A 110,727-nucleotide genomic window follows, 5' to 3' on the forward strand; every position below is an offset into this window, starting at 1 on the left:
ATCTGCCGCGACACTTCAGGATCGAACTGCAAACCGTTCACGCCGGTCTCTCCGCCCATACCTTCATCATCAACCGCGACCTGCCATCGCGGGGAGACTCCACGCGGTACGTAATTCGGACGCGCTCCAGTTGAGATCGCACTACCTTGTCCGGGTGATCGATGTACCCGAGGGATTCCGGCGGATGCCGCGGTGGTGGAGCGACGGTTCGGCGTGGCTGGACGGTCTGGCTCAGGCAGTCGAGCGACAGACCGCGCGGTGGGGCTTGGAGGTCGACGGAGACGTCGCGTACGGGTCGAACGCGTTGGTCGTGCCGGTGACGCGACGCGGCGAGGAGTTCGTCCTGCGGATGAACCCGCCCGGACCCGAGGTCGAGGAGCAGGCGCGGGCGCTGCGCTGGTGGGACGGGCGCGGGATGGTCATGCTGTACGACGCCGACCTCGAGGCCGGTGCGATGCTGCTGGAGCGGTTGTCGACGCCATTGACGACCCGGCCGGTGGCGGAAGCGGTCGCCGTACTGGGAGGGCTGATGCGACGGCTGGCGGTGCCGGCGCCCGACGATGCGCCGTCCACCGGGGAGATCGTGGCTCGGCGGTCGAGTCAGCTCGAGCCGGAGTGGGAGCGGCTCGGGCAGCCGTTCGACGTTGGCATCCTGCGGCAGGCGCTGGACGTCGCACCGAAGCTGACCGAGACGACGTCAGAGCTCGCAGTGAACGGGGATCTTCATTCGGACCAGGTGCTCGCCGGCAAGCGCGAGCCGTGGCTGACGGTCGACCCGGTGTTGCTGCGCGGCGACATCGAGTACGACCTCGCGCGAGTGCTGTGGACGCGGCTCGACGAGATGACCGAGATCGTTCCGCACTTCGACACGGCGGTCGGCGAGGCCGGCCTGGACCGCGACCGGGCTCGTGACTGGGTCGTCTTCCGCACGGTCGACTACTGGCTCTGGGGGCTGTCAGTCGGTCTGACCGAGGACCCCGTCCGCTGCGCTCGGCTGGTCGCCGCGTTCTGACCGCCAGATGAACCGGCTGCGCATCATCCGTGGGGTGTCGTTCGCGTTGGTGGCGATCGAGTGCAGGATCCACGGGTGGGTGATGTAGACGTCGCCCGCGCGGCCGGTGAGCTCGACGACGCGCACCGGCAGACCGTCCAGCTCGGCCTCGACCATCGGATCGGTCGAGCGGTCGGCGTTGGTGAGGTCGCGGAACCACGGATCGGAGCGCAGGACCTGATCGCGGATCGTGGTGAAGTCCCGCTCCGGCGTCGTGGTCAGGTGCCGCGCGATCACCCGGTGGGAGCCGGCCACCTGCGGTGTGCCGCCACCACCGGGCTCGAGATCGGTTAGCAGGGCCCAGATCTTCACTGCGACCAGGTCGTCCGGCGGCAACTCGAACCCGAGGTCGGTGTGCCACTGACGATGCGGGACCGACCAGGTTTCGCCGGTCGGCATGGTGACCAGGACCTGGCCCTGATGCGGCGGCACCTTCCACTCCCCGAGCAGGGTGCCGAGCGCCGACCGCAGCGGCGGACCGAGGATCGCGTTCGCCACCGGGTTGGTCTTGGTGTTCTTCAGTTTGGTCGGCCGCAGGTTCGTCCACGTGGAACGGTCATCGCGCTCCATTCCGTGCCGGGTTTGCAGTTCGCTCCACAGTGCGTTGCGCATCCGGGCGGCATCATCGGCCGAGAACGCGGACGGGACCTTCACGATCCCGTCCCGTTCGAAGACTTCCAGCTCCAGGGCGTCGAGCATCTCCCCATGCTCAGCCCGCCCACCCCACCCTCGCCACCGATTTACGCCGGCCATTGCCAACAGCAACAATCTGGCCGACGACCTACGGCAAGGTGGTGAGCGCGGACGGAACCACACAGTCCGACGTACGGTTCATCCGCTCGACGATCGGATGCCTTCCACGGAAAGCATCGTGAAGGACGGCGCTGAGCCGACCGAGAGTGCCACCGCGGCCCGCTCCCGCAGGCTCATGATCGTCTCCCAGTCCTGCAACCAGCGCCTGAACGGCAGATCCCCGTCCAAGCGCTCGTTGCCGACTTTCAGCACCTCTTCGACGAAGTCCCACACCGCCTGGTTCTGTCGCCTGATCGCGGCAACCCGCACCGCAGGCGAGCTGCCCGGCGGTACGACGACCGCGCGGACCTCGTCCGTCATCGTGACGCACGCGTTGCTGACCGCTTCCACCACGACCGGATCGTCGATCTGGTCGATGACATCGTGATTCATGTACATCCACAGGCCGGTCCCGAACACCGCCAGGACCCCGAGACCGGCCACTGTCGCCCCCGACCAGATCAGGATCTTCGTTCCCCTTCGCACACGGTGAGGTTAGTGGGCGGGGGCGAAATCGTGGAATCCGATCAGGCGCTGGATTCTGCCGTCGTCGGTGAGCAGGACGATGTCGGTGCCGCCGGCGACCGGGTCCTGGCCTTCGGCCTTGAGGTGCCAGGTCCAGCGCAGGTAGGTGTGATGCTCGTCGATGTCGCCGATGCGGACGAAGGACAGGCCGGGGAACATCTGCTGGGCGGCGCCGACCAGCTTGTTCAGCTCGTCGTGGCCGTTCGTCTCGAAGCTCGGGTCGACGAACGTCGCGTCCTCGGTCCAGCTCCCCGCGATCAGTTCGGCCCGGCGGTCCGCGTCGGCCTCGTTCCACATCGCGAAGTACTGCTCGGCAAGAGTCGTGCTGGTCATCGTGTTCTCCTCGGTTTCGTTCGGATGACCAGAACCTTGCCGCCGGCCCGGGCTCCGGTCGATGACGTCGGAGGTAATGGCGCTGTCTCTGCCACCGGTTACGGTCGAACCATGGCAGCGACGATCGAGGAGACCTTCCAGCGCCCGGTGGGCGAGCTTCTGCGCGGCTGGCGGGAGCGCCGCCGGCTCAGTCAGCTGGAGCTGGCGAACCGCGTGGAGGTGTCCACCAGGCATGTGAGTTTCGTGGAGACCGGCCGATCCAAACCGAGCCGCGAGATGGTGCTGCGGCTGGCCGAGCATCTCGACGTACCACTGCGCGACCGCAACCAACTCCTGCTGGCCGGCGGCTATGCGCCGATCTACACCGAGTCGTCCCTGCACTCGCCGGCGATGCTCGCTATCCGTACGACGCTCCGCCGCCTGCTCAAGGCGCACGAGCCGTACCCGGCGCTCGTGGTCGACCGCTGGTGGAACATCGTCGAGGCCAACGCCGGCATCCAGCTGTTCACCACGGACGTCGACGAGAAGTTGCTCCAGGCACCGGTCAACGCCCTGCGACTCACCCTGCACCCGGACGGCCTGGCTCGCCGGATCGGCAACATCGCCGAGGTCCGCGCCGCCGCCCTCGCGAGCCTGCAACGCCAAGTCGCCAGCACCGCCGACCCCGACCTGCAGGACCTGTACGACGAACTCCGCGAGTTCGCCGCGGACGACCGGCCGGTCAAGCCCGCGACGGCCGAGGTCGTCGTACCGTTCCGGCTCGTGCACAACGGGCACGAGCTCTCGCTGCTGACGATGATCGCGACGTTCGGGACACCGCTCGACGTCACGGTGTCGGAGCTGATGATCGAGTCGTTCTATCCGGCCGACGACCAGACCGCCGAGTACCTGCGGACGCTGGCATGAACGAACCGTCCATCACCGAGGGCGACACCATCGAGCTGCAGCTCGGCTGGCTGGACTACTACCGCGGCGTGATCGAGACCAAGCTGACCGGACTGAGCGACACCGACCTGAGGTCGAGCCGCTTGCCGTCCGGCTGGTCGCCGCTGGAACTGCTGCGTCATCTCGTGTACGTCGAGCGACGCTGGCTGCGCTGGGGATTCGCTGGTGAGCAGGTCGATGAACCGTGGGGCGACTCGGGCGGCGATCCCGAGGGGCGCTGGACGGTCGGCGCGGACGACACTCTCGGGGAGCTCCTCGGCAGACTGCACGAGGGTGGTGCGACTACGCGCCGACTGATGACCGGCGTCGATCTCTCGACCCTGGGTGCGGCCGGTGGGCGGTTCGGTGAGGCGGACCGCCCGACCGTGAACTGGATCCTCTTCCATGTCCTGCAGGAGTACGCCCGCCATGCCGGCCAGCTGGACGTCGTCCGCGAGCTGCTTGATGGGGTCACCGGCGAGTAGGTGATTCCGCCCGTCGCCTACTCGCCGGTGTCCCCGCGGGAGCCCTACCGGTCTGAGGAGGGGAGACCGGTGGGGAAGCTCGGCTTCGGCAGGCTCGGCTTCGTGGTCGGGAGCGTCGGCTTGGCGGGCAGCTGGATCTTCGGTTGCTGACCCGGATCGACGGCGACACCGCCGGACACCTTCACCGTCGGGACGGCCGGCTTCGGCAGGGACGGCTTGCTGGTCGGCAGGTTCGGCTGGCCCGGAACGTTCGGCTTCGGGACCGACGGCACCGACGGCTTGCCGTCCGGTACACCGTTCACACAGTCAGGCAGGGCCGGGACACCCTTGCCCGGCAGCGACGGCTTCACGCTCGGCAGCGTGGGCTTGGCAGGCAGCGTGGGCTTGGCAGGCAGCGTGGGCTTGGCAGGCAGCGTGGGCTTGGCAGGCAGCGTGGGCTTGGCAGGCAGCGTGGGCTTGGCGGGCAGGGTCGGCTTCGCCGGCAACGACGGGAGGCTCGGCTTGCCCGTCGGGAGCGACGGCTTCCCGGTCGGGAGCGACGGCTTCCCGGTCGGGAGCGACGGCTTCGTCGTCGGGAGGCCAGGCTTGGCCGGCAGCGACGGCTTGATGCTCGGCAGCGTGGGCTTCGCGGGCAGCGACGGCTTCACACTCGGCAGGGACGGCTTCGCGGGCAACGACGGCTTGCCGGTGGGCAGGTTGTTCGGGTCGATGGTCTTGTTCACCTCGACCTTCGGCAGCTGCGGCTTGGCCGGCAGGCAGGTCGGGTCGACCGACGGCACCTGCGGCTGCGCGGTCGGAACCACCACCGGCACCGGCGGCTTGCTCCCGCCGGCCAGCAGGTTCTTCACCGGCGCCGGTCCGCCGACCGCGGCGGACACCGTCGCTACGGTTCCGGCCAGGGCGGTGACGCCTGCCGCGGCCAGTCCGCGGCGGAGCCAGGCCAGCCGCTTGCCGCGCCGCATCAGGTCGGCGGTGTCGGGCTGCCAGGGCTCCAGCTCATAGTCGAGCGCGCTGCGAATCTGTTGCTCGTCACTCATCAGTTTCCTCCAACTCCGGTATCGATCAGGTCGGGTGCCAGACGCAGCTTGGCCAGCGCCCGGGAGGCCGTGCTCTTCACGGTCCCGGCCGCCATACCGAGCAGCTCGGCGGTCTCGGCCTCGGAGAGATCCTGCGAGTAGCGCAGCGCGACGACGGCTCTCTCCCGGACGGTCAGACCTCCGAGGGCCGAGAGCACGGCCTCCCTGGTCTGCACCTCCCCGGCGAAGTCCGCTACCGCTCGCTGGTCCCAATCGTTCTGCACCGGGTCACTGGGTACTTCGTTGTTCCAGCGCCGGCGGGCCTGGGAGAGGAACCGGTTGACCAGTACCCGGCGCACGTAGCGGAGCGGATCGCCGCTCAGCTTGTGCCATTTCGGGTACGACCGCATCAACGCCTGCTGCACCAGGTCCTCGGCAGTGTGCCGATCGCCGCACAGCATCTCCGCGAAGCGGAGCAAGGGTGTCGACTGCGCCAACACGAAGCGCTCGAAATCGGCGTCCGCGGTCCGGGTCATCGATTCTCCTCTGCCTCTGTCACACCGGTCCAAACCCCCTGGGTGATCGATCGGGTTCTGTTCTGTCACCAACTCCTTCGAAGAAATTTATTCACGCTCTATGCAACAGCGGTGTTTGTTTGTCACATTGGGTGCGCCGGCCCTCACGACCGGCACACACCTTCACCGCCCCGGAGGTAACCCGCCCATGCGTATCACCCGAACTGCCAAGCTCGCCGCCGGTCTGGCCGCGACGCTGGCGATCTTTACCGCCACCTTGCCCAGCACGGCCGCGTCGACCGATCCGGTCGCCGTCGCGGCCCAACCCGTCGCCGGATCCAGCAGCAACGTCCGGATCGAGGGCAGCCGGACCATCCTCGGCGACGCCCCGGCCACCATCGGCTCCACCGAACTCGAGCAGCGCTCGGGTCTCGCCGAGCTCACCCCGGTCCGCTTCCCGGAGGCCACCTCGGCTGTCGTCGTCGGCTACACCTCCGGTACGCCGGACGGTTCGTCGGCGGAGGTCGACGTACGCGCGTGGGTGAAGGACCGATGGTCGGAGTGGACCTCGGCCGGCGCCGGTACGCCGACCGCGTTGCCGGGTGCCAGCGACCAGGTTCAGTTGCGCATCATTTTGACCGCGCCGCCGACCGGCGCGAACCCGTGGGTCGGCGACGTGACCGTCCAGCCCACCGACAAGGCCGACCCGAGCCGGATGACGGTCCAGGCCGCACCACTGCAGTCCCGCGTCTTCGCCACCCGGGAGGGACTGGTCGGCGGTACGACGGCCAACGGCCACGTCATCATCAGCCGCGACCACTTCGTCGCCCTGCCCTCGCGGCGCGGACTGGCCGGCAACGGCTCCGGCACGTACTCGGTCAAGGTCTGTACGGCGTCGCGGTGCGCGTTCGAGCCGGTGTGGGACGTCGGTCCGTGGAACACCAAGGACGACTACTGGAACCCGAGCGCGACCCGCGAGATGTGGAAGGACCTGCCGCAGGGCCGTCCCGAGGCGCAGGCGGCGTACCAGAACGGCTACAACGGCGGGAAGGACCAGTTCGGCCGGACGGTCGCCAACCCGGCCGGGATCGACCTCGCCGACGGTGTGTTCTGGGACGCGCTCGCGATGCCGGACAACGGGTTCGTCGACGTGACGTACCTGTGGACAGGTGATGGCGGGCGCGGCACGGTCGCGATCACGTCCGGCTACCTGAACGTGCGCAACTCGCCGAACTCCAGCGGCGCGGTCGTCGGAATGGCGGGCAAGGCCGCGCAGGTGACGGTCGAATGCCAGACCACCGGTTCGAGCGTGACCGGGTCACAGGGCACGAGCAACGTCTGGCTCCGCGTCCACAGCGGGATGTACGTCGCCAAGGCGTACATCTCGGCCGGGACGTTCGGGGTCTGCTGAACCCCAGCCACTCACCAACGCCACTTCACGGCCAGTTCACGGTAGCGCCGCACGCTCGCTGATCTGCTCAGCGAGCGTGCGGCGCGTGCTTGGTGAGTGGCGGGAGTCCGGGTTCAGCAGCCGTGGCTGATCTGGGCGCAGGTCTGCTCGCCCCAGACGAGCTTGAAGGTCTTCCCGTTCTTGCCGGTCAGGGTCACCTTGATCTGCCGGCCGGGCGCCGTACCTTCCTTCCAGGGCGTCGCGGTCTGGTGCTGCATCACCCAGTAGCCGCCCGTGACCACGGCATTCGTGGTCTTGCCGTCGGGGAAGGTGTAGGCGATCCCCGTGACACCGGCGGGCAGCAGTCCGGCGGCCCAGTAGTACTCATACTCCTTGCCCTTGATCGGGATCAGGTTGTTCGCGACGGCGAACGCGTCCGCGTTGGTGGACGCCGTACCGACCTTCGCGGGCTGCCGGATCGAACCGTCACCGTCATGCCGTGCGTACGCCGTGTCGCAGCCGCCCCAGTACTTGCTGTCGGCAAGGATCAGCACACTTCCCGGAGCACCGTCCAGCCGCGCGACGACCTTCGCGGAACTCCCCGGCCCGTCGGCTTCCTTCAGCCAGCCCTTGCATGCCGCCACCGGGTCGGCCGGTGGCTCCTGGACCTTCGGAGTGGGCATGACCGGCTTGACGCCCGGAGTCTGCATGATCCGGCGCGAAGCACTCGGGACGACTGACGGTACGTCCTGCGGGGTGGCCGGCGGCTTGGCGCTCGGCACAGCGCTGGGCGAAGGAGCGCTCGGGGTAGCGGTCGGCTGGAGACTGGGAGACTGCGTGGGAGACGGTGTGGCCGGTCCGCCGCCGGCGACTGTCGCGTCGGTCGACGACTGCCCGTTCCGCGCCATCGCCGTCCCGGCGATCGCGACACCGGCCACCGCCGCGACGGCGAGTCCACTGATCAGGATCCTGGCCACCCGGCCGTTCCGGACCTGTTCCATCATCGTTGCCCTCCACACCACATCGGGGTTTGTCGGGCTGAAGGACGCGGCGTACGGTCCGAAAGGTTCTGCTCAGCAGCCGTGGCTGATCTGGGCGCAGGTCTGCGTGCCCCAGTTCAGCCGGACGTCGTTCAGTACGCCGCCTGTTGCCGAGAGCAACTGAACCCGGACCCGGTCGCCCAGGTCGTGGGCACCTGGCGGGATGCCGGCGACGTGCCGCATCAGCCAGAAGCCGTTGCTGATTTCGGCGTCCACGGTCTCGCCGTCGGCGAAGCTGTAGCGCACGGTCGCGACACCGTCCGGCACCAGGCCGGCGGCCCAGAAATAGTCGAGCTGGCCGTCCACGGTGTCGACGGTGTTGTTCGCGACCGCGAACGCGTTGTTGTCCTGGACTCCGGGCTTCTTCAGCGTCGCGGGCTTGCGGGCCGACACCTCCGCGCCGTACGTGCTGTCACACGCCATCCAGTAACGGCTGTCCGCGATCACGATCGTCTTGCCCGCTTCATCGCTCGCTGTTCCGCGGAGCTTCGCCGCCGCACCCGGTCCCGGCTCGCCGTCCGCGGCCGTTCGGCAGCTCGCGACGGTCAGCTGGGCCGATGTGCCTGGTGTCTCGGGCACATTCGGGTTGGCGCTCGGGACGGGTGCACTGGACTGCGCCGACGGAAGCGCTGCCGGCGGGCGAGGTGTCACACCCGCGAGCGACGGAGAGCGGGTGGGAGCCGGGTACGGGGGCGACACCAGTGCGGTCGGGCCGTGGTTCGCGGGCGCGGGCGCGTTGCCCAGGTTGTCACCCCGGACGAGGAATCCGCCCGTGGCAATCGCGATCACCGCGACCGAGGCCCCCGCCGCGGTCGCGAGGACGTGGGTCCTGCGGCGTCGGCGTGCTCCCGCAATCACCCCCGCCGGGTCCAGCGGCTCGATGGTGCCGTCGGGTGCGAGGGCGTCCCGGACCTCGTCCTCGGGCGACCTGCCCTTGTCGTTCATGCTCGTTCTCCTACATAGGTACCGCTCAGCTCGGGAGCCGCCCGGAGCTTGCCGAGCGCCCGCGCATTCGCGCTCTTGACCGTGCCGACCGCTACCCCCAGGACCGCCGCCGTCTGCCGCTCGGTCAGGTCCTCGACATACCGCAGTACGACGACCGCACGCTCGCGCCGGCTCAACGTCGACATCGCGGCGCCGATCGCAACCCGGCGGTCCACCGTGCCCGACTGGTCCGCGACGCTCAGGCCGAGGTGCGACTCCAGTTCGGCCGCGTCACCGCTCGGCCGCTCACGCCACGGGCGACGTCGTACCCACGACAGGTGCTGATTGACCACAGCCTGGCGGACGTAGCCGAACGGGTCGGCCATCTCGATCCGGTCCCAGCGCAGGTACGCCTTCTCCAGCGCGGTCTGCACCAGGTCCTCGGCCAGCCCGGCGTCGCCGCACAGCATCCGCGCGAAGTGGATCAGCCGCGCGGATCTGGCCAGCACGAATGCCGTGAAGTCGTCGTCCCGGTTCCCCGAACCCGGCATGCCCTCTCCGTCCTCCGTCCCTCACCCATCAGGACGCCGTACGCCGCCGAAAGGTTCTGGGAAACGTCCGGGACGTCAGCGGCGGTCGGCTGCGGAGGTGGAGCGATCCGGGCGCGCGCCGGAGAGCGTCGGCGAGGGGACCGGGGCCTCGGGCCGGGATGGGTGAGCCGTCGGCGCGTCCGCGGGCGGTGCGATGCGCACGGGCGGGAGGGTGTCCGCGGCCAAGCGGACCCGGTTGCGACCGGCGGCTTTGGCGGCGTACATCGCCCGGTCGGCGCGGAGCAGGAGGTCGTCGACGTCGGCGCCGTCGGCGGGGTACACGGCGACACCGATCGAGATGGTCAGCAGGAACGTGTCCGGATCGAGGTCGGGGTCGTCGAGGACCCCGGCGCACATCGCGGCCAGCGGGCTGGCGGCGACCGCGTTGCGGAGCCGGTCCGCGGTGACCGTCGCCTCGTCGATCCCGGTGTCCGGCAGCGCGATCACGAACTCCTCGCCACCGAACCGGCCGATCACGTCCTTCGCCCGGATCGCACTGCGCAGGATCGTCGCGACCGCGCGCAGAGCCTCGTCACCGACCAGGTGGCCGTGCCGGTCGTTGACGTGCTTGAAGTGGTCGATGTCGATCAGCAGCACCGCCATCGGCTCGCGCTGGGTCCGCGCGGTCCGCACCATCTCCTCGGTACGACGCCGCCACCAGTCGACGCGGGTCAGGTTCGTCTTCGGGTCCGTCTGAGCCTCGGACTCCAACTGGCCGAGCAGCAAGGCCCGCTGCGCGGTGAGCGTGATCGGGATGGCGACGAACGCGAACCACGGGCTGATCAGGCACGCGGCAGCCAGCAGGCAACCGAGCGTCGCGGCAGTGACGTCGGTGGACAGGTCGTCGATCCCGCCGACGGTCTCCCGCCACGTACTGCCCGGGATGATCAGCGAGATCGCGAGACCGCAGAGCACGGTGTCCGTCGCGACCAGCGCCAGCGCTCCGGCGACCATGGACACCACTAGTCCGAGCCCACCGTCTCCGGTCAGGTCGCGAGTAGCGGTGAAGGTGGCGTGAGCCGCGCCGACGCCGAGCACGTGCACCGCGGTCGAGAACGCCCAGCGGTACGGGATGCACTTGCCGGCCCGGATCCGCCACCAGATCCGGAGCAGGACGGCGACCAGGATCGCCAGCGCCGGATGCAGGATCAGCGCGGCCGCGATCATCCACGCCGGCGCCAGGTCCTTGTGCAACGCTCCACCCCGGCGGCGCCGGTTCTCCACCCGGCGCGCACCCTCGACCGAGATCAGCGCGGACACGGTCAGCGCGAACACCAGGTCCACACCGCGCCAACTCGGCAGATCGGTGAACGCCTGAACGGCGTACCCGATGGCGGCGAGGTCGACGAGCACCACAACGACGAACGCCGGGACCGTCAGCGTCCACAGCGCCCAATACCGAACCGCTCGCCTACTCTGCGCAACCATTACCTCACACGGTACGACGAGTAAGCGTCTCGTCCCAATCCGCGACGGCGCGGTGCCGATGACGAGTTGGAAACGATGGCTGCGTCACCGGCCTTTCAGTCGTTTGATCAAGGATCAAACCAGCAATCCCTTACAGAACAAGCAAAAGTTGGACCATCCGGGGTCGAAATGCCTTCCCGGACGGCTCGGCCCGGACGGTCCGGCTCGAACCGGAGGATCAGCGGCGGCGGCGAGCCGAGCCGAACAGGCCCCGGACGATCTCGCGACCGGCGGAGCGGGCGAACTGCTTGAACGCGGACGAGCCGATCACCTGCTCGACCATCGACTTGTCCTGCTTCTGCGCCCGTGGCTTCGGCTCCGGTGCGGGCTTGGCCTGCTCCTCCGCCTGCCGCTCGGCCTCGGCCTGCTCGGCGCCGGCCTGCACCTTCGCGGCGAGCAGCTCGTACGCCGACTCCCGGTCGATCACCTCGGTGTACTTCGCGTTGTTCGGCGACGCCTGCACCGACGCGGTCAGTTGCTCGGCCGTGGCCGGCGCCATCAGCGACAGCGGCGCCCGCAGCCGGGTCCACGCGACCGGCGTCGGCGCGCCCTTCTCGTTCATCACCGTCACGATCGCCTCGCCGATCCCCAGCTGGGTCAGCACCTCGGCCAGGTCGTACGACGAACTCGGGAACGTCGACACGGTCGCCTTCAGCGCCTTCGCGTCGTTCGGCGTGTGCGCTCGCAACTGGTGCTGCACCCGCGAACCGAGCTGGGCCAGTACGTCGTCCGGCACGTCCTTCGGCGTCTGGGTGACGAAGAAGACGCCGACCCCCTTCGACCGGATCAGCCGCACGGTCTGCGCGATCGAGTCCAGGAACGCCTTCGACGCGTCGTTGAACAGCAGGTGCGCCTCGTCGAAGAAGAACACCAGCTTCGGCTTGTCGACATCGCCGACCTCGGGCAGGTCGTGGAACAGGTCGGCCAGCAGCCACATCAGGAAGGTGGAGAACAGCGCCGGCCGGTCCTGCAGGTTCGGCAGCTCGAGCAGTGAGATCAGGCCCTTGCCGTCGCGCTGCTGCATCAGGTCCGCGGTGTCGAACTCGGTCTCACCGAAGAACGCCTCCGCGCCCTGGTCGGCGAACCCGATCAGCGACCGCAGGATCACCCCGGCGGTCGCAGCCGACAGCCCGCCGAGCTCCTTGAGGTCGGCCTTGCCCTCGTCGCTGGTCAGGTGGGTGATGACCGAGCGGAGGTCCTTGAGGTCCAGCAGCGTCAGGCCTTGCTTGTCGGCGTAGTGGAAGATCAGCCCGAGCGACGACTCCTGGACGTCGTTGAGCCCCAGCACCTTCGACAGCAGCACCGGCCCGAACGAGGTGATGGTCGCCCGGATCGGGATCCCGGTTCCCTGCCCGCCGAGCGCGTAGAACTCGGTCGGGAACCCGGTAGCGGTCCATTCCTGGCCGATCGTCTTGGTCCGCGCCAGGAGCTTCTCGCTCTCCTGCCCGGGCTGGGAGATGCCGGACAGGTCGCCCTTGATGTCAGCGGCGAACACCGCGACCCCAGCCGCGGACAGCTGCTCGGCCATCAACTGCAGGGTCTTCGTCTTCCCGGTACCGGTAGCGCCCGCGACCAGGCCGTGCCGGTTCACCATCGACAGCGGGATCCGGACCGCCGCCTCCGGTTTTGGCTCGTCGCCGACCAGCAGCGCGCCGAGCTCGATCGCCGCCCCGTCGAACGCGTACCCCTGCTTGACGGTCTCCACGACATCAGCTGTCTCGGCCATGTCAGCGTGCCTTTCCCCGGTTTGAAGGAACCACTCGCTGCGCATGCTAGTGCCCTCGGGTATCGATGGGAGAGTTATCCACACCTGAGGGCGGTCGCGAGGTCAGCGCATGACGACTACGTGGGTGGCTCCCGCGGCGAAGGTCCAGATGGCCGCGGACATCGAGGCCGAGACCCGGATGCAGCCGTGGGAGGCCTTGTAGTTGGTGCCGAGCAGGTAGTCGGCGTGGATCTGCTTCCCGTTCGACTTGTACGTCGGGATCTGGTGGAACCCGATCCCGCAGGGAGCGAACCGGACGAAGTTGTTCAGGTACAGGCTCGCGCCGTCGGTGTTCTTCCGGATCCGCGCCGCCCGCCCGCACTTCCCGCCACTCGTGTAGTTCCCGGCGCGCAGGTACGACGGGTTGTCGATGATCCCGCCCTGCCGGACGACCTTGCCGCGTGCATCGATCAGCCACACCCAGTTCTGCGTCTGGCTGAGGACGATCCGCCGCCCGCTCCCGGACCGCCGCGGCACCGACCGCACGTCACACCGCTTCGCCGTCGCCGCCATCAGCCGCGAGTACGTCGTACTGTTCAGGGCACCGGACTGGCTCAGGACGTTGGCGGACTGGAACCGGACCGTGGCCGCCTTGGTCATCGTGCCGATCTTGCCGTCCACCGGCCCGGCCGTGCAGCCGAGCTTGTTCAGCCGTGTCTGGGCCGCCTTCGCCTGTGTCACCGTGAGCGCGTCGGCCGGCAGCGCCGTACCTGCCGCGACCAGCGTCACGGCCGCTGCGGCGATCCCGAGTTTGGAAAGAATTCGCATGCGGTCACCCCCTTGGTCGTGGGCGAGGAACCCACGCCCACTACTACCTCTCCGGATAGGACGTCCACCGGCACCGAAAGGTTGAGTCCCCACCCCGGTCTGTTCCGGTGACGTTCATGACCTCTCACAAGACCTTTTACCCCGCTAGACTTGGAGGGGTGATCTTCAAGCGCGTCGGGGAGGAACGCCCGTACCCGGACCATGGCCTGCAGCCGAAGGACTGGTCTTCGCTGCCGCCGAGGCAGGTGCGGCTGGACGAGCTCGTCACCACCAAGGGCACCCTCGACCTGAACGCGCTGCTCGACGAGGACTCCACCTTCTACGGCGACCTGTTCGCGCATGTCGTGGAGTGGAAGGGTGAGATGTTCCTCGAGGACGGCCTGCACCGCGCCCTGCGTGCCGCGCTGCAGCAGCGTTTGGTCCTGCATGCCCGGGTACTGGTCGTGGACTGACCAGATGGCTGCTCACGGGGGGTTGAGCCGATGACCGCGATCCATCCGCAACCGAGGCCGCACTCGCGGATCCATTGGCGTACGCCGATCACGATGGTGGCACTGCTGGTGATCCTGGTCGGCGGAGCCTGGTGGGGCTGGAACTCCTTGATCAACAGCAGCGCCGAGCCGACCTGCGTCGACCAGAAGCTGCCGAACAACCGACTGCTGCCCAAGCAGGTGGTGGTGAACGTCTACAACGGTGGAGCCAAGGCAGGTACGGCGGCCGCCGTGGCCGACGTACTCAAGAAGCGCGGGTTCCACGTCGCGAAGATCGCGAACGAGCCGAAGGGCGACAAGATCGACGTCGTCGCGCTCCGCGGCGCGACCGACAAGGCGCCCGAACTCCTCCTGATCGCCGGCCAGCTCAACCAGAAGGCCCTGATCATCGGCGACGACCGCACCGACCACACCGTCGACCTGGTCGTCGGCCCCGGCTACACCAGCCTCAGGGCCAAAGGCCTCCCGTCAGTGGCCCTGGCCCCCGACACCACCCTCTGCCTCCCCATCATCCACACCCCCCAGCCCATCCCCTCAGGCCAGAACCCCAACTGATCATTTAGTGCTGTTCGCGGCCGCGTTCGCCGAACCAGCCGGCCAGGCGGCCGGCTCGGGAGACGGCTCGGAGGCGGCGGGCGGTCTGGTCGCGGAGGGGGCTGGGGGCGACGACGAGGAGGGAGTCGCCGGCTCGGAGGACGGTGCGGCGGTCAGGGACGAAGGCGCGGTCGCCGCGGATGATCAGCGAGACGGACACGCCGACAGGCAGGCGCAGCTCGCCGATCTCGACGCCGGCCAGGCGCGACTCGCTCGGCACGTGCACCTGCAGCATGTCGGCCCCGAGCGATTCCAACGGCGCGACGTCGATGTCCACCTCGTACGACGCGTTCTCGTCGAGCACCTTCAGGCGGCGAGCCAGCCACGGCAGGGACGGACCCTGCAGCAGCGTGAACAGCAGGACCAGCACGAAGACCACATCGAAGATCCGGTCTGCCTGGGGCACGCCCGCCGCCAGCGGGATGGTCGCCAGCACGATCGGCACCGCACCGCGCAGCCCGGCCCAAGCGACGAAGGTCTGCTCATTCCACGGCATCCGGAACGGCGTCGCCGACACAACGACCGACGCGAACCGCCCGACCACGGTCACCGCGACCCCGATCACCAGCGCGATCACGAGGTCGTCCCACCCGATCCGGCCCGGGGACGCGAGCAGCCCGAGCATGATGAACAGCCCGATCTGCGCCAGCCAGGCGATCCCGTCGACGAACGAGCGGGTCGCCATCCGGTGCGGCAACTCGGCCCGCCCGAGGATCAGCGAGGTAACGTACACCGCCGCGAACCCCGACACATGCAGCAGCACCGTGCCGCCGGCGTACGAGAGGATCGCGAGCGACAGCACCGCGACCGGATACAGACCGGCCGAGCCCAGCGCGACCCGGCGGAGCAAACCGACGCTGACCCAGCCGATCAGGAACCCGAACAACGCGCCGACGACCAACTCGTAGAGTGCCAGCCCGGCGAAGTACCAGATGCCCTTCTCGCCGACCTCGCCCGTGCTCACCAACGTCACCAGCAAGACCGTCGGCGCGTCGTTCAGACCGGACTCGGCCTCGAGCGCACCTCGCAACCTCGGTCTGATCGGGACGCGACGCAGTACGGAGAACACCGCGGCCGCGTCGGTCGGCGAGGTGACTGCGCCGAGCAGCACCGCGTACTGCCAATCCAGCCCCAGCACGAAGTGCGCGACACAGGCGACCACTCCGACGCTGATCGCGACTCCGACGGTCGCCAGTACGAGGCCCAGCGGCATCACGGGACGTACTTCGTTCCACCGGGTGGTCAGACCGCCCTCGGTCAGGATCACCACCAGCGCGGCGAACCCGAGGGCATGCGCCAGCTGCGCGTCCTCGAAGTTGATGTGTCCGGGGCCCGATTCACCCAGCAGCAGGCCCATCCCGAGGTAGATCAGCAGCGAGGGGAGCCCGAGCCGTCCGGACAACCGGACCGCGACGATCGCGACCAGCAGCACCGCCGCGCCGGCCAGGAGAATCCTGTCGAGCTCCGAGACGTCCATATGGGCCCCCCGCTGCGTCTGGTCCCGAGGTCAGGTCCAGAGAGACGAAAACCCTGACGCATCACACAGCATCAGGGTCTCCGGCCTTCTGCCACCCCGGAGGGCGGTTGGCGGTGGCGGAGGGAACCGTCGCAGGCTCCTCCCAAATCCCACAGCCGTTGATATGTGGTTGGTTGGTCCCACACTTCGTGCGGAACCAACCAACCACATGGCGGTGGCGGAGGGATTTGAACCCTCGGACGGGGGTTGCCCGTCACGCGCTTTCGAGGCGCGCTCCTTCGGCCGCTCGGACACGCCACCGCCGCAGAGGCTATCAAGGTCTGTGCCCGATGAAGAAATCGCGCAGCCGCGCGCCCGCCTCGTCGGCCATCACTCCACCGACCACTTCGGGCCGATGATTGAGCCTGCGGTCCCGGACGACGTCCCACAACGACCCCACCGCACCCGCCTTCTCGTCGTAGGCCGCGAAGATCAGCCGCTCCAGCCGGGACAGCACGATCGCGCCCGCGCACATCGTGCAGGGCTCCAGCGTGACCACGAGCGTGCAGCCGGTCAGCCGCCACTCGCCCACATGCCGGGCAGCCTCCCGGATCGCGAGTACTTCGGCATGCGCGGTCGGGTCCCCGGTCGCTTCCCGCTCGTTGTGACCACGTCCGATCACCTCGCCCGAAGCGTCCACCACGATCGCCCCGATCGGTACGTCGGGCAGCGCCTTCTCGCCTTCCGCCAGCGCCAGGGCCATCAGCCGGGCCCACTCCCGCTGGACCGCCGGGCTAACCAAGGGCTTCGATCGCCTCGTGGAACTGGTTGCCGAACCCAAGGGCCTCGGCGACCTCCTCGAGCATCTCCTCCGGGTAGAGGTCGACGTCGTCGCACAGCGCACCCAGGTCCATCGCGCTCATCCCGAGATCGGCGATGATCGCCAGGTCGCCGGCCGGAACCTGCTCGTCGTCGTCATCGGCCAGCGGGATGTCGAGCTCGTCCACGACCTGCCGGGCCAGCGGCCACTCGGTCGCGGCGGTGACGTCGGAGATCAGCAGCCGGGCCCGGCCGCCGATCACGCGCAACAGCAGGAAGAAGTCCTCGTCCACCGAGATCATCCCCAGCACCCCGGCCTCACCGGGGTAGCGGCGAAGAGCCGACACCAGGGTGGACAGCTCAGGCTCACCGCGCAGCACCAGCGGGGTGACGTTCCACACGCCGTCCTCGGTGTAAGCGGCGACCGCGAAGTCGAGGTCGGTGGTCATCGGCCCTGCCGTGGCATCAGACACCGGATCATCGTCGCAGACTCGCGCCGTCCAAGGGAGCTATTCACGATCTCGACGTGATATCGGTACCGCGAACACACGGAGTCACAACGCTTGCTCTCAGTGATGGTACGTCGCCCTGCGCATCGCTTCCCGAAGCTGCCGGACCCGGGCTCGCCGGGGTGCGATCCGGTCCCGGAGGGCGCGCGCTTCCTCGAGCTCCCGCAGGAACGCCGCACGGCGGCGGAGGCGGTCGACTTGTTCGGGCGTCTTGGCACCGCTGTCCGTCATCGGCGTACTCCCTGGTGGGCGAGGCAGGGCACAGTCCAATGCACTTTCGAGTTTGACAGCGAGCGAGCTTTCCCGCGCCGAATCGCCGACGGTACCGTTCCGGCTTATGCAGATCCTCGTTGTGGACCACCCGCTCGTCGCCCACAAGCTCACCGCGCTGCGGGACGAGCGCACGGACTCGCCCACGTTCCGGCGGCTGACCGAGGAGCTCGTCACGCTGCTCGCCTACGAGGCGACCCGCGACGTCCGTACCGGCCCGGTCACCGTGCAGACCCCGGTCGCCGAGGCGCAGGGCGTGAAGCTGTCCGCGCCGAAGCCGCTGGTCGTCCCGATCCTGCGCGCCGGCCTCGGCATGCTGGAGGGGATGTCGCGGCTGCTGCCGACCGCGGAGGTCGGCTTCCTCGGCATGATCCGCGACGAGGAGACCCTGCGGGCGTCGACGTACGCCGAACGCCTTCCGGAGGACCTGTCCGGTCGGCAGTGCTACGTCCTGGACCCGATGCTGGCGACCGGCGGAACGCTGTCCGCGGCGATCCAGTTCCTGGTCGACCGCGGTGCGGACCACATCACCGCGATCTGCCTGCTGGCCGCACCCGAGGGCGTCGAGCACGTGGAGCGCGAACTCACCCACCTCGACGTCCCCTGCAACCTCGTCATCGCCGGCATGGACTCGCACCTGAACGAGAAGGGCTACATCGTGCCCGGCCTCGGCGACGCCGGCGACCGCCTCTACGGCGTTGCCCAGTAAAGAAAAGCAGTTGTAGGGAGAGAGCCTCGGCGACGCCGGCGACCGCCTCTACGGCGTTGCCCAGTAAAAGAAAAGCAGTTGTAGGGAGAGAGCCTCGGCGACGCCGGCGACCGCTTGTACGGCGTCGCCAGCAATTAGGGAGAGGGCCTGGGCGACGCCGTAGACCGCCTCTACGGCGTCGCCCAGTGGAGGGTCAGACCAGGGTGTCGCGGTAGAAGAGGTTGGCGCGGCGGTCGCCGGTGACGCCGGACGCGAAGCCGAAGCAGAGCCGCGGGCGTCCGAGGCGGTCGACGTGCACGCCGACGCCTTCGGCCTCGCGGTACACGAGGTCTGCTCCGTCCAGGATCCGCGTGGACTCGACGACTTGACCGCTGTTGATGTCGAAGCACCAGAGCTTCGAGGTGAACAGAGCCGGATCGGGCGCGCCGGAGTACGCCTCACCCTCCCAGAGATAGACATACGAGCCGTACAGCGCCCAGCCCTGGAAGTCGATGCCCTCGGTCATCGCGGGCTGCTTGAACGACGCGATCGGGCGGGAGAAGTTGCCCGCCCGGGCGGCGAGCAGCGAGTACACGTTGATGTGGAAACCGTCGGACAGTGTGTGCCGGATCCCGATCTGCCCGTGCCGCTGGTCCACCGACGGGGTGAACACGGCCCCGTCCGCGACCGGTTTCCAGCTCCGCAGGCCCGGTGAGTCCTTGGTCAGCGTCGCGCCGTCCTGCCAGCGGAAGCGGGCGATCTGGCGGCCCCGGGCGTTCGCCGGGTCCACGTCGGTCTCGGTCCACAGGTACGTCGTACGCCCGACCGCCTCGGCCCCGATCGAGACGGCGTGACCGAACCCGCTCAGGTACATGTGACCGACGACGTCACCGCCGACGCTGAGCCGCGTCAGTGTCAGATCACCGCTGTTGGAGGCAGTCTTGGAGCGCAGTTGGCCGGCGAAGAGCCGCTGGTTCACGTTGTCGAAGGCGATCGACTGCATCACCGTCACATCGGCCAGCGGCTTGCTGCGGAACAGCTCGCCACCCGGCCCGTCCAGAGCGAAACGTCGGCTCCACGGGAGGCTGGGCGTGTGGGCGGCGGCGGGTGATCCGACGGCGCCGGCGACGAGCATCGCACCGGCACCGGCCAGCAACCCACGGCGGGAGAGGTTGTCCATAACGCCGACCGTAGGCGATTTACCGCGAACTGTCAGCAGTCCGCTCAGATTTTCCTGCTAACTAACCATCAAGGAGTGTTAGAACGCATACGGGTACGGCGACCAGTCGGCCGGGCGCTTCTCCAGGAACGCGTCGCGGCCCTCGGCGGCCTCGTCGGTGCCGTAGGCGAGCCGGGTCGCCTCACCAGCGAACAACTGCTGACCGACCAGCCCGTCGTCGATCAGGTTGAACGCGTACTTGAGCATCCGCTGCGCGGTCGGCGACTTCGCGCAGATCTTCCGGCCCCACTCCAGCGCGACCGCCTCGAGCTCGGCGTGCGGCACGACCTTGTTCACCATGCCCATCCGGTACGCGTCCTCGGCGGAGTACTCGTCACCCAGGAAGAAGATCTCCCGCGCGAACTTCTGCCCCACCTGCCGGGCCAGGTACGCCGACCCGAAACCACCGTCGAACGACGCCACATCCGAGTCGGTCTGCTTGAACCGCGCGTGTTCCGCGGACGCCAGGGTCAGGTCCGCGACCACGTGCAGGCTGTGCCCGCCGCCCGCGGCCCAGCCCGGTACGACGCAGATGACGACCTTCGACATGAACCGGATCAATCGCTGCACCTCGAGGATGTGCAGCCGGCCGGCCTTCGCCGGGTCGATGCTGTCCGCCGTGGTGCCCTCGGCGTACTTGTATCCGTCCTTGCCCCGGATCCGCTGATCGCCACCCGAACAGAACGCCCAGCCGCCGTCGCGCGGCGACGGTCCGTTGCCGGTGAGCAGCACGCAGCCGACGTCGGTCGACATCCGCGCGTGGTCCATCACCCGGTACAGCTCGTCCACCGTGTGCGGCCGGAACGCGTTGCGCACCTCGGGCCGGTTGAACGCGATCCGCACCACCCCGGCGTCGACCGCCCGGTGATAGGTGATGTCGGTCAGCTCGAACCCGTCCACCTGCTTCCAGGCCGACGGGTCGAAGATCTCGGAGACGAACGCGGACTCGGTCACGTCCGCGAGCATATTTCAGGCTCTGGCGGTACTTTCGCGCAGGACTACCTCGGCCTTGAACGTCTCGGTGGCCGGTTCGCCACCCGCGATCGCCAGCTCCAGTGCACGCCGGCCCATCTGCTCCAGCGGCAGCCGGACCGTGGTCAGCCCCGGCCACACGTCCCGCAGCGTCGCGATGTCGTCGAACCCGGCCACGCCGATCTCGTTCGGTACGTCGACCCCGCGCGCCCGCAACGCGGACATCGCGCCGACCGCCATCACGTCGTTCACCGCGAACAGACAATCCACGTCGGCCTTGCGATCCAGCAGTTCGCCGGCAGCGGCGTACCCGCCGTCGCGAGTGAACTCGCCGGCCTGCACCACCAGCGGTTGCAACCCGGCTTCGGCGAGTGCGGCAACGAATCCGTCGCGCCGGTCGCGGGCGGTCGCCAGGCTGTCCGGCCCACCGAGTACGGCGAACTTCCGCCACCCCAACCGCACCAGCGAACGAGCCATTTCGGCTGCACCGGCACGGTTGTCGGGCTCGATCGTGTGCGCAGGCATCCCAGATTGGCTGACCAGGGCGAGGCCGGCGCCGGAGTTGAGGAATGTCTCCACCTCGGTCGCGGTCCGCGCCAGGCTCTCCGCATCAGTACGCCGGCTGCCGATCATCACCGCGGCCCGCGCCCGCTGCGCCCGCAACGACGACAGGTAGGCGATCTCGCGGTCGGAGTCGCGGAACGTGCTGGCCATCATCACCAGCAGGTTGCGTTCGTCCGCGGCCCGCATCACGCCGTTCGCGATCGCCGCGAAGTACGGATCCTCGATGTCGTGCACGAGGATGCCGACCACGTTCGTCGACGACTTCGCCAGCGCCTGCGCCTGCGCGTTCGGCGTGTAGCCGAGTTCGTCGGCGGCGGCCTTGACCCGTTCCTGCAGCTCCGGACGGGGCACCCGGTCCCCGCCGTTGAGCACGCGAGAGGCGGTCGCGACCGACACACCCGCGCGCTGTGCCACGTCCAGCAATGTCACCGGTGCTCGAAGATTCACTGGCCTACCCTTCCGTACTCTCCCCCGGGGCGGTGGCGGTCACCTTATCGGAATTCGCGCTCCGTCACCGCTGCACAGCCGCGTCCGGTCACGCTGTGTGCTGTCAAGTCGCTGCCAATCCCGGCAGAGCCTGGCTTTGGGGCGCGCGAGTGACTAGCCTTCCCAGCCATGACGACCGTCCGCGCCAGGATGACGATCCTGGTCTCGTCCACCGTGCTCAGCCTTGCAACCGTCACCGGTACCGCCGCGGCTGCTCCGCTCCCGGACGACTCCGGTACGCCGGTCGCTCCCGCACCCGCTGCCACCGGCGTACCGCCGTACGTCGACCCGGCCACGCACAGCACCAAGCCTATCTACGACTACGCCTCCGCGGTCCGTGAGTCCGTGTACGTCGACACGACGATCGACACCGATTCCGACGGCAAGGACGACGTGATCGCGGTCGACATCGTGCGGCCGAGCGAGACCGAACTGACCGGCCTGCGCATCCCGGTGATCATGGACGCGTCGCCGTACTACTCCTGCTGCGGACGCGGCAACGAGAGCGAGAAGAAGACGTACGACGAGAACGGCGTCATCCAGAAGATGCCGTTGTACTACGACAACTACTTCGTCCCGCGCGGGTACGCGGTCGTCGGCGTCGACATCGTCGGCACCGGCCGGTCCAGTGGTTGCGGCGACGTCGGCGGCAAGGACGAGATCGACTCCGTAGTTGCGGTGATCAACTGGCTGAACGGCCGCAACAGCGCACATACCGCCGACGGGCAACCAGTGCGCGCGACCTGGACCAACGGCGCGGTCGGCATGATCGGCAAGTCGTACGACGGCACGCTGGCCAACGCTGTCGCGGCGACCGGCGTCCGCGGACTGAAGACGATCGTGCCGATCTCGGCGATCTCCTCGTGGTACGACTACACCCGCTCCGGCGGCGTACCGTACTCCGACGACTACATGCCCTGGCTGGGCGGGTACGTCGGGCACGACAGCCCTGCGTGTGAAGCGGTTCGCGGTGATCTCGGGGACAACGACGACGACGATACCGGCGACTACACGACGTTCTGGGCCGAGCGGGACTATCTGAAGGACGCCGGCAAGGTGAAGGCGTCGGTGTTCATGACGCACGGCCTGAGCGACTACAACGTGCAGACCAACCACTTCTCGCAGTGGTGGGCGGCGCTGGCGAAGAACAACGTGCCGCGCAAGCTGTGGCTGGGTCTCGAGGATCATGTTGACCCGTTCGAGTTCCGTCGCGACGAGTGGGTCGACGAACTACACAAGTGGTTCGACTACTGGCTGCAGGGCCTGCAGAACGGCGTGATGAAGGAGCCGATGGCATCGGTCGAAACCGCGCCGGACGTCTGGCGCGACTACAAGACCTGGCCCGCGGTGAATCACTCGATCCCGGTCCCGCTGTCCGACGGCAAACTAGGTGCCCTGGGCAAGGGATCTGTGACCGTCACCGACGATCCCGAACTGACCGAGGACGACATCGTCGCCGACCCGTCCGAGGTGATCGCCGGCCGGCAGATGTTCCTGTCCGCACCGCTGCCGCGGTCGATCCGGATCAGCGGCACGCCGACAGTGACGCTGAAGATCAAGTCCGACTCGATCACGACACCGGTCACCGCGCGGCTGATCGAGTACGGCGACGCGGAGCGGTACACCGGCGTACGTCGTACTGATGAAAGCACGTGTGAAGGGTCGAGCGTCGACTACGACGACAGCTGCTACTTCACCGTCGACAAGGTCACCGAACAGAGCGACCACGGCATCGTCAGCCGCGGCTGGATCGACGCCGCGCACAGCGCCTCCCTGAGCAAGCCGAAGCCGCTCACCCCCGGCAAGTGGACCACCGTCAGCGTCCCCCTCCGCGCCCAGGACGAGGTGATCCCGAAGGGCCGCATCCTCGGCCTCGCCGTCACCCTGTCCGACACCGAATGGACCACCCCCAACGACACCGGCGCCACCATCGACATCGACCTGGCCGGCAGCCAACTCAACCTCCCCCTCACCACAGGCAAGGTCCCCGCGCCCGCCAAGGTCCAAGCGATCGACGTAAACATCAAAACCCCGTCCCAACGCCCAGACCTCCACGACCCAACCAACTGAACCAGCCCACGCGATGCCTCAGGCAACCGCAGGCACGGGAGGTGTGAGGTGGACGCCACAGGTGGGGGTGCGGACGTGCCGCACTCACCAACCTGCCCGTCGGCCGATCTCCACACCCGAGGTGAGCGTGGCGACCTCAGCCTCTGGGTGGTTGGTGAGTGCTGCGGGTCCGCCCGCGACGCGACGATCCCGCCGGTCCGCGATGCACGCGAGGTGTGCTGGTGGTTCAACACCACCGTGTTCACGACACCGGCGGCTACATCGCCTGGTCCTACTCGAACGTGAAGCGATAGACCTGGGATTCGCGTTGTTGGAAGCCTAGGCGTTGGTACAGGCGGTTTGCTGCTGCGCGGGATGGGCGGGACGTCAGGTCGACCGTCTTGGCGCCGGCCAGCCGCGCGATGCGGAGGGCGTCCTCGGTCAACGCGGCGCCGACCCCTTGGCCGCGGGCTGCGTCATCGACCACGACGTCCTCGATCCGCGCCCGCAGGCCGGTGGGGATCGGGAACATCACCAACGTCAGCGTGCCCACGATCGTGTCGCCAGTGCGCGCGAGCAGAACCGTATTGGTCTCACAAGAAACCAACCGCTCCAACGCCTCTCGGTCGAGCGCCACCGCCGAAGCCGACAGTTGCGGCATCAGCCGGCCGAAGGCCTGTTCCACCTCGTCGGTGATCTCACCCAGCACCTCGATCGCAACGCTCACAACCCGCAGAATACTCAGCCCCAGCAGCACACTGAGGACCCGCCGGGATCCCGCCTGCGTGGTAGGGATGGTGATCATGAGAATCGTCGTGGTCGGGGCCGCGGGCACGTTGGGAAGCGCGCTTGCCGGCCTTCTGAAGACCGAGGGGCACGAGATCGCCGGGGTGTCCCGGTCGTCGGAGCCGCCAGTGGACCTCAGCCGGCCCGAGTCACTCGAGGATGCGCTGAGAGCCCTGGCGCCGTTCGACGGACTCGTATGCCTCGGCCCTGGTACGCCGCTGCGCCCGCTGGCCGAACTCACCCCGGCCCAACTCGAGACGGACTTCGCCGGCAAACTGTTCGGCCAGATCGAGGTACTGCGGGTCGCGGCCACCCTGATGACGAACGGCGTCGTCGTACTCACCGGTGGTGCGTCGCCGGAGTTGGAGGGCGGCTCGGGCGGCACGGCCGTCAACGCCGCCCTCGCGGCCTTCATCACCGCCGCCCGCCGGGAACTCCCCGAACACATCCGCGCCCACGTCGTGTCCCCAGGCTGGGTCACCGAGAGCATCCCACCCGACTGGGACATCCCAGACTCAACTCCCGCCGCCGTGGTGGCAGCCGCCTACCTCCACACCCTCACCGCCCCGGACACACCCGCGGTGATCACCGTCCCATAGCTCTGGATCCCCGCCCCCGCGCGGAGGAGGCTACGAGCAAATGCCTGAAACCGACCTCACCCTCCTGCCGGACATCCAGTACGCGAGCCCGGACGGCATCCCGCTCTGCCTCGATGTCCTCATGCCGAAGCGGCTGCCCAACCCGACCCCAGCCGTACTGCGGATTGATGGTTGTCCAGCCTGGGGACCCGGGGACCGCTCATCAGCCATGCTGCCGTTCGTGAACCCCGCACTCGCCCAGGCGGGTTTCCTGACCGTTGCCCTCTCTGTTCGGCACAGCGGCCAAGCCACCTTCCCCGCCCAACTCCATGACGTCCAAGCCGCTGTCAGCTGGCTGCGATCCAATCCCCTGGACCTCCCCGTCGACACCGACCACATCGGCATCTGGGGTCAGTCGGCCGGCGGCCATCTCGCTGCCCTGGCCGGCCTCGTCCCCGGCAGCGACGTACAAGCCGTCGTCACGATCAGCGGCCCGAGCGACCTTCTACAGCCAGGCGGCGCGATGCAGATCGACCGACCGTCCCCGGTCACGGCTCTCGTAGGCGGCGACGTGAGTACGCACGCCGAACAGCTACGCGCCGCCAGCCCAATCGCTCAGGTCACCGCCGACGCTCCGCCGTTCCTGATCATCCATGGCACTCGCGACGAAACCGTCCCCTACGAGCAGTCCGAACGCCTGCATCGCGCTCTGCTTGACGCTGGTGCGGCCGCGGACCTCATCGCCGTCGACGGCGGTCACCACAACCTCCGGCCCGATCCGAATGCCCGCTACGAGGGCCGGACTTGGTACGACGTCGCGGGCGAAGCCACCAGGTTCTTCCAGTATTACTTGGCCTCGGCAACGAAATGCATGGGGTCGCCGAAGCCGAGGTCGGTGATGCCGGCGGTGTAGAAGGCGCCGATCAGCAGGGACCGCCGGTGGGCGGCGAACGTGAGTACGTGCGCGACCATTCCGCCGTACGTGAAGACGCGCGGTGGTTCGCACGTGGTGTCGACGAAGCTCTCGTCGAAGCGGCCGTCCTCGTTCAACTGGTTGACCAAGGCAACGAATCGGGATCCCGCCTCCGCGTGCCGGACGCGCAGCTCGGAGATCGGTGTGACCACCTGCCGTCCGCACTCCGGCACCTGGAACGGCCGGTCCTCCACCGACGCCAGCCACATCTCCTCCTGCCAGACCAGCCGGTCCAGCAGATAGCGGATCGAGATGTCGTCGTCGATCCCTTCCACCGAGAGCTCGATCGGCCGGTCCAGAGTCGCCGCGTCGAGCCGCCCACCGCGCTCGATCATCTCTCCGGTCAACCACACGTGGTGCTCGACCATCCTGACCAGTACGTCCATGCCTCTCACCTCTTCCCTGGCCGGCAGGCGCAAGCCCGCCGGTGGCTGAAAATGAACCCCACTGGGCGCCGTCAGGAAGAACACCCGCGACGCCTCCCGTCGCCACTCCCGCGGCGACATCCCATAAGCCCTGGCGAACGCCCGCGTGAACGCCTCGTGCGACCCGTACCCGGCCTCGACCGCGACCTCCAGTACGGCGACCTGCTCGGCCAGCAACCGGTACGCCGCCCGCTCCAGCAACAACCGCCGCCGGAACGCGAACGGCGATTCGCCGGCCACCGCCCCGATCACCCGATCGAAATGGAACCGCGACAGATGCACCCGGCCCGCGAGATCGGTCCCGTTCACCACCTCACACGGCCCGGCCAGCCCCTCGGCCACCACCGCCACAAACTCCTCGAACACATCCGCCATACCCCCACTCTGCACTCCCCACCCCCCACCGCACTTGATCGAAATTGCGGAGCACCGGTTATCGCGGTGCGGAGTACTCCGCAGTGTGTAGTAGTGTGTGGGGCAGAGCACCGGGAGGGTGGTCTGAGGGGTCCTTCCTCCCGGTGCGCCGAGGGAGGGTCATGGACACGAGCCAGTTGCTCAAAGGCGTGCTGGATCTTGCGGTGCTCGCGGTGCTGCGGGATGCGGACGGCTACGGGTACGACGTACTGCGGCGGCTGCGGGCAGCCGGGCTGGAGGAGGTCGCGGACGCGTCGGTGTACGGGACGTTGCGGCGGTTGTTCGCGGCGGGTGCGCTGACGTCGTACGTGCAGCCGAGTGAGGAAGGGCCGCACCGCAAGTACTACGGGCTGAACAAGACCGGCCGGGAGCTGCTCGACCGGTCCACCAAGACCTGGAACCACTTCGCCGACACGATGTCGGTGCTGCTGCTGGAGAAGGAGGCGGCGTGAACAGCACTGTGACCGGAGCGGTCGCGACCTACCTGGCCCAGGTGCGGGCCGAGCTGAGCGACCTGCCGGCCGGCGAGCTGGAGGATGTGCTCGAGGAAGTCACCGGTCACCTCACCGAGGTGGCCGGCGAGTTCGACGAGGAGCCGGCCTCCGCCGCCTTGCAGGAGCGGTTGGGTACGCCGCGGCAGTACGCCGACGAACTGCGGACCGCGGCCGGTTATCCCGCACGGACGCAGCCGGTCGCCGATCGGGACGCCGGCCGGAAGGCACTGCGCTGGGGCCTGATCGCGGCCACCGTCGGCCCGTTCTTCGTTGCCATCGGCGTGTTCGCCTGGTCGCACGAGGAGAGCGCGTTCTTCGGGTTCGTCGGGTTCGCGGTGCTGTTCGGCGCGGCGTACCTCGGGGTCCGGGCGCTGCGCGGTCACGACCCCCGGATCGTGCTGGACACTCCCCGAGGCGAGCAGAGCGCGACCGCGATCCGCGGCATGATCGAGCAGGTCCCGCCGAACGTCCGGTACGAGCTCGTCTCGATCGGCCAGCCGGTCTGGTGGGTGGTCCGCGGTGTGCTCGGCGGCGGCGGGTTCTTCGCGCTGTGGGGCGCCGGTGCGGTCACCGTCGTCGGCGCGCTGGCCGGTGCCGCGATCTCGATCTGGATCGGCCGCCGGACCCAGCAGGACCGCCGCTGGCTGTGGTACGTCGTACCCCTCAACGTCGTCGCGACGATCGCCGTCCCGGCCTTCCTGGCCGCGGCGTACATGGGTGCGTCGTTCGGGTTCCTGAACAACTACGGCGACTACAGCGGCAGCTCGTCGTCGTACAACCCGCCGGACGGTCTCATGTACGGCGGGAGCAACGTCTCCAACCTCTACCCGTTCGATGCCCAGGGCAAGCAGGTCTCGGTCCGGCTCTACGACCAGGACGGCAACCCGATCAGCCTGGAACTGCAGGACTGCGCCGCGACCTTCGACGGGAACCAGCCGCAGCACAGCAATCTCTTCCCGCAGGCCGTGGTGAGCCCCGACGAGAACGGGAACGTCGACAGGGCGACCTGCAAGGACTCCACCAAGGCGCCGTTCGTGCCGCCGCCGGCCCCGGCCACGTCGCTCCCGCCCACCCCGACTCCGAACCCGACCCCAAATCCGACCCCAAATCCGAACCCGACGCCGACCAAGAGCACCCAGCCGACTGCCAAGGCTCCGACGCCTAAGCCAGGAGTCACGCTGACGGTCTCGCCGACGCGCTAGGCGGCCAGCGACTTGGTGAGACGGACAGCGCCCACCGGCGCCGGGTCGGTGGAGAGCGCGTAGCCGGCCTTCTGGTACAGCAAGATGTTGCGGTCGCTGTGCTCACCCGTGAAGAGCGCGGCGGCCGAGACATCGTCCGGCGCCTGCCCCTCGGCGAAGGCGAGCAGCCGACGCCCCAGGCCGGTGTGCCGCCGGTCCGGCGCCACCATCAGCCGGCCGATCTCCCACGCGTCTCCGTCGCGGCGCGCGCGCACCGAGCCAACAAGGCGCCCACCCGATCGCACGCACCAAGTCGACCAGGTCCGCAGACTCTCGGCGACTTCATCCTCCGACTCCAGCAGCGCCGGCAGATCGAGCCGCGCGTTGGCCAGGGCCTCGTCAACCCAGCAGCATCGCTGTAGAACCAGCAGCTCCGCCGCGTCGCTGACAGCGGCCGGGACGATCTCGTCGCCGTCGCGGTACAACGGCCTCAGTACGTCGGCCACCCGGCTCAGCTCGACGAGCGCATCGCGGGCGCGCAGGGCCAGCCGATCCGTCGCGATCACCCGTCCGTCCCGCAGATCGTCGGCAATCCGCAGGAAGATGTCTCCGCCGATCGACAGCATCCGCAGGGACGTGGCGACCCCACGAGCCATTTGTACGCCGCGCGTCCCGGCCGACGTGTTCCCGTACCCGATGAAGAGACACGGCTTCCAGGCCCACTCGGCCTGCAGATAGTCGAAGGCGTTCTTCAAAGTCGCCGGCATCGCGAAGTTGTACTCACTCGTCACGAAGACGAACGCGTCGGCCTCTGCAACTGTCCGGCTCCAGGCGCGCGTGTGCTCATGCACGTAGTTGCCGGTCGAGGGATGCTCGGGCTCGTCGAGGAACGGCAGTCCGATCTCGCCCAGGTCGGCCACGTCGAGCTCCACCCCGAGCTCGACCGCGGTAGCCGTCGTGGCGGCAGTGAACCAGTCACCCACCGCGGGCCCGAGCCGGCCGGGGCGAGTGCTGGCGATGACTACCAGGATTTTCTTTGACACGTCAAAGAGCGTAGCTGGCAATCTTTGACACGTCAAAGAGTAGGATCGGCCCGTGACCGGAACCCGATGGCTGAGCACCGACGAGGAGCGCGCGTGGCGGGCGGTCCGTCGGCTGCTGACCGTCGTACCGTCGCGGCTGGCCCGGGACCTGAACCAGCTCGGTCTCTCGACCGCCGACTACGAGGTGCTGAGCACGCTCTCGGAGAAGCCGGACCGGCGCTGGGGACTGAAGGACTTCGCGGAGAAGATGCAGTGGTCGCGGAGCCGGCTGTCACACCACGCGGCCAGGATGGAGGCGCGGGGGCTGATCGAGCGGGAGCCGGATCCGTCCGACGCCCGCGGCTCGATCTATCACCTGACCGACCAGGGATTCGAGATCCTCGCCGAGGCCGCGCCGGGTCACCTCGACTCGGTCCGCGGGCGGTTCATCGACCACCTCAGCGCTGACGAACTCGCAGTACTGGAGCGGATCTCGACCCGGATCGCCGACCTGCCCGACTGATCAGAAATGGGCCGCCGCGAGCCTGCGGTACGTGTAGCCGAGCCGCCGGTAGACCGCGATCGCGGCCGCGTTGTCGCCGTCCACCATCAGCGCCGCGCGCCCGTGCCGCTTGACCAGCTCAGCGGTCACGAACCCGCACACCTGCCGCGACAATCCCTTGCCCCGAGCAACGGATCGGGTCGCGACTCCAGCCAGGAATCCAACCTCCGGCGCACTCCACGCATCAGCCGCGATGCTCAGCAGCTCACCACCGTCACCGGTCACCGCCGCCCACCGTCGTACGCCGCCACGCCCGGGCCACGCGTACGACGACGGCGAGGCCTCCGTCAGCAACTCCTCCACGCCGTCGTCGCCATCGAGCCAGGCCGCCGTGGTCGTCACGACCGGCATCTCGGCCGTGTCCATCCAGCCGAACGACGCCGAGAACTCCATCCCCGGCACCCGATCCGCCAGCTCCCGCAGCAACTGCTCATCCCCAAAAGGGCGGTACGTCGGACCTACCTCGGCAACCACCTTCGACGTCAACCGAGCCACAGCATCCGCCGGGCCGGCGACAGCCAGCCGATCCCGCTTGGAGAGATCGGGCGCCGCCACGGCCACCGCGTCACCGTCGTACCAGGCCCGGACGCCTTCGCTGAAGCCTTGCCCCGCCCAGACGATCAACGGATCGCCGGCACTCGCCCGGATCAGGTCGGCCGACGTCGGAATATTGCGCACGCAGCTAAGTGTCCCGTATGCGATGTAGCTTGGCTCCATCGGCGCCCAGGCACGCACCTCGACACCGCTATCGCTCAAGCTACATCGCTTACGGGACACTTCGTGCGTCAGCGCGCTGGACGGCGTAGGGGACGAGGTGGTGGTAGCCACGGACCGAGACGCGGCGGAGGCGGCGCAGGCGGAAGGCGGGGTGGCCGTCCAGGGCGGCAGCCAGCTCACGGTCGGCCAGGACGCGGCCCGGCTTGCACTCCGCGGTCAGGCGGGCGGCCAGGTTGACGACCTCGCCGTACACGTCGCCGAGGCGGATCAGGATGCTGCCGTACGACAGACCGATCCGCAGCTCGGGCATGTCCTCGGCGGCAGTGACGGCTTCCTGCAGGGCGAGTGCGACCGTCGCGCCCTGGGCGGCCGTGTCGGTGACGAACAGGACCTCGTCGCCCATCGACTTGATCACCCGGCCGCCGTTCAGCGCGACCACGTCCGCGGCCATGCCCTCGAACCGCTCGATCAACTGGCCGAGCTCGGTCTCGGTCATCCGCCGGGCCAGCCGGGTGTAGCTGACGATGTCCGCGAAGCCGACCGCGCGGATGCCGCGGGCCAGCTCGTCGGAGCCGGCCACCGCGCGCCCGGCCGCGGCGGCCAGGTGCCGGCGCCATACGTACGTCTGCAGGCGCTCCATCGCGGGCAGCAGTTGGCCGGCCACCTCGATCGCCTCGTCCGCGGACAGCTTCGAGCCGGCCAGGAAGTCCAGGAACATCGCGGACTGCCAGGACGCCAGCCGCGACTGGGTCTGGCCGAGCTTGCGCGCCAGCGACGATTCCATCTCTTCGGCGACGAAGTTGTCGTCCTCCAGCGCGGCGACCAGCCTCAGCGCCTCGACGTCGTCGTCGGTGAAGGCGACCTCGTCGTCCGGCACGGTCGCGAACCCGAGCGCGTGCCACATCCGCTCGGCCCGTTCGCTCGAGATCCCGGCCCGCTGCGACACCTCGAGCCGGGTGAACTTCCGCTCCCCGCCCAGCAACGCCCGCTCGAACTCCCGCTGCATCCCAGCCAGATCCACCTGCCCACTCACAGCCGGATCTTCTTTGTCCACCGACTGCTGAGGAGCCACGACGCCGGGGTCTCCCACCTCTTCTTCTTTGTCCACCACTGCTCAGGAGCCACGGCGCTCGACGATGGTGGCGTCGATGGCATCGCGGAAGGCGGGTAGCTTGCGGGTCAGCTCGTCGAACTTCTCCCGGGTGAAGTGCAGCAACTGCAGCCGCGACTTCGCCGTCACCGTTGCCGTGCGCAACGTGTTCTTCCGGACCGCGACCTCACCGGCGATGTCACCGGGGCCGAGCTCGGCGATCTCCTCGCCCTTCACCCGGACCGCCGCCGTACCGCTCAGGATCAGGTACGCCGCGTCCGGTGGGGTCTGCTCCAGGATCAGCGACCAGCCGGCCGGCACGGAGACCTCCTCGCCGGCCCGGAAGATGTCCCTGATGTCACGTCCGGACAGATCCGCGAACAGCGGCAGGTCCCGCGGGGATGTCCTACCCAAAGCCACGTCGATCCTCCGAGCCCGCCGGGCCACCCCGGCGATCAGCCGATGTTTCCAGTCGGTAACTCTAACGGCTCTCCGCGGCGAAGGTCACCCCAGGCTGGACGCGACCAGGAGCACAGGCGGCCGGCGGCGGTGGATGGCGAGGTGCGGGTGGCGGGCGACCTGGTCGGGGGCCGGGATCGGCTCGTCGACCACGTCGAGGCTGAAGCCGTGCCGGCGGAGGGCGGCCAGGGTCGAGGCGATGGTGCGGTGATACTTGATCACACCGTCGACGAACCAGGAACGTTGCCGCAGGCCTTCGTCCGCGTAGTCGTCCAGCACGCAGTCGGCGGCAACCATCGGCGCCGTCATCACCGGATGCTCGACCGAGAACACGAACGAGCCACCAGGCGTCAGCCATCGCGCCACCCGTGCGACCAGGTCGGAGAAGTCCTCGACGTAGTGCAGCGCCATGCTGCTCACCACGAGATCCACACGCCCCGGCGCCAGGTCGAAAGCAGCCAGATCCGACCGCACGTAACGAACAGCAGGATGCTGAGCCGCGGCTGCGAGCATCTGTTCCGATGCGTCGACCGCAATCACCTCGTCCGCCCCCGCCTCGGCGAGCCGGACCGCCAGACCACCCTCACCACATCCGAGATCGACAACCCGCAGTTCCCCGACCGGTGGCAGGACGGCGTCCATCGCGGGGATCTCGAGTTCGTCGTTCAGCCCGAGCCCGGTCCGCCGCAGTTCGCGATAGCCGTGCAGGAACGCCGGATCGTCGTACACCTCGGAGCCCTTCACAGCCAGCGCTCCAGGTCATGGATGTCGATCATCGGCAGCTCCCACCGCAGCGCGAACTGCTCCAGGTCGGCCGGCCCCGCCATCACGCCGTCCGGTCGCATCACCTCGCAACAGACCCCGACCGGCGCCATCCCGGCCGCGACACACAGCGCGACCGTCGCCTCGGTGTGTCCTTGCCGTTCGGCCAGCAACCCGGGTCGCGCCGCCAGCGGGAACACGTGCCCGGGCCGCAGGAAGTCGGCCGGCAGAGCGTCCGCCGACGCCAGCCGGCGAATCGTCGCCGCCCGCTCTGCCGCGGCGACCCCGGTCCCGGACGAGGACGCCAGGTCCACCGACACATGCATCGCCGTCCCCTGCCGATCGCCCTCACCTGGCATCGGCGGGATCTCCAACCGCTCCAGTACGTCGGCCGCAGACGGAATCGTCGTGTGCCCACAGACCTGCGTGAGCAGGAATGTCATCGCCTCCGGCCGGAACCGTTCACCGGCGAACACGACGTCGCCCTCGCTCTCCGCCGTCGGATCCCAGACGACGACACCACCACCGGCGGCGACCTGCGCGACCACCTTCTCTACGCCGACCTCGCCGCTCAACTGTCCAGCCCACGGCAACTGCGAAACCGCCCGCAGCAACTCGGGGCCATGCCCCTCGCGCGCCATCCGGACAAGGAGGTCGCTCTCCAGGTTGACCCGATCGCCTTCGACCAGTGTCCCGAGCTTCGTCTTCTGCAGGGTGTTCGGCACCAGGACGACCGAGAACCGGTCCTTCAGTACCTCGGCGACGATGATGCTCACGCCGTCGATCCCGACCGACGACTTCGCCACCAGCCGGGCGAGCAACCGATCCGGCGGCCTGATCCAGAGTCGGCGGCCGGCCGGTTCGTCATCGACCCGGAGCACCTTGCCGACGCCCTCGACATGCCCCTGGATCAGGTGACCGTCGATCCGGTCGCCCACCGCGACGGGCAGTTCGACATGCACCGTCGTACCGGAGGTGATGCGATCCAGCGTCGTACGGCGCCGGGTCTCGGCGGTCACGGTCACCCGGAGTTCGCCGGGAGCGGCCGGCTCCGCGGTGAACCTGACCCCGTCGACACAGACCGCACCACCCGGCGCGACCGTGAGTCCGGACTTGATCCGCAGTACGTCGTCGGTGACCTCGGCGACCGTGGCGGTGTGCTCGATTCGTCCTGTGAACATGCTTCGCTCTCCGGCAGAAGGATCCGGCCAGGGACCCGAACGGGTCCGAGCTGAGGCGGGGTATCACCGCGTGGCCCCGGTCGTGGCCGGGTCACTCCGCCGTCCGGCGGAGCCGACGGGCCCGGGATCGCTCCCGACCGTCACACCTGGAATCGCACCAGTCGGCAGTAAACCACACGCCAGCCGTTGACCGTCGTGACAGCCGAGGCTACCGTGACCGGAAATCGATTTCTCAGCCAGAGCTCTGCCCTCCCGCCCTAGGAGACACGCATGCGGAAACGATGGTTGCTCCTCGTCCCTGCCCTGATCGGAGCGGCCCTGGTGCCCGCCGACCAGTCCCCATCGGCTCAGGCCGCACCCGTACCGTCGCCCGCCGAGCGGGTCGCGAAACTGACCGGGCCGGAGTCGATCAACGACACCGAGGCCCGGTTCGGGCTGAAGGCGACCGACCTCGGCATCCTGTGGGACAACGGATCCGGGGAGATCCTGACCGCGTTCGGTGACAGTTACGGCAGCGGCTGGACCGGGCCGGGCGGCGGGACCGGCGACCAGGCCACCATCGACTGGCGCTGCAACCTGCTGCTCCGCAGCAAGGACCGCAACCTGGCCGACGGGATGACGCTGGACTCTGCGGCCGAGGACCGGCCCGGTCACGCCAAGCAGTTCCTGGACTGCAAGAAGGTCGACCGCGACGAGCACACGGTCATCCCGACCGCGGGCATCTCGGTCGGCAAGCGCCAGTACGTGCAGTACATGTCGGTCAACTACTGGGGTCCGGCCGGCAGTTGGTTCACCAACTCCTCGGGTTTCGCCTACTCCGACGACAATGGCGAGACCTGGACCAAGGACCCGGACGCGCGCTGGCAGAACACCACGGCCTGGGACGACAACTTCCAGATGGTCGCGCTCACCCGCGACAACGGCTACGTCTACATGATCGGTACGCCGAACGGCCGCTTCGGCAACGCCCACGTCGCACGGGTCCCGGAGAAGCTGGTGCTGGAGAAGAAGGCCTGGCGCTACTGGGACGGCCGGACCTGGTCACCGCAGGAGTCGGCCGCGGCGCCGATAGCGGTCGGTCCGATCAGCGAGGTCTCGGTGCAGTACAACGCGTACCTGGGCAAGTGGCTGATGATGTACCTCGACGAGTCGCGGGCCTCCGTCGTACTGCGCTCGGCGAAGTCCTTGACCGGGCCGTGGAGCGGTGAGCAGGTCGTTGTCAAGGGCACCGACTACCCCGGCCTGTACGGAACCTTCATGCACCCGTGGTCGTCCGGCCCGGACCTCTACTTCACGATGTCGCAGTGGGACCCGTACAACGTGTTCCTGATGCACACCAAGCTGACTGACGACGGCCAGGTCACCAACCTGGTCACCGATCCCGGCTTCGAGGCCCAGACCGGCAGTACGCCGACCGCACCCTGGCAACTGAGTGGACGCGGCGGCATCGACCGCACCAACCTCGGCCACAGCGGCGCCAACAACGCCTACGTCCGCGACTCGATCGGCACGCACCAGCTCCAGCAGACCGTTGCCGTGCGCCCCAATCACAGGTACCGCCTGTCCGCGTGGATGCGGACCGCGGAGAACAACTCCGAGACAATGCTCGGCGTACGCACGCTCCGCGGCAAGACCATCGCGCAGGAGACCGGCGGCGCGCATCCCGCGTACACGAAGGTCAGTGTGGACTTCGACTCCGGGCGTGAGTCGCTCGTCCAGCTGTACGGCGGCTTCTTCGGCCACGGTCAGGACGTGTGGCTGCAACTGGATGACGTCGTGGTCGAGGAGATCCGGTGAGGCGGCTGGTCCTCGTCCTCGCGATCATCGCCGGCTGCCTGGTCTCGACGGGCACCGCGGAGGCTGCGACGGGGCAACTGCTGCGCGACGACACCGGGCTGTATCCGCGGGCGATCCGGCTCGAGCACAGCGGTGCGGCGAACGGCCGGATCATGGCCAGTGTCGTGACGTTCCAGGGCAACGCGGACGGTGTCGGCGCGATCTACGAGAGCACGAACAACGGCGCCAACTTCACCCAGGTCGGCACCGTCGAGGACTCGGGCGCCGCGGACGGCAAGGGCTTGTGCTGCGCCACCCTGTTCGAGCTGCCGACGGCGATCGGCGCGATGCCGGCCGGGACGTTGCTGTGGGCCGCTTCGATGGGCGCCGACGCGCGACCGATGTCGCTGCGGATCCTGAAGAGCACCGACGTCGGCCGCACCTGGTCGTATCTGTCCAGCTGCGCCACCGCACGCAATGACCGCGGACTGTGGGAGCCCGAGTTCTCCGTCGCGGCCGACGGACGGCTGGTCTGTCACTACTCGGACGAGACCGATCCCGCGCACAGCCAGAAGCTGATGGAGGTCCGCAGTACCGACGGCGTCACCTGGACCGACCCGAGGCCGACGGTGTCCAGCCCGACGTTCGGTCATCGTCCTGGCATGCCCGTCGTACGACGGTTGCCAAGCGGGACGTTCGTGATGTCGTACGAGATCTGCGGTCAGGGCGGGCAGTACGACTGTGCGGCCTACATCAGGCAGTCGCGCGACGGCTGGAACTGGGGTTCGCCGGCCAAGCTGGGGATCCGTGTCCAGACCGTGGACGGGAAGTACTTCACCCATGCACCGACGCTCGCGATGGCGCCGAACGGCAAGCTGCTGCTGATCGGCCAGATCCTGCAGAACCCCGACGGATCCGTTGCCGCCGACAACGGCCGGACCCTCTTCACCAACATCACCGGGACCTGGCACGCACAGCCCGCACCCGTTGCCGTCAACAACCCCTACAACAACTACTGCCCCAACTACAGCTCACCCTTGGTCCCCTCCGCCGACGGCAACACAGTCCTGGAGCTCGCCACCGACTACGACGGCACAGTCTGCAAGACGTACTACGCCACCGGCCCCGCCGTACCGGACGGCGCCCGTCTGGCGGGTTGACCCACCGGCCGGTGGGTTCACCCAACGGAGTCCGGCTGGCCAACCCACCATCTCATGGGCGGACCCATCAGCGGGGGGCGGCGGGTGGGCGGCCGGGTGCCTCTGCGGATCGGCGGCGGCCGGTACGGCGGGATCGGGTTCGGCGCGGGCCGGTGCGGCGGCCGATGGGACGGCGGGGTCCGACCAGGCGAGGTCCGGCGAGGCGATCCTCGAGTCGCCGGGCCTCGCGGCGGATCGGCTGGGCGACGTACTCGCCGAGGATGACGCCCGAGGCGATCGCGACGCCGATGGCGACTGCGGTGGCGAGGCTGACGATGCCCATCAGGTTGCCGACACTCATGAGCTCGTACAGGCCTTTGTAAATGGTCAGTCCGGGCAGCAACGGGATCGTCCCGGACACGACCACGACGAGTGGCGGTACGCCGAACCGACGCCCCAGCGAGTAGCTACCGATCCCGACCATGAACGCAGCCGCGGCGGTCGACCAGGCCGGCCCGAAGTCCGCGCGGGTCATCAACGTGAACACCAGCGACCCGGCAGCGCCGATCACCGCGACCGGCAGCAACGCCCGCAGCGGCGCGTACGACGCGTAGGCGAACGCGACCGCCATCAGCGCACCGGAGCCGACCATGATCGGCAGGTTCGCCAGCTGGATCGTCTGAGCCTCGAGGCCTACGTTCAGACCGAACCTGACACCCAGCGCCAGCCCCAGACTGACCCCAGCGATGATCCCGCCGGTCAGCAGCATCGCCTCCAGCAGCCGAGCCGCCGCGGTCACGTAGTACCCGGTGATCGCGTCCTGGACAGCACCGGTGAGCGCGATCCCGGCCAGCAGCATGATGATGCCTGCGGCAACGACCAGTGATGGTTTCACCGGCGAGTGGACGGCGTACAGGACCAGCGCGACCGCGCTCGCAACGAACGCGCCGGCGACCTGTTGGTAGAACGCGGGCAGCCGCTGCCGGCTGAACCACCGGTTGTTCAGGTCGATCACGACCGCGGTGACGACCGCCACCAGCGTGATCAGCCAGCCGCCGCCGAGCAGCAGCGTCGCGCCGCCGGCCATCACACCCCAGGCGAGTACGGCGGTCCAGCGCGGGTACGGCGGACCCGCCGACGTCAGCCGCGCCAGTTCGCGACTCGCCTCGTCCCGAGTGAGATCGCCGCCGGCGAACCGCCGTACCAGCCCATCGACCTCGGTCAGGCGGGAGAAGTCCTGCGAGCGGTAGCGGACCAGCCGGATGTGCGTCTCCGGCGCGACGTCCGGCGCCGCCTGGTACGAGATCGCCATCGAGGTGAACGTGATGTCGACCTCGCAGCCGCGCAGACCACCGGCTGCGGTCACCCCCAGGATCGTCGCGGTCGCGTCCGCCGTACCGGCGCCGCTGGACAGCAGCACCTCACCAACCCGCAACGCCAGGTCGAGGGTCCGGTAGACCTCCCGCTGCTCGTCCCGCTCCATCACTCGCCGAGAAGGCGGTGAGCCATCGCCAGGTCGGTGATCAGGATGTTGACCCAGCCGCCGAGGAGGGCGGCGCGGATCGCGGAGAACTTGCGGTCTCCGCCCGCGACGCCGATCCGGCGCGGTACCGCCAGCAACTCCTTGGCGGTCACCCCGATGACCCGCTGGTCGAACGTCGAGCGCACGTGCCTTCCCTCTTCGTCGAAGAACCGGAAACAGACGTCACCGACGGCACCGAGCCGGCGCAGCTCGTCCTGGTCGGCTTCGGCGACCGCGTTCCCACTGCGCTGCAGCAGCGGCGAGGGCTCGAGACTGCCGATCCCGACCAGTGCGTCGGTGAGCTGTCCCCAGGTGCCCAGAACGTCCCGAACGGACACGTCGTTCATCATCGCCCGCCGGACCGCGGGCGTCCCGACCAGTCCGGGCGCGGGCAGGTAGACCGGCATCCCACCGGTCAGCTCGGCGAACCGCGCGGTCAGCCGAGTCGCCTGCATCTGCACCGCCGCGTCACCCAGGCCGCCGACGATCTGGACCACCCGGTCGACCACCGGCACGCTCTTGCGCGGCATCCGGTCGACCGCGCTGATCAGCGTCTCGCTCCAGGACGAGATACCGATCACGTGCGCACCGGTCAGCGTCATGTCCAGGTACGCCGCCGCACCCGAACCCAGCGCCGGCAGTACATCGTCCCCGGCGCCGGCGGTATCGACGACCACCGCGTCCCGGAGCCCGTAGCGGCCCTGCAACTCGTCCTCGAGGTCGCTGTGCACCCCGCTCGGCATGGTCACCACGGTGTGCACGATGCCGACCTCGACGGCCTGCTTGAGCATCCGTGACACCCGCGCCTGGGAGAGATTCAGCTCGGCCGCGATCTTCGGCTGCCGGATGCCCTTCTCGTGGTACATCCGGGCCACCTTCGCCAGCAGCCGCAACTCGTCCAGCCCGGGCTGGCGCACCGCGCGGTTGCCGTTGGCCACGTCGACCCCCTTGAGACACGATCAGATTGGACTATAGGTCAGCCAGGCAGATGTACACGCGTGGTGCACCGCCCGGGTCGGGGATCGGATCGCGCGGTGTGTCCCGCTTCCCGGTCGCAACCACCGTGCCGTCACGCGGATCCACGATCCGGTACGGCAGCGGCACCGAGTCGTCGAACACCGGGACCGGCCCGCCGTTCTCCCGGTAGATCAGCAGCAGCCGGCCGGGGACCGCGAGTGCTCGACCGGAGATCGTCCGGGTCCAGTCCGGCGCCATGTCGGTGGTCGGGAGTCCGGCCAGGATCTTGGCGACCAGACCGACGTACCGGGAGCCCTCGAAGTCGACCGCTTCCCGCCAGCCCGCGCCCGGTGCGACGAAGTAGCTCGCGTGTCCGGGTTCGTCCGCGTGCAGCCGCCACTGCCACAGACTGCCGGCGCCGTAGACGACGCCCATCGTCCCGCCCGCGCAGAGGTTGCTCCACGCCTCGTGTCCCTGCCACCAACCGGTCGCCTTGCCGATCCACCCGGAGTTCTCGTACGTCGGTTCGCCGTTCGCCACCGCCTTGACCGGAAGATTCCGCCACATGTCCGCGACGCGCTCGGCGACATGTTCACCCTCGTGTCCGGTCTGGCACCACTGGAAGTCCAGCCAGTCCGCGTCCTGACAGGCCTCCGCGCGGATGTGCGGCCGGTAGTGGATGCCGGTCGGCTGGCCGTAGCAGTCCGAGGCGTGCACCTCGGCTCCACCGGCCGCGATCTGTGGCTCCGTGCCCGATCCGTCCGCGCCGACCAGGTAGATCGCCGGGCGAGCGCCGTACCGGGCGACGAGGTAGCGGCAGTAGCGCGCGTACTCCGCCGGTGGCACGACCGGACCAGCGACGTCCAGGCCCTTCCAGCCGAAGCCGTGGAAGACCGGCTGGAGGACCGGGACCAGGTGGTACTCGACCAGGATCCCGAGCAGTTCGTCGAGATACCGGAAGTAGTCGAGCTCGATCTCGTTCAGATGCCCGTCGCTCAGGTCGCGGAAGCCGACACCGAATCCTTCGTCCTGGGTGCGGTCGGCCGGACCGACGGCTCGCATGTCCGGTTGGACAGTCATCAGGAGGACCGCGTTGAAACCCTTGGCCTGGCGGTCGGCGGCGTAGTCCCGGACCTGCTCGGGCGTCGCTCGCCACGGCAGTGCCCACGCCGTGTCGGCGGCCAGGATGGCCGGCGTGCCGTCCGCGTGCACGAGGCTGCGGCCGCCGGGCGACATCCGCCAGAACCCGTGCTTGTAGAAGGCGTTGGCCTCGTCGACCTCACCGGCCGCGATCTCGAGCTCACCGGACTCCGAGTCGCAGGTCCAGCGCCACCTGCCGGGTTCGGGCGCGGCGAAGCGCACCCGCCAGGTGTCACCGCCGTCCCAGAACGCAGGCCGCCGGAGCCGGAGGCCGCTCTCGTGCTCGAAGTCGGCCCACACCTCCGCGGCGTACGGATCGGGGTGGCTCCCGGTCAGACGGAGTTCGGCTTCGCGCCAGACGACTGAGATGGACATGACACTCCCGGGAGTGGTTGGTACCGATAAGCTGACCGCAGTTTGCAAGACCACACGTGCTCTGGGGTCGGTGAAATTCCGAGCCGGCGGTGACAGTCCGCGACCCGTACACCCGCAAGGGTGTCCGGTTGACCTGGTGGAACTCCGGGACCGACGGTGAAAGTCCGGATGGGAAGACGCACGTGGCAGTCTTCGCGATGCCGTCCGGTGTGCGCTGTCTGCGCGATCGGACCCGTTGTGGAGCCTGTCGTTGCCCCCGGAGTGCCAGGCCGAGAGGACAACGACCGTGATCACAGGGACCACCGTGACAACCCGCCTGGACACCATCCAGCATGCCGTCGACCAGCTCGCGCTGGGGCGACCCGTGGTGGTCGTCGACGACGAGGACCGCGAGAACGAGGGCGACCTGACGTTCGCCGCGAGCCTCGCGACGCCCGAGCTGATGGCACTGCTGGTCCGGCACACCAGCGGCTACGTCTGCGCGCCGGCCGCGCCGGAGGTGCTCGACCGGCTCGAGCTGCCGCTGATGGTGCCGGACAACCAGGACAGCCTGCGTACGGCGTACACCGTCTCGGTCGATGCGAGCAGTGGCGTCGGCACCGGCATCTCGGCCGCCGACCGGGCCCGGACCGTCCGGGTGCTGGCCGACCCGGTGGCCCGGCCGACAGACCTGATCCGGCCGGGCCACATCCTGCCGCTGCGCGCGGTGGCCGGCGGCGTCCGCCAGCGTCCGGGTCATACCGAGGCCACGGTCGAGCTGGTCCGGCTGGCCGGGCTGCCACCGGTCGGCGTGATCGGCGAACTGATGAACGACGACGGCACGCTGATGACCGGAGCCGACCTGCGCGCCTTCGCCGACACCCACGACTTCGCGATGATCTCGATCGCCGATCTGGTCACGTTCCTCGGGTGACCAGCCGGCGGGCCGCCGCCGCGATGCCGTCGGGTGAGAGCCCGAAGTGGTCCAGCAGGTAACCGGCCGAGCCGGTGGGGGCGAACTCGGGGATCCCGAGGATCGTCACCCGGGCCGGATGCTGCTGGACGACGGTCTCCGCGACGGCACCACCGAGCCCGCCGCCGGACACTGCCTCCTCGGCGGTCACGATTCCGGCCGTCTCCCGCGCGGCCGCGACCACAGCGCTGGTGTCCAACGGCTTCACCGTCGGCATCGACAGCACCCGGGCCGAGATCCCTTCCGTGGCGAGCTGCTCGGCCGCGGCGATCGCCCGCCACAGCACGGTCCCGTTGCTGATCAGCGTCACGTCGTCGCCGGCCCGGACGGTGATCGCCCGGCCGAGCCGGAACGCGTAGTCCTCGTCGTACACCTTCGGCACGCTCATCCGGCTGACCCGGATGAACACCGGCCCGTCCGAGGCCGCCGCCCAGCGCAGCGCAGCCGCCGTCTCGATCGGGTCGGCCGGCACGATCACCGTCAGGTTGGAGATCGCCCGCAGCCAGGCGATGTCCTCGATGGAGTGGTGGGTCGGGCCGAGTTCGCCGTACGCCACCCCTGGGCTCATCCCGCACAGCTTCACGTTGGTGTTCGAGTAGGCGACGTCAGCCTTGATCTGCTCGAGCGCGCGACCGGTCAGAAAGCAGGACGCGGCCGACACGAACGGGATCCGGCCGCCGTTGGCCAGGCCGGAGGCGACGCCGACCATGTCCTGCTCGGCGATGCCGACGTTGATCAGCCGGTCCGGGAACGCCTTGCGGAAACTGTTCAGCTTGCTCGAGCCGACGGAGTCGTTGACTACGCCAACGATCCGGTGATCCGCCTCCGCGAGCTCGGCCAGGGTCTCGACGTACGCGTCCCGGCAGTCGTACCGCGGCCGGTCGGCGATCGAGGTCTCGACGATGCTCATCCACGTCCTCGCTTCGCTCCGGGCGCGGATGAGACACGAGGGAGGCTGTGCTTGATGATGCCCTCGCTTCGCTCGGTCATTCCAAGCTCCTTGGTGTAGCCGGGAGCAACAGCTTCCAGCTCGGTCAGCGCCTGCTGGAATTCCGCCACGTCCGGCACCCGGTGGTGCCACGCGACGTTGTTGCTCATGAACGAGATCGGGTGGCCCTTGTGGGTGTGCGCGATCACGAAGGTCGGTTTCCCGGGCCGGAACGGTACGGCGGACAGGACGTCGAGCAGCTCGCCGTGGTCGTGACCGTTCACCTCGACCACCGCGAACCCGAACGCCGCCGCCTTGTCCGGCAACGGATCCAGGTCGTTGGTCTCCTTCGTCGTGGCGCCCTGCTGCAGCCGGTTCCGGTCGACGATCACGGTCAGCCGGTCCAGCTGGTACTGGGACGCGGCCATCATCGCCTCCCAGTTGCTGCCCTCCTGCAACTCACCGTCGCCGACCAGCACATACGTACGGCGCAGCGACACGTCGAGCTTGGCCGACAACGCGTGCCCGACCGCGACCGGCAGGCCGTGACCGAGCGGACCGGTGTTCGCCTCGACGCCGGCCACCTTGCGCCGGTTCGGGTGACCGTTGAGCGCGGACAGCGGCTTCAGGAACGTGGCGAGGTCGTCGACCGGCAGGAACCCGAACGCGGCCAGCGTGGTGTAGAGCGCCCCGGCGACGTGGCCCTTGCTCAGGATGAACCGGTCGCGCTCCGGATCGGTGACCGAGTCCGGCGTGATGTCGAGGACCGCGCCGTACAAGGTCGCCAGGATGTCGATGGCGGAGAAGTCGCCGCCGATATGGCCGGCTCCGGCGTAGTGGACCAGCTTGAGGTCCTGGATCCGGATCTGCCGGGCCGCCTCGGCGATGTGCGCCACCTGCTCGGCGCGGCTGCTGTGGATCGGCAGCCGCCCGAGCACCGGCATCGTCGTGTGTTCGACGGTCAGAGTCATGCGATCTCCGTCATGGAACTCAGCAAGACCTTCTGCACCAGCTTCTGTGCCGCCAGCGCATCGTGCGACGCCTGTGCAGCGGCAAGTGCCTCGTCGTCCAGTACGTCGAGCGCGTGGTGGACCGCCTTCAGGAACCGGATCGCCTGCTTGGCGGCCTCGACGCTGTCCTCACGGAACGGGAACTGGTCCAGCTGCCAGACGCCCTCCCAGTTGTTCTTGCGTAGCGTGTGGAAGAACTCGAACGTCTCGACCAGGTGGACCGAACCGACCACCATGTCGTCGTCCCAGCCGCGCAGGTTGTCGTTCACGTCGATCGCGAACAGCCGGTTGTAGTCGATCGCCAGTTGGGCCGCGTCGGCCGGCGTCTCCTGGCCGTAGAGCGAGTGACCGAAGTCGAGCAGGATGCCCAGGTTCGGCAGGCCGATCTTCTCGATCCCGAGCAGGGTGCGGGCGACGTTCGGGAAGATGATCTTCACCCGCGGCTCGCGCGGCTTGTACTCGATCACGAAGTTGATGTCCGGGTGGGCCGAGACGAGCTCCTTCAGGCCGTCCAGCGCCAGGTTCCAGATGTCGTGGTAGTTCACCTGGAACGGGTAGTCCCAGCCGTCCTGGCCCGGCCACAGCTTCACGTACGAACAGCCCAGGTCCTTGGCCAGCTCGGTTGCCTGGTGCAACAACTCCATCGCCTGTTTGCGGACGCCCGGGTCCGGGTTGGTCAACGAGCCCTTGACGAAGTCGCGGGTGTAGATCTCCGGCGTGATCGCGATCGCCTTGAGGTTGTTGCGCTTCAGCGCGTCCTTCACCTCGTCCAGCGTCCCGTCGTACCCGGCGAACGGCCAGTTCAGGTCGACCACGGACAGGTCGCCGACGGCGCCGGCCCGGTCGATCTGCTCGAGCAGCCCGACCGGCGGCCCGTAGCCGTCGGTGGCGTAGCGGTCCTTGTACGTCGCGAAATGCCAGATCCCCGCACCGAACACCGGCAGGTCTGTCATGGTGTGTTCTCTCCTTGGTTGAGGCGGTCAGCCCTTGGTGGCGCCGGCGGTCAGCCCGCCGACGATCCAGCGCTGCAGCAGCGTGTACGCGATCAGGATCGGCACCACGGCGATCAGGATGCCCGCCGCGAGACCGGTGTTGTTGTTGGCGAACTGGCCCTGGAAGTTGAGCAGTCCGACCGGGATCGTCTTGTGCGCGTCGGAGTTCAGCAGGATCAGCGCGAACAGGAACTCGTTCCAGGTTGCCACCGCGTCCAGGATCGCGACCGTCACCAGCGCCGGGGTGGACAGCGGCAGCACGATGGTGAAGAAGATCCGCCAGTCCCCGGCGCCGTCCACCTTCGCGGCCTCGAAGATCTCGTCCGGGATCTGCCGGAAGAACGACTGCAGCACCAGCACCTCGAACGGGATGCCGAAGGCCAGGTACGGGCCGAGCAGCCCGAACAGGCTGTCGGTCGCACCCGCCTGCCGCATCATGATGAAGACCGGGACGATGGTGATGTAGATCGGGATGGTGAGCCCGAGGAACACGGTGAACATCACCGTCCGGCGGAACTTCATCCGCAGCTTGGCCAGCGCGAACCCGAGCATCGCCGAGATCAGTACGCCGAGCGGCACCTTCATCAGCGCCAGCAGCGCACTGTTGCGGTAGGTGGTGGCGAAGTTGCCGATCCCCCACGCGTCCTTGAAGTTCGTCCAGGTGAACTGGTCCGGCCAGGACAGCGGTCCGTTACCGATGAAGTCCGACAGTGGCCGGGCCGCGGTGATCACCAGCAACACCAGCGGCGAGATCCAGAACAACGCCGCCACCAGGAGCACCAGCGTGATGACGAGCCCCTTCCGCCCCTTCGGCGGTTGACTGACCGGCTCCGGCTCGGACGGTACGACGGGTGCGTCGACCCGAACAGGTGCGATCGAGGTCATGACGCCTCCCTGGTCTGGGATCGGACGTACGGGATGCCGACGGCAACCGCCACCACCGTGATCACCACGGCGATCGCGGTGCCGTAGCCGGCCTGGTAGTACTGGAAGACGTTCGCGTACATCCACGTCCCCATCACCTGTGTCGCCGTACCGGGACCGCCGTACGTCATCGCGTAGATCATGTCGAAGACCTTGAACGAGTCGATCAGCGACAACGCCAGCACGATGTAGTGGGCCGGCCGCAGGCTGGGCATCGTCACGTGCCAGAACTGTTGCCATCGGCTCGCACCGTCGACCGTCGCGGCCTCATACAGCTCGTTCGGAATCCCTTGCAGGGCGGCCAAGTAGAGCAGCATCGGGAAGCCGGTCCGCAACCAGATGGCCGGCACCATCACCGCCCACAACGCGGTCGAGTCCTGCCCGAGCCACGGCTGGGCCAGCCCGTCCAGTCCGATCAACCGCAGGAACGAGTTGATCGCGCCGTACTGCGGGTTGTAGAGCCAGCCCCAGATCGAGGCGATCGACACCAGCGGCAGCACCGCCGGCGTGTAGAAGATCAGTCGCAGGATCGGCTTGCCATGCACTTTGCCGTTCAGCGCGATCGCCAGCCCGAGCCCGATCACGGTCGGCACCGCGATCGTGACCACGGTCCAGATCACGTTGTTCCGGACCGCGGTCAGTACGACCGGATCAGTGGGCAGCTTGAAGTAGTTGTCCAGGCCAACGAAGTTGTACGTCGCACTCAGCCCGTCCCAGTCCGTCAGGCTGAACCAGAGCGAGGACACTGCCGGATACACCAGGAAGGCGACGTACACCACCAGTGCGGGCAGGGCGAACAGCCACGGCGACCACTTGCCGCTGCGTGTGGCCTTCGCCGTCGAGGGCTTCGAGAGTGCGACCGCCGCCATCCCGCGACTCAGCCCTTCGCCCAGGCGGAGACGATCTCCTGCATCTTCTTCGCGGCGGCTTCCGGGGTCATCGACCCCTGCAGGAGGTCACTCTGCACGCTGAAGTACTGGTCGGCCTGCTTCTTCGGGAACGCCTGGTCCTGGATCGTGTAGAACGGGTTGCCCGCGTACTTCTGCGACCACTCGGCCGCCAGCGGCAGCGACTTCGGGTCCGGCTCGGCGCCCTTGACGGTCGAGGCGGTGATCTGCAACGCCTTCTGCGTGGCCGGCTGGACGATGAAGTCGAGGAGCGCGGCGGCCTTGTCGGCGTTCCCGGTCTTGGCGTTGATCATGTAACCCTCGACGAAGCCCGAGTGCCGCGACGGGCTCTGGTCGGTCGGCAACTCGAAGGTGCCGAAGGCCGACGAGCTCTTCTTGGCCGACAGGATCGCCTGGGCCTCGGTCCACGGCCCGGTGATCGTGTACGCCACCTTGCCCTGGACGTAGCCGGGCTCGATGTCGGCCGGGTCGAGGCCGAGCGCACCCTGCGGCAGCCACTTCTTGTCCTGCCACTTCTTGAACAGCGTGAACGCCTCGACCACCTCGGGCCGGTCCCAGCTCTCATCGCCGGCCAGCAGCTTGTCGTGCAGGTCCGGCCCGGCGGTGTGCTCGAGCAGGTACTCGAACAGCCGCATGATGTCCCAGCCGTACTTGCCGCCGAGCCCACACGGGGTGACGCCGACCGCGACGAGCTTGTCGTTCATCGCCTCCAGCTCGGCGTACGACGTCGGTGGGGCACTCAGGCCGGCCTTGGCCAGCAACGACTTGTTGTACCAGGCCCCTATCCCGAGGGCGAGGTACGGTACGCCGCTCTTCACGCCGTCGAACGTCATCCCGCCGATGGCCGCGGTGTTGATCTTCGAGTCCCAGCCGTACTTGGAGTAGTACGGCGTCAGGTCCAGCGCCTGCTTCGCCTTCGCGAACGGACTGCCGATCTGGCCGCCCCAGATCCGCCAGACATCCGGGCCCTTGCCGCCGAGCAGTTCCGTGCGCAGCTTGTCCGGGTACACGGCCGCACCCGAGCCGGGCAGGCTGTCGACCGTGGTCGTCGTGCCGTTCTGTTCGTCGAACTTCTTGATCTGTGCCTTGAGCAGGCCGATCGTGGTGTCGTCCTCGTAGGTGAACACCCGCAGGTTGTTCGAGGCCGGGGCGGAATCTCCCCCGCTGGTCGACGTACCACCACCGGTGCAGGCGGACAGACCGGCGCCGAGGGCGGCGGCGGACGTGAGACCGAGGAAGCCTCTGCGGGTGTAGCTGTTCATGACGTGCTCCTTTGGCGGGCGAAGCGGCGGATCTTGGCGAACATGTCCTCGAGCAGGAAGCGGACGTCGACCTGTTCGCACACGTGGATGGGGTTGTCGGTGCCTCGCAGGTACCAGCCGTCGACACCGAAGCGCGGCGCCGGCCGGACCCGGAAGTTGCCGCTGTGCGGGTAGAGCATCAGCGAGATGGCCGGAGAGTCGCCGAGGGAGCGGGACTCGATCGGCTCGCCGTGCCAGGTGGCGTTCCACTCGACCAACTGGTCGATCAGGTACTTGCCGAGCGGACCGGCATCGCCGATCTTCTCCTCGAGCTCGGCGTAACTCACCGAGACCTTGGTGTAGACGTCGCTGGTGACCTGCCACACCGTCATGCCGGAGCCGAAGACCACGTTCGCGGCGTGGATGTCGTTCGACAGGTTGAACTCCATCCGCTGGTCCGCGCTGTACCCCTGGTAGCCGCGTCCGCCGATCCAGATCACGATGACGTCCCGGTCCACGATCGCCGGGTCGAGCAGGATCGCCGAGGCCATGTCGGTGATCGGGCCCAGGAACGAGACGAACAGCGGGTCGTCCTTCGAGGCCAGCTTGGACTCGTCGATGATCAGTTGCGCACCGGGCGAGTCCAGCGGGGTCTGCTCGTCCGCGATGCCGGTCGGGGCGCCGTTCGCGACGGGCACCTTGCCGGTCAGGTCCAGCAGGTCGAGCAGGAGGTCGATCTCCTCTCGAGACTCCTCCATGCTGCGGTCCGACCGGCGGGTGCCGAAGTGCGCGGGGATCAGCCCGCGGATGTCGAACGTGGGCGACAACAGCCCATGCACGATCGCGAACTGGTCGTCGGCCTCGTTCTTGGCGTCGGTGTTGATGATCACCCGGCGTCTGCTCGGCTTCACCTGTGTCGACCTCCGTCGGTGCTCGAATAGATATTCACTACTGCATAAGCTGTCGCCATGAGTGTCGCCACGACGCTAGAGTCCCGTCAAGGGCTCGGTTGAAAGTTGTCTGACTTGGAGGGCGATCGATGGCGCCAGCCGTACTCGCGGTGGACCAGGGCACCACGAACTCGAAGGCCGTCCTGGTGAGCGTCGACGGCACCGTGCTGGCCACCGGGTCCGCGCCGGTCGGGCTTTCGGCCCCACAGCCCGGCTGGGCCGACCAGGATGCCGACGACCTGTGGCGCAGCGTGCTCGCGGCGATCTCGTCGTGTCTCGCCGCCGCGGACCCCGTCGAGATCGCCGGGATCGGGTTGTCGACGCAGCGTGAATCGGTGGTCGGTTGGGACCGTCGTAGCGGCGATGCTGCTGGCCCGGTCATTGGTTGGCAGGACGTGCGTACGACGTCGTGGTGCGCCTCCCTCCCGGCAGACCTGGACACGCTCGTGCGCACGCGGACCGGGCTGCGGGTGGATGCGATGTTCTCGGCGCCGAAGCTCCGCTGGCTGCTCGACCACACGAACGCCGATCGGGTTGGCACCGTGGACTCGTGGCTGATCCATCGGCTGACTGGTTGCCGTGAGCACCTGACTGACGCTGGCAACGCCTCGCGGACCTTGCTGTACGACGTACTCGAGCTCGACTGGTCCCCGGCACTGCTCGAGGCCTTCGACGTACCCCGATCCGTACTGCCCGACGTACGAGCCTCGAACGCCGGATTCGGTGTCACCGCAGGTGTTCCAGGCCTTCCGGATGGGATCCCGATCGTTGCCGTGCTGGCGGATTCGCACGCTGCGATGTACGGGCAGGGCTGCACGCAGGCCGGGATGATCAAGGCGACGTACGGGACCGGGTCGTCGGTGATGACGCCGGTCGACGAGTTCGTGGCGGCCGGGTGCACGCTGGCGTGGCTGACGGACCGGCCGCTGTACGCGCTCGAGGGGAACATCGTCTCGTCCGGTGCCGCGCTCGCCTGGACCGCCACCATGCTCGGCTTGCCGGACGTCGGTGCGTTGATGGAACTGGCGGCGACTGTGTCCGACGCCGGCGGAGTCAGCCTCGTGCCTGCGTTCGCGGGCCTCGGGGCACCGCACTGGGACCGTGCTGCGCGGGCGGCGATCACGGGGATGAGCAGCTCCACGACCCGCGCGCACCTGGCCCGCGGCTGCGTCGACGCCGTCGCCCACCAGATCTGCGACGTCACCGACACCATCCCGGGTACGCCCGGACGTCTGCGCGCGGACGGGGGCGCGACCGTCTCGGATCTGCTCATGCAGACCCAGGCCGATGTCCTCGGCCACCCTGTCGAAGCCGCCGATGTCGCCGAGATCTCGGCCCTCGGCGCGGCCGAACTCGCCTGGACCACTCTCGGCGCCCGCACCGGCTGGGCCGCCCAGCGCGGCTACCGCAGCTTCGCGCCCGCCGTCGACGCCGCTGTGCGAGCGAGCCGCCGCGCCGAGTGGGCGGCCGCGGTCGCCTCGGTTCGCACCTCGAAGTGACGTCCATCTCGCTCTGAGTGTGCTGACCGGATGTGGTCGGACATCGCTTTCCGTGACGGGTTGACTCGTCGTGAAGGCCGACCTACAGTTGCGGCCACAGGCCTCGGAAAGCCCTTTCCCAGGCTCACGAGGGAGGCAGCGATGTGCGAGTTCGGACCGGGCCCGGCCGCGGCGCTGCCGGGCGGCATCGGCGTCTCGTTGCTGAAGGTGTACGACCTCCCGACTCCGGACGGTTCGGCCGGCGGCTCCCCGCACGTGCACCTGGCCTGCTCCGAGGGGTACTACGTGGTCGCCGGGTCCGGCTCGGTCCAGACGCTGAACCCGAAGGGCTTCGCCGAGACGCCGCTCCAGGCCGGCGCTGTGGTCTGGTTCGACCCCGGGACGATTCACCGGCTGGTCAACGGCGGCGGTCTCCAGATCCTGGCACTGATGTCGAACTCCGGGCTCCCTGAGGCCGGCGACGCTGTTCTGACGTTGCCGCCGGAGCACCTGACGGACCGCGAGACTTATCTGAAGGCGACCACTCTCACCGGCGAGGGTGACGCTCGGACCTCATCCGCGATGGCCCGGCGCAACCTCGCGCTCGACGGCTTCACCGTACTGCGGGAGTCCTACGAAACCAACGGGCCGTCCGCGCTCGACGACTTCTACGCGGCGGCGATCCGGATCGTCCAGCCGCAGCTACCGGACTGGCGCCGCCGCTGGGAACAGGGCGCTCGCCGCCTGGCCGAGCAGACCGGCGCCGCCCTCGATGCCCTCGAAGCCGGTACGGCGCCCCACCTACAGACAGCTGAACTCCACGAACTACCCGCCCCCACCGAGTTCGGCCTGCATGGCATGTGCGGTCGCCTCGACACCTACGACATTTCTTCGCGAGAGGCAGAACAGTGAACGAGCGACGCGTCGGCATCGTGATGAACGGCGTCACCGGCCGGATGGGCCTGCGCCAGCACCTCGAGCGTTCCATCGTGGCGATCCGTGCGCAGGGCGGCCTGCCCGCCGCGGACGGAACCATGATCATCCCCGAGCCGATCCTGGTCGGCCGCAACGAGCTGAAGCTGCGCCGGATCGCCAAGCAGCACGGCCTGACCCGGTGGACCACGGACCTGTCCGAGGCGCTCGCCGAGCCGGATGTGGAGATCTACTTCGACTCGTCGCTGACCCAGCTGCGGGAGAAGGGCGTCCGCGCCGCGGTCGAAGCGGGCAAGGCGATCTACTGCGAGAAGCCGATCGCGGAGAGCCTCGACGCGGCGATCGACCTGGCCCGGCTGGTCCGGGACGCCGGGCTGAAGAACGGCATCGTCCAGGACAAGCTGTCGCTGCCCGGCCTGCGGAAGCTGAAGCGACTCGTCGACGGCGGGTTCTTCGGCCGGATCCTCTCGGTTCGCGGTGACTTCGGCTACTGGGTCTTCGAGGGTGACTGGCAGGAAGCGCAGCGGCCGTCCTGGAACTACAAGCTCGAAGAGGGCGGCGGCATCATCCTCGACATGTTCTGCCACTGGCGGTACGTGCTCGACCAGACCTTCGGCCAGGTCAAGTCGGTGTACTGCCAGGGCGCGACCCACATCCCGACCCGGGTCGACGAGCAGGGCAACGAGTACGCCGCCACCGCGGACGACTCGGCGTACGGCGTGTTCGAGCTCGAGGGCGGGATCATCGCGCAGATGAACTCGTCGTGGGCGACGCGCGTGTTCCGCGACGAGCTCGTCGAGTTCCATGTCGACGGGACCGAGGGATCCGCGGTCGCGGGGCTGCGGAACTGCCGGGCGCAGCACCGGTCCGCGACGCCGAAGCCGGTGTGGAACCCGGACCTGCCGGCGACCGAGAAGTTCCGCGACCAGTGGGCGACGGTGCCGGACAACGAGGTGTTCGACAACGGGTTCAAGGTGCAGTGGGAGATGTTCCTGCGGCACGTCGTCGACGACGCCCCCTTCACCTGGGACTTCGTCGAGGCCGCCAAGGGAGTGCAGCTGGCCGAGCTGGGCCTGCAGTCCTGGCGCGAGGGCCGCAAACTCGAAGTCCCCGCCCTGGACCTCGGCGGTCAGCTGTGACACTCGAGATCCTCCTCCCAGCTGGTGGCGGGTTGGAGAGGTACCGGCTGGAGGCTGAGCCGGTTGCTCGGGGCACCTATTCGCCGGCACGGTCGCGGTTGGCGTTTGCGGCCGCGCATGTGGTGGCGGATCCGCTGGCGGACAACTCGCCGGGCGCTCCCGCGGTGATTGATTGGGAGCACACGCTGGAGTTCCGGCGGTATCTTTGGTCACTGGGGTTGTCGGTGGCTGAGGCGATGGATACCGCGCAGCGTGGGATGGGGTTGGACTGGGCGGCGACGCAGGAGCTGATTCGGCGGTCCGCGGCGGAGGCGCCGGACGGGCGGATTGCGGTTGGCGTCGGCACAGACCAACTGACCGCCGTCGGTTCCGACGATGCCTACCAGTTGGACGCGGTGATTGCTGCCTACGAAGAGCAACTCGGTCTGGCCGAGGAGGTCGGCGCACAGCCGATTCTGATGGCTAGTCGGGCGTTGTGCGCTGCGGCCGAGTCGCCTGACGACTACCGGAAGGTCTACGACCGGCTGCTCGGTCAATCGACCCGCCCGGTGATTCTGCACTGGCTGGGGTCGATGTTCGATCCGGCACTCGACGGCTACTGGGGCAGCGACTCCCTCGACACTGCCGCTGACGTCGTCGTCGATCTGATCGCCGACAATGCGGCAAAGGTGGACGGGATCAAGGTCTCGCTGCTGGACGCTTCCCGTGAAGTTGCCCTGCGCAACCGTTTGCCGGAGGGCGTGCGGCTCTACACCGGCGACGATTTCGACTACCCGGCCTTGATCAAGGGCGACGACGACCGCTACAGCGACGCGCTGCTCGGGATCTTCGCCGCGATCGCGCCCGCCGCCGCGGCCGCGCTGAAGGCACTGGACGACGGCGACCTGGACACCTACGACCGCGTCTTCGCGCCGACGGTCCCGCTCGCGCGGCAGATCTTCTCGGCCCCGACGTACTACTACAAGACCGGGATCGCCTTCCTGGCTTGGCTGAACGGGCACCAGCCCGGGTTCTCGATGGTGGGTGGTCTGCAGACCGGCCGGTCGCTCCCGCACCTGGCTGATACCTTCCGCCTCGCCGATCAGGCCGGCGTACTGACGAATCCGGAGCTTGCCGTCCAGCGGTTCGGGCAGTTGCTGCGGGTAGGTGGAGTCGACGCGTGAATCGCTACAGCCTCAACCAGGCGACGACGAAGTACTGGCCGCTCCAGGATGTCGTCGCGGCGAGTGCCAAGGCTGAGCTGTCGTGGATCGGGCTGTGGCGCGAACCGATCCAGGAGTACGGCGTCGACAAGGCCGCCCGGCTCGTCTCCGATGCGGGGCTGAAGGTGTCGTCGCTGTGCCGCGGCGGCTTCTTCACCAGCACGGATCCGGCGGAGCGCAAGGCGAAGATCGAGGACAACCGCCGCGCGATCGACGAGGCCGCCACCATCGGGACCTCAGTATTGGTGCTCGTCAGCGGCGGTCTGCCGCCGGGCTCGCGCGATCTCGACGGCGCGCGTTCGATGGTCCGGGACGGCCTGGCCGAGCTGGCGCCGTACGCGTCGGAACGCGGGGTGAAGCTCGCGGTCGAGCCGTTGCATCCGATGTTCTGCTCCGACCGGTGTGTGGTGTCGTCGTTGTCGGGTGCCCTGGATCTCGCCGAGCAGTTCCCGGCGTCGCAGGTCGGCGTGATCGTCGATGCCTACCACCTGTGGTGGGATTCCGCCGTCTACCGGCAGATCGAGCGCGCGGGTGAGCGGATCTTGTCCTACCAGGTCAGCGACTGGGTCGTCCCGCTGCCGGAGGACACACTGCTCGGCCGGGGCATGATGGGCGACGGCTCGATCGAACTGCGCCGCCTCCGCGAGGCCTGCGACGCGGCCGGGTACGACGGGCCGATCGAGGTAGAGATCTTCAACCAGAAGCTGTGGGACGCACCAGGGCAACAGGTCTTCGACCTGGCGCTCGCGCGGTATCGGGAACACGTCATCTGACCCTCGACATCAGGAGCTGACCGTATGAGTGACCGGACCATTCCCGCCGACGGCATCGGCATGCACCTCTACACGATGCGCGACGTGCTGGCCGAGGACTACCCGGGGACGCTGAAGCGCCTCGCCGGCATCGGATATCGCACGATCGGGGTGAGCGGGCGGTTCGACCACAGCGCCGAGGAGATCCGGTCGTTCGCGGACGACGCCGGGCTAGCGATCGTGCTGGAGCACGTCGGGTACACCCGGATGGCCGACGACTGGGACAGCGCGCTGGCCGGCGTGAAGACGCTGGGCGGCAAGTGGGTCGTCGTACCGTCGATTCCGTCCGAGCTGCATTCGGTCGAGGGTTTCCGTACGGCGGCTGCGGCGTTCACCGAGGCCGGCAAGGCTGCGCGCGACGCCGGGGTGAAGTTGCTGTTCCACAACCACGGGCGCGACTTCGACTCGGTCGACGGGCAGATCCTGTTCGACATCCTGCTGGAGGTCGATCCGGAACTGCTCGGGTTCGAGTTCGACCTGTACTGGGCGGTCGAGGGTGGCCAGGATCCGGCGAAGTACTTCCAGGAGCACCCGGGCCGGTTCCCGGCGCTGCACGTGAAGGACATGGCCGCGGACGGGTCGTGGGAGGACGTCGGTGCCGGCAAGCTCGACTTCGCCGCGATGTTCGCGCACGCCTCCGAGGGCGGCGTCGAGCAGTGGCTGGTCGAGCACGACAAGCCCACCGACGCCTGGCACTCGGCCGAACGCAGCTACCGCGGCCTGACCGAGCTCCGGTTCTGACGTTGGACACAAACGCTTAACCGGATCAGATCCGGTGACGACCGCTCACACCTGGTGAGATCGGTTTACGCTCGATCCGTGCAGAAGGAGCCTACGGTCCGGCTGACGGCCATCCGCCGCCTGTACGAGGTGAGCGCGCGGATGGGTGCGGGGCGGAGCCTGGCCGAGACGCTGCAGGCGGTCGTCGACGGCGTGGTGGACGGACTCGGCTTCGGCATCGCCGTACTGAACCTGCGCCACCCGGACGGCAAGTTCGAGGTGATCGCGGTGGCCGGCTCGCCGGAGGCGCGGGAGGCCTTGCTCGGCACGGTGAGCGCGGCGGACATCTTCGACGCCGAGTTCGCCATCGCGGACAAGTGGGGCGGCCTGCGCTTCGTGCCGCACGAGCGGCTGCCCGAGGGCGAGGTCGTCGGCTGGGTGCCCGACGTACCCGTGTCGGACGACCCGGCCGCCTGGCATCCGCTGGACGCCTTGTTCGCGCCGCTGCACTCGTCCGACGGCGAGTTGGTCGGGATGCTGGCGGTCGACCTGCCGGAGGACCAGCGGCGGCCGGGGCCGATCCACCGGGAGTTGCTGGAGATCTTCGCGACCCAGGCCGGGCTGGCGATCGACAAGGCTCGGCTGACCGATCAGTTGCTGGCCGAGAAGACCCGGCTCGAGGCGAGCGAGACGACGTTCCGGATGGTCTTCGAGGGCGCCGGGAACGGGATGGCGACGATCGCCTTCGACGGGTCCGAGGCGGGCCGGATCCTGCGCGTGAACGACGCCTTCTGCCGGATCACCGGGTACGCCGCCGCCCAGCTGATCGGCGTACCGATGGTGGATTTCCTCCGCGACGAGGAACCGGCTCAGTCCCGGCGAGAACTCGAAGAGCTTGCCCGAGGCAACAGAACGTACCGGTTCGAGCGGATCTTCACCCGGCCCGGCGGCAACGAGATCTGGCTCGGCGGTACGGCGACGATCGTCGACCAGGGCCCCGGGCTGCCGCGGATCCTGCTGATCCAGATCGACGACGTGACCGCCCGCAAGGACGCCGAGCGCGAGCTGCGCCACCACGCCGCGCACGACCCGCTGACCGGCCTGCCCAACCGCCGCCTGCTCCAGCACCGCTTCGCCGCAGTGCTGGAGCGGACCCGCGGGTCAGGCCGGCCCGGTGCCGTGCTGTTCTGCGATCTCAACCACTTCAAGCTGGTGAACGACGGCTACGGTCACGAGGCCGGCGACCGCGCGCTGCGCGAGATCGCCACCCGGCTGGCCGCCGAGGTTCGGCACGGCGACACCGTGGCCCGCCTCGGCGGCGACGAGTTCGCGGTCCTCGCCGAGGACATCGCCGACGAGGACCTCGCGACCCTCATCACCCGCCTCGAGACCGCCGTCAGCCGCCCGCTCCCCGGCATCACCATCGAGGTCAGCACCAGCATCGGCACCGCCCCGATCACGCCCGACTCAACCGACCTGGACGCCCTCCTCCACAGCGCCGACCAGGCCATGTACGACGCGAAGCACCGCCGCGACTGATTAGAGCAGCCGGTGCGACCCCGGCCGCTCCTGCCGAAGCATCCGGACGCCGTCCTCCAACCACCAGGCCAGCGGGCCGACGACGACGGCCGTCAGGCCTAGCAGTGCCACCGTCCGGGCGCCGAACGGTCAACGGGAACATCTGGTACCTGTAGACGTCGACGGGACCCCGAATGCGTCGCTCGTGCCGGGTGTCGGTCAAGTGCCCGAGTTGTTGGCGGTAGGCCGTTGCTGTCAGCGTTCGACTCATCTCGGACAGTTCAGAGCCCGGCGCAGGGCATCAGGCGGCGTCGAGCGCGGCCACCTGGTCGGCGGTGAGTTCGAGGTCCAGCGCGGCGTACGAGTCGCGGATCGTCTCCGGTCGGCTGGAGCCGGGGATGGGGACGACGCGCGGGGACTTGGCCAGCAGCCAGGCGAGGGTGACGCGCTGCGGGCTGACACCGAGCTCGGCGGCGAGCCGGTGGAATGCAGGGTGTTTGCTGCCGAGGGAGCCGGCGTTGGAGATGCCGCCGAGCGGTGCCCAGGGCAGGAACGCGATGCCGAGTTCGTCGCACAGCTCGAGCTCCGGCTCGCTGGACCGGAACGCGGGCGAGAACTGGTTCTGCACGGAGACGAGGCGACCGCCGAGGATCTCGTTGGCCTGCTTGATCTGGGCCGGGTTCGCGTTCGAGATGCCGGCCATCCGGATCTTGCCGGCGTCGAGCAGGTCGCGGATCGCGCCGATCGAGTCCGCGTACGGCGTCTTCGGGTCGGGCCGGTGGAACTGGTACAGCCCGATCGCCTCGGCCCCGAGCCGCTTGAGCGAGTCGTCCGCGGCCTGCATCAGGTGCGCCGGCGACCCGTCCACGATCCAGCTGCCGTCGCCGGGCCGCTGGTGACCGCCCTTCGTCGCGACCAGGACCTTCGAGGTGTCGCCGCCGTACGACGCCAGCGCCTTGGCGATCAGGGACTCGTTGTGGCCGATGTCGGTCGCGGTCAGGTGGTACGCGTCGGCGGTGTCGATCAGCGTGATGCCGAGGTCGAGCGCCGCGTGGATGGTCGCGATCGACCGGGCCTCGTCGGGCCGGCCCTCGATCGACATCGGCATACCGCCGAGCCCGATCGCGCTGACCTCGACGTCGCCGATCCGACGGGTGGGGTTCGTCTGAGCTGCCATGTCTCCAACGTCCCGCGTGCGGGGCGCCGATTCCAACAGGAATCTCCGCACAGACTCAGCACTCCTGGTGCTGAATCGATGTCAAGGGGTTACCTTTCGAATGGTAGTTACGTAAGAATGTGACGCAACTCGACCTCCCTGGATCGGAGCCCGCCCGTGCCTCCTCCTCCCACCCGTCGTACCTTCCTCCAACTGAGCGGCCTCAGCGCCGCCGCGGTCGCTATCGGCGTCGCCGCACCGGCCGGCGCCGACGCCGCCCCGGGACGCCCGGTCCCGTCCGGCGCCTTCGCGCTGGGTGTTGCGTCCGGTGATCCGCGCACCGACGGCTTCGTGCTTTGGACGCGACTCGCGCCGACACCGCTGGCGACCGACGGTCACGGCGGCATGCCCTCCGATCCCGTCCCCGTGCAGTACGAGGTCGCCGAGGACAGCCAGTTCAAGCGCGTCGTACGCCGTGGGCTCGCGATCGCGACGCCCGAGCTGGCGCACGCCGTACATCCCGAGGTGCGCGGGCTGCGGCCGGATCGCGAGTACTTCTACCGGTTCCGCGCCGGTAGCGAGCTCAGCCCGGTCGGCCGGACCAAGACGCTGCCGGTCCAGGGGTCGCAGTTCACCTTCGCGACCGCGTCGTGCCAGGCCTGGTACCACGGGTACTTCGCGGCCCATCGCGACATCGCCCGCCGTGCTCCGGACGCGGTGTTCTTCCTCGGCGACTACATCTACGAGTACGGGATCGTTGCCGGTGACAACCTCTGGCGCGAGGGTGTCTCGGTCGGACCCGAGCACGGTGTGGAGATCGAGACGCTGGAGCAGTACCGGTTGCGGTACAGCCTGTTCAAGACCGACCCGGATCTGCAGGCTGCGCATGCGGCCGCGCCGTGGTTCCTGGTCTGGGACGACCACGAGGTGCAGAACAACTACGGTGCCGACAACTCGCTGTACGGGATCCCGCCGGAGCTCTTTGTGCATCGCCGCGCCGTGGCGTACCGCGCGTTCTACGAGAACGTACCGGTCGCCTTGGACAGCCTGCCGCACGGGCCGGACGGGCAGCTCTACCGGCGGTACGACATCGGATCCCTTGCGCGGGTCCACCTGCTCGACACCCGGCAGTACCGCGACCCGCTGCCGGTAGACGAGGCCGATCGCGTATCCGAGCAGCGCACCATCATGGGCGCCAAGCAGGAGAAGTGGCTGTACGACGGACTCCGCCATTCACCCGCGACCTGGAACGTCGTCGCGGGCGGTGTCGTCCTCAGCGCGATCACCGACGACCGGACCGAGCAGTGGGACGGCTATCCGGCGAACCGGAGCCGGGTGCTCGAGGCGATGGGTCAGGCGGGTACCGCGGTGATGCTCACCGGCGACATCCACCGTCACGTGGCTTCCGAACTCAAGCTGGACTTCGCGAATCCGGACTCGCGGACGGTCGGCGTCGAACTGGTGTGCTCGTCGGTCGGCTCCAACGGGGACGGCACCGACACAGACCAGTACGCGCAGGACTGGCTTCAGCATCCGTACGTGAAGCTCTACAACGCGCGCCGTGGGTACGTGCACTCGACCTTGACTCGCACCGAAATGACCACCGAGTTCGTCAACTTCCCCTATATCCAGGCGGATGCGAACGCCGAACCGCGGGTGGTCGCGTCGTTCCGTACGCCCGCTGACGATCCCCGTCTGGAGGCATTGTGATGAATCGTCCTCCCGCCATCACCCAGCTCCGTGGCACCGGCGACATCGGCACGCTCACACTCGACTGGAAACCGGTGTCGTGGGCAACGGTCGTGGACCACTACGCCGTGTACGTCGCCGAGCCCGGCGCCACGACGTACACCCTGCTGGGCAAGACCGTCTATCCGCATTTCGTTCATCGCGGGCTCGGGTTCACCGGCGTCACCAGGTCCTATCGGGTGGTGACAGTGGATGCTGCGGGCAACAGATCACAGGTGTCGCGTTCCGTTGCCGCTGCCAACAAGACGTCCGTGACGATCTCCGGTCAACCAATCGCGCGCGTCGGCTTCTACGACGGTAAGGGCTCGGAGCTGGCGTTGTCTCCCAAGGGGTACGCCGAGTATCCGACGCGATTCCCGTCGGACGTCGACTACACCTACGGTACGTCGGTGCCCTCGGTCGACTGGTCGTACCTGTTCCCCGGGCCGGCGGACAAGTGGGCCGGAACGAAGAACCACACGGTGACGTTCCGGTTCGACCTGACCGCCGTGCCTGAGCAGGATCTCGACCTGGCGCTGTGGCTGATCGACAGCCACGCCAGCATCCCGGGCTCCGCCGTACTGTCCGTCAACGGCGCCGAGGTCGGCCGGCTGGCGTTCGCGAACGGAGCCACCAAGGGCTCGACGATTGCCGACACCACCTACCCCGGTTCACCACTCAAGCCGTCGTACCTCGAGACACCGTTGTCCAAGGCACTCTTCCGCACCGGCCAGAACGTGATCGAACTGGTGAAGGACGAAGGCTCCTGGATCGCCTACGACGCCTTCGGAGTCTATGCCCGGAAGTGACCTCAGCCGGGCACGTCGAGTCGCTGCGTCCCGACCACCGACAGCAGCCGCAGCGCTTCCTCCGACGGTGAGCCGGGGGTCGCGGTGTAGATGATCACCTGCTGGTCGCGGTCCGGGATCGAGAGAGCGTCGCAGTTCACGGTCACGGTGCCGACCACGGGATGCTCGAAGGTCTTGCAGAGCGTCGGCTCCGCGAGCACGTCGTGGGCCTTCCACAGCTCGGCGAACTCGTCGCTGCCCGCGAGCAGTTCGGCGATCAGTTCCTGGGTCTCCGGATCGTCCGGGTACCGCGCCGTCGTCGCCCGCAGGTGGTTCGCCGAGCTCCGGGCGAACCGTCCGGCGTCGGAGACCGAATACAGCCGGCCGGAGCTCGGTGGTGGGCCGAGGAACGCCCGCCGGATCAGGTTCCGATCTCGCCGGGAGAGGACGGAGAAGTCCTCCATCAGCGCCGTCGCCAGGTGGTTCCAGGCGATCACCTCGTACGACGCCGACAAGACGATGGCGGCAGCGTTCGGCAGCCGTTCCAGCAGGTCGAGGATGCTCTGCCGGACCTGGTGCGGCGGGCCGGGCGGCGGCGCGACCGGCACACCTGCCAAGTCGTGGAGGTAGTTGCGTTCGGCATCGCCGAGGCGGAGTGCGCGGGCCAGCCCGGCGAGCACCTCACCCGACGGATGTGGTGCCCGGGCCTGTTCCAGCCGGGTGTAGTACTCGGTCGAGATGTACGCCAACTGGGCCACCTCCTCTCGGCGCAGTCCCGGCGTACGGCGGCGGCGGCCGGCGGGCAGCCCGACGTCGGACGGCTTGATCCGTTCACGTCGGTTGCGCAGAAACGCTGCCAGCTCGGGCTTGTCCACGCTTCCAGTCTGCCGCGTCGCGCGAGATTAGCCAGGTACTACCGGTGTCTGGTTACGGCTCTCGCCAGGGCACAGGCTCGAAGGCATGGACAAACTGCTGGAAGGAAAGGTTGTTTTCATCACCGGTGCGGGGCGCGGGATCGGTGCCGCGGCCGCCCGACTGTTCGCCGCCGAAGGGGCGCAGGTGATGCTCGCGGCTCGCACCGAATCGGAGCTGGCGGCAGTCACTCGCGAGATCGGTACGAGTGCGGCGTACACAGTCGCTGACCTCGCCGATCCCGACGCGGTGCACGCCGCGGTCGATCGAGCGGTCTCGGAGTACGGGCGCCTGGACGGGGCCTTCAACAACGGCGCGATCGGCATCCCGCCCGGACCGATGGACACGATGAGCGTGGATCAGTTCGACCAGGGGTACGCCGTCAACCTCAGAGGGCTGTGGACCGCGATGGTCGCCGAAGTCACTGCGATCCGGGCGACGGCCGGACACGGGAGCATCGTCAACACCTCGAGCGTCGGCAGTCTCGCCGGGAACCCCGCGCTGCCGGCGTACGGCGCGCTGAAGCGGGCCGGCAACAGCCTGACCGAGTCGGCCGCGATCACCTACGGTCCGGAGAACATCCGGGTCAACGCGATCGCTCCGGGAACGACCCTGACAGAGATGCTGCACGACTGGGACCGCGCCACGCCCGGCATCATCGACAGCCTGAACGCCCGGACCCCGCTGGGTCGCGCCGCCCAGCCGGACGAGATCGCCCAGGCCGCCGCCTGGCTGCTCAGCGACCGGTCGTCATACGTGACCGGAACTGTGCTACGCGTCGACGGCGGCCTGGCCGCCTGACCTCAGCTCTCACCCGTGTCAGCTCGCGTCGGCAAGTTGACGCCGGTGCCCCGGTGGGTGGATCAACCGGCACGATAGGTCCATGCAGATCGACGAACGAGTACGACGAGCCCGCCCCGACGACGTCCCCCCGCTCGTGGAACTGGTCTACGGCCTGGCCGAGTACGAGCGCGCCCCCGACGAGTGCCACCTGACCGCGGACCAGCTCCACACCGCACTCTTCGGCGAGAACCCCGCCGTCTTCTGCCACGTCGCCGAACACGAGGGCGCGGTGGCCGGCTGCGCCCTGTGGTTCCTCAGCTTCTCCACCTGGCGCGGCGTCCACGGCATCTACCTCGAAGACCTCTTCGTCCGCCCCGAAACCCGCGGCACCGGCCTCGGCAAAGCCCTTCTCACCGCCCTGGCCCAAGAATGCGTCACCCAAGGCTACGAACGCCTCGAATGGTCCGTCCTCAACTGGAACACCCCCGCCATCGACTTCTACAACTCCCTGGGCGCCAATCCCCAAGAAGAATGGACCACCTACCGCCTAACAGACGAAGCTCTCACCCGCCTCGGCTCATGAACGCGTTGGCGGAGCACCTCACCGGCGTCAGGTTGACGCACGAACTGCTCGATGCGGAGGACTACCTCTGCGGACTCGCTGTACTCAAACGCTGAGCCCAGCGCTCAAGGCATCCGCGTTGTCGTGGATCCAGTGGCGGTGGGTGCGGATGGTTGCTGGTACGCCGAGCGACTGGAGGTGTTGCATGGCGCGGTTGCCGGCTTTGGCTGCTCGGTCTATGCCGTCGGCCGCTTGGGTTTGCCAGTTGAGGATGGATGGGATGAGGGATCTGGTGTTGGCGGGGCCGTAGCCGGCGAGGAGGGACTGCCATTGGGGGATGACGCGGTCGAGGTTGCCGAGGTCGGCGTACTGCCAGCAGATGAAGGCGATGTCGTTGATGCGGGGGCCGGGGGCGGCCAAGTCCCAGTCGATGAAGGCGATCGCGCGGGTGGCGTCGTTGGTGTAGACGGTGTTCTTCGGCGAGAGGTCGTTGTGACAGACAACCTCCTGGTCGCCTGCGAGCGCCGTACCCGCCGTCAAGTCGTGGAACTCCCGCACCAGCCGGCCCACCGACCGGAGCGTCTCAGGTGAGGTGACTGCAGGCTTCCAGGGTCGCTCCCACGCCACGTACCCGTCGATGAAGCTCAAGCGCTCCCGCCCGTCCTCCTCCACCCCGAGAAACCGCGGCGCTCCACCCCACGCCTCCAACCCCGCCAACACCTCACGCACAAACCCGGCCCGCTCCCCTGCCTCCCGCAGTACGACATCCCCGCGCCGCACCACCACATTCACAAACCCACCCTGCAACTCCACCTCATCCACACCCCAACCCTGCCGTACAGCCCGCGGAATAGGCGCGGGGTTTTCGCCGTTGAGGCGGTATCAGTCGACAGGAGGTGTGTAGTGGAGGACTTGCGGGCGCTCAGTTATGGGCTGGGGCAGCAGTACTTCGAGGAGCGGGACTATCGGGGGGCGATCCGGGCTTTGCGGCCGGTGGTGGAGGAGACGCCTGAGGATGTGGGGACTCGGTTGTTGTTGGCTCGGGCCTACTATCACGCGGCGTTGCTGAAGCCGGCTGAGGAGCAGTTGCTCGAGGTGCTCGACCGGGAGCCGACCGAGTACTACGCGCATCTGATGATGGCGCGGACGCTCGAGCGGCAGTCACGGGCCGAGGAGGCCGGCAAGCACCGCCGGATCGCGGCGGCGCTCACCGGTGACGACGAACTCCTCAAGCCTCACAACGCCTGACGTTGGGCGGTGTGGAGGTCGGGGACGGCTGGGCGGGTGCCGAGTAGGTAGGTGCCGTTCTCGAGGTCGCCTTGGAAGTCGCGGGGTAGGCCGCTCGGGTCTGAGGTGAGACCTTGCAGGCCGACGGTGATGCTGCGGGGTGCGACGTCGGCGAGCTGGATCGCGTACGGGCTGCCGGAGGTGATCCGGACGTTCCAGTGCGCGATGCGCGCGCCGAACAGCGGCCCGGACGCGGCCGATCCACCGACCCGTCCGTTGTTCACCAGCGTGATGTCGGTACGGGCGTTCTCGAACGGCATCGCGCGATGCGTGTCGAACGTCCCCTCGGCCATCCGCCCGCGCCGCCAGACGTTGCCGGCCGACAGCCCTTCCAGGTTCAGGCCGTGATGCGTCGACCCGGACGGCAGCGGCACCGTGAACTGCTCGATCTCGAACCCGTCCACCTGGTTGTCGTGCGACTGCATCCGGCAGGCGAAACTGTGATGCGCGGACCGGCCGCCGACCACCACGTTCGTCAGTGTCACCGCCTTCGTCGTGGTGAACCCGAACCCGAGATCGCAGTTCTCCACCCGTACGTCGTCCGCCCAGCAGTCGTGAACCGCCTGGAAACACAGGCCGTTCGACCCCGGATGCCGGTTGTGCACCGTCATCGGCCGCAGTTCGTTCCGGATCGTCAGCGACTCCACACCGACGTCGTGCACCGTCGGCCCGACCTCCCGCAATCGCGACGGCCAGCTCGGCCGGAGGTCGTACCTGAGCGGCTGCGCCAACCGGACCAACCGCTCACCCAGCACCGCCTCGATCCGCACCGGCCACTGCAGGCTCGCGTACTGCACATACTGCCCGCCGGACCCGGTCGTCAGCTGCGGCGCCTTCACCGCCCACTCGTACTCCCGCGTCCCCGCCACATCCCCCGCCAGATGCCGCAGTACGCCGGCATCGGCCGGATTGTCGGTCTCGAGTACGACGAGATCCCCGGCGGCGAGGTGCTCGGTCGACGACACGAGCAGCGTCCGTTGACCGCGGGACGCGGCACCGACCTCGGCCAACGTGTCGCCGAGCATCCACCCTTCGGAGCCTGCGTAGTCCTCGGCCTCGGACAGTGCCTTCCGCTCGGGTGCCATCACCCAGATCTGCCCGCCGGTCCACGACCAGCGGCTGTTGCCGGTCGACTGCAGGTTCGGCCGGTAGCCCTCCTCGAGCGGGCGGTTGAAGTGCAGGATCGTGCGCTCCCGGCCAGCGCCCTTCAGGACGACATTCGACCAGTGGATCCAGACCGGCGAGTCGAAGCGGTACACACCCTGAGGTACGACGACCGTCCCGCCACCGCGACTGCCGGCGTACTCGAGAGCTTGGGTGAAGGGGCCGGAGGCGTCGGCGGTGCTGCCGGGGCGGGCGCCGAAGTCGGTAACGTTCGCGACCACACGTGGGCGGCGCGGTCGCTCGCCGCCGTGATAGCCGGCGTGGGAGATGTCGGGGATGAGCGGGTGAGCGCCCGGCGCCTCGGCCCACTCGGCGAGGAGCTGGGTCGAAAGATCGCCATGGGTCGCGGCGGCTGGGGTCGCGGCGGGTCCGGTTGCGGCCGTCGCGGCTGCGGCGAGCAGGGTGGTGGCGGGAACGGCGGCTGCTCCACCGAGCAGGAGACGGCGGGTCAGGCGGGGCGACGTACGGGGGTTCTGCATGGAGAACGCTCCTCAGGGGCGGTGAGGTTTCGCATGACGGGACCTAGTTTCACCACACGGACCTGACCTGACAAGGGCGTGATGGAATGACGGACCGGGGATTGGCGTTGATCTGAGCATAGGTAGTTTAATAGTGAACTATCTACCCCAGTCGAGGAGGACAGATGCAGTTCGGTGTGTTCACCGTCGGTGACGTGACCGAGGATCCCACCACCGGCACCACCGTGAGCGAGGCCGAGCGGATCAAGGCGATGGTGGCCATCGCGGTGAAGGCCGAAGAGGTCGGCCTGGACGTGTTCGCCCAGGGTGAGCACCACAACCCGCCGTTCGTGCCGTCGTCGCCGACCACCCAGCTCGGCTTCATCGCCGCGAAGACGTCCAAGATCATCCTGTCCACCGCGACGACTCTGATCACCACCAACGACCCGGTGAAGATCGCCGAGGACTACGCGATGCTGCAGCACCTGGCCGACGGCCGGGTCGACCTGATGATGGGTCGCGGCAACACCGGCCCGGTGTACCCGTGGTTCGGCCAGGACATCCGCAACGGCATCGGCCTGGCGATCGAGAACTACGCCCTGCTGCGCCGGCTCTGGCGTGAGGACGTGGTCGACTGGGAGGGCAAGTTCCGTACGCCGCTGCAGGGCTTCAGCGCGACACCGCGGCCGCTGGACGGCGTACCGCCGTTCGTGTGGCACGGGTCGATCCGCTCGCCGGAGATCGCCGAGCAGGCCGCGTACTACGGCGACGGCTTCTTCCACAACAACATCTTCTGGCCGGTCTCGCACACCCAGCGGATGATCGAGCTGTACCGCAAGCGCTTCGAGCACTACGGCCATGGCGCCGCGGACCAGGCGATCGTCGGACTCGGCGGTCAGGTCTTCATGCGGAAGAACTCGCAGGACGCCGTCAACGAGTTCCGGCCGTACTTCGACAACGCGCCGGTCTACGGGCATGGCCCGACGCTGGAGGACTTCAGCCGGGAGACGCCGCTGACGGTCGGCAGCCCCCAGCAGGTGATCGAGCGAACGCTGACGTTCCGGGAGCACTTCGGTGACTACCAGCGGCAGCTGTTCCTGATGGACCACGCCGGACTGCCGTTGAAGACGGTGCTGGAGCAGCTGGACATCCTCGGCGAAGAGGTGGTTCCGGTACTGCGGAAGGAGTTCGCGGCGAAGCGACCGGCGCACGTGCCGGACGCCCCGACGCACGCTTCACTGAAGGCCGCCGCCGAGCGGGCGCGCGACTTGGAGACGATCGTGGAGCCGGCCGGATCGGTCGAGGAGACGAGCCGATGAAGGAACGCGTGATCGCCGTGGTGACGGCCGGGCTGACGACACCGTCGTCGTCCCGGCTGCTCGCCGACCAGTTGGCGGCGGCCGTCAAGGACGAGCTGTCCGGGCGCGGGATCGAGTCGCGGATCGAGTTGATCGAGGCCCGCGACCACGCGCACGACCTGACCAACAACCTGCTCACCGGCTTCCCGTCGGCCGAGCTGGAGAAGGTGCTCGCCACGGTCGCCGGGGCGGATGCCCTGATCGTGGTCTCGCCGACCTTCAGTGCGTCGTACTCCGGGCTGTTCAAGATGTTCTTCGACGTGCTCGACGATCAGGCGCTGGCCGGCAAGCCGGTTCTGCTCGCGGCGACCGGCGGGACCGAGCGCCACTCACTGGTGCTCGAGTTCGCGCTGCGGCCGCTGTTCGCCTACCTGAAGGCGATCCCGGTCCAGACCGCCGTGTACGCCGCGTCCACGGACTGGGGTCCGAACGCTACGACGCTGCGTCCGCGCATTACTCAGGCCGCGACCGAACTGGTCGCCGCCCTGCAGCACGAGGCCCCGGCCCAGACCGTCGACCCGTACGACAACCCGACCCCGTTCGAAGACCTGCTCAACAGCTGACCGCCTGATGGGCTGGCCGGCCGGATGGTGGGTTGGCCAGCCGGAATCACGGTAGCGAACCCACCGCCTGATGGGCTGACCCACGAGGCGGGAGGGGACGGCTAGGACCGTTCGTCGATGAGCAGGGAGATGCCGTCGAGGATCCGGGTCAGGCCGAACGACAGAGCGTGTGCCGGGTCGATGACGGACTGGAACTGTTCGCCCACGGAAGTGCCGACCCGGCCCGCCAGCGGGAAGTGCTGAGCCGCGCCGGACATGACGCTGGTCAGGGTCGGCGAGATCTGCCGCCACCACTCCTCGTCGGACAGCCCGGACTCGCGTTGAGTGCGAAGCTGTTCGGCGCCGGCGCGGGCGGTCCCGTGGACGTGCGTGAGCACCAGGGTCAGGGCCGAGTCCATCTCGACGTCAGTCAGCCCGAGACTGTCGAGGGGCCGTAGCTCGGCCTCGTACTTGACGGTGATGTTGGGGCCGAGCGCGTTCCGCATGGTCGGGACGTCGTGGATCCACGCGTGCTTCGTCAGCACGTCCCAGTTGCGGCGGGCAATGAACTCCAGCGCGCCACGCCAGCCGCCGGGCTGCCGCGACGGTTCGTCGGCGTCGGCGTACAGGTCGCCGTACACGCTGTCGAACATCAGGTCGGTCAGCTCACCCTTGCCCGGGACGTGGGTGTAGAGCGACATCGTCCCGGCCTTGAGTTGCTCCGCGACCATCCGCATCGAGACCGCATCGAGCCCTTGAGCATCGGCCAGGTCGATCGCCGTGTCGACAATCGCCCGCACGGTCAATCCGGATCGGCCGGGCTTGGTGTGGCTGCCCCAGAGCAGCGCCAGACTGCGCGCCGGATCGGGCGCGGACACCTTCTTTCCTGCCAACGGAACTAACTCCAGCCGCTCGTCGTTGTCTCGATCGTACCTGAGTCGTACACTGTACGGTACACTCTACGACTCAACCTGGGCGAGAGGTGGGAAGTGACTACGGAACGTGTGATCGAGGCCGTCGGCGTACGGAAGAACTACCGGGGTGGCACCGAGGGGGCGGGGCTGAACGGATTCGACCTGGAGGTCGCCGCCGGCACCGTGACGGGGCTGCTCGGCCCCAACGGCGCCGGCAAGACGACGGCGGTGCGGATCCTGTCCACACTGCTCGAGCTGGATTCCGGTACGGCGGCGATCGCGGGGTACGACGTCCGCCGGCAAGGAGCGGAGGTACGGCGCCGGATCGGGCTGGTCGGGCAGTACGCCGCGATCGACGAAATACTGACCGGGCGGCAGAACCTGGTCATGTTCGGCCGGCTGAACCACCTGGGCCACGCGGCCTCGGTACGCCGCGCCGACGACCTACTCGAGCGGTTCAGTCTGACGGAAGCAGCCGGTCAGGTGGTCAGCAAGTACTCCGGTGGGATGCGGAGGCGACTCGACCTGGCGGCCAGCCTGATCGTGGCGCCGGCGGTCCTGTTCGTGGATGAGCCGACGACCGGGCTGGATCCGGCCGGGCGGCTCGAGGTGTGGTCCGCCATCCGGCAGTTGGTGGACGGCGGGACGACGGTGCTGCTGACGACGCAGTACCTGGAGGAGGCGGATCAGCTGGCGAACCGGATCTCGATGCTGAAGGCCGGAGTGGTCGTGGCCGAGGGGACCCCGGACGAACTGAAGACGCAGCTCGGCTCGGACTGGCTGGACCTGGTGCTGGTCGATCCTGCCGATGTACAGCGCGTGGTCGCGTTGGCCGGGCCGCTGGCGGACGGGGACATTCGGATTGTCGACAATCGGATCAGCGTGCCGGTGAAGGACCGCACCAAGGCCCTCGTGGTGATGGCCAACTCGTTGCATGAGGCAAAGATCGAGCCGGAGGACATCACCTTGCGCAGACCCACGCTGGACGAAGTGTTCCTGCACCTCACCGGACCGGGGGTGGCGGCATGACCGGGTTCGGTTGGGCGCTCGCGGACGGGTGGACGATCGCGCGGCGGACCCTGACGCACTGGCGGATGCAGCCGGGGCTGGTGCTCTTCTCCTGGTTCTTCCCGGTGCTGATGCTGCTGATGTTCGGCGGGCTGCTCGGTGGGGCGATGGACTTCCCGGAGGGCGAGTCGTACTACGAACTGCTCGTGCCGGGGATCTTCGCGCTGTCGATGCTGTTCGGGCTGGAAGGCACGATGACCGCGGTCACCCAGGACCGGGACAAGGGGGTGACGGACCGGTTCCGGTCGCTGCCGATGAGCTCGACCGCGGTCGTGCTCGGGCGGTACATCGCGGACATGCTGGACTCGGTGGTGACGCTGATCGTGCTGGCCGCGGCCGGGCTCGCGCTGGGCTGGCGGTGGCATGAAGGGTTGCCGGCCGCGGTCGCGGCGTTCGGACTGCTGTTGCTGCTGCGGTTCGCGTTGCTGTGGATCGGGATCTTCATCGGGCTGACGGTGAAGAACGCTCAGAGCGTCACGATGGTGCAGGTTCTGGTCTGGCCGATCGGCTTCCTGTCCAGTGCGTTCGTCGCCACGTCCACCATGCCGGCCTGGCTCGGCACGATCGCGCAGTGGAATCCGTTGTCGGCCACGGCCACCGGGTCGCGTGCCCTGTTCGGCAATCCCGATCCGTCGGCGACCGCCACCTGGATCGGCACCCACGCGGAGATCGCGGCGATCATCGGGCCGCTCGTCCTGACCGCGGTGTTCCTGCCGCTGTCGGCGCAGCGCTACCGCACGCTCTCCCGCTAGACGTGACGCGCGGGCCCTGGCGACGTACCAGGGCCCGCGCGGACGTTGCCTAGGGCATCAACTGGCCGCCGTTGACCTCGATGATCTGGCCGGTGACGTACGACGCCATCCGCTCGGAGGCGAGGAACAGGATCGTGCCGACGCACTCGTGCGGCGTGCCGGTGCGACCCATCGGGATGGTGCCGATCATCGCGTTCATCTGCTCGTCGCCGGTGTGGCGGTCGTGGAACGGGGTCTTGATCACGCCGGGCGAGATCGCGTTGACGCGAATGCCGTCCGGGGCGACCTCCTTGGCCAGGCCGCGGGTGAAGGTGCTGACCGCGCCCTTGCTGGTCGCGTACACGACCGAGCCGCCGCCACCGCCGTTCCGCCCGGCGATCGACGTGACGTTGATGATCGACCCGCCGCCCTGTGCGCGGAACACCGGCACGATCTTGCGGCTGACGGCGAACACCGACGTCAGGTTCACATCCAGGATCCGGTGGAACTCCTCGTCCGGTACGTCGGTCACCGGCGTCCGCTTGACCAGGTCACCGGCATTGTTCACGAGTACGTCGATCCGCCCGTGCTTCGCCAGCACGTCGTCGATCAGCTTCCCGGCCGACGCCGGATCCGCGAGGTCCGCCTGGTGCAAGGACGCCGTACCGCCGGCCGTCTGCACGGCACCGAGCGTGTGCTTGGCCCCCTCCTCGTTCTGGTGGTAGTGCAACGCCACTGCGGCCCCGGTCTCCGCGAACCCCACCGCCGCCGCGGCCCCGATCCCGCTGCTGGCCCCGGTCACCACCACGACCTGATCCCTGAAATCCAGATATCCCATGTGCCCCATCCTCCCCCGCCCGCGCCGGGGAACGCGCCGTGGGCTGGTTCCAAGCGGCGCGGCCGGGGGTAGATTTTTTGGATGGAATACGCGCTGGGGCGGTTGGATCTTCGGCGGTGGCGGACAGGGGACGCGCTGCGGCTGACGGCGGCGCATCGCGATCCCGAGATGGCGAACCAGAACGGGATCGTGGACCGCGCGTCCGCGGTGGACTGGATCGGGCGGGTGGCGGACCTCGACAACGGGCACGTGTACGCCGTCGCGGACGCGGACGACCACCCGATCGGGTGTGTGGCGGTGACGAACATCGACCGGCACCAGGTCGGCTGGACGTGGTACTGGACCCTCGCCGAAGTCCGCGGCCAGGGCGTCGCCCGGGACTCGCTCCGCGCCCTCGCCAACTGGGCCCACCGAGAGGCGGGCCTGTACCGCCTGGAGCTCGGCCACCGCACGAACAACGCGGCCTCGTGCGCGGTCGCCGCCGGCGCCGGCTTCCTCTACGAAGGCCTCGAACGCCAACGCCTCGCGTACGACGGCACCCGGTACGACGTCGAACGCCACGCCCGCCTCGCCACCGACCCCCTCACCCCACCCCAACGCCCAGTCACCGTCACCATCTGAGCCGTCACCACCTGAGCCGTCAGCGAACTGGAGGTTGATCAGAGGGTGAGTTTGGGGTGGCGGTTGACGTCCTTGTAGAGGAGGTAGCGGAAGCGGCCGGGGCCGCCCGCGTAGCAGGCCTGGGGGCAGAAGGCGCGGAGCCACATGAAGTCGCCTTCCTGGACCTCGACCCAGTCTTTGTTGAGGAGGTAGACGGCCTTACCTTCCAGCACGTAGAGGCCGTGCTCCATCACGTGCGTCTCCGGGAACGGGATCACCCCGCCGGGCTCGAAGCTGACGATGTTGACGTGCATGTCGTGCCGCACATCGTCCGGATCCACGAACCGCTGCGTCTTCCACCGTCCCTCGGTGTCCGGCATCGCCATGCCCTCGACGTCCACCTCGTTCGTCACGAACGCCGGCGGTACGTCGATCCCCTCGATCCGCTCGTACGCCTTCCGCACCAGATGGAACCGCGTCACCCGGTCGCTCACGTTCCGCACGGTCCAGTCGACGCCCGGCGGCACGAACGCGTACCCACCCGGCCCGAGCTCGTGCTTCTCGCCGTCCAGGGTCACCGTCACGCTGCCCTCGACCACGAACAGCACTGCCTCGGCCGCCGGATCCGTCTCCGGACGGTCACTCCCTCCACCGGGAGCGACCTCGACGATGTACTGCGAGAACGTCTCCGCGAACCCGGACAACGGCCGCGCGAGCACCCACAACCGGGTGTCCTCCCAGAACGGCAGCCGGCTGGTGACGATGTCCCGCATGGTGCCGCGCGGGAGTACGGCGTACGCCTCGGTGAAGACGGCGCGGTCGGTGGTGAGGTCGCTCTGCGGCGGCAACCCACCGGCCGGCGAGTAGTAGCGCGGCGCGCTCATCCTTGTCCTCCTCGGTTCAGCAGCCGTCCGCCGGGGCCGGCTTCGATGTCGACGGGAACGCCGCGGAGCCAGGTACGGCGGACCACACCGGTCAGCGTGCGGTCGGCGTACGGCGTGATGGCGTTCTTGTGCTGCAGGGCGTTCGGGTCGACGACGAAGGTCTCGTCGGGCGCGAGGACGCAGAGGTCGGCGTCGTACCCGACCTCGATCCGGCCCTTGGTCGTCAGCCCGACCTGCGCGGCCGGCGCCTGGCTCATCCAGCGGGTGACGTCGGCCAGGGTGAAGCCGCGCTTGCGCGCCTCGGTCCACACCGCCGGCAGCCCGAGCTGGAGCGACGCGATGCCACCCCAGGCGGTGCCGAAGTCGCCGGTGTCCAGGTGCTTGAGGTCGATCGTCGACGGCGAGTGGTCGGACACGACCAGGTCGATCACGCCGTCGCGCAGGCCGTCCCAGAGGCGCTCGCGGTTCTCGGCCCCGCGGATCGGCGGGCAGCATTTGTACTGCGTCGCGCCGTCGGGGATCTCCTCGGCGGTGAAGGTCAGGTAGTGCGGACAGGTCTCGGCCGTGATCCGGACGCCGCCGGAGCGTGCGTTCGCAAGCCTTGGCAGCACGTCCGCGCTGGAGACGTGCAGGATGTGCACCCGGCAGCCTGTCCGGCGGGCGAGCTCGATCACACCGGCGACAGCCGCGTTCTCGGCCGCATCGGGGCGCGACTTCAGGAACGCGGGATAGCTCGAGCCGTCCGGTGGGGAGGCCAGGTCGATCCGGTGCGCGTCCTCGGCGTGGACGATCAGCAAGCCGTCGAAGGAGCCGATCTCATGCATCGCCGCCTCGAGCTGTGCCTGATCGAGCGGCGGGAACTCGTCGACGCCCGAGTGCAGCAGGAAGCATTTGAACCCGAAGACGCCGGCGTCGTGCAACGGCCGCAGGTCCGGGACATTGCCAGGGATCGCGCCGCCCCAGAAGCCGACGTCGACGGACGCCTGCTGCTGGGCGGTCTTCCGCTTCACCTCGAGTGCCGGTACGTCGCAAGTCGGCGGGATGCTGTTCAGCGGCATGTCGATGATCGTGGTGACGCCGCCGGCCGCCGCCGCTCGGGTCGCGGAGGTGAAGCCCTCCCAGTCGGTGCGACCGGGATCGTTGACGTGGACATGGGAGTCGACCAGGCCCGGGAGCAGCACCTCGTCGTCGGCCAGGAACACCTGCTCGGTGGCCGCGAGGTCGGCGTCGTACGGCGCGACGGCGGTGATCCGCCCGTCCCGGACGCCGACGGCACACGCCCGCTCACCCGCGGCGCCCACCACACGGCGAGCCCGGATCACGAGGTCCAGCGCTGTCATGCGTCGCCCCTCTCACTTGCTGTCATCGTAGGTGGTCCGCCGCGATCCGCTCCCCGAGTCTCTGCAGCAACGGCACCGGTTCCGCGATACACCGCCGTACGTCGGGCTCCAGGTCGGTCAGCGCGTACGCCGCGACGACGCCGGCTGATCGCAGTCGCTCGGGGTCCAGCTTGTTGCTGCCACAGACCGCGACCACCGGGATGCCCGCGGCGGCCGCTGCGACTCCGGCGACAGCCTTACCGTGCAAGGTCTGCTCGTCGAGCGCGCCTTCCCCGGTGATCACGAGGTCCGCGCCCTGGAGCTGATCGTGAAACCCGACCAGTTCAAGCACGAGCTCGATGCCGGGCCGCAGCTCCGCCCCGAGGAGGGCCAGGGCCGCGAAACCCACTCCACCGGCCGCGCCGGCTCCCGGCGCGTCGCGGAGATCCTGTCCGGTCTCCCGAGCCACCAGATCGGCCCAACGCGTCAAGGCGGCGTCAAGCTCCTTCACCTGCTGGGGGTTGGCGCCCTTCTGCGGCCCGTAGACAGCAGCGGCACCCGTTGCCCCAGTCAACGGATTGTCCACGTCGCAGGCGACCACGACCTGGATCCCGGCCAGCCGGTCCCGAAGCGCACGGAGGTCGAGCGCATCCGTGCCACCCAAGGCATTCACAATCCCGACTCCGCCATCTGTTGATGCACTGCCGCCGATCCCCAGGATCACGCGGGTGCAGCCGGCGTCGATGGCGGCGGCGATCAGTTCGCCGGTTCCGCGGGAGGTTGCGGTCATCGGGGCCGGGACTCCGCCGGGCAAACGGACCAGGCCCGAGACGTCGGCCAGCTCGACGACGGCTACGTCGTCGCGGCGGGCGAAACCGGTTTTGACTGGCTCACCGGTGGGTCCGGAGGCGGTGACCGGCACCAGGTGGAAGCCGGCCGCGACGGCGGCAGCCAAGGTGCCGTCGCCGCCGTCGGCTACTGGGACGGAGACCACCCCGGTGTCCGGGTGAACCCGGCGGAGGCCGGCGCCGACTGCGGCGGCGACCTCCGCACTGGTGAGACTTCCTTTGAATTTGTCCGAAGCAACTATTGCCCGAGGCATCAGTCGAGCAGGGCGAGGGCGGTCGGAGCGTCGTCCGGGCTCTCGGCCAGGTCTTCGAATTCGGCGATGTTGTCGATCTCGAGGCCCATGGACACGTTGGTGACCCGCTCCAGGATGACCTCGACAACGATCGGCACTTGGTGCTCGACCATCAGCTTCTTGGCCTGCTCCAGGGCCGGCAGGATCCCGTCCGGCTCGAACACCCGCAGCGCCTTGCAGCCAAGTCCTTCGGCGACCTTCACGTGGTCGACGCCGTACCCGTTCAGCTCGGGGCTGTTGATGTTCTCGAACGACAGTTGCACGCAGAAGTCCATGTCGAATCCGCGCTGTGCCTGCCGGATCAGCCCGAGGTAGGAGTTGTTCACGACCACGTGGATGTACGGGATGTTGAACTGCGCCCCGACCGCCAGCTCCTCGATCAGGAACTGGAAGTCGTAGTCACCCGACAACGCGACCACCGTGCTGTCCGGATCCGCGACCGCAACGCCCAGCGTCGCCGGCACGGTCCACCCCAGCGGACCGGCCTGACCGGCGTTGATCCAGTGCCGCGGCCGATACACGTGCAGCATCTGAGCAGCCTGGATCTGCGACAATCCGATCGTCGACACATAGCGGGTGTCGGGACCGAAGGCCCGGTTCATCTCCTCGTACACGCGCTGCGGCTTGACCGGCACGTTGTCGAAGTGCGTCTTGCGCTGCAGCGAGGTCTTCCGCGCCTGACACTCCTCGACCCACGCGGACCGGTCGGCCAGTCGCCCGGCCGCGGCCCACTCGCGAGCGACCTCGACGAAGACCGCCAGCGCGGCCTTGGCGTCCGACACGATCGCGTAGTCCGGCGCGAACACGCGCCCGATCTGGGTCGGCTCGATGTCCACGTGCACGAACTTCCGCTCACCGCGGTAGACGTCGAGCCCACCGGTGTGCCGGTTCGCCCACCGGTTGCCGATACCCAGTACGACGTCCGAGGCGAGCATCGTCTCGTTGCCGTACCGGTGCGAGGTCTGCAGGCCGACCATCCCGGCCATCAGCCGGTGGTCGTCAGGGATCGCGCCCCAGGCCATCAACGTCGGCACCACCGGTACGCCGACCACCTCGGCGAACTCGACCAGCAGGTCGGCCGCGTCCGCGTTGATGACGCCGCCGCCGGCGACGATCAGCGGCCGCTCGGCCTCGTTCAGCAGGGCGAGCACCTTCTCGACCTGGGCGCGCGTCGCGGCGGGCCGGGCGATCGGCAGCGGTTCGTAGGTGTCGATGTCGAAGTCGATCTCGGCCAGCTGGACATCCAGCGGCAGATCGACCAGCACCGGTCCGGGACGACCTTCGCGCATCAGCTGGAACGCCTTCTGGAACGTCCCCGGCACCTGCGCGGCCTCCATCACCGTGACGGCCCACTTCGCGACCGGCTTGGCGATCGAGGCGATGTCGACCGCCTGGAAGTCCTCCTTGTGCAGCTTCGCCACCGGTGCCTGCCCGGTGATGCACAGGATCGGGATCGAGTCGGCCGAGGCGGAGTACAGGCCGGTGATCATGTCGGTGCCGGCGGGACCCGACGTACCGATGCAGACTCCGATGTTGCCCGCGCGAGCCCGGGTGTAGCCCTCGGCCATGTGCGAGGCGGCCTCGACGTGGCGAGCCAGCACGTGCTTGATGCCGCCGTGCTTCTTCATCGCGCTGTAGAAGGGATTGATCGCGGCGCCGGGCAGACCGAACAACTGCGTCGAGCCTTCCTTCTCCAGGATCAGGACCGCGGCGTCGACCGCGCGCATGCGGGCCATCAGTCCGTCGCCTTCCCGGACAGGCGCTCGACTCCACGGAGCAGAGCGGAGTGGTCGAGACCGCCGTCACCGTTCGCGCGAGCGGACGCGACCAGCTGGGCCACAAGCGCACCCAGCGGTACGACGACACCCGCCTCGCGAGCGGCGGCGGTGACGATGCCCATGTCCTTGTGGTGCAGGTCGATCCGGAAGCCGGGCTGGAAGGAGCGCGACAGCATGTTCTCCTTCTTCTGGTTCAGTACGGCGGATCCGGCCAGCCCGCCGCCGAGCACCTCGAGGGCGGCCTTGGTGTCGACGCCGTACGCCTCCAGGAAGATCACGGCCTCGGACACCGCTTGGATGTTGGCGGCAACGATCAGCTGGTTGGCGGCCTTGACCGTCTGGCCCGAACCGCTCGGCCCGACGTGGACGACGGTCTTGCCGACGACGTCGAACAGCGGCTTGGCGACCGCGAAGTCGTCGGCCTCGCCACCGACCATGATGGACAGGGCCGCGTTCCGGGCGCCGGCCTCACCACCGGAGACCGGGGCGTCGAGCATCCGGAAGCCCAGCGCCCGCGCCTGCTCGGCGAGCTGCTGTGTGACATCGGGCCGGATGCTGGAGAAGTCGATGATCAGCGTGCCGGTCTCGGCCAGCTGGAAGACGCCGTCCTCCCCCTCGAGCACCTGCTGGACGTCGGGCGAGTCCGGCACCATCACGGCGACCACGTCGGCGTTCTTGACCGCGTCGGCCAGCGAGGTCGCGGCACGTCCACCGGCCTCGATGAGTTCCTTGGCCCGCTCCGGGCTGCGGTCGAAGCCGGCGACCGTGTGACCGGCGTTGGCCAGGTGCACGGCCATCGGGTTGCCCATGATGCCTAGGCCGATGAAGGCGATGTTCGTCATGTCTGTCTTCTCCTATGCGGTGGCCGGCCGGCGCTCGCGCGGCAGCCAGCCGAAGCTCTCGTCGGTGGTGGTGGACGGCTTGTACTCGAGGCCGACCCACCCGGCGTACCCCTGGTTCTCGAGGTCGGCGAGCTGCCGGTCGAGCGGCAGCGATCCGGTGCCGGGTTCGTTGCGGCCGGGGGCGTCGGCGATCTGGACGTGCGCGATCCGGTCCACGTGGCCGGCGATTACGCGATCGACGTCGTCGCCGTTGACCGCGAGGTGGTAGAGGTCGGCGAGCAGTCCGACGTTCGGTACGTCGTACGCCACCTGGACGCGATCGATCACGGCCAACGCATCGGCCGCGGTGCGCAGTGGATACCGCTCGGCGCCGCTGACCGGCTCGATCAGCACCGTGCCACCGATCCGGGCAGCCGCGCGGGCGGCCAGACCGAGGTTCTCGACGGCGAGCTCGTCCTGCTCAGCAGCGGTCTGGTCGTCGACCCGGTTGCCGTACAACGCATTGAAAGCCGGACAGCCGAGCCGCTCACCGATGCCGATGGTGGCGTTGATGTTGTCGCGGAACTCGCCCGACCGCTTCGGCCAGGAGACCAGGCCACGGTCGCCGCCAGGCATGTCGCCGGCGAAGAAGTTGAGGCCGACCAGCTGGACGCCGGCGTCCTGGATCGCGGTGACGAAGGCGTCGGCGTCAGTGTCCGACGGCACCGCCTCGGCGAACGGCCACCAGAACTCGACCGCGCCGAAGCCTGCCCGCCGGGCGGCCGCCGGTCGCTCCAGCAACGGCAGTTCGGTGAACAGGATCGAGCAGTTCACCGCGTAGCGCAGTGCGTGACTCATGGCGTCCCTTCCTGATATTCCGTATCGTGGAAGTTTGTTTCTGTTCTGCGAAATGACCATAGGATGCCCGGAAAGGACGCGTCAAGGTTTGAGTGGCCGGTCCGTCGTTGTACGTTCCTGTCAGGACCGGGCGATCGGGCCAGAGGAGGTGCGCCGTGCTGGTGTCCGAACTGCTCGACGCGCCGGAGCTGGGCCTGCGCCTGCTGCACGCGCCCGACGGCACGCTCGATCGCCCGATCGGGCGGCTCGTCACGACCGACCTGCTCGAGCCGGGGCGGTACCTGAACGGTGGCGAACTGGTGCTGACCGGGCTGGTCTGGCGGCGTACCGAGGCCGACAGCGAGACCTTCGTGGCGTCGGCCGCCGGTCGCGGCGCGGCCACCATCCTGGCCGGCCGGGCGCTGCTCGACCGCGTTCCCGACGACCTGCTCGATGCTTGCCGTCGGCATCAGATCGCGCTGGTCGAGGTACCGGTCGAGGTCGCGTTCGCGGATGTGACGGAGTACGTCGCGGCAGCAGGGGCAGCCGAGACAGGCGCGCGGCTGTCCGCGAGTCTGGTCCGGCACCGGCAGTTGCTGTCCTCGATCGCCGCCGGCCGGAGTCTCGACGAGCTGGCTGCCCGCATCTCCGCGGAGATCGGGCACGCCTGCAGAGTCATCACGTCGACCGGGCGGCAGGTCGTCCCCGGTCCTGGTGAACTGGACGACGTGACGCTGGACGCGGTCACTCGGCAGTTCCTGGTCGCGGATCGGATGCCGGCGGTCGCGGCCGTGGGCAACGCGTCGTACAGCCTGTTCCCGATCGGGTCGGGGCTCGACAACCGGCTGACGGCGTGGGTGCTGCTGATCGAAGGCGACCATCGGGAGTGGCCGCGCGATCATGTCGAGGCCGTGCAGGAGTTGTGTGCCGTCGCCGCACTCGACCGCGCCCGGCGGGACGAAGGGCGGCTGGCCCTTCGGCCACTCGTGTCGGATGCGTTGGCGCTGGTCGAGTCCGGCGGTCCGCTGGCCGAGGTCGCGATTCGTTTGCGGCAGGCGGGTGCGCAGTCGGATCGGCCGATGGTGGTTGCAGTCGCCGAACTCCGCGACGAACCGCGCAACGACATCGCGTTCAGCGTCTTCGAGGACGTGGCGTTGACGGTCGGTCCGGCCGTGGTCGCGGCCGGCCGGGACGATCTGCTGGTCGGCTTCCTGCCGTCGTCGCCCGGGCTGCCCGACCAACTGCGCCGAGCCTTCGCTCGGCTCTCGCCTGGGCTCGGGCGCGGGAGGCTGTCGGTCGGGGTCAGCGGTGAGACAGGCGTCGATGCCTTGGCCGGCGCGTTGGAGGAAGCGCGATTCGCCCAACGCGCAGCGCAGGCAGGCCGGACACCGGTGTCGGTGGTGACATCGGACGAGGTCGCCTCACATGTGTTGCTGCTCGCAACATTGCCCGACGACGTACGCCGTACTTACACGCACCGGGTTCTCGGGCCGGTGCTCGAGCACGACCGTCGTACGAACGCCGAACTGCTGGCCACGCTGCGGGAGTTCCTCGCCTGCTCGTGTTCCTGGGCACGTACGGCGGAGTCGATGCACCTGCACGTCAACACGGTTCGGTACCGGATCGAACGCGTAGAGCAACTGACCGGACGCGATCTGTCCCAGTTGGAGGACCGCGTCGACGTGTTCCTCGCGCTGAAATCGCTGTGAACGCGGCGGTTTGGGTGATCACACAGATTCACGTGGTCTGAACCCCGCATCTTCGGAGGTTCACCGGGTGCAATCGCAGTCGGCATGCGCTCAAGCTTTCGAGCAGGCCAGAACCTGCCGCAGCCGAGGAGTGTGTCCGATGAAGACAGTCCCGCGACCGAGCCGCCATCCCGTCGACGAGGTGCTGCCGGCCGGCAAGCTCGCCGTGTACGGCGCTCAGCACGTGCTCGCCTTCTACGCCGGCGCGGTGATCGTACCCATCCTCCTGGCCAACTCCATCGGCCTCAGCACCCAGCAACTGATCCACCTGATCAACGCCGACCTGTTCACCTGCGGCATCGCCTCGATCATCCAGTCCGTCGGATTCTGGAAGGTCGGAGTCCGGCTGCCGTTGCTGCAGGGCGTCACGTTCACGGCGGTGTCGCCGATGATCGCGATCGGCCTGGCCGCCGGTGGGGGGACCGACGGCCTGCTGGTCATCTACGGCGCCGTGCTCGTGGCCGGTCTCGCCACCTTCTTCATCGCGCCCTTCTTCAGCAAGCTGATCCGGTTCTTCCCACCGGTGGTGACGGGTTCGGTGATCACGATCATCGGCCTGGCGCTGCTGCCGGTGGCGGCCGGGGACGCGGTCGGCGGCGCGGGGCCGACGGCCGATCCGACCAGCGGCAAGAACCTGGCCTACGCGCTCGGGACACTCGGACTGATCGTGCTGATCCAGCGGGTCTTCAAGGGGTTCATGGCCACGGTCGCCGTGCTGGCCGGCCTGGTGGTGGGGACGCTGGTCGCCTGGGCCTTCGGCGACGCACACTTCAGCGCGGTCAGCGACGCGGCCTGGGTCGGGGTCACCCAGCCGTTCTACTTCGGCTGGCCGAAGTTCTCGATCGCGGCGATCATCTCGATGGTCGTGGTCATGCTGATCACCGCGGTGGAGACGACCGGTGATGTCTTCGCGACCGGTGAGATCGTCGAGAAGCGGATCGGCAAGGACGACATCGCCCGCGCGCTGCGGGCCGACGGCCTGGCCACCACGATCGGTGGCGTCTTCAACTCCTTCCCGTACACCTGCTTCGCCGAGAATGTCGGCCTGGTCCGGCTGACCCGGATCCGCAGCCGCTGGGTGGTCGCGGCGGCCGGCGGGATCATGATCCTGCTCGGGCTGCTGCCGAAGGCCGGTGCGATCGTGGCCGGCATCCCGCATCCGGTGCTGGGCGGCGCGGCGCTGGCGATGTTCGCCACCGTGGCGGTGGTCGGCTTCCAGACCCTGGCCAAGGTCGACTTCCACGACCACCGGAACGTGGTCATCGTGGCGACCAGCGTCGGCCTCGCCATGTACGTGACCGCCCAGCCCCAGGTCGCCCAGGCGGTGCCGGGCTGGGCCGAGATCATCTTCGGCAGCGGCATCACTCTCGGCAGCCTGACCGCGATCGGCCTGAACATCCTCTTCCACCACGTCGGCAAGGACTACGGTCCCGCGGTGGCCGGGCAGCCGGGCGACACGATCCGGCTGGACCAGGTCAACAAGATGAGCCGCGAGGAGTTCGTCGAGACCTTCGCCAGCCTGTTCCAGGGCCCGCGCTGGGCGGTCGAGCGGGCCTGGGACATGCGGCCCTTCATCGACACCCACGCACTGCGCCGTTCCTTCCAGGAGGCTCTGTTCTCCGGCTCGCACGAGGAGCAGCGTCAGCTGATCGAGGCCTACCCGCAACTGGGCTCGCAGTTCGTCGCCGACGGCCTCAGCGGCGAGGCGTCGCTGCGGGACCAGTCGGACAAGGGCCTGACCTTCCTGGCCGATCCGGAGCGTGACGAGCTGGCCACGATCACCGACGCCTACCGCGAGCGGTTCGGCTTCCCGCTGGTGATCTCGGTCCGGGACGCGGATTCCTTCCACCGGATCATCGAGCAGGGCCGCGAGCGGCTGGACAACTGCGAGAACCAGGAACACGCCGCCGCGCTGCTCGAGATCGCGAAGATCGCCGGGTACCGGTTCGACGACTTCCTCTCCGATGCCAATCCGATCCATAGTGCAAGGACACGCTGGAGCAGCAACAGATGACGACGACAACGCAGGCGCTGCGCGCGCCTTCGATCAAGGTCAACGGGGCGGACACCGCGATCGGCGACGTCCCGGTCCACACCACTGTGCTGGATTGGCTGCGCGACCGTGGCCTGACCGGCGCCAAGGAAGGCTGTGCGGAAGGCGAGTGCGGGGCGTGCTCCGTGCTCGTCGCCCGGCCCGGGACGGATGCGCCGACCGACTGGACCGCGGTGAACGCGTGTCTGCTGCCGATCGGGTCCCTCGACGGCCAGGAGGTCATCACCTCCGAGGGTCTGGGATCGCCCGAGACCCTGCACCCCGTGCAGCGCGAAATCGCCGTACGCGGTGGGTCACAGTGTGGCTACTGCACCCCGGGCTTCGTCTGCAGCATGGCCGCGGAGTTCTACCGCTCCACCCGTACGACGTCCAACGGGCACTGCGATCACGAGCACGGTCCGAACGGGTTCGACCTGCATTCGCTGAGCGGGAACCTGTGCCGGTGCACCGGCTACCGCCCGATCCGGGACGCGGCGTACGCGCTGGGGGATCCGTCGGCGGACGACGCGCTCGCCACCCGGCGGTACGCCCCACCGCCGGCGCCGGCGACGACCCGGATGACCAAGGGCGAGTCGGAGTTCGTGCGGCCGGCCGGCCTGGACGACGTACTCCGCCTACTGGCCGATCGGCCGGATGCGCGGATCGTTGCCGGGTCGACCGATCTCGGGGTCGAGGTGAACCTGCGCGGCCTGCGTCCTCCGCTCGTTGTCGCGATCGACCGGCTGGCGCAGTTGCGGGAGTTCGAGTTCGGCGGCGACGAGGTCCGGATCGGAGCCGCGCTGACGTTGAGCGAGATCGAGCGAATGCTGGCCGGGCGCGTGCCCTTGCTGGCTCAGATGTTCCCGCAGTTCGCGTCCCGGCTGATTCGGAACGGCGCGACGATCGGCGGCAACCTGGGGACCGGTTCGCCGATCGGTGACACCCCGCCGGCCCTGCTCGCGCTCGACGCGTCGCTCGTGCTGGCGTCTCACCGCGGTGAGCGCGTCGTACCGCTGGCGGACTACTTCACCGGCTACCGGGAGACGCTGAAGGCGGCTGACGAGCTGATCAAGACCGTGGTCCTTCCGCTGCCGCTCGCACCGCTGACCGCCTTCCACAAGATCGCCAAGCGCCGCTTCGACGACATCTCGAGCGTTGCCGTCGGGTACGCCGTCGACGTGGTGGACGGTGTCGTCCGCGAAGCCCGGATCGGGCTCGGCGGGGTCGCCGCCACACCGCTGCGCGCCCGGGCGACCGAGGCGGCGCTGATCGGCAAGCCGTGGACCGAACGCACCGTGCGCGAGGCCGCCGCGGTCATGGCCGCCGAAGGTACTCCGATGGACGATCACCGCGCGAGTTCGTCGTACCGCTCGGCGATGCTCGGCCAATCGCTACTTCGCTTGCACGCCGAGGAGGTGCCCGCATGAGCTCGCTGTCGGAGCGGCCGCCGGTGGCAGTCGTCGGCGTACCGATGCCGCACGAGAGTGCCGCGTTGCACGTCACCGGCCACGCTCTCTACACCGATGACCTGGTTCAACGGACGCGCGACGTACTGCACGCGTTTCCGGTGCAGTCACCACACACCCACGCTCGCGTTACGGCGCTTCGGGTGAAGCCGGCGTACGACGTACCTGGTGTGGTGCGGGTGCTGACGGCAGAGGACGTACCGGGGGTGAACGACGCGGGCGTGAAGCATGACGAGCCGTTGTTCCCGTCCGAGGTGATGTTCCACGGGCATGCGATCTGCTGGGTGCTCGCGGAGACGCTGGAGGCTGCGCGGCTCGGGGCTGCCGCGGTGGAGGTCGACTACGAGCCACTCGAATCGCTGGTGACGGTTCGAGAGGCGATCGCGGCCGGGAGCTTCCAGGGCACCGGGCGTCATCTGGAGCGTGGAGACGCCGAGAGTGCGCTGGCCGCGGCGGCGCATGTGTTCGAGGGTGAGTTCGAGTTCGCCGGGCAGGAGCACTTCTACCTGGAGACCCACGCGGCGCTGGCCCACGTCGACGAGGGCGGGCAGATCTTTGTCCAGAGCAGTACGCAGCACCCGTCGGAGACGCAGGAGATCGTGGCCCACGTACTCGGCCTGGCCAGCCATGCGGTGACTGTTCAGTGCCTGCGGATGGGCGGAGGCTTCGGCGGCAAGGAGATGCAGCCGCACGGGTTCGCCGCGATCGCGGCACTCGGTTCGACCCTCACCGGACGGCCGGTGCGGCTGCGGCTGAACCGGACGCAGGACGTGACGATGTCGGGCAAGCGCCACGGCTTCCACAGCGGGTGGAAGGCGGGCTTCGACGACGAGGGGCACTTGGTCGCGCTGGACGCGACTCTCACCGCTGACGGTGGCTGGAGCCTCGACCTGTCCGAGCCGGTGCTCGCCCGGGCGATGTGCCACATCGACAACGCCTACTCGATCCCCAACGTGCGGGTCGACGGCCAGATCGCGAAGACCAACAAGACGTCGCAGACGGCGTTCCGGGGTTTCGGTGGACCGCAGGGGATGCTCGTCGTCGAGGACATCCTCGGCCGGTGCGCACCCCTTCTCGGGTACGACGCGATGGAGTTGCGGCACCGCAATCTCTACAAGCCGGGCGACAGTACGCCGTACGGTCAGCCGGTCCGGCACGCGGATCGCCTCGAGGCCTGCTGGAGCCAAGTGTCCGCGGGTGGTGACGTCGAGCAGCGGAAGGCGGAGATCTCGGAATTCAACGCGTCGCATCCGCACCGCAAGCGTGCGCTGGCGATGACGCCGGTGAAGTTCGGGATCTCCTTCAACCTGACTGCGTTCAACCAGGCCGGCGCGTTGGTGCACGTCTACAAGGACGGCTCGGTGCTGATCAATCACGGCGGCACCGAGATGGGCCAGGGCCTGCACACCAAGATGCTGCAGGTCGCCGCGACGACGCTCGGCGTACCGCTCGCGCGCGTCCGGCTGGCGCCGACCCGCACGGACAAGGTGCCGAACACCTCGGCGACCGCGGCCAGTTCCGGCGCCGACCTGAACGGTGCGGCGATCAAGAACGCGTGCGAGCAGATCCGCGAGCGTCTCGAGCAGGTCGCCGCCGGCCGGCTCGGCATCAGTCCGCACGACGTACGCATCAGCGACGGCGTCATCCGTGGGTTGTCCGAGGGCGAGGACCTGCGCTGGGAGGACGTCGTCAACGCGGCGTACCACCAGCGGGTCCAGTTGTGGGCGGCCGGTTTCTACCGGACCGAGGGCCTGCACTGGGACGCCAACGCGATGCGCGGCGAGCCGTTCAAGTACTTCGCGTACGGCGTCGCCGCCGCGGAGGTCGAGGTGGACGGGTTCAGCGGCGCGTACACGCTCCGCCAGGTCGACATCGTCCACGACGTCGGGGACAGCCTCAGCCCACTGATCGACCTCGGTCAGATCGAGGGCGGGTTCGTGCAGGGCACGGGCTGGCTGACGCTCGAGGACCTGCGCTGGGACGAGAGCAACGGCCCGAACCGCGGCCGGCTCGCCACGCAGGCGGCCAGCACCTACAAGCTGCCGAGCTTCTCGGAAATGCCGGAGGTGTTCAACGTCCGGCTGCTCGAGAAGGCCCACGAGGACGGTGCGGTGTACGGATCGAAGGCGGTCGGCGAGCCGCCGCTGATGCTCGCCTTCTCGGTCCGCGAGGCCCTGCGACAGGCCGCGGCGGCGTTCGGCCCGGCGGGGACGAGCGTGGATCTGGCGTCGCCGGCGACTCCCGAGGCGGTCTACTGGGCGCTGGACCGGGCTCGGTCGAGCGTGCTCACGGCGAGTGGGGTGTGAGCGACGTGGACTGGATGAAGGCGGTTCAGGACCTGCGTTCGCAACGGCGCGCCGGCGTACTGGTGACAGTGATGTCGGTCCGTGGGCATGCGCCACGAGAGGCCGGCGCCAAGATGGTGGTTGCCTCTGACAACGTCTGGGCGACTGTTGGCGGAGGCAACCTGGAGGCGGTCGCGATCGAGCGCTCGCGGGCCATGATCGCGGAAGGCGCGCCTGCGCCGGAGGTGCTCGACGTGGCGTTGTCGGACAAAGCGCCGTACCAGCATGGGGTGCAGTGTTGTGGGGGTGAGGTGAAGTTGTTGCTCGAACCGTTGCCGGTGGTTCCGTCCGTGGCGATCTTCGGAGTCGGGCACGTGGGGCTCGAGCTCGCGCGGATCCTCGCGCGGCATGACATCGAACTGCATCTGATCGATTCGCGGCCGGATCAGCTCGAGGCGGAACGGCTGCAGGTCCTCGACGATGCGGTGGCCAACGTCCACGTGCATCAGGTGCCGGTGTTGCCGGAACTCGTGGTGGCTGAGCTGCCGCCGGGGACCCATGCACTGGTGATGACGCACGACCACGCGGAGGACGCGGCGTTGTGTGACGCGGCGCTGCGGAACGAGCAACTCGCGACGATCGGGCTGATCGGATCGACCGCGAAATGGGCTCGTTTCCGCCGCAAGCTCGCCGAGGACGGGAACCCGGCCGAAGCGATCGACCGGATCGTCACCCCGATCGGTCTGCCGGATCTCCCCGGCAAGGAACCGGCCACCATCGCGGTCAGCGTGGCGGCCTGGCTGCTCCAACTGTTCGTTGCCGAGCGCAACCCGGCGCCGGTTCACCGTGAGGCGAAGGCATGACCATCTTCCGAGGCACGTTCCTCGACACCCCGGACAACCCGTTCACCGGTGGCGACCTGCGCGTCGACACCGACGCCGGGGTCCTGGTCACGGACGGAACGATCGTTGCCCGCGGCACCTTCGCGGATGTACGCCAGGCACACCCTGCCGAGCCGGTCGTCGACCTGACCGGCGGCCTGGTACTGCCTGGGTTCGTCGACACGCATGTGCACTTCCCGCAGATCCGTGCGGTCGGCGGGCTGGGGTTGCCGTTGCTCGAGTGGCTCGACAAGTACGCGTTGCCGGAAGAGGCACGGATGGCTGACGCGTCGTACGCGGCCGGGGTTGCGTCCGAGTTCGTCCGCGGCCTGGCTGCGGCGGGGACGACGAGTGCGTTGGTGTTCGGGGCGCATTACGCCGATGCCGTCGACGCGCTGTTCACCGCGTCGTCCGAGGTGGGGTTGCGGGTGACGAGCGGGCTGGTGGTGAGTGATCGGCTGCTACGGCCGGAGCTGCACACGACACCTTCACGTGCGTACGACGAGTCCCTCGCGCTGGCGCGACGCTGGCATGGTGTGGGGCGCAACCGATACGCCGTGACGCCGCGGTTCTCGTTGTCGTGCACAGACGAGTTGCTCGCGGTCTGTCACGACGTACTCGAGGAGGTGCCTGGGGCGCTGTTCACCTCGCATCTGAACGAGAACGAGACGGAGATCGCGGCGGTGTCCGAGTTGTTCGGTGGGTGTGACTACGTGACGACGTACGACCGGCATGGGCTGGTTGATCGGCGTAGCGTGCTTGCTCACAACGTGCATCCGACGGACGTTGAGCTCAAGCTTCTTGCCAACGCTGGGGCTTCGGTGGCGCATTGTCCGACCAGCAACGCTGCGCTGGGTAGTGGGTTGTTTCCGCTGACTCGGCATCTCCAGCACGGGGTCCGGGTTGCGCTGGGGTCTGATGTCGGCGCTGGCACTGGGTTCTCGCTGCTGAAGGAAGGGCTGCAGGCGTACTTCGCTCAGCAGCTCCAGGCTGAGGATGGTCACCCGCTGTCGGCCGCGCACCTTCTGCACCTGGTCACCACGGCCGGTGCGGATGCTCTCGGGCTCAGCTCCGAGATTGGCGACCTGTCGGTCGGCAAGCGCTTCGACGCTCAGTTGCTGCGCCCCGCGGAGGGCTCGCCGTTGGCGGTCAGCATCGCCCACGCCGACGACCCCGAGGAAGCCCTGGCCCGGACCTTCACCCTCGGCACCCCCGCCGACGTACGCGCCGTCTGGATCAACGGCGACCTCCTGCACACCTGAGCCCGCCACCACCCCGGCCCCAGCTGCTCACCAGGCGGCTGGGGCCGCGGCTGTCAGCCGGCTTTGGCGACCAGGGATTGCTGGGTGCGGACCACCTGGGTGGCGAGGGTGGGTTCGTCGAGGGTGACCAGGGTGTCGTGTTCCACGACGGGATTGCCATTGACCAGCAGGAGTTCCAGTGGGGGCGGGGTGCCTAGGACGAGCGCAGCCACGGGGTCGGCGATGCCGGCGTGGGCGAGGGTATCGAGACGCCAAACCGCCAAATCGGCCAGCTTGCCGGGCTCCAGCGAGCCGATCTCGTTCTCACGCCCCAGCACGCGGGCACTCCCAACCGTCGCCAGCTCCAGCGCAGCTCGTACGTCGAGCGCCTGCGGTCCACTGCGAGCACGCGCGAAGAGCAGCGCGTGCCGCATCTCCTCTGCCAGGCTGCCTGCTTCGTTGCTCGCAGCACCATCCACCCCGAGACCAACCGGCACACCGGCCGCCCGCAGATCGGCAACCCGCGCAATCCCCGCACCCAACCGTGCGTTGGAGCTCGGACAGTGCGCGACGCCCGTCGCCGTCTCGCCCAGCTGCTTGATCTCCGCGTCGTCGAAGTGGATCCCGTGCGCGAACCACACATCGGACCCGGTCCACCCGAGGTCGGCGGCGTACTCGAGCGGCGTACAGCCGAACTTCTGCTGACACCACTCACCTTCGTCGAGGGTCTCGGCCAGGTGCGTGTGCAGCCGGACGCTCTTCCGCCGCGCCAACTCGGCCGCCTCGCGCATGAGCTCGCCGGTCACGCTGAACGGCGAACACGGCGCAACCACCATCCGCAGCATCGAATCCGCCGCCGGATCGTGCCATCGGTCGATCGCCGCCTCGGTGGCGATCAGGATCTCGTCCCGATCCTCGACCACCGAGTCCGGCGGCAACCCGCCATCCTTCTCACTGAGATCCATCGACCCCCGCGATGGATGGAAGCGCAGCCCGATCTCCTGCGCAGCAAGGATTTCCGCCCCGAGCAGATCCCCACCCTCCCGCGGGAACACGTAGTGGTGATCCGCCGCCGTCGTGCACCCCGTCCGCGCCAGCCGCGCCAACGCGGCCTGCGCACCCACGTGCACGGCGTCCTCGTCGATCCCCGCCCACACCGGGTACAGCGTCGTCAGCCAACCGAACAAGGTCGCGTCAGCCGCCAGCCCGCGGGTGACCCATTGATACAAGTGCTGGTGCGTGTTCACGAACCCCGGCGTGACGAGACACCCCCGTCCGTCGATCACCCGCGCCCCGTCGTACGCCGGGGCCGGCCCCGCCCCGACCGCCACAATTCTGTTGCCCTGGACAACCACATGACCGGTGGCGAACTCCCGCCGCTCCCGGTCCACCGTCACCACGGCGGCCCCGTCCACCACGATCGTCACTGCGCTCATCAACCCGCTCCTCACCACGATTGACCTCAGTCAACCCCGCGACCCGGAGCCGGGAAACCCACAGCGAGCATGAAGCACGCAGGCGAAAACCCCTGCAGATTGGAGCTTTCTCCAACCTACAGGGGCAGTCGTCAGCAGAAACCGGGGACGGCGTGCCAGGCGGAGCCGGCCTCGGAGGCGTCGTCGCGGACGACGGTCGCCTCGATCAGCCCGTACGGCCGGTCGGCGGCGATGAACACCTCGTTGGGGTTCTCCACCCCGAACGGGCTCAGATCCACCAGGAAGTGGTGCTTGTTCGGCGCCGAGAACTTGATCTCGGCCACCTCCGGGTGCTGCTGCAGGACCGCTTCGCCCATCCCGTACAGCGTCTGCTGCAGCGCCAGGCTGTGGATCCGCGCGAACTGCTCGAGCAGCAGTGCCTTGATCTGATCGTACGACTTGTCCCAGTCGACGTCGGTGTGGTCGTACCTCCACCGCGCCACCAGCGAGGTGGCGAGGATCCGGTCGTCGGTCTCCGGCAGCGTCGTGTACTTGTCCTTGAGGAAGCCGTGGAACTCCGAGCCGGTGGACTTCAGCAGGGTCAGGTCCTGTACGCCGGAGACGACGTACGTCGTGCGCTCGTCACCGCGGCCCTCGACGTTCACGATCGTCGTCCGTACGCCGCTGCCGGCGCGGACGAACGAGTGGTCGTGGGGCTCGCCGTCGACACTGATCCGTTCCCACGGGTACTCCTCGATCGCGATCCGGGCGCCGTCGGCGGCCGGGGCGACCTCGAGGAAATGCGCACCGAGCGTGAGCGCGAAGTCCTCGATCGCGCCGACGCCCTTCTCCTTGGCGAACGCGAACGCGGTGTTCTTCTGCGTGTCGGTCGGCAGCACGTCACGCTGGTCGCCGCTGGTGTGTGCGTCCTCGAACCGGCCGCGCAGTGCGGACGACACGTTCAGGTCGCGGATCTGGTGGCGGGGCGTGTCGCGGTAGATCCGGACCACGCGGCTCTCGGCCTTGCCGTACTGGTTCGCACCCAGGTGGATGGCCATCGGGATCAACTCCCTCGGTAGGTGGAAAAGGCGAACGGGCTGAGCAGCAGCGGAACGTGGTGGTGCCGCTCGTCGGTGATCGTGAACGTCACGGTGACCTCGGGAAAGAAGATGTCCTGGCCGGACGCTTCCGCATACGCGGCCACGTCGAACCAGAGCCGATACGTCCCAGCCTCGAGCCCCGTCCCCAAACCCGCGACCCGCCCGTCGTCGTCGGTCGTGGCCGACGCGAGAACCACGGTCTCCTCGGCCTTGACCCGGGACAGCTGGACCGGCACGCCACTGGCAGGGAGCCCGAGACCGGTGTCGAGGACGTGCGTGCTGACACTGCTCATGCCTGGACCTCCAGCACCTTGCTCAGCCGGAGCAGAGCGATCTTGCGCAGTTCGTCCCGTACGACGGCGGCTTCGGTGACGTCGTCGTGGTCGAGCCGCCGGCGCAGGCTGGCGAGCATCTGCTCGGCCGACAGCCCGGTTGCGCAGATCAGGAAGACCCGGCCGAACCGCTGCTCGTACTCGCGATTCCCGTCGGCGAGGGCCGAACGCACGTCAGGATCCTCGCCGACCCCGGACTGCTCCTTGCGCGACCACGCCGCCTCGGTGCCCGCCCCGGACGGCCGGTCGCCGATCCGCGGGTGCGCGGCCAGCGCCTGGTCGACCTCGGTGTCGTCGAGGTCCCGGAGCAACTGGTCCGCGACCGCGGTCAGCGCCGTGACCTCGCCGTACGGGCGTTTGGCGATGATGCCGTCGACCCAGCGCGGAACGTCGCAGCAGGCCGACAACTGGGGACGCAGCCGGCCGGCGGGCGCGGAGTTGAACTCCTGCAGGTCCACGGATCACACCTTCTCGAATCCTGAAACTTACTTTCCGTATGACGAAAGCCTGACATGCACCTCGCCTGACGTCAACAGTTTGTTGAAGTTTGGCCGGGCGGGCAAGTGTTCAGGCCTGATCGCGGGCGCGGTTCAGGTAGTTGTAGACGGTGAAGCGGGTGACGCCGAGCGCCTCGGCAACGATCTCGGCCGACTTCCGGAACTCGAACGCGCCCCGCTCCTCCAGCCGCAGTACCGCTTGCTGCTTATCGGTCCGCGACAACTCACGCAACGGCCGGCCGAACTCCTCGGCGACCTCCGCGAGCAGAGTGTGCACACCGCCCTCGGGTTTACGAGTCAGACGTACCGCGACCACGGGCTCACCATCCCAGAGCAGCGGAACGTCGTCCGGCCGCGCGTCGCCCGGTGACACCAGCTCGGCGTTCAGTCGCTCGACCAACGGCGTGATCGCGACGACGAGCGGATGCTGGTCCTTGTCAGCCATCGCGTCGTACCTGCAGCGTCACCTGGCTGGCGCCGCTGGCGAAGGCGGCCTCCAATACGCCGGTCAGCGTGGGCAGCAGGAGTTCCTGTTCGCCGCGCACGAGCGTGCCCAACGGCCCGAACTCGCACTCCAGGCCGGCCTCCTCCGCGACGCGCAGCGCCTCGGTGGCGTGCGCGGGCGGCTGCCCTTCGACGTCGAAGGGTTCCGTGGTGAACTCCGCAACCAGTCGCATGCCGCGAGGCTAGCGACCAGCAGGCCAGTGGGTCACGACCGCAGCGGTCGACGCGCCAACTTGGACAGACCGGCGCTGTCGACGCCGATCAGTTTGTCGACTTCCGCCTGGTCGACAGCGCCACACTCCATCCCGCGCAGGATGAAGCCGGCGAGAGCCGCGGCCGTGGCCGGCTCGTCCAGGTAGCCCGAGTCGCCCTGACCCAGGTACGCACGCAGTCGAGCCGCCGCCGTCTCCAGACCCTCACGGTAGAAGAGATAGTTCGCGACGAACCGCGTGGGCAGCTGGGCGGGATGCATGTCCCAACCCTGGTAGATCCCGCGGCCGAGCGAACGTCGTACCAGCCGCAGGTGGAGTCGCCAGGCCGCGTGCACCGCGTCAGCCGATCCGACCGGAAGCACATTCGTCGAGCCGTCCGACACGAACACACCAGTCCCGGCCGCGGCCAGCTGCATGACGTCCTTGGCGTGGTCGGCGACCGGATGCTCCATGCTCTGGTACGCCGCAGCGACACCCAACGAGGCCGAGTAGTCGTACGTGCCGTAGTGCAGACCGGTCACGCGGCCGGCACCCGCCTTGATCATCCGGGCCACCAGCGCAGTCCCGTCGGAACCGAGGATCGACTGTGGCGTCTCGACCTGGATCTCGAACTTCAGCGATCCTGCCGGCACTCCGTGCTCGGCTTCGACCGCATCGAGCACGAGCATCATCGCCTCGACCTGCTCGACCGACGTCACCTTCGGCAATGTGATCACGAAGCCCTCGGTCAGCGCGCCGCCCAGCTCGCGGACGAACAGGTCCAGCGTCCGCACGCCACGTCGCCGGCTCGGCGCCTCCAGCGATTTGATCCGCAGCCCGTGGTACGGCGGCGCCACGCCGGCGGTCACGGTCTCCGCGAGGGATCTCGCCGCGGCCACCGCTGCCGCGTCCTCCTGATCGTCCGGCCTGGTCCCGTAGCCGTCCTCGAAGTCGATCCGCAGATCCTCGATCGGCTCCCGCTCGAGCTTCGCCCGGACCAGTTCGTACAGCTCATCCGTGAGCACCGGTCCAGGGTCACCCGTCGGGACAGCCAGCGCCTCGGCCAGTTGCGCGGCGGAGGCGCCGTACTCGCCAAGTGCGGCGCGGGCTTCGGCGCCCCACTCGTCGACCGTGCGGGCGTCGTACCGATCGGCGGGGACGTAGACGGTGTGCACGGGCTGGCGGACGCCGCGGTCTCCCGGGTAGTCCGCGGAGAGCGCCGCGTCGGCCTCCGCCAGGCGCCGATCCAGCTCGCCGACCAGGTCATCCAGGCCCATACCCGCCTCCAAAGGCTATCTTTTCCGTATTGCGGAGACTAATATCTACTGTGCGGAAGAAGCAATGTCACTGGCCTTCCGAGATCTGGGGCTAAACTTCCGTGATCCGGAAAGAGAGGCGGAGTCCCGTGGCCGAAGCGAACGGCGGCAAGGCGCGCACCGGCAGTGTGCAGTCGATCGAGCGCGCGTTCGGCCTGCTCGAAACCATGGCCGACGCGGGCGGGATGATGGGGCTGTCCCAACTGGCCAACGCCTCCGGTCTGCCGCTGCCGACGATCCACCGGCTGGTTCGTACTCTCGTCGACCTCGGCTACCTGCGCCAGGAGCCGTCCCGGCAGTACGTGCTCGGCCCGAGACTGATCCGGCTCGGCGAGAGTTCGTCCCACATGCTGAGTGTCTGGGCCCGGCCGCATCTGGCCCGGCTGGTCGACGACCTCGGCGAGTCGGCCAACATGGCGATGCTCGACGGCGACCAGATCGTGTACCTCGCGCAGGTTCCGTCCCGGCACTCGATGCGGATGTTCACCGAGGTCGGCCGCCGCGTCCTGCCGCACTGCACCGCGGTCGGCAAAGCGATCCTCGCCCAGATCCCCGAGGCCGAGGTCCGCGAGCTGCTGCACCGCACCGGCATGCCCAAGCACACCGACAACACCATCACCGATCCGGACGCGTTCACAGCCCAACTGCGCAACGCCGAGGAGCACGGGTACGCCATGGACGAGGGCGAGCAGGAACTCGGTGTTCGCTGCGTCGCGGTCGCCGTACCCGATGCCCCGTCCCGGCTGGCCATGTCCATCTCAGGTCCTGCCGGCCGCATGACCGAAGCCCTCGTCGACCGGGCCGTCCCCCTGCTCACCCAGGCCGCGAAGTCTCTCTCCGACGACCTGCGCTAGTGCTGGATGAAGCCGCCGATCGGGACGGGCGGAACGTGCCCGGTGGGCGGCTGGGTCTGTGCGAGGGCCAGGCCGACATCGACCAGCGACGACCGCTGCAGACCGGCCACGTCCGGGATCGGTGTCCAGACCGACTCCGCGATGTCGCCGTCAGGCTCCGGCCGCAGCTCCCCGCCGGTGATCCGGACCTGGTAGAAGATGCCGACGTTCTGGTGCTCGGTGCCCGCGTTGGCCTCGCTCGCGGGAATCACCCGGGAGTCCACGCCCAGCAGGCGCTCCACCACGGCGTCGCAGCCGGTCTCCTCGGCGACCTCCCGGATCACCGCATCGAACGGATCCTCCGACTGCTCGACCCGACCGCCGGGAAACGTCCAGTTGGTCGCGCCGGTCAGCGGTGACACATACCGCGAGACCAGGACGCGCCCGTCCACGATGCACACGGCGTACGCCGCCAGCCGAAAAGACACCGACGCACCCTAAGCCGAGCCGGCGGTCACCCGCACGCGAGTTATCAGAGCTGGTACGTGCGCCAGCGTTCCGTCAGCGTGTAGCCGAGGGACTCGTTGGCGCGCAGGCTGCCGACGTTCGCGGCGGCACCGCCGGTGCTGAACCGCGTGATGCCGATGTCGAGGAAGGCGAGGATCGAGGCAGCCTTCACGGCCTGGGCGACACCGCGACGGCGGTGCGTCGACAGCACCGAGGTGAACCTGGTGTCGCCGAAACCCTCGTGTGAGCGGATGGCGGTCGCACCGACCAAGCGGGAGCCGTCGAAGGCCCCGAAGACCCGGTACTCCGGCCACAGCGCGCGGACCGTGGCCAGGTCTCCGACCACGCGATGCGTCGCCTGCGTGTACGGGTAGTCGGACTCGTTGGTCTTCTCCAGAGCGTGCAGCAACGCTGCCGACTCCGGACCCAGCTCCCGGATGCTCAGGCCGCCGGCGGTGGCTCGTCGTACGGCTGATTCGAGCAGCTCACGGTCCGGGTCGTACAGGCGGACTGCCCAGGACTCGGCGACCACGCGGTAGCCGGCTGCCTCCAGCTCGGCACACCGCGGGTCACCTTCCTGCACAATTTCGTGATCGCCCATTCTGCGATTGTCAGCCCAGCTTGCGCAGCAACGGAAGAACGTCGGCGGTGAACTGGGTCAGGAATCGCTCCTGATCCTGGCCCGGGCCGTGCACGACGAAGTGGTTGAAACCGGCGTCGAGGTACGGCTGCAGCTGCTTCACGACCTCGTCAGGGTCTGACGCGACGATCCAGCGCTGCGCAACCTGCTCGATCGGCAGCTCGTCGGCGAGCCGCTCCATCTCGGTCGCGCTCGTGACGCTGTGCTTCTGCTCGGGCGTCAGCGACAGCGGAGCCCAGAACCGGGTGTTCTCCAGCGCCTGCGCCGGGTCGCGGTCGTACGACACCTTGACCTCGAGCATCCGGTCGATGTCCTCGAACGTCTTGCCGGCCTTCTCCGCGCCTTCCTTCACCGCCGGGATCAGCTTCTCGGTGTAGAGGTCCATTCCCTTGCCGGACGTCGCGATGAACCCGTCACCCGCGCGGCCGGCGTACCTGGCGACCAACGGTCCACCGGCGGCGACGTACACCTTGAGCGGTGTCTCGGGCCGGTCGTAGATGAATGCGTCGACGGTCTTGTAGTACGGGCCCTCGGAGCTCACGCCGTCCTTCGTCCACAGGTCGCGGATCAGCTGCACGGACTCCCGCAGCCGGGCGAACCGCTCCTTGAACTCGGGCCACTCCATCCCCGACACGGCGATCTCGTTCAGCGCCTCGCCGGTGCCGACGCCGAGCATCACGCGGCCCGGGTACAGCTCGCCGAGGGTGGCGAACGCCTGCGCGATCACCGCCGGGTTGTACCGGAAGGTCGGCGTCAGCACCGACGTACCGAGCAGCACCCGGTTCGTCCGCTCGCCGACCGCCGCCAGCCAGGCCAGCGCGAAGGGGGCGTGACCACCCTCGTGCCGCCACGGCAGGAAGTGGTCCGACACCGTCACGCTGTCGAGCCCGAGCTCCTCCGCCCGGACCGAGTACTCCACCAGCTCCCGCGGCCCGAACTGTTCCGCCGACGCCTTGTACCCGACTCGAATGCTCACCCTTAGCTCCCAAACGTCGTCCACGTCGTACTTCCGATGACAACCGCGTGCGACTCCGACTTTATGCCGGTGGTGTTTGACCACGAGCAGTCGGTCAGCAAGGATGTGGATCCGGCGCGGCCCGCGCCTCACCTTCGTCGACCGGCCCCAGCCTGGTCACACGAGAAGGCAAAGGGACTTCCTGTCTCGGGCCGCTCGTCCTGGTCAGCCGCCTCGGACGGGATCGCTGGGGGATCGCGTGCGAGTGCGTGGAAGGCCAGATGACAGCGCACAGGAACTTCAAGCTGCGGGTCCGAGCCCGCGCCGCCAAAACGGGCGAGTCCTACACGGCTGCCCTCCGGCACTTCCGTCCGACTCCGACAGGAGAAGACATGCCGGAAGAAACCACCCTGCGACTCGCGATCGTGCAGACCGCGATGCGCCACGACCCGACCAGCACCGCCGAGCTCCGCGCGGGCGGCGCGGAGATCCGCGACTTCCTGCGGCAGGCGGCCGCCGCCGGCGCCCGCCTGGTGCACTTCACCGAGGGCGCGATCTGCTTCCCGAGCAAGCGCGTGATGTCCGAGCTCGGCCCGGACGAGGTCGGCCCGTCCGACTGGACCCGCGCGCAGTGGCCGGTGCTGCAGTCCGAGCTCGACCAGATCGCCGGGCTCGCCGCTGAGCTCGGGATTTGGGCAGTGATCCCGTCGGTGCACCAACTGCCGGAGGGCCGGCCGCACAACAGCATGTACGTCGTGTCCGACCAGGGGAAGGTGGTCACCCGGTACAACGAACGCACCCTGTCGACCACCAAGCTCACCTGGATGTACACCCCGGGCACCGAGCCGGTGACGTTCGACGTCGACGGGTTCCGGTTCGGGTTGGCGCTCGGGCTGGACGTGCTGTTCCCGGAGCTGTTCACGGAGTACGACCAGCTCGGCGCGGACGGCGTGCTCGTGTCGTACGCGACGAACCGGGTCTCGCGCCACGAGCACGTGGCGGTCCAGGCCCGCGGGTGCGCGGTCAACAACACCTGCTGGATCAGCTTCGCCGTGCCGGCGAACCCCGACGGCGGCCTCGCATCAGGCGTGGTCGACCCCCGGGGAGAGTGGGTGGCCCAGGCGCCGGCGAACGGTTCGCCCGCGATCGCGGTCGCCGAGGTGCACCACTCCGACGTGACCCAGGCCGGGCGGGAGTTCCGGCGGCGGACGCGGGAGCGCGTCGGGTCCTGAGGCCTCACACGTCCGGGTGCGGGTCCGTTCCATAGGCATGAACAGGCACGCGATCGTCAGCACCCGGATCGGGGACCTCACCCTGGTCGCCTCGGACAACGCCCTGGCCGGCGTCTACTTCCCGCATCACTGGGTGAAGCCGACGCCGGAGACCCTCGGTGAGCAGGTCGAAGCCACCGACCCGCTGCTGTCCGAGGCGGCCCGCCAACTCGACGCGTACCTCGCCGGCGAGCGGACCGGCTTCGACATCCCGACCGTCCTGCGCGGCGACGAGTTCCAGCGCCGCGTCTGGTCCATCCTCGAGGAGATCCCGTACGGCGCGACCTCGTCGTACGGCGAGATCGCGGAACGGCTCGGGGACCGCACGCTGGCCCAGCAGGTCGGCAAGGCGGTCGGGCAGAACCCGCTGTCGATCGTCGTCCCGTGTCACCGGGTGGTCGGGAAGAACGGCTCGCTGACCGGGTACGCCGGCGGGCTCAAGCGCAAGCAGTTCCTCCTCGACCTCGAGGAGCCGGTCGGGGTCCGGCTTTTCTAGGACAGGTCGCCTACCTGCTCGGCGTACCAGTCCAGCTCGACCAGGTGCTCGGCGATCTGGCGGAGGGTCCAGTTGGCGCCGCGGTCCTTGTCCCACTCGGCCGGGTCGACCGCGGCGTACCGCAGGGTGAACGTCCGCCCGAGCCGACGCAGTCGCTGCTCGGCCTCCTGTACGTCGTCGACGGTGAACGGCGCCAGGTCGGCCGCCGAGGTGAGTGCGCTCGCGTGCCACTCGTCCGGTTGCGTCGGTACGCCGGCCAGCAGCGCCTCGACCTCGGCCAAGTGGTCGACCATGTGATCGGCGATCCGGCGGACGGCCTTGTGCGGCGTGAAGGTGCGGCCGTCGTCGGAGGTGAGCGGTTGCCCGTCCCACGCCGGCCAGGTGGGGACGAGCCGGAGCGAGCGTTCGACCGCCTGCTCCACGAGTACTCCCGGGTTCTCAGTCATGCGATCACGCTAAGGCTGTGATCCTTCGGTCCCGGCCGAAGTAATCCCGAGTCGGCGCGACAGCCCCTCCGCGTCGAACGGCGCGCGCACCTTGGCGTCGTTGTCGAAGTAGGTGTACACATCCCGGCGTCGCCGCTTGGCTTTGGATTTCCCGATCGTCCTGCCGTCGGACGGCGTACCGCCCTGGTGCCAGGTGCGGATCTTCTCGGCCCAGCGATCGAGCGACTCGTCGTCGTACCCGCTGGTGTAGAGCTCGTCCGCACCGTGCAGCCGGACGTACACGAAGTCAGCGGTGACATCGTCGAGCATCGGCCACTTGCCGGCTGTGTCCGCGCAGACCAGCGCGACGTCGTGTTCGCGGAGCAGGTCGATGAAGCCAGGGGTCTCGAAGCTCGCATGCCGTACTTCGATCGCGTGCCGGAGCGGGATGTCGACGGCAGTCTCCAGCAGAGCCCGGCCCTCCATCCGCTCGTCGTGGCCCTTGGCAACTTCCGCCGCCTCCGCCGTTGTCCGCGGCAACGAGGCGAAGAAGTTCGCGCACCGCTCCTCGTCGTATCCGAAGTTCGGCGGGAGCTGCCACAGCACCGGTCCGAGTTTGTTGCCGAGCGCAAGGACTCCGGAGGCGAAGAAGTTGGCCAGTGGCGCGTCCACGTCGACCAGCTTCTTCATGTGCGTGACGAACCGCGGCCCCTTCAGCGTGAACACGAAGTCGTCCGGCGTCTCGTCGTACCACTTCTGGTACGACGACGGCCGCTGCAACGAGTAGAACGAGCCGTTCAGCTCGATCGAGTTCAGCCGCCGCGAGACGTACTCCAGCTCCGCCCGCTGCGGCAGTCCCTCCGGGTAGTACACCTTCCGCCACGGCGGATACCGCCAGCCGGAGATGCCGACCCGATACGCACTCATGCGCCGATTATCCAGTGCCGCGACCACGGGCCGGTGTGATGGGGTGTGCGGATGCAGGTTGATCGGGGCACGTACGCCGAGGCGCGGACGCCATGGGACGACATCGAGTGGCGTGCCGCCGCGTTCGCGTGGGTGGAAGCGCACGTGGCGGCCTTGGGGTGGCAGGAGCGCGGGCCGCGGTGGGTGCGGGTGCGGCCGTGGTCCGTGATCGTGCGATTCGAGGTGGGACGGCGGCTGTGGTTCAAGGCGAATCCGCCCGCGAGCCGGTTCGAGTCCGGGCTGACCGAGGCGCTGGCCGGGTGGGCGCCCGGACACGTGCTCACGCCGTACGCCGTGGACGCGACGCGTGGCTGGTCGCTGCTTCCCGATGGCGGTTCCATCCTCCGCCAGTACCCAGGCGATGAACGAACCTGGGAGCAGGTCGTCGGTCAGTACGCCGAGTTCCAGCGGACTCTGGTCCCGCATGCCGACGAGCTCGTGGCCCTCGGGGTGCCCGATGCACGGCTCGCCATCCTGCCGACGATCTTCGACAAGACCGTGGCCGCGAACCAGTCACTGCAACCGGTCGACCGCAAGGTCCTGGACGAGCTGCGGCCCCGGCTGCTCGACTGGTGCGAAGAGCTCGCCGCGATCGGTGTCACCGACTCGCTCGACCACGCCGACCTGCATGACGGCCAGATCTTCGCGCCGGTCGACGGACGCTTCACCTTCTTCGACTGGGGTGACGCCGCTGTCTCCCACCCTTTCTGCAGCCTGCTCGTTACCGCCCGGCACGCGGCCGGCAGCTACGGCGACGACATCATCCCGCGCTTGCGGGACGCCTACCTCGAGCCCTGGACCGCCGGCGGCCACACCCTGCCCGAACTCCGTCGTGCCGCCAGCCTGGCCTGGCGTCTCGGATCTATCGGCCGAGCCGTGTCGTGGGGCCGCCTGTTCCCGGACGCATTCGACGGACCCTTCCTCGACGGCGACCAGGCCGAGTGGCTGCTGAAGCTGGCGGACCAACCCCCGATCTAGGTCCTGTGGTACGAAAGGCTGCATGTCTGTCACCGACAGCTTGACGCCTGCGGATCCGGTCAACGCGCTGCTCGACGGTGGGCTGCGGATGCTGATCACATCCATGGTCGACAACGCCGGGATCACCCGGGCCAAGACAGTGCCGGCGGCTCGGGTGCGGGCCGCGGTGCGCGACGGGATCGGGCTGTCTCCGGTGTTCGCGCTGATGTGCACCGACGACGCGATCACCACGTCGCCGCTGGTCAACGGTCCGGTCGGCGACAACCGGTTGATGCCGGATCTCCGTTCGGTCGCACCGCTAGGCCCGGACCGTCGTGTCTACTGGGCTCCGGCCGACCAGATGTCCCAGGACCACGAGCCGGTGGACATCTGCCAGCGCTCCGCACTGCGGCGGCAGGAGGAGCGGGCGGTCGCGGCTGGGCTCGAGGTGAAGCTCGGGTTCGAGCTGGAGTTCACCGTGTTCAGCGGTGACGCCGACGATCCTCGAGTGGCGACGATCGGGCCGGCGTACGGCGTACTCGCTGCGCTGAAGATCGAGAACTTCGCGGTCGAGTTGCTGGAGGCGCTCGATGCAGCCGGGGTGCCGGCGGAGCAACTGCATCCGGAGTACGCGCAGGGTCAGGTCGAGGTGGCGCTTCCGCCTGCGTCGCCGTTGGCTGCGGCTGACCAGTCGCAGCTCGCGCGACTCGTCGTCCATCGGGTGGCGCGGGCGCATGGTTTGCTGGTGTCGTTCGCGCCGATCACGGTTGCCGGGTTTGTTGGGAACGGTGCACACATTCACTTCTCGGCTTCGCTGGGTGGTCGGCCGTTCGGGGATGAGGGCGGTCCGTCGGAGCATGGGCGGCAGTTGATGGCCGGCGTACTGGGTGAGCTCGACGGGTTGACCGGCGTACTCGCGCCGAGCGTGATCAGCGCGGATCGACGGGTGCCGGGGAACTGGGCCGGTGCGTTTGCTTGCTGGGGGCCCGAGAATCGGGAGGCCGCGCTGCGGTACGTGCCGGGCAGCGTCACAAGCCGGCCGGGGTCCGCGAACTTCGAGATCAAGATCGGCGATCCGTCGGGCAACGCGTATCTGTCCGCCGCGTCCGTGCTTGCTGCCGCCTTGAACGGGCTCGAGCAGAAGGCGGTCCTGCCGGACGGTTTGGACCGCGACCCGGTGACGTACCCGGAGGCGGAGCGGCCGCCGCGGTTGCCGCTGACGTTGGAGGACGCGCTGACGGCGCTCGAGCGGTCGGAGGTCATCCGCGCTGCTCTGGGGGATGCGATTGTCGAGCCGTTCCTCGCCGTACGTCGTCATGACGCAGAATCGCTGGGTGAGCTGTCACTGGAGGCTCGGGTCCGCGCGCTGCGGTGGCGCTACTGACGCCTGGATCACATACGGTGATCCTCATGGCGTTGGCTACGAAGGGAAGCAAGGGCGAGTCGTTCCTTGCGGTGGTCGTGGGTGGCGGAGCGGCGTTCGGGCTGATCGTGATCACGTCGCGCGCGTGGAAGGCGTGCAACGTCGACGTCGCCGGCAGCGTCCCCAACGGCCTCACGCTGCTGTTCCTCGGCCTGCCCCTCGCTCTGATCGTGAACCTGGTCCTGTTCACCATCGTCTTCCGCTACGCCGGCAAGGCCTTCCTCTTCTCCCTGGTCGCCGCCGCCATCGCCATCACCATCGCCGACCTGGCCCTCTTCTCCTGGCAAGGCACCCCCGCCACCGCCCCCGGCAGCTGCCCCGGCAACGTCCCACCCTGGTGGCCCACCTGGATCCCCAGCTGAGTCAGCGGCTGGTCGGGCGGGTGGCGCAGATCAGGGCGATGATGGCGATGACGCCGAAGGGGATTGCCTGGAGTTCCTGGAAGGCGATGAGTTTGAAAGCGGTGAAGTAGATCATCCAGATCGCGTAGGCGATGGCGGCGGGGCGGCCGAGTCGGTGGCCGCGGAGGAACGCGATGGCGGCGATCAGGCCGCCGACGGCGAGGAACTCGTACGCGACGACGAAGCTCAAGCCGATGCCGTTCCAGCCTTCGAGGCCGGTGAAGTAGATGGCGCCGTAGCCGCCGATCGCGGCGATCAGTCCGAGCAGGACCGAGGCGACGACGACGGTCGCCGGCGGACGGTGGGTGGCGGCGGATCGGGCGCTGGTGATGGTGGTCATGGTGTTCTCCTGTCGGTGGAAGTGCTGATGGAACCAACGGTCGCTGGCGGGCGGTCCCAGTGGCCACGGGCACGGATCACGACCTGACCCGGGACTTCTTGTCCCGTGACGGCGGGACACGGTGGCGGGGATGATGCCGTCATGGGGGTTGTCATCGGTGTAATCGCGGTCGTGGCCGGGCTGGCCGGCGCGGGCGTGCATGCGGTCAACGCGGCGGCGGGCCGGACCATGGAGCCGTCGTTCTGGTTGATGGAGGTCGCCGCCGCCGTCGCCTACGGGCTGGCCGCTCTGCTGCTGCGGTCGTCCGGCGCACGCCGGATCCAGCTCCTGCTCGGGGTCATCGCGCTCACCCAGGGTCTGGCCCTGGTCGGCTCGGAGGTCGGGCTGCTGACCGGAGGCGCCTGGTCCACCTGGCTCGGCGCCTGGCTCTGGGCACCCGGCTACGTGGCGATCGCCGTACTGCTTCCAGTGGTGCTTCCGGACGGACGGCCGCTGTCGCGGTTCGGGTTGTGGCTGAGTTCGGCCGCGATCGTGGTCATCGCGATCACTTGGGCGTTGACGCCGTACGACCGGCAGGACTTTCCCGAGGCGCTGCGCGGCGCGTCGAATCCCGTCGGCGTGGCAATCGCGGGTGGACCGGCGATCGCGCCCGGGATCGGCGTACTGCTCCTGGTGGCGGTGATCGCCGGGTGCGCCTCGCTGATGATCCGTTGGCGACGCGCCGCCGACCTTGAACGGCAGCAGCTGAAGTGGGTGCTGGTCGGGTATGCCTGCACGATCGCGCTGTTCGCGGTGGCCAGGCTGGTCTCGGCCGGAATCACCGGCGTGGTCGCCGGCCTGGCCATGCTCCCGTTGCCGGTCGCGATCGGGATCGCGGTGATGCGCTACGGACTCTGGGACGTTGACGTCGTCATCTCCCGGGCTCTCGTGTACGGCGCCTTGTCGACCATCGTTGCCGGCCTGTACGCCGCCACCGTCTGGCTGGTCGGTGACCGGCTCGGCGCCACCACCGGTACGCCCATCGTCGCGACGACCGTCGTCGCCCTGGCCGCGCTGCCGCTCCGGTCCTGGTTGCAACGCCACGTCAACCGGTTGGTGCACGGTGATGTCGACGAGCCGTACGCCGTACTCGCGCGGCTCGGTGCGAGGCTCGCGGCCGCCACCACACCGGACGACCTGTCCGAACGGGTACTGCCGTCCGTGGTCGAGCAGGTCGCCAGCTCCCTGCGCGCGCAGGGAGCCACGATCACATTGCGGGATGGCCTGGTGGCGTCGTACGGCGACGGCCCCGGTACGGCGACGGCCGTCGAGCTGGAGTACGCCGGCGAGAACTTCGGCCGCCTCACCGTCACGCGGTCCACGGAGTTCGACTCGCACGAGTTGCGCGCTCTCGACCAGCTGGCCGCACAGGCAGCGGTCGCCGCGCACACTGTCCTGCTGGCGCGCGAGTCTCGGCGCGCCCGGGAGGCTGTCGTGGTCGCGCGGGAGGAGGAGCGCCGCCGGCTCCGCCGCGACCTGCATGACGGGGTCGGCCCGTCACTGGCCGCGCTGGCCCTGCACGTCGAGACAGCCCGCGACCTCGCGGCCGACGATCCGGACGCGACCCGGCAGCTCCTCGACCGTCTGGTGCCACGGCTCAACGCCGCCGTGGCCGACGTACGGGCGCTGGTCCACGAGCTCAGGCCGCCGATGCTGGACGAGCTCGGCCTGGCTGCGGCGGTCCGTGAGCTGGCCGACCGGCTGTCGACCGGTACGACGACGGTCCGGGTTATGGCCGCCGAGATCGCCGGTCTACCTGCTGCTGTGGAGGTTGCGGCGTACCACATCGCCGGCGAGGCGACCGGCAACGCGGTCCGGCACGCGGCGGCCGGCAGCGTCGACGTACGACTGTGGGAGGCCGACGGGTGTGTGGGCGTCCAGGTGTCCGACGACGGGCGGGGACTGCCGGACCGGATCGAGGCCGGCGTCGGTACGTCGTCGATGCGTGAGCGGGCCGAAGAGCTCGGCGGCCAACTGCACATCGACTCCGGCTCGTCGGGTACGACGGTGACGGCACTGCTGCCGAAGGGGGCGACATGACGGTTCGCGTACTCGTGGTCGATGACCATCCGTTGTACCGCGAGGGACTCGTCACGGCGATCTCGACGATGGCCGGCAAGGAGGTAGTGGGCGAGGCGGCCGACGGCGCGGAGGCGGTCCGGTTGGCGGCCGAACTGGTCCCCGACGTGGTGGTGATGGACCTGCACATGCCGGTGCTGAACGGGGTCGACGCGACCGGGCAGGTGACCACGCAGCACCCGTCGATCGCCGTCCTCGTACTCACCATGCTGGAGAACGACGAGTCCGTGTTCGCCGCGGTCCGGGCCGGCGCTCGGGGCTACCTGCTGAAAGGCGCCGACCGCGCCGAGATCGGCCGTGCCCTCGACGGCGTCTCCCACGGCGAGGTGGTGTTCTCGGCCGCGATCGCGTCCCGCGTCCTCTCGTACTTCGCCGCCGGCCGGGGCGGACCCGAGCTCGCCCCGTTCCCCGAACTCACCGACCGCGAACGCGAGATCCTCGACCTGGTCGCCCGCGGCCTCACCAACGCCGCGATCGCCCGTCAACTCGTCGTCAGCGACAAGACCGTCCGCAATCACGTCTCCAACGTCTTCGCCAAACTCCACGTCGCCGGCCGAGCCGAAGCCGTAGCCCGAGCCCGCGACGCCGGCCTCGGCCAATAGCCAGCCGGATTCAGAACTCCAGCGTCATACCGATGCGAGCCTGGGTGGTGGGGCCGCCGAAGGCTTCGGCGGCTTGGGAGGTTGCTGCGACTGGGTCGAGGAGTGGGCCGACGTGGGTGACGACCAGGTGTTTGGTGTTGGCGCGGTGGGCGAGGTCGCCGGTTTGGGCTGGGGTGTGGTGGACCGGCGTGGGAACTGGATCGTTGGCCTCGCATAACAACAGGTCCGCGTCAGCGGCTACGGCGTCCAGGCCGGAGCATGGTGCGCAGTCGCCGGAGTACGCGAAGGTGTGACCGTCCGCTGAGGCTCGGAGCGCGTAGGCCTCGCCTCCGTGCTCCACCGCACGGCTGGTCAGCTCCAGATCGTGGAGCCGCATCGAATGACCGTCCGACAGCGGACGAAGGTCGAGTACGTCGCGGACGAAACCCGCGTCCGGTTGGCCGAAGAAGCCGGCCAACCGAGCACCGAGATCCACAGGCGCATAAACAGGCAACGGCGGCCGCGCGGGCAATTCGCCGTACGCCAACGCGTAGTACGCGTTGAGCAAGTCGCCGATGTGGTCGAGGTGCAAGTGCGACAGCCAGACAGCATCCAACGCACCCAGCGTCGTATGACGCAGCAGCTCGGCAAGCGAACCAGGGCCAGCGTCCACCCAGACCTCAGCACCACCGGCCCGCAGCAAGTACCCGGAACACGGATGATCCGGCCGCGGGTACGGCGCGGCGGTGCCGAGGATCGTGAGCGTGGTCAGAGCTTCGCGCCGATCAGCTGGAAGATGTCGTCGAGCGCACCCGGCAGGTCGTCGTGCCCGAAGTCCGGGTACAGCCGGAGGTCCTTGGCCGACGTGATCTTGTTGTACGCCGCGAACTGCGTCGACGGCGGACACACCTGATCCTCGAGCCCGACGAACAACGTCACCTCGGCCCGGATCCGCGGCGCCAGATTCTGTACGTCGATGTAGCCGAGGGTCGTGAACACCTCGTCCTGGCGCAGATGCCGCGGATCCCGCTTCCGGAACCAGGTGGCGATCTCGTCGTACGGGTTCGTCTCCAGGTTGAGGTCCCAGGCCCGCTGGTAGTCGCACAGGAACGGGAACACGCTCGCGACGTACTTGATCCCCGGCGTCAGTGCCGCGGCCACGAGGCTGAGTCCGCCGCCCTGGCTCCACCCGGTCGTCGCCATTCGCGTCTGGTCCACCTCGGGCAGACCGCCGATGATGTCCGCGAGCCGCCGGGCGTCCAGGAACACGTGCTTGTACAGCAGCCCGTCCGGCCCGTCGTCGAGACCGTGCACCAGGTGGTTGTGCAGCGAGAAGCTGTTCGCCGCCTGCGACTCGGTCCGGTAACCCACCTGCTCACGCACATCCAGCGCAGCGACAGTGAACCCGCGGGTGGCGTACGGCAGTAGGTCGACCCAACTCGGCTGCTCACCGCCGTACCCGTGGAAGATCAGCACAGCCGGGCCCGTGGGTTCGGCCGGCCGCACCACCTTGGCATGCACCCGATAGCCGCCGGTGCCGGTGAAGTACAGGTGCTGCGCAGTCGCCGTGGTCAGCGGGAAGTCGGTCGCGTCGGCGAACTCGGTGTCCGGGTCGACCGCGCCGAGCTCGAGCAGCGCCTTGTCCCAGAACTGGTCGAAGTCCTCCGGGCGCGGATTCGTGCCCTGGTAGGCGATCAGTTCGTCGTACGACAGCTCGAAGGACAGCACAGGCACTCCTCAGGGTCAGGGTCGCTTCATTCTGCGCGATCGTCGTCGTCCGGGGCAGTCCCGTCCCAGATCGTGTAGCCGTGCGCGGCGTTCAGCCGGTCCCGCAGCGCGGTCTCCAACTGCGCGGCCCGACCGGGCGGCAGCCAGCCGACCGGCAACAAGACGGTGTGGTCCGGCTGCTTGGTGCGCAGGACGATCGCCTCGCCGTGCGTGGTCTCGACCCGGCCGACCTGGGTGATGTCGGTCCAGGTCGTCCGGACGCCGCGTACCTCGATGTCGCGATCGCGCAGCTTCGCGATGACCGGCGGCCAGATCAGGATCCACAGACCACCGAGCACCACCAGCCCGCCCAGGGTGAGGAACACCGACACCACCACGTCCGGCAGCCCGAAGGCCCACACGATCGCGGCAACACCGAGGATGATCAGCCCGGCGGCCAGGATCCCGAGGAACCGTCCCGCCCGCATCCGGTACGTCGTACGCATCGCACCAGGATCTCATCCGGGACCAGCCGCCGGGTCAGAAGGCTTCGGTCTCCGAGGTGGTGGCGCTGCCGAGCGGGGTCGGGGCCGGCTCGCTGCTGCAGCCCGCACCAGCCAGTACCGCGATTCCGATCGCCGCCGCCACGATCCGCCGCACAGTCACCCCCAGTGACTCGTCTGTTGTGCGGTCAATCCTTCCCGGCAACCGGGCCAGTCAGACCCTGGTGGCCGGATGCTGCCGTCAGTTCCCCGACTGGGACGGGTTGTAGGCGCAGGCGTCGTTCAGGTTCTCGGCCTCGCCCGGCGTCACGGCCGGGTTCGGGGTCTTCTTGGTCGAGCCGCTGGTCGGCTTCTTCGTCGGCTTGGTCGACGTGGTCGACGGGGTCGACTTGCCCTTCGGCGCGATCGCCTTCGCGACGATCTCCTGCATCGCCTCGTACCTCGGGTCCTGGCCGGACGGGAAGTTCTTGCTCTTGTCCAGGTCGACGTTCGAGACCTTGGCCTTCTTCACCTTGACTCCGAGCTCGATGAAGGCCGGCAGGATCTCCTGCGGGATGTCGGTGCGCAGCAGCTGCTTGCCGGCCGACGCGATCTGCTGGTACTTCGTCACCAGGGTGGCCGGGTTCACGCTGTTCACCAGCGCGTGGATCGTGCAGCGCTGCCGCTCCTGCCGGGACGGGTCGCTCAGGCCGTAGCGGCCGCGGGCGAACCAGAGCGCGTGGTATCCGTCGAGCTTCTGGCCCGCGCCCGGCTCGATGTAGCCGGACGGCTTCTTCGCGTTGTTCGACCCCGGTCCGTCGCCGTAGTCGCCGCCGATCGGGACCCGGTAGTTGACGTTGACTGTGATGCCGCCGACCGCGTCGATGATCTGCCGGAAGCCGGCCAGGTTGACCTGCATGTAGTAGTCGATGTCCAGCCCGAGCGCCGCGCCGGCCGCGAGCTTGACCACGTCGGCGCCCTCGTTGTCGGTCTGGCCGAGGATCCCCGGATGCTGCTTCGGGACGTTCTCGTACATCGAGTCCAGGTAGTACTCCGGCTGCTCGGCCGGGCCACTCGGGTCGTAGTAGCCGTTCGGGTAGATCTTGTGCAGCGGCGAATCCTTCGGGAAGGGCATCCGCATCCAGTTCCGGCTGAGCGAGATCAGCGCGGTGTCACCGGTCTTGGTGTCGATGCTGGCCACGATCACCGTGTCGGTCCGGACCCCGGTCCGGCCTACGCCGTCGTCCGCGCCGAGCAGCAGCAGGTTCAGCCGCGGGGTGTTCGCCCACGGGTCCTTCTTGTCGACCTTCGGCCGGGTCGCGCTCTTGGAGTTGCCCTCGGACTGGAACACGCTGCCGACCAGGTCGCGCTGCGCCATCACGGTCTGCGCTGCGACGGTCGTCGGTACGGCGATCGCGAAACAGAGCAACCCGACGAACAGGGAGCCGGCCAGCCGTCCGGTGTAAGTCATGCTGACCGGGCGGATCAGTTTGTGCGAGGCGACCACGACCCAGATCCAGCCGATGCCGAGGACGACGACCGCGGCCGTGGCGATCAGCAACTGGCGGGGCGACACCGCGAACGCGAGGATCGTGTCACGCCGGGTCAGACCGACGTACGCCGCGATCACGAGCAGGCCGACGCTGATGGTCAGCACGAACGCGCCGAGCTTCTTCCGGCCGCCCATCACCAGCCCGGAGCCGGGGATCAGCGCGCTGACCAGGGTGAGGCCGATCGCCTTCGACGAGGTACGGGCCCGATGCGAACGCTGCCGGGACCGGTTGGCTCTGGGCGCGGACCTCCGTCCGGCTGCGCGAGTGCTCCGCGACATGGCTCCGTTCCCTGATCGACGACGTGGCGACTGTCCGCAGGCCGCGTGTTCGACAGCCCACGGTACTTCAGACGCCCACGTCAGCAATTCGGTTGACGTGATGCTGGCGACCCCCGTCGATGCACGCCAGATTACACAGACCCCGGCCGACTCTCCCAAGGTGGCGCCCCCGACACGGACAGTGTCGGTCAGGCGCGCCGGGGCCCGCTTTGCCGCCGGGAGGGTCGAACGGATAGTCTTGGCCGTCGTCGAGTCCCCCTGCGGGGCCGTCGGAGGAGGCGTCGCCTAGTCCGGTCGATGGCGCCCGCCTGCTAAGCGGGTTGAGGGTAATCCCCTCTCGCGGGTTCAAATCCCGCCGCCTCCGCTCGTGAGCGCCCCCGTCCGCAGAAAGCGCGGACCGGGGCGCTTCGGCTGTCTTCTGGGGGTGCAACCCCCAGAACCCGCCCGGCGGGCTTCGCCCCCGGACCCCCGGGGTGGTGCCTGGCGGGCGTTGCTGCTCCTACTCGGCCATCAGCTTGCGGGCTTCGGCGATGCGTTCGACCGTCTTCGGTGTCATCGGCTCGGGGGAGACGATCAGGTGGTCGACGCCGAGCTTCCGGTACGCCGTGAGCACCTCGGCCAATTCGGGGACCGTGCCACCGAACGCGTTCGTGTCCGGGTCGGGAACGCTGGGCTGGTCGGGGTCCCGGACGATCATCCCGACCGTCGCGGCGACCGCTCCTTCCGGCTTGCCGGCGGCCCGCACCGCTTCACGGAGCGTTCCGAGTCTCTCCACCACGCGGTTACCGGCGGCGCCGTACCAAGCCGTGTTCCAGGCGTCGGCCCACTCGGCGGTCAGCCGCATCATCCGCGGCCGGTGCCCGGCGACCAGGATCGGGATCCGCCGCGCCGGCGCCGGGTCGAGCTGAGCGTCCTTGACGTGGTGGTAGGTCCCGTCGAAGGTGAGCGTCTCGCCGCGGATCATCCGGGCCACGATCTCGAGCCACTCCTCGAACCGGCCGACCCGGTGATCGGTCGGCAGCCCGAACGCCTCGTACTCCGGCTCATGCCAGCCGGCCCCGACGCCGAGAATCAGCCGCCCACCGGACACCTCGTCCAACGTCGCGGCCATCTTCGCCGTCAGCCCGGGGTCGCGGAACGACGCACACAGCACCA

At 68.7% G+C, this 110,727-nt stretch carries 116 protein-coding genes, 2 tRNA genes and 1 riboswitch (2 of these 119 running past the window's edge); of the genes, 49 read left to right on the top strand and 69 right to left on the bottom strand.

The genetic code is table 11. The annotated features are described in order from the left end of the window. Nucleotides 1-59, bottom strand: the 5' end (the start) of a protein-coding gene (locus E0H75_RS02180) for a methyltransferase domain-containing protein (protein WP_238162769.1). The gene continues 742 nt to the left of window position 1, outside the view; 59 of the gene's 801 nt are visible here — the first part of the coding sequence; the start codon lies at nt 57-59; its stop codon lies off the left edge, out of view. A 95-nt stretch (nt 60-154) separates the two neighbouring features. On the opposite strand from E0H75_RS02180, the gene E0H75_RS02185 reads away from it, so the two are divergent. Further along, entirely contained in the window at nt 155-1,012 is an 858-nt protein-coding gene (locus E0H75_RS02185; RefSeq protein ID WP_131511332.1) for an aminoglycoside phosphotransferase family protein, read from the top strand. Here E0H75_RS02185 and E0H75_RS02190 read toward each other — a convergent pair. From E0H75_RS02190 to E0H75_RS02200, 3 genes are all read right to left on the bottom strand, one after another. Beyond that, nucleotides 956-1,750 (bottom strand): phytanoyl-CoA dioxygenase family protein, encoded by a 795-nt coding sequence (locus E0H75_RS02190; RefSeq protein WP_165553396.1) that lies wholly within the window; start codon nt 1,748-1,750, stop codon nt 956-958. The genes E0H75_RS02185 and E0H75_RS02190 overlap by 57 nt on opposite strands. A gap of 132 nt (nt 1,751-1,882) precedes the next feature. Further along, nucleotides 1,883-2,329, bottom strand: coding sequence for a hypothetical protein (locus tag E0H75_RS02195; protein ID WP_131511334.1), 447 nt, complete (start codon nt 2,327-2,329; stop codon nt 1,883-1,885). A 9-nt stretch (nt 2,330-2,338) separates the two neighbouring features. After that, nucleotides 2,339-2,701: a nuclear transport factor 2 family protein gene (locus E0H75_RS02200; RefSeq protein ID WP_131511335.1), complete on the bottom strand. Its 363-nt coding sequence runs from the start codon at nt 2,699-2,701 to the stop codon at nt 2,339-2,341. 111 nt (nt 2,702-2,812) lie between these two features. Here E0H75_RS02200 and E0H75_RS02205 point away from each other — a divergent pair, with 111 nt between their 5' ends. Continuing rightward, a complete protein-coding gene (locus E0H75_RS02205; protein ID WP_131511336.1) occupies nt 2,813-3,607 on the top strand; it encodes a helix-turn-helix domain-containing protein in 795 nt (264 codons plus the stop codon). Beyond that, entirely contained in the window at nt 3,604-4,110 is a 507-nt protein-coding gene (locus E0H75_RS02210) for a DinB family protein (RefSeq protein ID WP_131511337.1), read from the top strand. Before E0H75_RS02205 ends, E0H75_RS02210 begins: the two co-directional genes overlap by 4 nt. A gap of 44 nt (nt 4,111-4,154) precedes the next feature. Here E0H75_RS02210 and E0H75_RS02215 read toward each other — a convergent pair whose 3' ends face one another. Both E0H75_RS02215 and E0H75_RS02220 read right to left on the bottom strand, forming a co-directional pair. Then, nucleotides 4,155-5,147, bottom strand: a complete 993-nt coding sequence (locus E0H75_RS02215; RefSeq protein WP_131511338.1) for a hypothetical protein — start codon at nt 5,145-5,147, stop codon at nt 4,155-4,157. Next, nucleotides 5,147-5,662, bottom strand: a complete 516-nt coding sequence (locus E0H75_RS02220; protein WP_131511339.1) for a SigE family RNA polymerase sigma factor — start codon at nt 5,660-5,662, stop codon at nt 5,147-5,149. The genes E0H75_RS02215 and E0H75_RS02220 overlap by 1 nt, the downstream gene beginning before the upstream one ends. A gap of 187 nt (nt 5,663-5,849) precedes the next feature. Between E0H75_RS02220 and E0H75_RS02225 the strand changes: the two genes are divergently transcribed. Then, entirely contained in the window at nt 5,850-7,052 is a 1,203-nt protein-coding gene (locus E0H75_RS02225; RefSeq protein ID WP_131511340.1) for a hypothetical protein, read from the top strand. A 113-nt stretch (nt 7,053-7,165) separates the two neighbouring features. On the opposite strand, the gene E0H75_RS02230 is transcribed toward E0H75_RS02225, so the two are convergent. The 6 genes from E0H75_RS02230 to E0H75_RS02255 form a co-directional block, all read right to left on the bottom strand. Further along, entirely contained in the window at nt 7,166-8,035 is an 870-nt protein-coding gene (locus E0H75_RS02230) for a hypothetical protein (protein ID WP_131511341.1), read from the bottom strand. Between the two features lie 69 nt (nt 8,036-8,104). Then, nucleotides 8,105-9,016, bottom strand: a complete 912-nt coding sequence (locus tag E0H75_RS02235) for a hypothetical protein (RefSeq protein ID WP_131511342.1) — start codon at nt 9,014-9,016, stop codon at nt 8,105-8,107. Beyond that, a complete protein-coding gene (locus E0H75_RS02240; protein WP_131511343.1) occupies nt 9,013-9,546 on the bottom strand; it encodes a SigE family RNA polymerase sigma factor in 534 nt (177 codons plus the stop codon). The genes E0H75_RS02235 and E0H75_RS02240 overlap by 4 nt, the downstream gene beginning before the upstream one ends. A gap of 75 nt (nt 9,547-9,621) precedes the next feature. Next, nucleotides 9,622-11,013, bottom strand: coding sequence for a GGDEF domain-containing protein (locus tag E0H75_RS02245; RefSeq protein ID WP_131511344.1), 1,392 nt, complete (start codon nt 11,011-11,013; stop codon nt 9,622-9,624). Between the two features lie 217 nt (nt 11,014-11,230). Continuing rightward, nucleotides 11,231-12,778 (bottom strand): helicase HerA-like domain-containing protein, encoded by a 1,548-nt coding sequence (locus E0H75_RS02250; protein WP_131511345.1) that lies wholly within the window; start codon nt 12,776-12,778, stop codon nt 11,231-11,233. Between the two features lie 102 nt (nt 12,779-12,880). After that, on the bottom strand, nt 12,881-13,585 hold the full coding sequence (locus E0H75_RS02255; RefSeq protein WP_131511346.1) for a L,D-transpeptidase family protein: 705 nt from the start codon (nt 13,583-13,585) through the stop codon (nt 12,881-12,883). Nucleotides 13,586-13,743: 158 nt separating this feature from the next. On the opposite strand from E0H75_RS02255, the gene E0H75_RS02260 reads away from it, so the two are divergent. Then, the gene (locus tag E0H75_RS02260) at nt 13,744-14,037 is read left to right on the top strand and encodes a type II toxin-antitoxin system VapB family antitoxin (protein ID WP_131365755.1); all 294 of its coding nucleotides are present in this window, start codon (nt 13,744-13,746) and stop codon (nt 14,035-14,037) included. A 30-nt stretch (nt 14,038-14,067) separates the two neighbouring features. Beyond that, on the top strand, nt 14,068-14,631 hold the full coding sequence (locus tag E0H75_RS02265; protein ID WP_131511347.1) for a LytR C-terminal domain-containing protein: 564 nt from the start codon (nt 14,068-14,070) through the stop codon (nt 14,629-14,631). 4 nt (nt 14,632-14,635) lie between these two features. Here the strand turns inward: E0H75_RS02265 and E0H75_RS02270 are convergent, their stop codons facing one another. From E0H75_RS02270 to E0H75_RS42870, 5 genes are all read right to left on the bottom strand, one after another. Then, a complete protein-coding gene (locus tag E0H75_RS02270; protein ID WP_131511348.1) occupies nt 14,636-16,147 on the bottom strand; it encodes a potassium/proton antiporter in 1,512 nt (503 codons plus the stop codon). A 209-nt stretch (nt 16,148-16,356) separates the two neighbouring features. Continuing rightward, nucleotides 16,357-16,447: transfer RNA gene (locus E0H75_RS02275), tRNA-Ser, on the bottom strand. 13 nt (nt 16,448-16,460) lie between these two features. After that, nucleotides 16,461-16,889, bottom strand: a complete 429-nt coding sequence (locus tag E0H75_RS02280; RefSeq protein WP_131512960.1) for a nucleoside deaminase — start codon at nt 16,887-16,889, stop codon at nt 16,461-16,463. 31 nt (nt 16,890-16,920) lie between these two features. Then, on the bottom strand, nt 16,921-17,418 hold the full coding sequence (locus E0H75_RS02285; RefSeq protein WP_337589493.1) for a tRNA adenosine deaminase-associated protein: 498 nt from the start codon (nt 17,416-17,418) through the stop codon (nt 16,921-16,923). Between the two features lie 96 nt (nt 17,419-17,514). Beyond that, nucleotides 17,515-17,685 carry a hypothetical protein gene (locus E0H75_RS42870; RefSeq protein WP_165553398.1) on the bottom strand — a complete coding sequence of 57 codons (171 nt, stop codon included), beginning with the start codon at nt 17,683-17,685 and terminating at the stop codon, nt 17,515-17,517. Nucleotides 17,686-17,791: 106 nt separating this feature from the next. Between E0H75_RS42870 and upp the strand changes: the two genes are divergently transcribed. Beyond that, complete coding sequence (gene upp / locus E0H75_RS02290; RefSeq protein ID WP_131365749.1) at nt 17,792-18,433, top strand: uracil phosphoribosyltransferase; 642 nt, start codon at nt 17,792-17,794, stop codon at nt 18,431-18,433. A 193-nt stretch (nt 18,434-18,626) separates the two neighbouring features. Here the strand turns inward: upp and E0H75_RS02295 are convergent, their stop codons facing one another. From E0H75_RS02295 to E0H75_RS02305, 3 genes are all read right to left on the bottom strand, one after another. Then, a complete protein-coding gene (locus tag E0H75_RS02295) occupies nt 18,627-19,592 on the bottom strand; it encodes a phage baseplate protein (RefSeq protein WP_131511349.1) in 966 nt (321 codons plus the stop codon). A 78-nt stretch (nt 19,593-19,670) separates the two neighbouring features. Next, entirely contained in the window at nt 19,671-20,585 is a 915-nt protein-coding gene (locus tag E0H75_RS02300; protein ID WP_238162770.1) for a 1,4-dihydroxy-2-naphthoyl-CoA synthase, read from the bottom strand. 15 nt (nt 20,586-20,600) lie between these two features. Continuing rightward, on the bottom strand, nt 20,601-21,581 hold the full coding sequence (locus E0H75_RS02305; RefSeq protein ID WP_238162771.1) for a LacI family DNA-binding transcriptional regulator: 981 nt from the start codon (nt 21,579-21,581) through the stop codon (nt 20,601-20,603). Between the two features lie 201 nt (nt 21,582-21,782). On the opposite strand from E0H75_RS02305, the gene E0H75_RS02310 reads away from it, so the two are divergent. Beyond that, a complete protein-coding gene (locus E0H75_RS02310) occupies nt 21,783-23,723 on the top strand; it encodes a Xaa-Pro dipeptidyl-peptidase (protein ID WP_131511352.1) in 1,941 nt (646 codons plus the stop codon). A 271-nt stretch (nt 23,724-23,994) separates the two neighbouring features. Here E0H75_RS02310 and E0H75_RS02315 read toward each other — a convergent pair whose 3' ends face one another. Then, nucleotides 23,995-24,429, bottom strand: coding sequence for a GNAT family N-acetyltransferase (locus E0H75_RS02315; protein ID WP_131511353.1), 435 nt, complete (start codon nt 24,427-24,429; stop codon nt 23,995-23,997). Between the two features lie 76 nt (nt 24,430-24,505). On the opposite strand from E0H75_RS02315, the gene E0H75_RS02320 reads away from it, so the two are divergent. Both E0H75_RS02320 and E0H75_RS02325 read left to right on the top strand, forming a co-directional pair. After that, nucleotides 24,506-25,087, top strand: a complete 582-nt coding sequence (locus E0H75_RS02320) for an NAD-dependent epimerase/dehydratase family protein (RefSeq protein WP_165553400.1) — start codon at nt 24,506-24,508, stop codon at nt 25,085-25,087. A gap of 40 nt (nt 25,088-25,127) precedes the next feature. Further along, a complete protein-coding gene (locus E0H75_RS02325; protein ID WP_131511355.1) occupies nt 25,128-25,979 on the top strand; it encodes an alpha/beta hydrolase in 852 nt (283 codons plus the stop codon). Here the strand turns inward: E0H75_RS02325 and E0H75_RS02330 are convergent. Further along, nucleotides 25,913-26,839, bottom strand: coding sequence for a helix-turn-helix domain-containing protein (locus E0H75_RS02330; protein ID WP_131511356.1), 927 nt, complete (start codon nt 26,837-26,839; stop codon nt 25,913-25,915). The genes E0H75_RS02325 and E0H75_RS02330 overlap by 67 nt on opposite strands. A 161-nt stretch (nt 26,840-27,000) precedes the next feature. On the opposite strand from E0H75_RS02330, the gene E0H75_RS02335 reads away from it, so the two are divergent. Beyond that, nucleotides 27,001-27,330: a PadR family transcriptional regulator gene (locus E0H75_RS02335; RefSeq protein ID WP_131511357.1), complete on the top strand. Its 330-nt coding sequence runs from the start codon at nt 27,001-27,003 to the stop codon at nt 27,328-27,330. Then, nucleotides 27,327-28,574, top strand: a complete 1,248-nt coding sequence (locus tag E0H75_RS02340; RefSeq protein ID WP_131511358.1) for an HAAS signaling domain-containing protein — start codon at nt 27,327-27,329, stop codon at nt 28,572-28,574. Before E0H75_RS02335 ends, E0H75_RS02340 begins: the two co-directional genes overlap by 4 nt. Here E0H75_RS02340 and E0H75_RS02345 read toward each other — a convergent pair. Further along, the gene (locus E0H75_RS02345) at nt 28,571-29,596 is read right to left on the bottom strand and encodes a bifunctional NAD(P)H-dependent oxidoreductase/GNAT family N-acetyltransferase (RefSeq protein WP_238162772.1); all 1,026 of its coding nucleotides are present in this window, start codon (nt 29,594-29,596) and stop codon (nt 28,571-28,573) included. The two genes, E0H75_RS02340 and E0H75_RS02345, sit on opposite strands and share 4 nt — an antisense overlap. A 52-nt stretch (nt 29,597-29,648) precedes the next feature. Between E0H75_RS02345 and E0H75_RS02350 the strand changes: the two genes are divergently transcribed. Beyond that, nucleotides 29,649-30,098 carry a MarR family winged helix-turn-helix transcriptional regulator gene (locus E0H75_RS02350; RefSeq protein ID WP_131511360.1) on the top strand — a complete coding sequence of 150 codons (450 nt, stop codon included), beginning with the start codon at nt 29,649-29,651 and terminating at the stop codon, nt 30,096-30,098. Here E0H75_RS02350 and E0H75_RS02355 read toward each other — a convergent pair whose 3' ends face one another. The 5 genes from E0H75_RS02355 to E0H75_RS02375 form a co-directional block, all read right to left on the bottom strand. Continuing rightward, nucleotides 30,099-30,815 carry a GNAT family N-acetyltransferase gene (locus tag E0H75_RS02355; protein WP_238162773.1) on the bottom strand — a complete coding sequence of 239 codons (717 nt, stop codon included), beginning with the start codon at nt 30,813-30,815 and terminating at the stop codon, nt 30,099-30,101. Between the two features lie 88 nt (nt 30,816-30,903). After that, on the bottom strand, nt 30,904-31,887 hold the full coding sequence (locus E0H75_RS02360) for an adenylate/guanylate cyclase domain-containing protein (protein ID WP_238162774.1): 984 nt from the start codon (nt 31,885-31,887) through the stop codon (nt 30,904-30,906). Nucleotides 31,888-31,968: 81 nt separating this feature from the next. Next, on the bottom strand, nt 31,969-32,364 hold the full coding sequence (locus tag E0H75_RS02365; RefSeq protein WP_131365731.1) for a cyclic nucleotide-binding domain-containing protein: 396 nt from the start codon (nt 32,362-32,364) through the stop codon (nt 31,969-31,971). Nucleotides 32,365-32,448: 84 nt separating this feature from the next. Further along, complete coding sequence (locus E0H75_RS02370) at nt 32,449-33,147, bottom strand: class I SAM-dependent methyltransferase (protein ID WP_131511361.1); 699 nt, start codon at nt 33,145-33,147, stop codon at nt 32,449-32,451. Further along, on the bottom strand, nt 33,144-34,346 hold the full coding sequence (locus tag E0H75_RS02375) for a 3,4-dihydroxy-2-butanone-4-phosphate synthase (RefSeq protein ID WP_131511362.1): 1,203 nt from the start codon (nt 34,344-34,346) through the stop codon (nt 33,144-33,146). Before E0H75_RS02375 ends, E0H75_RS02370 begins: the two co-directional genes overlap by 4 nt. Nucleotides 34,347-34,616: 270 nt before the next feature. On the opposite strand from E0H75_RS02375, the gene E0H75_RS02380 reads away from it, so the two are divergent. Continuing rightward, nucleotides 34,617-36,143, top strand: a complete 1,527-nt coding sequence (locus E0H75_RS02380; protein WP_131511363.1) for a DUF4185 domain-containing protein — start codon at nt 34,617-34,619, stop codon at nt 36,141-36,143. Then, on the top strand, nt 36,140-37,282 hold the full coding sequence (locus E0H75_RS02385; RefSeq protein ID WP_131511364.1) for a sialidase family protein: 1,143 nt from the start codon (nt 36,140-36,142) through the stop codon (nt 37,280-37,282). Before E0H75_RS02380 ends, E0H75_RS02385 begins: the two co-directional genes overlap by 4 nt. 67 nt (nt 37,283-37,349) lie before the next feature. Here the strand turns inward: E0H75_RS02385 and E0H75_RS02390 are convergent, their stop codons facing one another. From E0H75_RS02390 to E0H75_RS02400, 3 genes are read right to left on the bottom strand one after another with little or no spacing between them, the layout of a single operon-like run. Next, entirely contained in the window at nt 37,350-38,744 is a 1,395-nt protein-coding gene (locus E0H75_RS02390) for a threonine/serine exporter family protein (protein WP_131511365.1), read from the bottom strand. Beyond that, complete coding sequence (locus E0H75_RS02395) at nt 38,744-39,721, bottom strand: sugar-binding transcriptional regulator (protein WP_202872801.1); 978 nt, start codon at nt 39,719-39,721, stop codon at nt 38,744-38,746. Before E0H75_RS02395 ends, E0H75_RS02390 begins: the two co-directional genes overlap by 1 nt. Nucleotides 39,722-39,752: 31 nt before the next feature. After that, complete coding sequence (locus tag E0H75_RS02400) at nt 39,753-41,255, bottom strand: glycoside hydrolase family 140 protein (protein WP_165553402.1); 1,503 nt, start codon at nt 41,253-41,255, stop codon at nt 39,753-39,755. A 52-nt stretch (nt 41,256-41,307) separates the two neighbouring features. Beyond that, nucleotides 41,308-41,441, top strand: a riboswitch (FMN riboswitch). A 100-nt stretch (nt 41,442-41,541) separates the two neighbouring features. Between E0H75_RS02400 and ribB the strand changes: the two genes are divergently transcribed. Further along, nucleotides 41,542-42,168 carry a 3,4-dihydroxy-2-butanone-4-phosphate synthase gene (ribB, locus tag E0H75_RS02405; protein WP_337589494.1) on the top strand — a complete coding sequence of 209 codons (627 nt, stop codon included), beginning with the start codon at nt 41,542-41,544 and terminating at the stop codon, nt 42,166-42,168. Here ribB and E0H75_RS02410 read toward each other — a convergent pair. Genes E0H75_RS02410 through E0H75_RS02440 form a run of 7 tightly spaced genes read right to left on the bottom strand, consistent with a single transcriptional unit; the run spans nt 42,152 to nt 49,121 of the window. Beyond that, nucleotides 42,152-43,117: a transketolase family protein gene (locus tag E0H75_RS02410; RefSeq protein WP_131511366.1), complete on the bottom strand. Its 966-nt coding sequence runs from the start codon at nt 43,115-43,117 to the stop codon at nt 42,152-42,154. The two genes, ribB and E0H75_RS02410, sit on opposite strands and share 17 nt — an antisense overlap. Further along, nucleotides 43,114-44,106 (bottom strand): transketolase, encoded by a 993-nt coding sequence (locus E0H75_RS02415; RefSeq protein ID WP_131511367.1) that lies wholly within the window; start codon nt 44,104-44,106, stop codon nt 43,114-43,116. The genes E0H75_RS02410 and E0H75_RS02415 overlap by 4 nt, the downstream gene beginning before the upstream one ends. After that, nucleotides 44,103-45,098 carry a sugar phosphate isomerase/epimerase family protein gene (locus E0H75_RS02420; RefSeq protein WP_131511368.1) on the bottom strand — a complete coding sequence of 332 codons (996 nt, stop codon included), beginning with the start codon at nt 45,096-45,098 and terminating at the stop codon, nt 44,103-44,105. The genes E0H75_RS02415 and E0H75_RS02420 overlap by 4 nt, the downstream gene beginning before the upstream one ends. A gap of 27 nt (nt 45,099-45,125) precedes the next feature. After that, nucleotides 45,126-46,022: a carbohydrate ABC transporter permease gene (locus E0H75_RS02425; RefSeq protein ID WP_131511369.1), complete on the bottom strand. Its 897-nt coding sequence runs from the start codon at nt 46,020-46,022 to the stop codon at nt 45,126-45,128. Beyond that, nucleotides 46,019-46,930 carry a carbohydrate ABC transporter permease gene (locus E0H75_RS02430; protein ID WP_131511370.1) on the bottom strand — a complete coding sequence of 304 codons (912 nt, stop codon included), beginning with the start codon at nt 46,928-46,930 and terminating at the stop codon, nt 46,019-46,021. The genes E0H75_RS02425 and E0H75_RS02430 overlap by 4 nt, the downstream gene beginning before the upstream one ends. An 8-nt stretch (nt 46,931-46,938) precedes the next feature. Then, complete coding sequence (locus tag E0H75_RS02435) at nt 46,939-48,231, bottom strand: ABC transporter substrate-binding protein (RefSeq protein WP_131511371.1); 1,293 nt, start codon at nt 48,229-48,231, stop codon at nt 46,939-46,941. Then, nucleotides 48,228-49,121: a nucleoside hydrolase gene (locus tag E0H75_RS02440; RefSeq protein WP_131511372.1), complete on the bottom strand. Its 894-nt coding sequence runs from the start codon at nt 49,119-49,121 to the stop codon at nt 48,228-48,230. The genes E0H75_RS02435 and E0H75_RS02440 overlap by 4 nt, the downstream gene beginning before the upstream one ends. Before the next feature lie 128 nt (nt 49,122-49,249). Between E0H75_RS02440 and E0H75_RS02445 the strand changes: the two genes are divergently transcribed. The 7 genes from E0H75_RS02445 (at nt 49,250) to E0H75_RS02475 (ending at nt 56,983) form a co-directional block, all read left to right on the top strand. Then, entirely contained in the window at nt 49,250-50,659 is a 1,410-nt protein-coding gene (locus E0H75_RS02445) for an FGGY family carbohydrate kinase (protein ID WP_131511373.1), read from the top strand. A gap of 141 nt (nt 50,660-50,800) precedes the next feature. Continuing rightward, a complete protein-coding gene (locus E0H75_RS02450) occupies nt 50,801-51,550 on the top strand; it encodes a cupin domain-containing protein (protein ID WP_131511374.1) in 750 nt (249 codons plus the stop codon). Continuing rightward, on the top strand, nt 51,547-52,710 hold the full coding sequence (locus tag E0H75_RS02455; RefSeq protein WP_131511375.1) for a Gfo/Idh/MocA family protein: 1,164 nt from the start codon (nt 51,547-51,549) through the stop codon (nt 52,708-52,710). The genes E0H75_RS02450 and E0H75_RS02455 overlap by 4 nt, the downstream gene beginning before the upstream one ends. Before the next feature lie 32 nt (nt 52,711-52,742). Further along, nucleotides 52,743-53,873: a dihydrodipicolinate synthase family protein gene (locus E0H75_RS02460; RefSeq protein WP_238162775.1), complete on the top strand. Its 1,131-nt coding sequence runs from the start codon at nt 52,743-52,745 to the stop codon at nt 53,871-53,873. After that, a complete protein-coding gene (locus tag E0H75_RS02465; RefSeq protein ID WP_131511377.1) occupies nt 53,870-54,685 on the top strand; it encodes a sugar phosphate isomerase/epimerase family protein in 816 nt (271 codons plus the stop codon). The genes E0H75_RS02460 and E0H75_RS02465 overlap by 4 nt, the downstream gene beginning before the upstream one ends. A 24-nt stretch (nt 54,686-54,709) precedes the next feature. Continuing rightward, nucleotides 54,710-55,465, top strand: a complete 756-nt coding sequence (locus E0H75_RS02470) for a sugar phosphate isomerase/epimerase family protein (protein ID WP_131511378.1) — start codon at nt 54,710-54,712, stop codon at nt 55,463-55,465. A gap of 78 nt (nt 55,466-55,543) precedes the next feature. After that, nucleotides 55,544-56,983 carry a sensor domain-containing protein gene (locus E0H75_RS02475; protein WP_131511379.1) on the top strand — a complete coding sequence of 480 codons (1,440 nt, stop codon included), beginning with the start codon at nt 55,544-55,546 and terminating at the stop codon, nt 56,981-56,983. 280 nt (nt 56,984-57,263) lie between these two features. On the opposite strand, the gene E0H75_RS02480 is transcribed toward E0H75_RS02475, so the two are convergent. Beyond that, nucleotides 57,264-58,139, bottom strand: a complete 876-nt coding sequence (locus E0H75_RS02480; RefSeq protein ID WP_131511380.1) for an aldo/keto reductase — start codon at nt 58,137-58,139, stop codon at nt 57,264-57,266. Nucleotides 58,140-58,295: 156 nt separating this feature from the next. Here E0H75_RS02480 and E0H75_RS02485 point away from each other — a divergent pair, with 156 nt between their 5' ends. Both E0H75_RS02485 and E0H75_RS02490 read left to right on the top strand, forming a co-directional pair. Then, nucleotides 58,296-59,828, top strand: a complete 1,533-nt coding sequence (locus E0H75_RS02485) for an alkaline phosphatase D family protein (RefSeq protein WP_131511381.1) — start codon at nt 58,296-58,298, stop codon at nt 59,826-59,828. Further along, nucleotides 59,828-60,655, top strand: a complete 828-nt coding sequence (locus E0H75_RS02490; RefSeq protein ID WP_131511382.1) for a polysaccharide lyase family protein — start codon at nt 59,828-59,830, stop codon at nt 60,653-60,655. Before E0H75_RS02485 ends, E0H75_RS02490 begins: the two co-directional genes overlap by 1 nt. A 2-nt stretch (nt 60,656-60,657) precedes the next feature. Here the strand turns inward: E0H75_RS02490 and E0H75_RS02495 are convergent, their stop codons facing one another. Beyond that, nucleotides 60,658-61,509 (bottom strand): helix-turn-helix transcriptional regulator, encoded by an 852-nt coding sequence (locus E0H75_RS02495; protein ID WP_131511383.1) that lies wholly within the window; start codon nt 61,507-61,509, stop codon nt 60,658-60,660. 85 nt (nt 61,510-61,594) lie between these two features. On the opposite strand from E0H75_RS02495, the gene E0H75_RS02500 reads away from it, so the two are divergent. From E0H75_RS02500 to E0H75_RS43890, 3 genes are all read left to right on the top strand, one after another. After that, nucleotides 61,595-62,347: an SDR family NAD(P)-dependent oxidoreductase gene (locus E0H75_RS02500; RefSeq protein WP_131511384.1), complete on the top strand. Its 753-nt coding sequence runs from the start codon at nt 61,595-61,597 to the stop codon at nt 62,345-62,347. Between the two features lie 82 nt (nt 62,348-62,429). Continuing rightward, nucleotides 62,430-62,912: a GNAT family N-acetyltransferase gene (locus E0H75_RS02505; protein WP_131511385.1), complete on the top strand. Its 483-nt coding sequence runs from the start codon at nt 62,430-62,432 to the stop codon at nt 62,910-62,912. Further along, nucleotides 62,909-63,007 carry a DUF6461 domain-containing protein gene (locus E0H75_RS43890; protein WP_238162777.1) on the top strand — a complete coding sequence of 33 codons (99 nt, stop codon included), beginning with the start codon at nt 62,909-62,911 and terminating at the stop codon, nt 63,005-63,007. The genes E0H75_RS02505 and E0H75_RS43890 overlap by 4 nt, the downstream gene beginning before the upstream one ends. Here E0H75_RS43890 and E0H75_RS02510 read toward each other — a convergent pair. Next, entirely contained in the window at nt 62,997-63,743 is a 747-nt protein-coding gene (locus E0H75_RS02510; RefSeq protein ID WP_131511386.1) for a phosphotransferase, read from the bottom strand. The two genes, E0H75_RS43890 and E0H75_RS02510, sit on opposite strands and share 11 nt — an antisense overlap. Before the next feature lie 51 nt (nt 63,744-63,794). Here E0H75_RS02510 and E0H75_RS02515 point away from each other — a divergent pair, with 51 nt between their 5' ends. Then, nucleotides 63,795-64,139, top strand: a complete 345-nt coding sequence (locus E0H75_RS02515; protein WP_131511387.1) for a tetratricopeptide repeat protein — start codon at nt 63,795-63,797, stop codon at nt 64,137-64,139. On the opposite strand, the gene E0H75_RS02520 is transcribed toward E0H75_RS02515, so the two are convergent. After that, nucleotides 64,127-65,821, bottom strand: a complete 1,695-nt coding sequence (locus E0H75_RS02520) for a glycosyl hydrolase family 28-related protein (RefSeq protein ID WP_131511388.1) — start codon at nt 65,819-65,821, stop codon at nt 64,127-64,129. The two genes, E0H75_RS02515 and E0H75_RS02520, sit on opposite strands and share 13 nt — an antisense overlap. 164 nt (nt 65,822-65,985) lie before the next feature. Here E0H75_RS02520 and E0H75_RS02525 point away from each other — a divergent pair, with 164 nt between their 5' ends. Together E0H75_RS02525 and E0H75_RS02530 are read left to right on the top strand one after the other, a co-directional pair. Beyond that, nucleotides 65,986-67,119 (top strand): LLM class flavin-dependent oxidoreductase, encoded by a 1,134-nt coding sequence (locus tag E0H75_RS02525; protein WP_131511389.1) that lies wholly within the window; start codon nt 65,986-65,988, stop codon nt 67,117-67,119. Continuing rightward, nucleotides 67,116-67,721: an FMN reductase gene (locus tag E0H75_RS02530; protein WP_131511390.1), complete on the top strand. Its 606-nt coding sequence runs from the start codon at nt 67,116-67,118 to the stop codon at nt 67,719-67,721. Before E0H75_RS02525 ends, E0H75_RS02530 begins: the two co-directional genes overlap by 4 nt. Before the next feature lie 101 nt (nt 67,722-67,822). Here E0H75_RS02530 and E0H75_RS02535 read toward each other — a convergent pair whose 3' ends face one another. Continuing rightward, complete coding sequence (locus E0H75_RS02535; RefSeq protein ID WP_238162778.1) at nt 67,823-68,578, bottom strand: TetR/AcrR family transcriptional regulator; 756 nt, start codon at nt 68,576-68,578, stop codon at nt 67,823-67,825. Between the two features lie 111 nt (nt 68,579-68,689). On the opposite strand from E0H75_RS02535, the gene E0H75_RS02540 reads away from it, so the two are divergent. Then, nucleotides 68,690-69,643 carry an ATP-binding cassette domain-containing protein gene (locus tag E0H75_RS02540; protein ID WP_202872803.1) on the top strand — a complete coding sequence of 318 codons (954 nt, stop codon included), beginning with the start codon at nt 68,690-68,692 and terminating at the stop codon, nt 69,641-69,643. Further along, a complete protein-coding gene (locus tag E0H75_RS02545; protein WP_131511392.1) occupies nt 69,640-70,434 on the top strand; it encodes an ABC transporter permease in 795 nt (264 codons plus the stop codon). Before E0H75_RS02540 ends, E0H75_RS02545 begins: the two co-directional genes overlap by 4 nt. A gap of 49 nt (nt 70,435-70,483) precedes the next feature. Here the strand turns inward: E0H75_RS02545 and E0H75_RS02550 are convergent, their stop codons facing one another. Then, complete coding sequence (locus E0H75_RS02550) at nt 70,484-71,251, bottom strand: SDR family NAD(P)-dependent oxidoreductase (RefSeq protein ID WP_131511393.1); 768 nt, start codon at nt 71,249-71,251, stop codon at nt 70,484-70,486. A gap of 81 nt (nt 71,252-71,332) precedes the next feature. Here E0H75_RS02550 and E0H75_RS02555 point away from each other — a divergent pair, with 81 nt between their 5' ends. Then, the gene (locus E0H75_RS02555; protein WP_131511394.1) at nt 71,333-71,872 is read left to right on the top strand and encodes a GNAT family N-acetyltransferase; all 540 of its coding nucleotides are present in this window, start codon (nt 71,333-71,335) and stop codon (nt 71,870-71,872) included. Between the two features lie 38 nt (nt 71,873-71,910). On the opposite strand, the gene E0H75_RS02560 is transcribed toward E0H75_RS02555, so the two are convergent. Genes E0H75_RS02560 through E0H75_RS02585 form a run of 6 tightly spaced genes read right to left on the bottom strand, consistent with a single transcriptional unit; the run spans nt 71,911 to nt 78,652 of the window. Further along, nucleotides 71,911-72,735 (bottom strand): bifunctional allantoicase/(S)-ureidoglycine aminohydrolase, encoded by an 825-nt coding sequence (locus tag E0H75_RS02560; RefSeq protein ID WP_131511395.1) that lies wholly within the window; start codon nt 72,733-72,735, stop codon nt 71,911-71,913. Next, nucleotides 72,732-74,075, bottom strand: a complete 1,344-nt coding sequence (gene allB, locus E0H75_RS02565; protein WP_131511396.1) for an allantoinase AllB — start codon at nt 74,073-74,075, stop codon at nt 72,732-72,734. The genes E0H75_RS02560 and allB overlap by 4 nt, the downstream gene beginning before the upstream one ends. Before the next feature lie 22 nt (nt 74,076-74,097). Next, entirely contained in the window at nt 74,098-75,156 is a 1,059-nt protein-coding gene (locus tag E0H75_RS02570) for a glycerate kinase (RefSeq protein ID WP_131511397.1), read from the bottom strand. After that, entirely contained in the window at nt 75,156-76,931 is a 1,776-nt protein-coding gene (gene gcl, locus E0H75_RS02575) for a glyoxylate carboligase (protein ID WP_131511398.1), read from the bottom strand. The genes E0H75_RS02570 and gcl overlap by 1 nt, the downstream gene beginning before the upstream one ends. Continuing rightward, entirely contained in the window at nt 76,931-77,815 is an 885-nt protein-coding gene (locus E0H75_RS02580; RefSeq protein WP_131511399.1) for a 2-hydroxy-3-oxopropionate reductase, read from the bottom strand. The genes gcl and E0H75_RS02580 overlap by 1 nt, the downstream gene beginning before the upstream one ends. A 12-nt stretch (nt 77,816-77,827) precedes the next feature. After that, nucleotides 77,828-78,652: a hydroxypyruvate isomerase family protein gene (locus E0H75_RS02585; protein ID WP_131511400.1), complete on the bottom strand. Its 825-nt coding sequence runs from the start codon at nt 78,650-78,652 to the stop codon at nt 77,828-77,830. 155 nt (nt 78,653-78,807) lie between these two features. Between E0H75_RS02585 and E0H75_RS02590 the strand changes: the two genes are divergently transcribed. From E0H75_RS02590 to guaD, 6 genes are all read left to right on the top strand, one after another. Next, entirely contained in the window at nt 78,808-80,340 is a 1,533-nt protein-coding gene (locus tag E0H75_RS02590; RefSeq protein WP_165553404.1) for a PucR family transcriptional regulator, read from the top strand. A gap of 139 nt (nt 80,341-80,479) precedes the next feature. Continuing rightward, nucleotides 80,480-82,393, top strand: a complete 1,914-nt coding sequence (uraD, locus tag E0H75_RS02595; RefSeq protein WP_131511402.1) for a 2-oxo-4-hydroxy-4-carboxy-5-ureidoimidazoline decarboxylase — start codon at nt 80,480-80,482, stop codon at nt 82,391-82,393. Beyond that, complete coding sequence (locus tag E0H75_RS02600; protein ID WP_131511403.1) at nt 82,390-83,838, top strand: xanthine dehydrogenase small subunit; 1,449 nt, start codon at nt 82,390-82,392, stop codon at nt 83,836-83,838. Before uraD (E0H75_RS02595) ends, E0H75_RS02600 begins: the two co-directional genes overlap by 4 nt. Next, nucleotides 83,835-86,183, top strand: coding sequence for a xanthine dehydrogenase molybdopterin binding subunit (xdhB, locus tag E0H75_RS02605; RefSeq protein ID WP_131511404.1), 2,349 nt, complete (start codon nt 83,835-83,837; stop codon nt 86,181-86,183). The genes E0H75_RS02600 and xdhB overlap by 4 nt, the downstream gene beginning before the upstream one ends. Continuing rightward, entirely contained in the window at nt 86,180-87,025 is an 846-nt protein-coding gene (xdhC, locus tag E0H75_RS02610) for a xanthine dehydrogenase accessory protein XdhC (RefSeq protein WP_165553406.1), read from the top strand. Before xdhB ends, xdhC begins: the two co-directional genes overlap by 4 nt. Continuing rightward, entirely contained in the window at nt 87,022-88,305 is a 1,284-nt protein-coding gene (gene guaD / locus E0H75_RS02615; protein WP_131511405.1) for a guanine deaminase, read from the top strand. Before xdhC ends, guaD begins: the two co-directional genes overlap by 4 nt. 53 nt (nt 88,306-88,358) lie before the next feature. Here the strand turns inward: guaD and E0H75_RS02620 are convergent, their stop codons facing one another. The 7 genes from E0H75_RS02620 to E0H75_RS02650 form a co-directional block, all read right to left on the bottom strand. Beyond that, the gene (locus E0H75_RS02620) at nt 88,359-89,720 is read right to left on the bottom strand and encodes an 8-oxoguanine deaminase (RefSeq protein WP_131511406.1); all 1,362 of its coding nucleotides are present in this window, start codon (nt 89,718-89,720) and stop codon (nt 88,359-88,361) included. 131 nt (nt 89,721-89,851) lie between these two features. After that, the gene (gene pucL / locus E0H75_RS02625) at nt 89,852-90,757 is read right to left on the bottom strand and encodes a factor-independent urate hydroxylase (protein ID WP_131511407.1); all 906 of its coding nucleotides are present in this window, start codon (nt 90,755-90,757) and stop codon (nt 89,852-89,854) included. Nucleotides 90,758-90,762: 5 nt separating this feature from the next. Continuing rightward, the gene (gene uraH / locus E0H75_RS02630; protein ID WP_131511408.1) at nt 90,763-91,092 is read right to left on the bottom strand and encodes a hydroxyisourate hydrolase; all 330 of its coding nucleotides are present in this window, start codon (nt 91,090-91,092) and stop codon (nt 90,763-90,765) included. Then, nucleotides 91,089-91,589, bottom strand: a complete 501-nt coding sequence (uraD, locus tag E0H75_RS02635) for a 2-oxo-4-hydroxy-4-carboxy-5-ureidoimidazoline decarboxylase (protein ID WP_131511409.1) — start codon at nt 91,587-91,589, stop codon at nt 91,089-91,091. Before uraD (E0H75_RS02635) ends, uraH begins: the two co-directional genes overlap by 4 nt. A gap of 109 nt (nt 91,590-91,698) precedes the next feature. Then, a complete protein-coding gene (locus tag E0H75_RS02640; RefSeq protein ID WP_131511410.1) occupies nt 91,699-92,073 on the bottom strand; it encodes a helix-turn-helix domain-containing protein in 375 nt (124 codons plus the stop codon). After that, a complete protein-coding gene (locus E0H75_RS02645) occupies nt 92,066-92,305 on the bottom strand; it encodes a thiamine-binding protein (protein ID WP_131511411.1) in 240 nt (79 codons plus the stop codon). The genes E0H75_RS02640 and E0H75_RS02645 overlap by 8 nt, the downstream gene beginning before the upstream one ends. A 32-nt stretch (nt 92,306-92,337) precedes the next feature. After that, the gene (locus E0H75_RS02650) at nt 92,338-93,600 is read right to left on the bottom strand and encodes a DUF6986 family protein (RefSeq protein WP_131511412.1); all 1,263 of its coding nucleotides are present in this window, start codon (nt 93,598-93,600) and stop codon (nt 92,338-92,340) included. A gap of 128 nt (nt 93,601-93,728) precedes the next feature. Here E0H75_RS02650 and E0H75_RS02655 point away from each other — a divergent pair, with 128 nt between their 5' ends. After that, nucleotides 93,729-94,493: an IclR family transcriptional regulator gene (locus tag E0H75_RS02655; RefSeq protein WP_238162779.1), complete on the top strand. Its 765-nt coding sequence runs from the start codon at nt 93,729-93,731 to the stop codon at nt 94,491-94,493. Here the strand turns inward: E0H75_RS02655 and E0H75_RS02660 are convergent. From E0H75_RS02660 to fgd, 3 genes are read right to left on the bottom strand one after another with little or no spacing between them, the layout of a single operon-like run. After that, on the bottom strand, nt 94,490-94,960 hold the full coding sequence (locus tag E0H75_RS02660; protein ID WP_131511414.1) for an NUDIX hydrolase: 471 nt from the start codon (nt 94,958-94,960) through the stop codon (nt 94,490-94,492). The genes E0H75_RS02655 and E0H75_RS02660 overlap by 4 nt on opposite strands. A 44-nt stretch (nt 94,961-95,004) precedes the next feature. After that, nucleotides 95,005-95,580: a GNAT family N-acetyltransferase gene (locus E0H75_RS02665; protein ID WP_131511415.1), complete on the bottom strand. Its 576-nt coding sequence runs from the start codon at nt 95,578-95,580 to the stop codon at nt 95,005-95,007. Nucleotides 95,581-95,590: 10 nt separating this feature from the next. Beyond that, on the bottom strand, nt 95,591-96,595 hold the full coding sequence (fgd, locus tag E0H75_RS02670; RefSeq protein ID WP_131511416.1) for a glucose-6-phosphate dehydrogenase (coenzyme-F420): 1,005 nt from the start codon (nt 96,593-96,595) through the stop codon (nt 95,591-95,593). A gap of 260 nt (nt 96,596-96,855) precedes the next feature. Here fgd and E0H75_RS02675 point away from each other — a divergent pair, with 260 nt between their 5' ends. Then, nucleotides 96,856-97,806, top strand: a complete 951-nt coding sequence (locus E0H75_RS02675; RefSeq protein ID WP_238162780.1) for a carbon-nitrogen hydrolase family protein — start codon at nt 96,856-96,858, stop codon at nt 97,804-97,806. 37 nt (nt 97,807-97,843) lie between these two features. Then, the gene (locus E0H75_RS02680) at nt 97,844-98,341 is read left to right on the top strand and encodes a methylated-DNA--[protein]-cysteine S-methyltransferase (protein WP_131511417.1); all 498 of its coding nucleotides are present in this window, start codon (nt 97,844-97,846) and stop codon (nt 98,339-98,341) included. Here the strand turns inward: E0H75_RS02680 and E0H75_RS02685 are convergent. Together E0H75_RS02685 and E0H75_RS02690 are read right to left on the bottom strand one after the other, a co-directional pair. Further along, complete coding sequence (locus E0H75_RS02685) at nt 98,338-98,787, bottom strand: hypothetical protein (RefSeq protein ID WP_131511418.1); 450 nt, start codon at nt 98,785-98,787, stop codon at nt 98,338-98,340. The two genes, E0H75_RS02680 and E0H75_RS02685, sit on opposite strands and share 4 nt — an antisense overlap. 9 nt (nt 98,788-98,796) lie before the next feature. Then, nucleotides 98,797-99,693, bottom strand: a complete 897-nt coding sequence (locus E0H75_RS02690; protein ID WP_131511419.1) for a DUF72 domain-containing protein — start codon at nt 99,691-99,693, stop codon at nt 98,797-98,799. A 51-nt stretch (nt 99,694-99,744) separates the two neighbouring features. Here E0H75_RS02690 and E0H75_RS02695 point away from each other — a divergent pair, with 51 nt between their 5' ends. The 3 genes from E0H75_RS02695 to E0H75_RS02705 are packed head-to-tail and all read left to right on the top strand — an operon-like array spanning nt 99,745 to nt 102,474. After that, nucleotides 99,745-100,710, top strand: coding sequence for a phosphotransferase (locus E0H75_RS02695; RefSeq protein ID WP_131511420.1), 966 nt, complete (start codon nt 99,745-99,747; stop codon nt 100,708-100,710). Nucleotides 100,711-100,732: 22 nt separating this feature from the next. Further along, complete coding sequence (locus E0H75_RS02700; RefSeq protein ID WP_131511421.1) at nt 100,733-102,073, top strand: type I glutamate--ammonia ligase; 1,341 nt, start codon at nt 100,733-100,735, stop codon at nt 102,071-102,073. Between the two features lie 26 nt (nt 102,074-102,099). Continuing rightward, a complete protein-coding gene (locus E0H75_RS02705) occupies nt 102,100-102,474 on the top strand; it encodes a hypothetical protein (RefSeq protein WP_131511422.1) in 375 nt (124 codons plus the stop codon). 1 nt (nt 102,475) lies between these two features. Here E0H75_RS02705 and E0H75_RS02710 read toward each other — a convergent pair whose 3' ends face one another. Beyond that, nucleotides 102,476-102,853, bottom strand: a complete 378-nt coding sequence (locus E0H75_RS02710) for a hypothetical protein (RefSeq protein ID WP_131511423.1) — start codon at nt 102,851-102,853, stop codon at nt 102,476-102,478. A 141-nt stretch (nt 102,854-102,994) separates the two neighbouring features. On the opposite strand from E0H75_RS02710, the gene E0H75_RS02715 reads away from it, so the two are divergent. Both E0H75_RS02715 and E0H75_RS02720 read left to right on the top strand, forming a co-directional pair. Continuing rightward, a complete protein-coding gene (locus tag E0H75_RS02715; RefSeq protein ID WP_131511424.1) occupies nt 102,995-104,932 on the top strand; it encodes a sensor histidine kinase in 1,938 nt (645 codons plus the stop codon). Further along, a complete protein-coding gene (locus E0H75_RS02720; RefSeq protein ID WP_131511425.1) occupies nt 104,929-105,573 on the top strand; it encodes a response regulator in 645 nt (214 codons plus the stop codon). The genes E0H75_RS02715 and E0H75_RS02720 overlap by 4 nt, the downstream gene beginning before the upstream one ends. Nucleotides 105,574-105,583: 10 nt before the next feature. Here the strand turns inward: E0H75_RS02720 and E0H75_RS02725 are convergent, their stop codons facing one another. The 5 genes from E0H75_RS02725 to E0H75_RS02740 form a co-directional block, all read right to left on the bottom strand. Next, nucleotides 105,584-106,324, bottom strand: a complete 741-nt coding sequence (locus E0H75_RS02725) for an MBL fold metallo-hydrolase (RefSeq protein ID WP_131512976.1) — start codon at nt 106,322-106,324, stop codon at nt 105,584-105,586. Further along, entirely contained in the window at nt 106,321-107,280 is a 960-nt protein-coding gene (locus E0H75_RS02730) for an acetylxylan esterase (RefSeq protein WP_131511426.1), read from the bottom strand. Before E0H75_RS02730 ends, E0H75_RS02725 begins: the two co-directional genes overlap by 4 nt. A 26-nt stretch (nt 107,281-107,306) precedes the next feature. Next, nucleotides 107,307-107,765 carry a hypothetical protein gene (locus tag E0H75_RS02735; RefSeq protein WP_131511427.1) on the bottom strand — a complete coding sequence of 153 codons (459 nt, stop codon included), beginning with the start codon at nt 107,763-107,765 and terminating at the stop codon, nt 107,307-107,309. Nucleotides 107,766-107,799: 34 nt separating this feature from the next. After that, nucleotides 107,800-107,925, bottom strand: coding sequence for a hypothetical protein (locus E0H75_RS44530; protein WP_272948871.1), 126 nt, complete (start codon nt 107,923-107,925; stop codon nt 107,800-107,802). A gap of 78 nt (nt 107,926-108,003) precedes the next feature. Then, nucleotides 108,004-109,572: an LCP family protein gene (locus tag E0H75_RS02740; RefSeq protein ID WP_131511428.1), complete on the bottom strand. Its 1,569-nt coding sequence runs from the start codon at nt 109,570-109,572 to the stop codon at nt 108,004-108,006. A gap of 274 nt (nt 109,573-109,846) precedes the next feature. On the opposite strand from E0H75_RS02740, the gene E0H75_RS02745 reads away from it, so the two are divergent. Continuing rightward, nucleotides 109,847-109,936 (top strand) — tRNA-Ser (locus tag E0H75_RS02745). Between the two features lie 135 nt (nt 109,937-110,071). On the opposite strand, the gene E0H75_RS02750 is transcribed toward E0H75_RS02745, so the two are convergent. Beyond that, nucleotides 110,072-110,727, bottom strand: the 3' portion of a protein-coding gene (locus E0H75_RS02750) for an LLM class flavin-dependent oxidoreductase (RefSeq protein ID WP_165553408.1). 238 nt of this gene lie beyond the right edge of the window; only the last 656 of its 894 coding nucleotides appear in the window; its start codon lies beyond the right edge, outside the window; it ends in the stop codon at nt 110,072-110,074.

The organism is Kribbella capetownensis (genome assembly GCF_004331485.1).
In the GTDB taxonomy this organism is placed as follows: Bacteria; Actinomycetota; Actinomycetes; order Propionibacteriales; family Kribbellaceae; genus Kribbella; species Kribbella capetownensis.

Excerpts from the sequence above, each read along its gene's own strand:
- E0H75_RS02380 (WP_131511363.1), top strand. The coding sequence starts at position 34,617 with ATGCGGAAACGATGGTTGCTCCTCGTCCCTGCCCTGATCGGAGCGGCC.
- E0H75_RS02375 (WP_131511362.1), bottom strand. The coding sequence starts at position 34,346 with ATGTTCACAGGACGAATCGAGCACACCGCCACGGTCGCCGAGGTCACC.
- upp (WP_131365749.1), top strand. The coding sequence starts at position 17,792 with ATGCAGATCCTCGTTGTGGACCACCCGCTCGTCGCCCACAAGCTCACC.
- E0H75_RS02530 (WP_131511390.1), top strand. The coding sequence starts at position 67,116 with ATGAAGGAACGCGTGATCGCCGTGGTGACGGCCGGGCTGACGACACCG.
- E0H75_RS02250 (WP_131511345.1), bottom strand. The coding sequence starts at position 12,778 with ATGGCCGAGACAGCTGATGTCGTGGAGACCGTCAAGCAGGGGTACGCG.
- E0H75_RS02445 (WP_131511373.1), top strand. The coding sequence starts at position 49,250 with ATGGCGCCAGCCGTACTCGCGGTGGACCAGGGCACCACGAACTCGAAG.
- E0H75_RS02645 (WP_131511411.1), bottom strand. The coding sequence starts at position 92,305 with ATGCGACTGGTTGCGGAGTTCACCACGGAACCCTTCGACGTCGAAGGG.
- E0H75_RS02640 (WP_131511410.1), bottom strand. The coding sequence starts at position 92,073 with ATGGCTGACAAGGACCAGCATCCGCTCGTCGTCGCGATCACGCCGTTG.
- xdhB (WP_131511404.1), top strand. The coding sequence starts at position 83,835 with ATGAGCTCGCTGTCGGAGCGGCCGCCGGTGGCAGTCGTCGGCGTACCG.
- E0H75_RS02415 (WP_131511367.1), bottom strand. The coding sequence starts at position 44,106 with ATGACTCTGACCGTCGAACACACGACGATGCCGGTGCTCGGGCGGCTG.
- E0H75_RS02620 (WP_131511406.1), bottom strand. The coding sequence starts at position 89,720 with ATGAGCGCAGTGACGATCGTGGTGGACGGGGCCGCCGTGGTGACGGTG.
- E0H75_RS02700 (WP_131511421.1), top strand. The coding sequence starts at position 100,733 with ATGTCTGTCACCGACAGCTTGACGCCTGCGGATCCGGTCAACGCGCTG.
- E0H75_RS02215 (WP_131511338.1), bottom strand. The coding sequence starts at position 5,147 with ATGAGTGACGAGCAACAGATTCGCAGCGCGCTCGACTATGAGCTGGAG.
- E0H75_RS02310 (WP_131511352.1), top strand. The coding sequence starts at position 21,783 with ATGACGACCGTCCGCGCCAGGATGACGATCCTGGTCTCGTCCACCGTG.
- E0H75_RS02220 (WP_131511339.1), bottom strand. The coding sequence starts at position 5,662 with ATGACCCGGACCGCGGACGCCGATTTCGAGCGCTTCGTGTTGGCGCAG.
- E0H75_RS02685 (WP_131511418.1), bottom strand. The coding sequence starts at position 98,787 with ATGACTGAGAACCCGGGAGTACTCGTGGAGCAGGCGGTCGAACGCTCG.
- E0H75_RS02265 (WP_131511347.1), top strand. The coding sequence starts at position 14,068 with ATGACCGCGATCCATCCGCAACCGAGGCCGCACTCGCGGATCCATTGG.
- E0H75_RS02680 (WP_131511417.1), top strand. The coding sequence starts at position 97,844 with ATGAACAGGCACGCGATCGTCAGCACCCGGATCGGGGACCTCACCCTG.
- E0H75_RS02735 (WP_131511427.1), bottom strand. The coding sequence starts at position 107,765 with ATGCGTACGACGTACCGGATGCGGGCGGGACGGTTCCTCGGGATCCTG.
- E0H75_RS02435 (WP_131511371.1), bottom strand. The coding sequence starts at position 48,231 with ATGAACAGCTACACCCGCAGAGGCTTCCTCGGTCTCACGTCCGCCGCC.
- E0H75_RS02570 (WP_131511397.1), bottom strand. The coding sequence starts at position 75,156 with ATGCCTCGGGCAATAGTTGCTTCGGACAAATTCAAAGGAAGTCTCACC.
- guaD (WP_131511405.1), top strand. The coding sequence starts at position 87,022 with ATGACCATCTTCCGAGGCACGTTCCTCGACACCCCGGACAACCCGTTC.
- E0H75_RS02280 (WP_131512960.1), bottom strand. The coding sequence starts at position 16,889 with ATGGCCCTGGCGCTGGCGGAAGGCGAGAAGGCGCTGCCCGACGTACCG.
- E0H75_RS02545 (WP_131511392.1), top strand. The coding sequence starts at position 69,640 with ATGACCGGGTTCGGTTGGGCGCTCGCGGACGGGTGGACGATCGCGCGG.
- E0H75_RS02710 (WP_131511423.1), bottom strand. The coding sequence starts at position 102,853 with ATGACCACCATCACCAGCGCCCGATCCGCCGCCACCCACCGTCCGCCG.
- E0H75_RS02190 (WP_165553396.1), bottom strand. The coding sequence starts at position 1,750 with ATGCTCGACGCCCTGGAGCTGGAAGTCTTCGAACGGGACGGGATCGTG.
- E0H75_RS02690 (WP_131511419.1), bottom strand. The coding sequence starts at position 99,693 with ATGAGTGCGTATCGGGTCGGCATCTCCGGCTGGCGGTATCCGCCGTGG.
- E0H75_RS02695 (WP_131511420.1), top strand. The coding sequence starts at position 99,745 with ATGCAGGTTGATCGGGGCACGTACGCCGAGGCGCGGACGCCATGGGAC.
- E0H75_RS02295 (WP_131511349.1), bottom strand. The coding sequence starts at position 19,592 with ATGGACAACCTCTCCCGCCGTGGGTTGCTGGCCGGTGCCGGTGCGATG.
- E0H75_RS02210 (WP_131511337.1), top strand. The coding sequence starts at position 3,604 with ATGAACGAACCGTCCATCACCGAGGGCGACACCATCGAGCTGCAGCTC.
- E0H75_RS02255 (WP_131511346.1), bottom strand. The coding sequence starts at position 13,585 with ATGCGAATTCTTTCCAAACTCGGGATCGCCGCAGCGGCCGTGACGCTG.
- E0H75_RS02225 (WP_131511340.1), top strand. The coding sequence starts at position 5,850 with ATGCGTATCACCCGAACTGCCAAGCTCGCCGCCGGTCTGGCCGCGACG.
- E0H75_RS02425 (WP_131511369.1), bottom strand. The coding sequence starts at position 46,022 with ATGACCTCGATCGCACCTGTTCGGGTCGACGCACCCGTCGTACCGTCC.
- E0H75_RS02200 (WP_131511335.1), bottom strand. The coding sequence starts at position 2,701 with ATGACCAGCACGACTCTTGCCGAGCAGTACTTCGCGATGTGGAACGAG.
- E0H75_RS02550 (WP_131511393.1), bottom strand. The coding sequence starts at position 71,251 with ATGGGATATCTGGATTTCAGGGATCAGGTCGTGGTGGTGACCGGGGCC.
- E0H75_RS02490 (WP_131511382.1), top strand. The coding sequence starts at position 59,828 with ATGAATCGTCCTCCCGCCATCACCCAGCTCCGTGGCACCGGCGACATC.
- uraD (WP_131511402.1), top strand. The coding sequence starts at position 80,480 with ATGAAGACAGTCCCGCGACCGAGCCGCCATCCCGTCGACGAGGTGCTG.
- E0H75_RS02715 (WP_131511424.1), top strand. The coding sequence starts at position 102,995 with ATGGGGGTTGTCATCGGTGTAATCGCGGTCGTGGCCGGGCTGGCCGGC.
- E0H75_RS02230 (WP_131511341.1), bottom strand. The coding sequence starts at position 8,035 with ATGATGGAACAGGTCCGGAACGGCCGGGTGGCCAGGATCCTGATCAGT.
- E0H75_RS02410 (WP_131511366.1), bottom strand. The coding sequence starts at position 43,117 with ATGAGCATCGTCGAGACCTCGATCGCCGACCGGCCGCGGTACGACTGC.
- E0H75_RS02560 (WP_131511395.1), bottom strand. The coding sequence starts at position 72,735 with ATGAGCGCGCCGCGCTACTACTCGCCGGCCGGTGGGTTGCCGCCGCAG.
- E0H75_RS02420 (WP_131511368.1), bottom strand. The coding sequence starts at position 45,098 with ATGACAGACCTGCCGGTGTTCGGTGCGGGGATCTGGCATTTCGCGACG.
- E0H75_RS02450 (WP_131511374.1), top strand. The coding sequence starts at position 50,801 with ATGTGCGAGTTCGGACCGGGCCCGGCCGCGGCGCTGCCGGGCGGCATC.
- E0H75_RS02600 (WP_131511403.1), top strand. The coding sequence starts at position 82,390 with ATGACGACGACAACGCAGGCGCTGCGCGCGCCTTCGATCAAGGTCAAC.
- E0H75_RS02500 (WP_131511384.1), top strand. The coding sequence starts at position 61,595 with ATGGACAAACTGCTGGAAGGAAAGGTTGTTTTCATCACCGGTGCGGGG.
- E0H75_RS02585 (WP_131511400.1), bottom strand. The coding sequence starts at position 78,652 with ATGAGTCACGCACTGCGCTACGCGGTGAACTGCTCGATCCTGTTCACC.
- E0H75_RS42870 (WP_165553398.1), bottom strand. The coding sequence starts at position 17,685 with ATGACGGACAGCGGTGCCAAGACGCCCGAACAAGTCGACCGCCTCCGC.
- E0H75_RS02580 (WP_131511399.1), bottom strand. The coding sequence starts at position 77,815 with ATGACGAACATCGCCTTCATCGGCCTAGGCATCATGGGCAACCCGATG.
- E0H75_RS02720 (WP_131511425.1), top strand. The coding sequence starts at position 104,929 with ATGACGGTTCGCGTACTCGTGGTCGATGACCATCCGTTGTACCGCGAG.
- E0H75_RS02400 (WP_165553402.1), bottom strand. The coding sequence starts at position 41,255 with ATGTCCATCTCAGTCGTCTGGCGCGAAGCCGAACTCCGTCTGACCGGG.
- pucL (WP_131511407.1), bottom strand. The coding sequence starts at position 90,757 with ATGGCCATCCACCTGGGTGCGAACCAGTACGGCAAGGCCGAGAGCCGC.
- E0H75_RS02480 (WP_131511380.1), bottom strand. The coding sequence starts at position 58,139 with ATGGCAGCTCAGACGAACCCCACCCGTCGGATCGGCGACGTCGAGGTC.
- E0H75_RS02205 (WP_131511336.1), top strand. The coding sequence starts at position 2,813 with ATGGCAGCGACGATCGAGGAGACCTTCCAGCGCCCGGTGGGCGAGCTT.
- E0H75_RS02555 (WP_131511394.1), top strand. The coding sequence starts at position 71,333 with ATGGAATACGCGCTGGGGCGGTTGGATCTTCGGCGGTGGCGGACAGGG.
- E0H75_RS02330 (WP_131511356.1), bottom strand. The coding sequence starts at position 26,839 with ATGGCGGATGTGTTCGAGGAGTTTGTGGCGGTGGTGGCCGAGGGGCTG.
- E0H75_RS02335 (WP_131511357.1), top strand. The coding sequence starts at position 27,001 with ATGGACACGAGCCAGTTGCTCAAAGGCGTGCTGGATCTTGCGGTGCTC.
- E0H75_RS02235 (WP_131511342.1), bottom strand. The coding sequence starts at position 9,016 with ATGAACGACAAGGGCAGGTCGCCCGAGGACGAGGTCCGGGACGCCCTC.
- allB (WP_131511396.1), bottom strand. The coding sequence starts at position 74,075 with ATGACAGCGCTGGACCTCGTGATCCGGGCTCGCCGTGTGGTGGGCGCC.
- E0H75_RS02525 (WP_131511389.1), top strand. The coding sequence starts at position 65,986 with ATGCAGTTCGGTGTGTTCACCGTCGGTGACGTGACCGAGGATCCCACC.
- uraH (WP_131511408.1), bottom strand. The coding sequence starts at position 91,092 with ATGAGCAGTGTCAGCACGCACGTCCTCGACACCGGTCTCGGGCTCCCT.
- E0H75_RS02705 (WP_131511422.1), top strand. The coding sequence starts at position 102,100 with ATGGCGTTGGCTACGAAGGGAAGCAAGGGCGAGTCGTTCCTTGCGGTG.
- E0H75_RS02245 (WP_131511344.1), bottom strand. The coding sequence starts at position 11,013 with ATGGTTGCGCAGAGTAGGCGAGCGGTTCGGTATTGGGCGCTGTGGACG.
- E0H75_RS02665 (WP_131511415.1), bottom strand. The coding sequence starts at position 95,580 with ATGGGCGATCACGAAATTGTGCAGGAAGGTGACCCGCGGTGTGCCGAG.
- E0H75_RS02740 (WP_131511428.1), bottom strand. The coding sequence starts at position 109,572 with ATGTCGCGGAGCACTCGCGCAGCCGGACGGAGGTCCGCGCCCAGAGCC.
- E0H75_RS02675 (WP_238162780.1), top strand. The coding sequence starts at position 96,856 with ATGACAGCGCACAGGAACTTCAAGCTGCGGGTCCGAGCCCGCGCCGCC.
- gcl (WP_131511398.1), bottom strand. The coding sequence starts at position 76,931 with ATGGCCCGCATGCGCGCGGTCGACGCCGCGGTCCTGATCCTGGAGAAG.
- E0H75_RS02505 (WP_131511385.1), top strand. The coding sequence starts at position 62,430 with ATGCAGATCGACGAACGAGTACGACGAGCCCGCCCCGACGACGTCCCC.
- E0H75_RS43890 (WP_238162777.1), top strand. The coding sequence starts at position 62,909 with ATGAACGCGTTGGCGGAGCACCTCACCGGCGTCAGGTTGACGCACGAA.
- E0H75_RS02470 (WP_131511378.1), top strand. The coding sequence starts at position 54,710 with ATGAGTGACCGGACCATTCCCGCCGACGGCATCGGCATGCACCTCTAC.
- E0H75_RS02390 (WP_131511365.1), bottom strand. The coding sequence starts at position 38,744 with ATGGAGCGGGACGAGCAGCGGGAGGTCTACCGGACCCTCGACCTGGCG.
- E0H75_RS02430 (WP_131511370.1), bottom strand. The coding sequence starts at position 46,930 with ATGGCGGCGGTCGCACTCTCGAAGCCCTCGACGGCGAAGGCCACACGC.
- E0H75_RS02325 (WP_131511355.1), top strand. The coding sequence starts at position 25,128 with ATGCCTGAAACCGACCTCACCCTCCTGCCGGACATCCAGTACGCGAGC.
- E0H75_RS02270 (WP_131511348.1), bottom strand. The coding sequence starts at position 16,147 with ATGGACGTCTCGGAGCTCGACAGGATTCTCCTGGCCGGCGCGGCGGTG.
- E0H75_RS02650 (WP_131511412.1), bottom strand. The coding sequence starts at position 93,600 with ATGGGCCTGGATGACCTGGTCGGCGAGCTGGATCGGCGCCTGGCGGAG.
- E0H75_RS02320 (WP_165553400.1), top strand. The coding sequence starts at position 24,506 with ATGAGAATCGTCGTGGTCGGGGCCGCGGGCACGTTGGGAAGCGCGCTT.
- E0H75_RS02240 (WP_131511343.1), bottom strand. The coding sequence starts at position 9,546 with ATGCCGGGTTCGGGGAACCGGGACGACGACTTCACGGCATTCGTGCTG.
- E0H75_RS02520 (WP_131511388.1), bottom strand. The coding sequence starts at position 65,821 with ATGCAGAACCCCCGTACGTCGCCCCGCCTGACCCGCCGTCTCCTGCTC.